Genomic DNA, 110,815 nt, shown 5'->3' with positions numbered 1-110,815 from the left:
CAGATGGGCACGCCGTTGCGCCTGCGCATCCAGGTGCGCAGCTTCGAGGCGATCTGCCGGATGATCCACACCGGCATGGGCATCGGCGTGCTGCCCGAACAGGTGGTGCGCAACTACCTGCCGGCGCTGGACGTGGCCATCGTGCCGCTGAGCGATCCCTGGGCACGGCGCGAACTGAAGCTGGGCGTGCGCAATCTGGAAAGCCTGTCGGTGACTGCCCGGCAGATGCTCGAGCACCTCACCGCTCGCGAAGGCAATGGCTGAAGAAGCGCGTCGGAACGTGTGATTCCGCTGCTGCCTTCGCCAAGCACGAAGTCGCGCTTGGCCAAATAGCAATTCAGCGCGTGGCGGTGCCGGGGTAGAGTCGGGCCAGCGATATGGCTCACACAACTACAAAACGGAGCTCCCCATGGCACGACTCACCCGTGGCATTACCCGTCTGCTCGCCGCTTCGGCGCTGTTCACCGTGCTCGGCGCCCAGGCCGATCCGATCCTGATCAAGTTCTCCCACATCACTGCCGACAGCACGCCGAAGGGCCAGGGCGCGCTGATGTTCAAGAAGCTCGTCGAAGAGCGCCTGCCCGGCCAGGTGGAGGTGCAGGTGTTCGCCAACTCCTCGCTGTATGGCGATGGCAAGGAGATGGAGGCGCTGCTGATGAACGAGGTGCAGCTGCTGGCGCCGGCACCGTCGAAGCTCGAGCAGTACACCAAGCAGCTGCAGCTGTTCGACCTGATGTTCCTGTTCGACGACATGGCCGCCGCACAGCGCTTCCAGCAGTCGGACAAGGGCCGCGCCATGCTCAAGTCGATGGAGGACAAGGGCATCACCGGACTGGCCTACTGGCTCAACGGCATGCGCCACTTCACCGCCAACAAGCCGCTGCGCGAGCCGGCCGACGCCCGCGGGCTGAAATTCCGCGTGCAACCGTCGGACCTGCAGGCGGCACAGTACACCGCGCTGCGGGCGGTGCCGCGCAAGATGGCCTTCGCCGAGATCTACCAGGGGCTGCAGACCGGCGTGGTCAATGCCCAGGACAATCCCTGGTCGAACATCTACAGCCAGAAGTACCACGAGGTGCAGAAGTACATCACCGAGTCCGGCCACGGCATCGGCAACTACCTGCTGATCACCAATACGAAGTTCTGGAATGGCCTGCCGGCCGACGTACGTGGCGAGCTGGAAACCATCATCGACGAGGTCACCGTCGAGGTGAACCGTCAGGCCGAGGCGCTGAACGAGAAGGCCAAGCAGGGCGTCATCGACTCGGGCAAGAGCGAGATTCTGGTGCTGACCGACGAGCAGCGCGCCAAGTGGCGCGAAGCGGTACAGCCGGCCTGGAAGAAGTATGAGGAAGAGATCGGCAAGGACTTGATCGAAGCGGCCCGCGCGGCGAACCGCGAGAGCTGAAGCAGAGCGTGACGATGGTCTGTTAGACCAACGTGCAGTGTCCGCTGCCCCGGCGGCGCCGCACAATGGCCGGCATCGAATCTGCGTGATCCGATATTAAGTGTGTGCTAACCGGTTAACTGGTTGGACGGGCGGTCCTGAATGGGGTCGCCCTTTTTTTTTGCCTCGCCAAAAACTGCCTCGTCGCCGGCTGTACCGACAGGCGCCGCAACTGCCCACGCACCCCACGCCGCCGCGTGCGCCGGGATGGTTGCACCTGCCGGCGGCATTCTCCCGTCGCGCGCAGGGAAATGCGCGGCCGATCCACTGTCTATCCTCTAGTCATCCGCCACCGTGTGCGGTCGGTGTGCGGCGAACATGTCGTCAGGCGTTTGGTTGTCGGCTGGCCAGGATTGCGTACGCGCAGTCCCGCCAGTCACTCGGGTTCGTAGGGTTCGCCTGTAGGACAGGGTTTGCACAACTTGATGAGCGTTACCGGACCGACATGAGGTAATTCCCCATGAATGCTGCGTCACTCTATCCCGTACGGCCCGAGGCGGCCGCCCATACGCTGACCGACGAAGCCACCTACAAGGCGCTGTATCAGCAGTCGGTCATCAATCCCGACGGCTTCTGGCGCGAGCAGGCCGCGCGGCTGGACTGGATCAAACCGTTCACCGAGGTCAAACGCACCTCCTTCGACGATCACCACGTGGACATCAAGTGGTTCGCCGACGGCACGCTGAACGTCGCGGCCAACTGCCTGGATCGCCACCTGGACGAGCGGGGCGATCAGGTGGCGATCATCTGGGAGGGCGATGACCCCTCCGAGCACCGTGAGATCACCTACCGCGAGCTGCACCGCGAGGTCAGCAAGTTTGCCAATGCGTTGCGCGGCCAGGATGTCCATCGTGGCGATGTGGTGACGATCTACATGCCGATGATTCCCGAGGCCGCGGTGGCGATGCTGGCCTGCGCGCGCATCGGCGCGATCCACTCGGTGGTGTTCGGTGGCTTTTCGCCGGAGGCGCTGGCGGGGCGCATCATCGACGGCCAGTCGAAGGTGGTGATCACCGCCGACGAAGGTTTGCGCGGTGGCAAGACTGTGCCCCTGAAGGAAAACGTCGACGAGGCGCTGACCAACCCGCAGACTGGCTGCGTGCAGAAGATCATCGTGGTACGCCGCACCGGCGCCGATATCCGCTGGCACAAGCACCGCGACATCAGTTACGACGATCTGATGCGGGTGGCCGGCGAAGTCTGCGCGCCGAAGGAGATGGGCGCCGAGGAGCCACTGTTCATCCTCTACACCTCCGGTTCCACCGGTAAACCCAAGGGCGTGCTGCACACCTGCGGCGGCTACCTGCTGTACGCCGCGCTGACCCACGAACGGGTCTTCGACTACCGCCCTGGCGAAATCTACTGGTGCACCGCCGATATCGGCTGGATCACCGGGCACAGCTACCTGATCTACGGCCCGCTGGCCAACGGCGCCACCACGCTGATGTACGAGGGCGTGCCGAACTACCCGGACGTCACCCGCATCGCGCAGATCATCGACAAGCACAAGGTCAACATCCTCTACACGGCGCCGACGGCGATCCGCGCGATGATGGCCGAGGGCGATGCGGCGGTGCAGGGCGCCGACGGTTCCAGCCTGCGTCTGCTCGGCAGCGTCGGCGAGCCGATCAACCCCGAGGCCTGGCACTGGTACTACGAGACGGTTGGCCAGTCGCGCTGCCCGATCGTCGATACCTGGTGGCAGACCGAGACCGGCGGCATCCTCATAAGCCCGTTGCCGGGCGCCACCGCGCTCAAGCCGGGCTCGGCGACGCGGCCGTTCTTCGGCGTGGTGGCGGGGCTGGTGGACAACCTCGGCAACCTGCTGGAGGGGCCGGCGGAGGGCAATCTGGTGATCCTCGATTCGTGGCCCGGGCAGATGCGCACCATCTACAAGGACCACGACCGTTTCGTCGACACCTACTTCAAGACCTTCCGCGGCATGTACTTCACCGGCGACGGCGCGCGGCGCGACGAGGATGGCTACTACTGGATCACCGGGCGGGTGGACGACGTGCTCAACGTCTCCGGCCATCGCATGGGCACCGCGGAGATCGAGAGCGCGCTGGTCGCCCACCCGAACGTCGCCGAGGCGGCGGTGGTCGGAGTGCCGCACGCGCTGAAGGGGCAGGGCATCTACGTCTACGTGACCTTGCTGGCGGGCGTCGAGCCGAGCGACCGGCTGCGTCAGGAGCTGCAGCAGTGGGTGCGCCGGCAGATCGGCCCGATTGCGGTGCCGGATACCATCCAGTGGGCGCCCGGGCTGCCGAAGACGCGCTCGGGCAAGATCATGCGTCGCCTGCTGCGCAAGATCGCCACGCAGGACTACGACGGCCTGGGCGACACCTCGACGCTGGCCGATCCGGCGGTGGTGCAGCAGCTGGTGGATGCGCACCGGGCGATGCACCGCGGCTGAGCCGCCGGCATCAGCGACCGGGCGCCAGCCGCGGCCCGGCCTGCTCGCGCGCCGGGCTTGCGTCCGCTTGCCCGGCTGCGAGCCCGGCGACGCTCAGTTCCGGGAAGCTGCCGCCAATGAATTCGATCCGGCGGGTCGGGTGGGCGAAGTCCACTTCCAGCTCCTTCAGACCGTCGATGAGCGCGAGATTGATCTCCTGCTGCACGTCCATGTACTGGTTGTAGTCGGACGTCTGCATGATGTAGACGACCTCGAAGGTCAGCTGGCTTTCGTCGAATGAGAGAAAGTGCGCACGATCGAACTTGACCGCCTCCAGCCCTTCGATGATGCGCCGCACCAGCGCGCTCACCTCGCGCACCTTGGCCGACGGCGTGCGGTAGGAAATGCCGAACTTGAAGACGATGCGCCGGGTGTTCATGCGCTTGTAGTTGTGCAGGATCTGCTTGAGCAGGTCGGCATTGGCGCATACCACCTGCTCGCCGCTCAGGCTGCGGATGCGCGTGGTCTTCAGGCCGATGTGCTCGATGGTGCCGGCCACCTCGCCGAACACCACGAAGTCGCCGATCTCGAACGGCTTGTCGATGCCGATCGACAGCGAGGCAAAGATATCGCTGAGCAGCGTCTGTACCGCCAGCGCGATGGCGATGCCGCCGACGCCGAGGCTGGCGACCATCGCCGTGATGTTCACGCCCAGGTTGGCCAGGATCGACAGCAGCATCATGGTCCACACCACCAGGCGCAGCATGATGCCGATGATGGTGGTGGTCACCGGATTGCGCGCCTTGCCGTCGCGGGTCAGGCTGTCCATCCACAGGCGCACCGCGGTGTCCAGCCACAGGGCGATCTGGAACGCGAGGGCGACAAACCAGCCGTGGGACATCGCCGATTCCCAACGCTCGGGCAGCTCCACCACCTTCAGACCGATCAGCAGCGAGAAGGCGAGAATCAGCAGACTGCTGGTGTTCTCCAGCATCTGCGCGGCGATCCCGGCAAAGCCGCTGCGCGAACCATTGAGCATGTGCTTCAGGCGGTTGGTGACCAGTTTCAGGATGGCGCGTAGCAGCACGTAGCTGCCCCCGGTGATGGCAGCGACGATGGCGATGTTGATCCACAGGGTTTCGTCCAGCAGAACGTCCCACTTCATTGATTCGAATCCTCCACGGCGACGGCGCGCGCCGGGTGGCGCGCGGGCAAAGGGCTACGGTTTTCAGTAGCCCCTGTCGCCGAGAAGTTCCCCTGGGCGTGGGAGGCGAGTGCGGCGGACGGGCGCCGCGTGGCGAATCAGTCGAGCGGTAGCAGAGGCAGCAATTCTTCGTAGCCGCCGCCATTGATGACGTTGCGATAGCCCAGCGCCTGCAGCTCGTCCTGCGCTACCGACGAGCGCCGCCCGGTGCGGCAGTAGAGCACCACGGTGGCGTCCTTGTCGGGCGCGACCTCGGCGATGCTGCCGGCCAGCGCGGATTCCTCGATGTTGATGGCGCCCGGAATCGAGCCTTCGGCGAATTCTTCGCTGCTGCGCACGTCGATCAACAGCGTGTCCGGCATCTGCAGCGCCTGGACTGCGGCCGGGCGGTCGATTTCGCCGGCCACGACCGGCAGGCTCAGCGAAAGGGTGAGAAGGAGGGGTAACAGGCGCATGGCGGAGTCCTCGTGCTGACTTCCCGCCGCGTACCTCAACCGAACAGCCGGGTGAGGTTGGGCAGGATCAATATCACCGCAGTGGCGACGAGGATCAGTGTGGCCTGCCGGAACTTTTTCTGCTTGAACATCGTGTGGCCTTCTTCTTGTTCTGAATGCGCCGCGGCGTGCTCGACATGCTCCAGCCGGCGCGAAGCGCAGGCGGCTGGCAGGTCTTTAGAGGCAATCATCGTGGCGTCATTTCCTCTGTGCGATGCGCGGTCAGCATGTGCGAACGTCACGGTTCGCAACATCGACTCCGGTTGGCAGGGTCGCAGCAAGTTCCGTACCGCGCGCGTCCGGCGAACGGTGCAGCGGGCGACGTTTGCCTGTTGTCCAAGGGGAACAGCACAGCCGCCCGTGGAGGCATCCTCATGAAGATTCATCCGCTTTCGCTGTTCCTGCTGAGCGTCGTGGCGATACCGCCGGCGCTGGCTCAAAACGCCCCAACCCTGGAGGAACAACGCCAGCGCAGCGGCATGGAAATGCGCGAAGAGCGCCAGCGCAGCGGGGTGGAGATGCAGCGGCAGCGCCAGCAGCTCGACCAGGTCATCGACTCCTCTGGCGCGCCGGCCGGCGATGCCACCGCGCCGGATCGTCCCGCCAGCGATGTGCGCCGCGCGCCGCGCGTGCCGCGACTCGACGATTCGGCCAGTGGCGATCCACGCGACGAACGGCCCCTCGCGCCGGACCGACCGGCCACCACGCCAACACCCGTTCCGCCCGCCAACGGCGCTGCGGGTGAAATGGGAACAGGTGGCGGTAACGGCGCGACCCAAGGCGGGCCGACCGGCGGTGGCGCGGCGCGACCGTAACTGCCTGGCGGGCTTGGAAGGGCTTGAGTGATTGCAATTTGCCATCTTGTCATCAGATTGCAACGTAGGAGGCATGGAATACGCTGCGCCGTCATGCGCGGCGTCTTCCAGGCCAACGAGAACCTCCATGACCGTCACCGAGCAGTTGGGCACACTCAACCGCATTCTTGCCCACGGCGACATCACCACGCTGTTTCAGCCCATCGTGTCGCTGTCCGAACGCCGCGTACTGGGCTACGAAGCCCTGAGCCGCGGGCCGTCCAACAGCGCCCTGCATTCGCCGATCAACCTGTTGGCTGCGGCCCGTCACGCCGGGCGCCTGGACGCGCTGGAGGTGAGCTTCCGGCAGAACGCCTGCCGGCGTTTCCGCGAGGGCGCACTGCCGGGCAAGCTGTTCCTCAATGCCTCGCCGGACTCGCTGCTCGACCATGACCACCGCGCCGGCCGCACGCTGGCGCTGCTGCAGACCTACGGCATTCCCGCCAGCCAGGTGGTCATCGAGCTCACCGAGCAGTCGCCCACCGAGGATTTCGAGGTTCTGCACGCTGCCCTGCACCACTATCGGGCGATGGGCTTTCTGATTGCGCTGGACGATCTCGGCGCGGGTTATTCGAGTCTGCGCCTGTGGTCGGAACTGCGTCCCGACTACGTGAAGATTGATCGTTACTTCATCGATGGCATCCACCAGGACCGGCTCAAGCGCGAGTTCGTCGAGTCGATCCTGCGTATCGCCCGTGCCTCGAAGGCGGAGGTGATTGCCGAAGGCATCGAGCTGCCCGAAGAGCTGGCCGTATTGACGGAAATGGGCGTCGATCTGGTGCAGGGCTATCTGCTGGGACGTCCGCAGGAGCGGCCGTTGCTCGATGCCGAGGAGGTCCTGCCCTCGGCGATTGCCGCGGCCGCCGAGTCGCAGGAGAACGCCTCGCCGCTGGCGCCGCTGTTGATCGAGCAGCAGGCAATTGGCGCCGAACGGCAGATCGCCGAGCTGCTGGAAATCTTCCGCCTGCAGCCGAGCCTCGGCTCGCTCGCCGTGCTGGACGATGCACAGCGCCCGGTCGGTATCGTGCATCGGCATCTGATTTCCGATGCGCTGCTCAAACCGTTCGCCACCGAGCTGCTGGAGCGCAAGCCGGTCAGCCGTCTGATGAGTACCGATTACCTGTCGGTGGAAATCAGCCAGTCGCTGCAGCAGGTCAGCCGCCTGCTGACCAGCCGCGCCCGCCAGCGCGTAGACGAGGATTTCATCATCACTCTCGACGGCCGCTACCAGGGCCTCGGGCGCGTGATGGACCTGCTCAAGCTGATCACCGAAATGAAGATCCAGCAGGCGCGGCATGCCAACCCACTGACGCTGCTTCCGGGCAACGTGCCGATCCAGCAGAGTCTGTCGCGCCTGTTGCAGCAGCACTGCGAGGCGGCGATCTGCTACGTGGACGTCGACAACTTCAAGCCCTTCAACGACCTCTACGGCTATGCCAAGGGCGACGAGGTGCTGCTGTGCCTGGCGCAGTGCCTCAACGATGCGATCGACCCGGTCAGCGAGTTCATCGGGCATATCGGCGGTGACGATTTCATGCTGGTGCTGCGCTGCGACGACTGGCATGCGCGGCTCGAACGCCTGTTCGCTCATTTCGAGCAGCGGGTGCGCCAGTTCTACCGTGCCGATCACCTGGCCGAAGGTTGCTTCGTCGCCGAGGATCGGGCGGGCCAGCCGGAGCGCTATCCGCTGCTGTCGCTGTCGATCGGCGTGGTGCTGCTGGACGGCGAGCAACCGCACGGGCTGGACGCCGGCAGTCTTGCCGCGCTGGCCTCGGACGCCAAGCGCGCGGCGAAGAAGCAGGCCGGCTACAGCCTGCATCGCCTTGCCCCGCAGGCGGTGCGGGCCGCTGGCGCGGCGGCGATGGTTTCGTAGGCGGCGGGTGCGGCGCTCAGGCCGGTGAGAGCCGCAGCGTCTTGACCAGCAAGTCATGCAGGCTGTCCACGGCCTTGGCGCCGTGCGAGGCCCGGCTGCGGTAAACCGCGACTTCCATCGGCTCCAGCGGCCCCAGGCCTTCGTCGCTGCCGAGTATCCGCAGGTGTGCCGGCGCGCTGCACTGGGTCAGTACCGCGACGGCCAGTCCGCTCTCGACGGCAGCGATCTGCCCGGCCAGGCTGGAACTGTTGTACACGACCTTATAGCGACGGCCTTGCAACGCCAGGGAGTGGATGGCGCTGCGCCTGGCCAGGCTGGCGTCTTCGTAGACGGCGATGGGCAGCGGGTCGCGTCGCCAGAGCTGGAACGAGTCGGCGCCGACCCACACCATCGGCTCATGAAACAGCAGCGTGCCGTGCCGCGGATGATCCCGCGAGACCAGCGCCAGATCGAGGTCGCCGCGCTCGACGCGCGGAATCAGTGCGGTCGACTGCTCGCAGATCAGCTCGATTTCCACCGCGCCGTGATGCGGCGCAAAACGCCTGAGCACGGGCGTCAGGTAGCGCGCGGCATAGTCATCCGGCACGCCCAGACGGATGCGTCCGGTCAGCTCTTCGCCATGAAAGGCCGCCTGCGCCTGGCCGTGCACGTCGAGCATGCGGCGCGCGTAGCCCAGCAGCAATTGCCCCTGCGGCGTGAGCTGGTGCTGCCGCGGCCCACGCAGCAGCAGTTGGCAATCCAGCGCCGCTTCCAGCTTCTTGAGCTGCATGCTGATTGCCGACTGGGAACGGTGCACCTGCGGCGCGGCAGCCGATAGCGAGCCGGCATCCACTACAGCCACGAAGCACTTCAGCCAGTCGATCTGCAGATCCTGATGATTCATCGGTACGCCCAGCTATTTGAAAAGCGAATGGTTTATAGCTGAAGTATGCGGTTTTTTCGCCAGGCCGCCGAATGCATAGTGATCGCTATCTCTGGGCGCCAGCGCAGAGCAACGGGAGACTGCGTGATGTTCGAAGCCGATACCAATCTGCATGAGTTCGACCGGCGAATGGTCTGGACCGGTTTCCGCCAGCTCGTGCCGCTGGCGTTATTCGTCACCTTGTTCGGGGCCGCCTTCGGGCTCGCTGCGGTGCAGGCGGGGCTGGCGGATTCGATCATCATCGCCATGAGCACGCTGGTGTTCGCTGGTGCTTCGCAGTTCGCCACGCTGGAACTGTGGGGCCCGCAGGTGCCGCTGTTCACGCTGGTGATCACGGTGTTCGCGATCAATGCCCGCCACCTACTGATGGGGGCGACGCTTTATCCGTGGCTGCGCCAGCTGCCACCGGGCAAGCGCTACGCGGTGATGCTGGTGGCGTCCGATGCCAACTGGGCGATGTCGCTGCAGGCATTCAACCGGGGCAAGCCCGGTATCGGCCTGCTGCTGGGTGGCGGCATCGCGTTGTGGTCATTTTGGGTGGTGGGTACCTGGTTGGGCGTGCAGTTCGGTGGCGCCATCCAGGAGCCCAGACAGCTGGGGCTGGACATGGTGATGGGCTGCTTCCTGCTGGCGATGGTGGTGGGTGGCGAGAAGAACCTGCGCACCCTGGCGATCTGGAGCGTCGCCGCGTGCGCATCGTTGCTGGCCTATCGGTACCTGCCGGAGAACACGCATGTCGTCGTGGGGGCGCTGGCGGGCGGCGGTGCCGGGCTGTTGTGGGCGGAGAAAACCAATGAGCGTTGAAACCACCGGGCTTGGCGCGCTGATTCTGGTGCTGGTCATGGCCGGCGTAACCCTGGCGACCCGCTGGGGCGGCGTGTACGTGATGTCGTTCGTGCCGTTGGGTGCGCGGGTTCGGCGCTTCATCAGTGCCATGTCCGGCTCGGTGCTGGTGGCGCTGCTGGCACCGCTGGCGCTGGAAGGTGATCTCGGCGCACGGCTGGCCTTGCTCGCGACCGCGGCAGTCATGCTGGTGGTGAAGAAACCGCTGCCGGCGATCGCCGTCGGCATTCTGGTCGCGGCGCTGGTCCGACAGTTCGGAAATGGCGCGATTTAGCGCCGGTAGCGGAGGGTAAAAAGCAAAAAGCCCCGAAAAATATTATTTTTCAGGGCTTTAGCTTTATGGTCTGGCGGTGAGGGAGGGATTCGAACCCTCGATACGATTTCTCGTATACACACTTTCCAGGCGTGCTCCTTCAACCGCTCGGACACCTCACCGGATCTCGACGAGCATGCTGTCCGTCGAGGCGCGCTAATTTAGCCGAACAGTATTCAGATGGCAAAAACTTTTTTCAGTTTTTTCATGTGTTTAAGCAGCAACTTCGGTGTCGGGAAAGTTGCCATGGAGCGGTGCCGGCCGTCTGGTTTACTGTCGCCCTCGCTGCGTTTCAGCTATGTCAGGGGTGGGATGCGGGGGAGCCAGGAGTGGTCAGGTGAAGTTTTTCGAGAACAAGCGCAGGCATCGCGATGCCGTCCATGTGCCCACCCGGCGGCAGCTGCCGGTCGGCCAGCTGGAGTTGGGCATGTATGTCTGCGAGCTTGATCGCCCGTGGCGCGAGACGGATTTCCTGTTCCAGGGCTTTGCCCTGCGTGACGTCGAACAGCTTCGCCTGTTGCGTGAGCGCTGCGAGCACGTCTATGTCGACGATACCCGCTACGTGCCGCTGGATGACGGTGGCCGGGGCGGGCTATCCGCTGCGCCTGGGCGAGTGCAGCGCAGCGCAGCGAGCACACCGCTTTCGCAGGAGGTCGAGCGCGCCCACGAGGCCTTCCATGCCGGTGCGCAACTGATCGATCAGGTACTGGCCAGCGTGCAGCTGGGGCGCCCGATCGACACCAAGGCCTGTCATGCGGTGGTCCGGCGCAACCTGGAAAGCATGCTGCGCAACGAGAGTGCGATGCTCTGGCTGACGCGCTTGAAGACGCAGGATTTGTACACCAGTCTGCATTGCCTGTCGGTGTCCATTCTGGCGATGGGATTCGGCAAGCACCTCGGGCTGCCGGATGCCAAGATCGAGCTGCTCGGCATGGCCGGGCTGCTGCACGATGTCGGCAAGATGAAGATCGATCCGCAGGTGCTGAACAAGCCGGGGAAGCTCACGGCCGAGGAGTTCGAGCACATCAAGCAGCACCCGTCGTTCGGCTATCAGGCACTGTGCGCCCAATCGGACATTCCGGGGGCGGCCTTGCAGGCGGCCCACGGTCACCACGAGCGGCTGGATGGCGGCGGCTACCCCCAGGGGCTCGATCGCAGCCAGATTCCCTTCATCACTCGCGTGGTGACCATCGTCGACACCTTCGATGCGATCACCAGCCACCGGGTTTATGACCACGCCCGGCCGATCCAGGCCGCCTACGATGTGCTGCGCGGCGGCAGCGACCGGCATTTCGATGACCGTCTGGTGGATGAATTCATTCGCTGGCTGGGGGTTTTCCCGGTCGGCTCGCTGGTGGAGCTGCACACCGGCGAGGTCGCGCTGGTGCTGGAGCGGCACGTGCAACTGCAGCTGCGGCCGAAGATCGTAGTGCTGCGTGATGCGCAGAAGAATCCCTGCGCGCCGCGCTACCTGGACCTGGCGCGCATCACCGTGGATGCCGAGGGCACGCCTTACCGGATCGGCAATGGCCTGGCCGACGGCGCGTACGGTGTGTTCATCGCCGATGCACAGGTGCAAGCCATCTTGCATCCCGAATCGCTAGCCGAACTTGAGGTCGGATAGCAGCAGATTGGTGACCGTTCGGTCAGTCTTGGCGCTTTACCGGGGCGGTGGCGGTGGGTAACGTCTGCGCACTTCAAGAACAAGGAATTCGCCATGAGTGAGCTGATTTCGTACCAGATCGAAGACGGCATCGCGACGCTGACCCTCGCCAACGGCAAGGTTAACGCGCTGTCTCCCGCCATGTTCGATGAGCTGAATGCTGCACTGGACCGCGCCGAGCAGGATCGCGCCGTGGTGATTCTGACCGGGCAGCCGGGCATCCTTTCCGGCGGCTACGACCTCAAGGTGATGACTTCCGGGCCGCAGAACGCGATGGCGCTGGTCGCCACCGGATCGCGCTTCACCCGCCGGATGCTGGCTCACCCGTTCCCAATCATCGTCGCCTGTCCGGGGCATGCCATCGCCAAGGGGGCGTTTCTGCTGCTGGCGGCCGATTATCGTATCGGCGCCGAGGGGGCCTTCAATATCGGGCTCAACGAGGTGCAGATCGGCATGACCATGCACCATGCCGGTATCGAGCTGGCGCGCGACCGGCTGGACAAGGCGGCATTCCAGCGTTCAGTGGTCAACGGTGAGCTGTTCGACCCACAGGGCGCCGTGCAGGCTGGCTTCCTCGACCGTGTGGTGCCGGTGGGCGAAGTCATGGCGGTGGCCAAGGCGGCTGCGCTGCAACTGAAGAAGATCAACATGGTTGCGCACCGCAATACCAAGCTGAAGGTCCGCCAGGCGCTACTCGAAGCGCTCGATCAGGCAATCGAGCTGGACCAGCAGCATTTCGCCTTGTAAGCGGCTGCGTTGCGGCGCGAGAAATTTTCTCGCGACCGCGCAATCACGGTGATCCTGCGTTTACACTGCGCCGGTAACGCCCCGCCGCTGGCGGGGCGTTTTCATTTCCTATCCGTGTCGCCTCGCAGGAGAGCCCCGATGTCCGCCCCGCATACCCCGGTAGAACGCGCCGATTTCGACCAGGTCATTGTTCCCACCTTCGCCCCCGCGGCCTTCGTGCCGGTCCGCGGTCTGGGTTCGCGAGTGTGGGATCAGAACGGTCGAGAACTGGTGGACTTCGCCGGTGGCATCGCGGTCAACGCGCTGGGCCATGCGCATCCGGCCCTGGTGGCGGCGCTGACCGAGCAAGCCGGCAAGCTCTGGCATGTCTCCAACATCTATACCAACGAACCGGCGCTGCGCCTGGCCAAGAAGCTGGTTGCCGCGACCTTCGCCGACCGCGCATTCTTCTGCAATTCCGGCGCCGAGGCCAACGAGGCCGCGTTCAAGCTGGCGCGCCGCTACGCTCATGATGTTTACGGTCCGCAGAAGTTCGAGATCATCTCGGCGGTCAACAGTTTCCACGGGCGTACGCTGTTCACCGTCACCGTGGGCGGCCAGGCGAAATATTCCGATGGCTTCGGACCGAAGATCGAGGGCATCACCCATGTGCCCTACAACGACCTCGCCGCGCTGAAGGCAGCGATCTCCGACAAGACCTGCGCCGTGGTACTGGAGCCGATTCAGGGCGAGAGCGGCATTCTGCCGGCCGAGCAGGCCTATCTGGAAGGCGCGCGCCAGCTGTGCGACGAGCACAACGCGCTGCTGATCTTCGACGAAGTGCAGACCGGCATGGGCCGCACCGGCAAACTGTTCGACTACATGCACTACGGCGTCACGCCGGATGTGCTGACCAATGCCAAGAGCCTGGGCGGCGGCTTCCCGATCGGCGTCATGCTGACCACCAACGAGGCGGCGGCGCACCTGAGCGTCGGCACCCACGGCACCACCTACGGCGGCAACCCGCTGGCCTGCGCCGTGGCGGAAACGGTGGTGGACATCGTCAACACGCCAGAAGTGCTCGGCGGGGTCAAAGCGCGGCACGAGCGCTTCAAGGCCCGGCTGCTGCAGCTCGGCGAGCGCTACGGTGTGTTCAGCCAGGTGCGTGGCCGCGGTCTGCTGATCGGCTGTGTATTGAGCGAGGCGTGGAAGGGCAAGGCGGGAGCCTTCTGCGCGGCGGCGGAAAAGCAGGCCCTGATGGTGCTGCAGGCCGGCCCGGACGTGGTACGCCTGGCGCCGAGCCTGGTGATCGAGGATGCCGATATCGACGAAGGGCTGGAGCGGTTCGAGCGCGCGATCGCCGCGCTGGTCCAGGCCTGAGCGATTTCTGGATGCAGGCAGCGTGAAAGGTGCCTGGCGCTTTTCACTGCCGGTCCGCTGGATCGGGGCCTGCCGTCATCAGCTGAACGCCGGCAGCGATGCCGGCGATTTTTTTCAACGAACGAGAGTATTTGCAAATGAGCGATAGCCTGCGACTGGTTCTGGAAGATGTCGACGGAACCCAGCTGGAAACATCCTGCACCCGCTTTGCGGTGATCTGGCAAGGCCGTGAGGTGTGGATTCAACAGGTCGGCAACAACCAGCTAATGATCGGGGTGGACGTGGAGGAGGGCGATACCGAGTACGCCAATCTGCTGCTGCGTCCGCTGGCGACCAATCTGGTCAGCCTGGAGCTGGAGATGGAGCCGATCGAGGAAGGTGACGAAGGGCACGTCCACGGTCCTGACTGCAATCACTGAGCCGCATGCCTGCGTGCGCCGCGTAAGTAACTACAGCCACTTCGCAAGGAAGTGGCTGACGCGGCAGCAGGCCCGGCGTGTCGACAGCGCCGGGCGGTATGCATGCGTGGTCTCGCGATCTAGCCGAGGCCGGTTGAACCGCCTGCCGGCGTTTCCAGCCCCGTATTGCCGGTTACCGTCGCGGTCGCCGTGGCCGCCCGGGCATTGCTGCGCAGGCGCTGGCGATCGGATTCGCTCGGCTCCAGCGGCAGGTGGCGGGATGTTCCTTCGGCCATACCGGCCTGTTCATCGATCTCGTTGAAGATGCGCTTGGCTTCGCAGTGCCCGGTTATGCCGCGTGTCAGCGCCATGCCGCCCATGGCCAGCTGCAACAGGCCACCCAGTCCGCCGCGGCGCAGGCCCTTGCCGAGCAGGTAAAGGCCGCCGGCAAGCGAGGCGGCGCGCTCCCAGCCGTGCACGTTTTGGCTGGATCGGTTCGAGGAGGTTGAGTTCATGGTGAAAGCTCCGAGGACGTTCTCAATGACTGACTCGAACCGATGCGCGCCGTTCGCGGTACTGGACCGACGGACTCACAAATGACGTTCGCCTAGAGCAACTGGCTGACCAGGCGGGTGCCATGCGCCAGGTTGTCGGCCACCGGGCAGCGCCGTTCGATCAGCTCGAGCAGAGCCTGCTTTTCTGCCCGGCTCAGGTCGGCGTCGATGTCGACCTTCACGCGTAGCTCCTGGAAGCCCGGACGTACATCGGGATCGCGGCCGAGCAGTCCGGCCGGATCGTAGTCGGCCTCGAGTTCGAAACGCATGCCGCGCAGTTCGATCTTCTGCTGATGGGCGACGAAGCGGCCAATGGTGCCGAAGCAACCGGCAACCGCAGCGAGGATGGCTTCCAGTGGCGTCGGCCCGAGGTCCTGTCCGGCGGCATGCTTGGGCTGGTCCATCACCAGACGATGATGTCCGCATTCCACAGCGATGCTCATGCCAGCCTGCATCTGTCCGCGTGCACTGATGGTTTTCATGGCCATGCTTGGATTCCTTCGGAGCGAGGTTGCGAATGCTGGCGACACCCTTGCCGCGCAGCGATTCGCTGATCCTAGCGAGGGCGAACGCTGGTGCGTTTGATATCGGTCAAATACTGGTGGGGGTATTTGGTGCGGCTGTATTCTCGTTTGTGGTCGCCTTGCGGGGCCCGGTGAAGCCACTCGTCAAGCCGAACGGTCAGCAGGCGTCATGGTCTACCAGGCTGGTTGCCTGGAGGACCTGAGTTGTCGATCGTACGTTTCTGCTTCATCACCTGCTGCCTATTCGGCCTGGCCTGCACCGCGCAGGCGCGTGACTATCGCTACAGCGATGCCCATCTGCACTACGTCGACTTCTTCCAGGAGAGCGATGGCATGCCCAAACTGCTCGCGGCGATGGACGCGGGGGGCATCGATCACGTGATGATCAGCGGCATCCCGGTGGCGAAGAAGTGGCACGAGAACGAACCGAAGCGCCCGCGCTATTACGCCGGTGACGACGCGCCAGTGTACTGGTACAGCGCCACCGACGTGCTGGTCGCCGCGGCGCTGGAGGAGCTGGATCCCGCGCAGCGCAAGCGTTTTCATCCATTCCTTTCGGGGTTCAACCCCAACGACAAGAATGCCGATGCGCACATCCGCCGCATGCTCGAGCTGCATCCGGGCATCTGGCAGGGCATCGGCGAAATATTCACCCGTCATGATGACGTCACCGCGCTGACCGAGGGCGACACGCCGCGCGCCAACAACGAGGCGCTGGCGCGGGTCTATCACCTGGCGGCCGAGTTCGATCTGCCGGTGCTGCTGCATTCCAACATCACCTCCAAGCGCGAGCGCAATCCGCTCTACCTGCAGGAGCTGGAAGAGCCGTTGCGCAACCATCCGCATACGCGCTTCATCTGGGCGCATGCCGGCACCAGCATGGAGCTGCATCGGCATCAGGAGAAACTGGAGTTTCTCTTGCCGACGGTGAAGCGGCTACTCGACGACTATCCCAATCTCTACATCGATCTGTCCTGGACGATGCTCGAACCCTATCTGCTCGATGGCGACGGCAAGCCTGACGCGCAATGGGTGGCGCTGGTCGAACGGCACCCGACGCGCTTCGTGCTGGGCTCGGATGTGGTCGGGCACTTCGACAACCTGGGCACAGGGATGGCGGCGTTTGCGCCGTTTCTCGATGCGTTGAAGGAGAAGACCGCGCGCCGGGTGGCGCGGGACAATTTCCTCGCGCTGCTGCCTCCCGCCGGCGCGGGCGACGAGGGCGTGTCACGTCGCTGAAATGATCGCGTCATATTCTCCAGCCTCTCCATACGAATCAGAGGCTGGATATGCGACTGAAATCTGTGATCTGCCTGAGTGCCGCTTTGCTGTTTGGCGGTAGTGCCGTGGCTGAGGTGCGCCTGAACGGCGATGTCGAATACGGTGTATTCGAAAGTCCGCAGAGCGAACTGGAGGCAGGGCAGCGCATCCTGCGCACCGGCAAGCAGCCGATCGAGCGCACCACCGTTGTGCCGGCAAAGCTGGGCACCAAGTTCGGCTTGCGCTACAGCCTGGCCGGCAAACGCGAAGGCGATACGCCGCTGACGCTGCTCTATTTCACGCCGGGCCTGGTTACCCCGGACGGCGAACGCCACGACAAGCTGGAAGTAGTGCAGGCGCTGGTTCCGGGTGCGGCAGATGACGTGATGGCGTTCGAATTCACCGAACACCACGAGCTGGTGCGCGGCGAATGGCATTTCATGGTGTTCCAAGGTGATCGCAAGCTCGTGGAGCAGCGTTTCGACGTGCGTTGACCACTCGACCTTTGGTCGCAAAATGTTGGTTTCTTGACGTCAATTATTCAAGGTTCGTAACAGTCGCTCCGATAATGTGACCGAGTTGGCAGTCTGCCTGCCAGAAACATTCGTCATGGAGCGAGGACGTCCCATGTTTATCCGCAATATGAATATCTCCAGGCGCTCGGCCCTGGGGTTCGGCCTGATCGGGCTTATCGTGCTGCTGCTGGGCGTCTTCGCCCTGCGGCAGATGACCATGATTCGCGATGAGGCGGCGAAGGTCAGCAATCAGTGGCTGCCGAGCATCACCGCACTGGGTGAGCTCAATCAACATACGCTGCGCATCCGCATCCACACGCTGCGTCTGTTGATCGACCGCTCGCGCCTCGAGGCCAACCGGGCGGCCGTCAGCAAATTCCGCAGCGAGCTGAAGCCGCTGGAAGATGCCTATGCGAAAACCATTTTCATGTCTGAGGAAAAGGCGCTCTTCGACGGCTACGTGAACGCGCGCCAGCGTTTCGATGGCGTACTCGATGAGGTGCAGCGGCTGGAGAGCAGCGGGCAGCTGGAAGCTGCGGTAGAGGTGGTCGGCTCCCAGCTCAACGAGACGGCTTCGGCGATGAGCGAGGCGGTGCGCGAGTTGGTGAGGTTCAACGACACCCAGGCTCAGCTTTCTGCCAGAAGTGCGCAAGACTATTTCACCCAGGCGCGCGCCTGGATGATCACAATGCTGGTGGTTGCCGGGCTGCTGACCTGGCTGCTGGCCTGGCTCTTTACCCGCAGCATCGTGCAGCCGCTTGGACAGGCGGTGAAGGTTGCTGAGGTCGTTGCCGGGGGCGATCTGTCCCAGTCGATCGAGATTGCCGGCAGCGATGAGCCGGCGCGGCTGCTGATGTCGCTGAAGGCGATGCAGGGCAGCCTGCGCGAGACGATCCAGCGGATTTCCGATTCGTCGAATCAGCTCGCCTCGGCGGCCGAGGAACTGAATGTGGTGACCGAGGATTCCACCCGCGGCCTGCACCAGCAGAACACCGAGATCGAGCAGGCTGCCACCGCTGTCAACGAGATGACCACGGCGGTTGACGAGGTGGCGCGCAATGCCGTGGCTACTTCCGAAGCTTCGCGCGAATCCGACGAGACGGCGCAGCAGGGGCGCCAGCAGGTGATTCGAACCGTCGATTCCATCGGCCTGCTGGCGAACGACGTCACTCACACCGCCACGGTGGTCGAGCAGCTGGCCGGGCGTGTGCGTGAGATCAGCAAGGTACTGGATGTGATCCGTGCGATCGCTGAGCAGACCAATCTGCTGGCGCTCAACGCAGCCATCGAGGCGGCGCGGGCGGGGGATGCAGGGCGCGGGTTCGCCGTGGTCGCCGACGAGGTACGCGCGCTGGCGCACCGCACGCAGCAGTCGACCCAGGAAATCGAGCAGATGATCGGCGATGTTTCCCAGGGTACCGACCAGGCCGTACAGGCGATGCAGGCGAGCAACCAGCGCGCCCGCACCACGCTGGAAGTGGCGCAGGCCGCCGGCGCCGCGCTGGACGCCATCGCTCTGGCGATCGGTCAGATCAGCGAGCGCAACCTGGTGATCGCCAGCGCCTCGGAAGAGCAGGCGCAGGTTGCGCGCGAGGTGGATCGCAATCTGGTCAATATTCGAGACCTGTCGCTGCAGACGTCCGCGGGCGCCAATCAGACCAGTGCCGCCAGTCAGGAACTGGCACGCCTGGCGGTCGATCTGAATGGGCTGGTGACGCGCTTTCGGGTCTGAAAATCCGGTTTTGTGAGCGGTGCTTATGCTGTGCCGGTCAGGTGTTCCCACGAATATCCGGCCGGCGACTGCTACGCTTCAGCGGGGCGGTGCGCAATGGCAAGGCTGGGCTTGCACGCGCGAGCGGCGTAGTATCCGGCGCTTTCCGGGCGGCAAACGGCTCTCGGCCTGCAGGTCGCAGCGATCGGCGTGGGCCGGTGCAAGCTGTCCGGCCCCGTCAATTTCGAGAGCAGTATCATGTCTGACCTGCCAAACCGTTTCTTCCGATTCATCAACCGTACCAGTCTGGTCGCTCAGATTGTCGTCGGGCTCGTGCTGGGCTGCCTGCTGGCCTTACTGTGGCCGTCGGCGGCACAGTCGGTGGGGCTGCTGGGCGACCTGTTCGTGGCTGCGCTGAAGGCGGTCGCGCCGGTGCTGGTGTTCGTCCTGGTCACCGCTTCGCTCGCGAGCCACCAGCACGGCCAGCCGACGCATATTCGTCCGATCATCATGCTTTACGCGATCGGTACGCTGGCCGCGGCGTTGGTCGGAGTGACCGCGAGCTTCCTGTTTCCCACCGAACTGGTGCTGGTGCGCCAGGCTGCCGACGTGGTGCCGCCAGCCGGTGTGAGCGCCGTGCTGCGCACGCTGCTGTTCAATGTGGTGGACAATCCGGTAAATGCGCTGATCGAAGGCAACTACATCGGCATCCTGGCCTGGGCCATTGGTCTGGGCTTCGCGTTTCGCCATGCCGGTGAGAGTACTCGCCAACTGGTCAGCGATCTGTCGAGCGCGGTCTCACTGATCGTCAAGGTGGTAATCCGGACGGCTCCGCTGGGGGTGTTCGGGCTGGTCGCCAATACGCTGGCTGCTTCCGGTTTCGAGACGCTGCTGAGCTATATGCAGCTGTTGCTGGTGCTGGTTGGCAGCATGCTGTTCACCGCGCTGGTGGTCAATCCGCTGATCGTGTTCTGGCAGATTCGCCGCAACCCGTATCCGCTGGTGCTTACCTGCCTGCGCGAGAGCGGCATCACGGCCTTCTTCACGCGCAGCTCGGCGGCGAACATCCCGGTCAACCTGCAGCTCTGCCAGCGTCTGGGGCTGCACAAGGACACCTACTCGGTTTCGATTCCGCTGGGCGCCACCATCAACATGGGCGGCGCGGCAATCACCATCAGCGTGCTGACGCTGGCTGCGGTGCATACGCTGGGTATCCCGGTCGATCTGCCAACGGCGGTGCTGCTGAGCTTGCTGGCGTCGGTCTGTGCCTGCGGTGCGTCGGGGGTGGCCGGAGGCTCGCTGCTGCTGATTCCGCTGGCGTGCGGTCTGTTCGGCATCTCCAGCGACCTGGCGATGCAGGTGGTTGCGGTTGGATTCATCATCGGCGTGGTGCAGGATTCCGCCGAGACTGCGCTGAATTCTTCCACTGACGTGCTGTTCACCGCGGCATCCTGCATTGCCCACGACGACAGCATCGAAGTGGACGACCAGCCGCTGAGCTGATCGGCCATTGCAGCGTCGGCGGAGCGCTCCGTCGACGCGAGGTGATATAGCCGTACAAACGAAAACGCCCCGAAGATCGGGGCGTTTTTATGTGTTGCAGACGCTGGTCGAATCAGCCTTTCCAGCGCTTGAGCACCAGCGTGGCGTTGGTGCCGCCAAAGCCGAAGCTATTGCTCATCACGGTGTCGAGCTGCACGTTCTCGCGGGTTTCACGCAGGATCGGCATGTCGGCGACTTCCGGGTCCAGCTCGTCGATGTTGGCCGAGCCTGCAATGAAGTTGCCTTCCATCATCAGCATCGAGTAGATCGCTTCGTGCACGCCTGCGGCGCCCAGCGAGTGGCCGGACAGGCTCTTGGTCGAGCTGATGGCTGGGATCTTGTCGCCGAACATGTTGCGCACGGCGCGGATTTCGGCTACATCGCCCACCGGAGTGGAGGTGCCGTGGGTGTTGAGGTAGTCGATCGGGCCGTCGACAGTGGACATTGCCTGCTGCATGCAGCGCAGTGCGCCTTCGCCGCTCGGTGCGACCATGTCGTAGCCGTCGGAGGTCGCGCCGTAGCCGACGATCTCGGCATAGATGCGCGCGCCGCGCTTGAGCGCGTGCTCCAGTTCCTCGACCACCACCATGCCGCCACCGCCGGCGATGACGAAGCCGTCACGCTTGGCGTCGTAGGCGCGGGAGGCCTTTTCCGGGGTCTCGTTGTACTGGCTGGACAGCGCACCCATGGCGTCGAACAGGCAGCTCTGGCTCCAATGCTCTTCTTCACCGCCGCCGGCGAAGACCACGTCCTGCTTGCCCATCTGGATCTGCTCCATCGCGTGGCCGATGCAGTGCGCGCTGGTGGCGCAGGCCGAGGCGATGGAGTAGTTGATGCCCTTGATGCGGAACGGTGTGGCCAGGCAGGCCGACACGGTGCTGCTCATGGTGCGCGGCACGCGGTATGGGCCGATGCGCTTGACGCCCTTGTCGCGCAGGATATCGATGGCTTCCATCTGGTTGATGGTCGACGCACCACCCGAACCGGCCACCAGGCCGATGCGCGGGTTGGAAATGTCATCGAGGCTGAAGCCGGCGTCCTTCACTGCCTGCTCCATGGCCAGGTAGGCGTAGGCGGCAGCGTCGCCCATGAAGCGCAGGACCTTACGGTCGATCAGCTCTTCGAGGTTCAGATTGACGGAGCCGGAAACCTGGCTGCGCAGACCCATGTCTGCATAGGACTGATTGAAGCGGATGCCGGGGCGACCGGCGCGCAGGTTGCCGGAGACGGTCTCTTTGTCATTGCCCAGGCAGGAAACGATACCCAGGCCAGTGATCACGACGCGACGCATGCGGATGTCCTTCAGAAGCTGTCTGTAGAAGTGAACAGGCCGACGCGCAAACCTTCGGCACTGTAGATCTCGCGGCCATCGACGCTGACAGTACCGTCGGCGATGCCGAGGATCAGCGAGCGGTTGATGGTGCGCTTGATATGGATGTTATAGGTGACCTTCTTGGCGGTCGGCAGGACCTGGCCGAAGAATTTCACTTCGCCCGAGCCGAGAGCGCGGCCGCGGCCGGGGTTACCCTGCCAGCCGAGGTAGAAGCCAACCAGCTGCCACATGGCGTCCAGGCCCAGGCAACCGGGCATGACCGGATCGCCTTCGAAGTGGCAGGCAAAGAACCAGAGATCAGGGTTGATATCCAGTTCGGCGACCAGCTCGCCCTTGCCATACTTGCCGCCGACTTCGCTGATGTGAACGATACGGTCGACCATCAGCATGTTCGGTGCGGGCAGTTGCGCATTACCGGGACCGAAGAGCTCGCCGCGGCTGCAACGAAGCAGGTCTTCCCGAGTAAAGGCGTGTTGTTTGGTCATGCGTATTCCTCAATGGGCCCTTCTATGCAGGGCTTTTCGCTGCTCACTGACCGGCGCCGGCAAGCGGAGCCTGGTTATAAAGACTAGTCATAGACTGTCGCGTTGTGGCTAAAGTCACAGCGTGGACAGTCGGTCATCGCTTCTCCAGCCCGCCGCTGCAGCAAAAGTGAGGACGGAGATGGCGGGCTACTTTAACACTCCTTGCCACATCACGAGGATTTTGCAGCGGCTTCGTGTCATAGACCAATGTTCAACGCAGGAATGCGGTGACCTCGCCAATGCGCCGCGAAGTGCCGCTGCCTGGCCCGGTTGGGCGGTGGCTGCGTGCGATGTGCAACGTATAATGTCCAGCTATTGCCATCGCGAATGGCTCATTACGGTAACCACATGACAGCTAAGCAACCCATCGCCGTGCTCGGCGGCGGCAGTTTCGGTACTGCGATCGCCAATCTGCTGGCGGAGAACGGGCACGATGTCCGGCTCTGGATGCGCGACCCCGAGCAGGCTGAGAGCATTCGCAGTCAGCGGCAGAACCCGCGCTATCTCAAGGGTGTGACCATCCTGCCGCAGGTGCAGCCGACCACCGATCTGGCGCAGACCCTGGATGCGTGCGAACTGATCTTCGTCGCACTGCCGTCCAGCGCGTTGCGCCAGGCGCTGCAGCCGTTTTCCGCACAGTTGGCGGGCAAGCAGCTAGTCAGCACGACCAAAGGTATCGAGGCACACGGCTTCAAGCTGATGAGCCAGATCCTCGAAGAAATCGCACCCCAGGCACGCATCGGTGTGCTGTCCGGGCCGAATCTGGCGCGCGAAGTTGCCGAGCATGCGCTCACCGCCACCGTGGTGGCCAGCGCCGATGAGGCACTATGTCGCAACGTGCAGGCAGTCCTGCATGGGCGCACGTTTCGCGTCTACGCCAGCGCCGACCGCTTCGGCGTCGAGCTGGGGGGGGCGCTGAAGAACGTCTACGCGATCATGGCGGGGATGGCGGCGGCGCTGGGCATGGGCGAGAACACCCGCAGCATGCTGATCACCCGCGCACTCGCCGAGATGACGCGCTTCGCGGTCAAGCTCGGCGCCAATCCGATGACTTTTCTCGGTCTGGCCGGGGTCGGCGACCTGATCGTCACCTGCACCTCGCCCAAGAGTCGCAACTTCCAGGTCGGCCATGCACTGGGAGAGGGGCTGAGTCTCGAGGAAGCGGTGTCGCGCCTGGGCGAAGTCGCCGAGGGCGTCAACACCATCAAGGTGCTCAAGACCAAGGCCGAGGAGATGCAGGTCTATATGCCGCTGGTCGCGGGGCTGCATGCGGTGCTTTTCGAGGGGCGTACGCTCGATCAGGTGATCGGCGCGCTGATGCGTGGCGAACCGAAGACCGATATCGACTTCATTTCCACCGACGGCTTTTGAACAGGACAAGAGAAAACCATGAACCAATCCAATCACGGCGCCGAGCGTGAGTCGCTGATTCTGCGGATCGTCTGGATGCTGCTGTTCTTTCTCGTCTGGCAGCTGGCCGAGCTGGTGCTGCTGGTCGTCGTGCTGCTGCAGCTGGTCCTGCGTGTACTCAAGGGTCAGCCGGACCCGAGTCTGCAGGGGTTTGGCGACAGCCTGAGCCAGTACATCGCGCAAATCGGCCGTTTCGGCACCTTCAATACCGAGCAAAAGCCCTGGCCGTTGTCGGACTGGCCGGCCCCGCGTGCCGCCGACCTGCCGAGCGCGCCGACAGCGCCGTCGACGCCCTCCACGCCACAAGAGCCAACGCCATGAAACTCTGGCTATTACGTCACGGCGAGGCCGAGCCGCGGGCGCGTACGGACGCCGAGCGCAATCTGACCGAGCAGGGGCGGCTCGATGTGCGGGCGATTGCCGTGCATCTGCGCAACCAGCCGTTGCAGACGATTCTGGTAAGCCCCTATCAGCGCGCCCAGCAGACGGCGGAAATCGTTCGTCAGGAGTTGGGTTTCAGCGGTGCGTTCGAGACCGTGCCCTGGGCGACGCCCGATTCGGACCTGCGCGAAGCCATGCTGTATCTGGACCGACGCACTGAACAGCATCTGCTGCTGGTGACGCATCAGCCTTTCGTCGGTACGCTCGGTGGCTGGCTGGTGCATGGCCAGCGTGATGAGTCGTTGCCGATGGCGACCTCCAGCCTCGCCGAACTGGAAGGCGAAGCGCTGGCCGCCGGCCTGATGCGCCTGGTCTCGCTGCGCCACGCACGCTGAGCGTCGGACCAAGCCTGCCGGCAGCCGGCAAACGTGCCATTCGATAACAACAACATGGAAATGGAGTGCGTGCCCTTGAGTATCTGGAAGCGTCAGCCCGATCTGGACAGCCTGCACAGCAACCGCAAGAACACCATCAGCGAATTGCTGGATATTCGCTTCGAGTCCTTCGACGACCAGTCCATCACCGCGAGCATGCCGGTCGATGCGCGTACCCATCAGCCGTACGGCCTGCTGCACGGCGGGGCGTCGGTGGTGTTGGCCGAGACCCTCGGGTCGATGGCCAGCTATCACTGCATCGACACCAGCCGCTTCTATTGCGTCGGGCTCGAAGTCAACGCCAACCACCTGCGCGCGCTGCGCAGCGGGCGAGTCACCGGCGTGTGCCGCCCGGTGCATCTGGGGCGCTCGACGCATGTCTGGGACATTCGTCTGCATGGCGAAGATGGCAAGCCCAGTTGCATCTCGCGGCTGACGGTGGCGATAGTGCCGCTCGCCGAATAACGCAGGCGACCCGCCCCGGTCCGTTGTTTGGCATGAATGCCGCTCACGCGGGCGCGTCGGCGCGATTGTCCGGCAGGGGTGGCCGTCTACAATGGCCTGACCTTTATCGTCGGCCGTGTCCATGTCGCAACGCATCTTCTTCGCCCATGCCAACGGCTTCCCGTCGGCCACCTACCGCAAGTTGTTCGCCGCGCTGGCGCCGGAATACCGTGTGGTGCACATGGACCGGCACGGCCACGATCCGCGCTTTCCAGTGGACGACAACTGGCACAACCTGCTGCAGGAACTGTTCGAGCAGCTGGAGCGGCTGGGCGAGCCGGTCTGGGGCGTTGGTCATTCCTTCGGCGGCATGCTGCATTACCGTGCGGCGCTGCTGCGCCCGGAGCTGTATCACGGCGTGGTGATGCTCGATTCGCCGCTGCCGACCTGGTTCGACCAGACGCTGATCTGGGCCGCCAAGCGGCTTGGCTTCATCGATCAGCTGACGCCGGCAGGGCGCACGCTGGGCCGTCGCGAGCAGTTCGGCAGCGCTGAGGAAGCGCATGCCTACTTCGCCGGCAAGACGTTGTTTAGCAGCTTCGACCCCGACTGCCTGGCCGCCTATATCGAGCATGGCCTTGAACCCGCCGGGCAGGGGATGCGCCTGCGTTTCGACCCGCAGACCGAAATCGACATCTACCGCAGCGTGCCGCATGTCACGCCCGGCTGGCCGCCGGCGTTGAAGCTTCCGCTGGCGATGGTGCGCGGCCGCGACAGCCGCGTGGTGCTGCCGCATCACGCCTATCTGCTGCGCCTGATGGCGCGCGGCGAGGCGCATCGGCTGCCCGGCGGGCACATGTTCCCGCTGGAGCGTCCGACGGAAACCGCCGATCTGCTGCGACGCCTGCTGACTCGCTGGGCTCCGGCGACCACGAACCGGGGTGCCGCATGAGCGTGGCGTTCGAGGAAGTCCGCCTGACCCTGCCGCATACCGAGGTGGCGGCGCACCTCTACGGGCCGCAGGACGGCCGCCCGGTGATCGCGCTGCACGGCTGGCTGGACAACGCGGCGAGCTTCAGCCGGCTGGCGCCGCGCCTGCCGGGGCTGCGTATCGTCGCGCTGGATCTGCCGGGACACGGCCATTCGGCGCATCGTCCGCTGGGCGCGGGCTACAACATCTGGGACTACGTGCTCGATGTGTTGCAGGTGGCCGAACAGTTCGGCTGGCAGCGTTTTTCCCTGCTCGGTCACTCGATGGGCGCGATCGTCGCGGTGCTGCTGGCTGGTGCGCTGCCGCAGCGGGTCGAGCGGCTGGCGCTGATCGACGGGGTGATTCCCTACACCGGCGAGGCGGACGAGGCACCGCAGCGGCTGGGTGCCGCGCTCGATGCGCTGCTGGCGGTCGACGACAAGCGCAAGCCGGTCTATGCGACCTTCGAACGGGCCGTCGCCGCGCGCATGAAAGGTGTCGGTGCGGTCAGCCGCGAAGCCGCCGAGCGTCTGGCCGAACGCGGCCTGATGCCGGTGCCGGGTGGCTACACCTGGCGTACCGACGCACGGCTCATGCTGCCGTCGCCGTTGCGGCTGACCCGCGCGCACGCGCTGGCGTTCGTCGCGCAGGTTACCTGTCCAACCACCCTCGTACTGGCCGAGCAGGGACTGATGACCGAACCGCAACTGCGTGAACTGACCGCGCAACTGCCGTTCGACAAACACTACCTGCCCGGTGGGCATCACCTGCATCTGGACGACGATGCCGGCGCCGCTGCGGTCGCCGCGTGCTTCGAACCCTTCTTTCGATAGCGTGTCGTCACGCAAGATGCTGTGGCAATCGCCTGCTTGACTTGCTTTTGGCAACTGGCGAGGCTGACCGGCAGTCGGCCCGTGGCCGTCTCCGCCGGCGGCAGTCAGAAGCCGGATGAAATTCGTGCAAGCAAGGGTGATGCGTTGAAAAGAGCGATGCGATGGACAGGCCTGCTGGGATTGTTGCTGACGGGCGCGCCGCTGCTGGCGGCGGACGTCGCCGGTAGCGCCGATCTCGCGGTTCTGGCGCGCTACCCGCAGGCAGAGATCGTCGATTACCGGCAGGCGCCGGTGAGCGAGCGGATCTATCCGCAGGACTCGCTCCGCCGTATCAGCGGCAAGTTGCGCATGGCCAGCCAGGTCAGCGCAGCCGGCCAGTTGACCGTCGTTACCTATCAGCTTCCCGACACCCACAGTGGCATCGAAGCCTTCACCCAGTCCCGGCGCGCCGTGCTCGATGATGGAGCAGAGCTGTTGTTCTGGTGCGAAGGCCGTGAGTGCGGCTCCAGCAGCCTGTGGGCCAACGCGGTGTTCGGCAAGGCCAAGCTCTACGGGCCGGAGGGGCAGCAGGCCTACTTGCTAGCGCGCCTGCCGCAGGCCGGTGACAGCCTGCTCGCGCTCTATGGCGTCACCCGAGGCAATGGCCGCTCCTATCTTCATGTCGAGCAGCTGGAGCCGAGCGCGCCGCTCGGTGAACTGTTGCCGAACGCGGCGACCCTGCTGCGCCAGTTGCGCGACAGTGGCGAGCTGCGCCTGCCACGCCTGCCGGATGAACCGTCGGCCGAGTGGAGCGCGCTGCTTGCCGAACTCATGCGGCTGGACAGCACCCTTCGCGTCAGCCTGGCCGGGCGTACCGGCGCCGCCTGGCGCGAAGCCCTGATCGCCGAGCGGATCGGCGCCCGACGGCTCGAGCTAGACGACTCGACCGACGCCGGGCTGCTCATCAGGCTATTGCGCTAAGACGCTTCGTCGGGCTGCAATAGCCGTCCTTTCCAGAGAGTAACCGCGCATGCTCAACAACGACCGTCTGCTGGTGCAGATCCTGCTTCTGGTCCTGCTCGGTGCCTGCCTCTGGGTACTGGCGCCATTCGCTTCGGCGCTGTTCTGGGCGGCAGTGCTGGCGTTTGCCAGCTGGCCGCTGATGCGCCTGCTGACCCGTCAGCTGAACGGCAACGCAAGCCTGGCGGCGGGATTGCTGACCTTTTGCTGGATGGTGCTGGTGGCCGTGCCGCTGGTCTGGCTGGGCTTCAACATCGCCGACCAGATTCGCGAAGCCAACGCCCTGCTGCACGACCTGCAGGTCGACGGCCTGCCAGCGCCGCCGACCTGGCTCGGCGAACTGCCACTGATCGGCGAAAGCCTGGTCACGCTGTGGAGCACGGTCCATGAGCAGGGCACGGCGCTGCTGGCCAGCGCCCGCCCGTACATCGGCCAGGTCGGCAACTGGCTGCTGGTGCGCAGCGCGCGCATCGGTGGCGGCATGCTCGAGCTGGCTCTGAGCCTGGTGCTGGTGTTCTTCTTCTATCGCGACGGGCCGCGCCTGGCGGCGTTCGTCCACAGCCTGCTGGACCGGCTGATCGGTGGCGAGCGTGCCGACCACTATCTGGAGCTGGTGGCCGGCACGGTGCAGCGCGTGGTCAACGGTGTCATCGGTACCGCAGCGGCGCAGGCGGTACTGGCCTATGTGGGCTTCAGCATCGCCGGGGTGCCGGCGGCGCTGGTGCTCGGCCTGCTCACCTTCGCATTCAGTTTCGTGATGGTGCCGCCGCTGGTCTGGGGGCCGGCGGTCGCCTGGCTGGTATGGCAGGGCGACTACGGCATGGCGGTGTTTCTCGGTATCTGGGGCATGTTCATCATCAGCGGGGTGGACAACATCCTCAAACCCTACCTGATCAGCCGCGGCGGCAACCTGCCGCTGGTCGTGGTGCTGCTCGGCGTGTTCGGCGGGGTACTGGCCTTCGGCTTCATGGGGCTGTTCCTCGGGCCGACGCTGCTGGCGGTGGCCTTCAGCCTGCTGGGCGACTGGCTGATCAAGGAAGTCCCGCAAACCACCGAGAAGGACAGCACCGGCGAGCCGATCGACAAGCCGCAGTGCTAAGGGCCCGCGGGCGGCGCTACAGCTCCAGCTCGTAGCGCGCCAGGGCGTCGTGGGCGACGATGCGTCCCAGTTCGATCAGCTCCGGCGCCTTGTCGAATTCGTAGAAGCGACAGGCGCGTTTGGGAATGTTCACCAGCACGTTCGGTGGATAGCCGGCGATCTTGTACTGCGCCAGCGACGACTGCATGACGTCGAAGCTCTGGTTGATCAGCTCCAGCAACGAGGCGGGGCCGCCGACATCCACGACGGTCGAACCGGCGGCCGACTTCGGTGCCGTCTCGCTGGACGGCGCCGCGGGCGGCTGGTCGCCGCGCAGCAGCTCGCCGGCGCGGATGTCGGCAATGTGTTGCGGTGAAAGACCGCCACCGTCCTTGCGCCAGAACGGGATGTGCGAGCTGATCGACGTCAGCATCGAATCGAAGCGCCCCGGCCGTTCGATTTCCGGCAGCGAATATTGCTTGTGGTTGTTGGCGTTGAGGTTGACCGCGATGATCAGATCGCAGTGGCTCGACACCACCGGCACGATCGGCAGCGGGTTGAGCAGGCCGCCGTCGACCAGCACGCGGTTGTCTTGCACCACCGGCGTGAACAGGCTGGGAATCGCCGCCGACGCACGCATTGCCAGCTCCAGACTGCCTTCCTGGAACCAGATCTCCTGCTGGTTGGTGAGGTCGGTGGCCACCGCCGTGAAGGGGATCGGCAGATCCTCGATGTTCACCTCGCCGAGCATTTCGCGCACCCGGCCGAAGACCTTCTCGCCGCGAATCGCACCGAGGCTGAAGCTAGGATCGACCAGGCGCAGCAGGTCGAGATAATCCAGCCCCTCGATCCAGGCGCGGTACTCGCGGAGCTTGCCGGCCGCGTAGATGCCGCCGACCACGGCGCCCATCGAGCAGCCGGCGATGCAGTCGATGGTGTAGCCACGTGCCAGGATTTCATCGATGACGCCGATGTGCGCATACCCACGCGCGCCTCCCGAGCCCAATACCAGCGCTACTTTCTTGCTCATGCGGCTTTCCCCCCGTTCTGTGTCGTTAGCTTCTCGCCGCGCACGGGTACGCCGCAAGGGGCGCTATACCAAAGCAGGCCGTCCACCACCCCGTTTGCCGCCGCTCGTCGAAGGCTTTGCTACAATCGCGGCCCGTTTTGCATGCAGCACGAGAGAGTCCGATGAGCGAACCGATCCGCCTCACCCAGTACAGCCATGGCGCCGGTTGCGGCTGCAAGATCTCGCCCAGAGTGCTGGACGTGATTCTTGCCGGCAGCGGCGCGCAGAACCTCGACCCGCGGCTGTGGGTCGGCAATGCTTCGCGCGACGATGCGGCGGTCTACGGCATCGACGAAGAGCGTGGCGTCGTCTCGACCACCGACTTCTTCATGCCGATCGTTGACGATCCCTTCGATTTCGGCCGTATCGCAGCGACCAACGCGATCAGCGATATCTATGCGATGGGCGGCGACCCGCTGATGGCCATCGCCATCCTCGGCTGGCCGGTCAACGTACTGCCGCCGGAAGTGGCGCGCGAGGTCATCGCCGGTGGTCGCGCGGTGTGCGACGCCGCCGGCATTCCGCTGGCCGGTGGACATTCGATCGATGCGCCCGAGCCGATCTTCGGTCTGGCCGTCACCGGCCTGGTGAACAAGCGCCAGATGAAGCGCAACGACACCGCCACCGCCGGTTGCAAGCTCTACCTGACCAAGCCGCTGGGCATCGGCATCCTCACCACTGCCGAGAAGAAGGCCAAGCTGCGTGCCGAAGATGTGGGCCTGGCGCGCGACTGGATGTGCACGCTCAACACCGCCGGCAGCCGCTTCGGCAAGCTCGAAGGCGTGCGTGCGATGACCGATGTCACCGGCTTCGGCCTGCTCGGCCACCTGGTGGAAATGGCCGACGGCAGCGGCGTGACGGCCGAGATCGAGTACGCGCGCGTGCCACGTCTGCCGGGTGTGGAGTACTACCTCGAACAGGGCTGCGTGCCCGGCGGTACCCAGCGCAATTTCGACAGTTACGGCGAGCGTATCGCCGCGCTCGACGAGGCGCACAAGCAGCTGCTGTGTGATCCGCAGACCAGCGGCGGGCTGCTGGTGGCGGTGGCGCCGGAAGGCGAGGCAGAGTTCCTGGCCGTTGCCGGCGAGCTGGGCCTGACGCTGGAGCCGATCGGCCGGTTGGTCGACGCGCGCAGCCATGCGGTCGAGGTGCGCTGATGCGTGGCGATACTGCTGACTACCGCGCGCTGTTCCTCAACGACATTCCGATGATGGATGCCCGCGCGCCGGTGGAGTTTGCCAAGGGCGCGTTTCCCGGCGTGGTCAACCTGCCGCTGATGAACGACAGCGAGCGGCAGAAGGTCGGCACCTGCTACAAGCAGCATGGGCAGAAGGCGGCGCTCGATCTGGGCCACCAGCTCGTCTCCGGCAAGGTCAAGGCCGAGCGGATGCAGGCCTGGGCCGATTTCGCCCGCGCGCACCCCGATGGCTACCTGTACTGCTTCCGCGGCGGGCTGCGCTCGCAGATCGTCCAGCAATGGCTGCGCGACGAGGCGGGCATCGACTATCCGCGGGTGGTCGGCGGCTACAAGGCGCTGCGCCATTTCCTGCTCGAAACCCTCGAACAGGCGGTGCAACAGTGCGACTTCGTGCTGGTCGGCGGCATGACCGGCACCGGCAAAACCGAAGTGCTGGCGCGGCTGGAAAACAGCGTGGACCTGGAGGCGCTGGCCAATCATCGCGGCTCCAGCTTCGGCAAGCGCGCCACGCCGCAGCCCGGCCAGATCGATTTCGAAAACCTGCTGGCGATCCGGCTGCTGAAGCTGCGCGCCGCCGGTGTCGAACGCTTCGCGCTGGAAGACGAGGCGCGGCTGGTGGGCCGCTGTTCGATTCCGCTGCCGCTGTTCAACGGCATGCAGCAGTTCCCGCTGGTGTGGCTGCAAGACAGCCTCGAGGGCCGTGTCGAACGGATTCTCAAGGACTACGTGATTGACCTCTGCGCCGAGTTCATCGCCGAGCAGGGCGAGCCCGGTTTCGCCGCGTTCGCCGAGCGTTTGCAGCAAAGCCTGGTCAATATCCAGAAGCGCCTGGGCGGTGAGCGCTATCAGCGTCTGGCGCTGCTGATGGACCAGGCGCTGGCCGAGCAGGCGCGCAGTGGTGCGGTGGATCTGCACCGCGGCTGGATCGAAGGATTGCTCGGCGAGTACTACGATCCGATGTACGCCTACCAGCGCGAGAGCAAGGCCGAGCGTATCGAGTTCGCCGGCGAGCAGCAGGCGGTCGTCGAATACCTGCAGCAGCGCGCTCGCACGGCCGTGTCGCATTGATTGGAAAACAACGGAGGGATGAACGATGAAAGTCTGGCTATCCGTACCCCTGCTGGCGCTGCTGCTGGTCGGCTGCGCCGGCAAGACCGCCTACCGTGACAGCTGCGCCGCCGAGCTGGACGCTGCGTGGGAGGAGCAGAGCCTGGCTGAAGCCGAAGGGTTCGCCGGCACCGTGAGCTATTCCAAGGCCATGGCCCTGCTTACCGGCGCCAAGACCCAGCAGCAGTTCGAGGCATTTCACGGCTGCGTGGAAAAGGCGCAAAAGGCGCGCTTCTACCTGAGAGAGTCGCGCGCCGGTCGCTGAACGGCAGCCTGCGCAGCGTACCTCTGCAGGACGGGTGCCGGTCAGCCGCAGGCAAAGCCGGCACCACGCTGAACACTGCGGTCCCGGCGCCGGGACCGCTCACAGTTGCCGGCCACGGCGTCGGCGCCACCACTTGTCCAGCTCCACCACCGCCAGCAGCGTGCCCCCGGCCAGCGCGCAGATGGCCCACGCCTGCGGGCTGAGCGCGGCGGTCTGGAACAACCGCTGCAGCGGCGACCAGTGGGTAAACGCCACCTGCAGCACCAGTAGCAGCGCGACCATGCTCCAGACCATCGGATTGCCGCGCAAACCGAAGTGCGCCGGTGCGTTGATCTGGCGGCTGGCAAACAGGTAGGCGATCTCGCAGAACACCAGCGTGTTGACCCCCAGCGTGCGACTGACCTCCAGGCTCCAACCCTGCCGCTGGGCAAAGAGGAACACCGCGATGCAGGCCGCCGTCATCAGCAGCGAGACCAGCATCACGCGCCAGAGCAGCTGCGCCCCCAGCAGCGGCGCGCTCGGATCGCGGGGCGGGCGGCGCATCAGGTCGGCCTCGCCGGGTTCGAAGGCCAGCGCCAGCGCCAGCGTCACCGCGGTGATCATGTTCAGCCAGAGAATCTGCAGCGGCGTGATCGGCAGCGTCAGCCCCAGCGCAATGGCGACCAGCAACACCAGCGCCTCGCCGACGTTGGTAGGCAGGATGAATACGATGGATTTCCTCAGGTTGTCGTAGACCGTGCGGCCTTCCTCCACCGCATAGGCGATGGTGGCGAAATTATCGTCGGCCAGCACCATCTGTGCCGCCTCCTTGGCCGCCTCGGTGCCCTTGATGCCCATCGCCACGCCGATATCGGCGCGCTTGAGCGCCGGCGCGTCGTTGACGCCATCGCCGGTCATCGCCACCCGTGCGCCGCAGGCCTGCAGGCGCTGCACCAGGCGCAGCTTGTGCGCCGGGCTAGTGCGGGCGAATACCGCGGTCTGCGCCAGGCGTGCGTCCAGCTCCGCATCGCTGAGCCGATCCAGCTCCGCGCCGGTGAGCGGCGGTTGCTCGCCGAGCCCGAGGCGCTGGGCGATGGCGGCGGCGGTCGCGGCATGGTCGCCGGTGATCATCTTCACGGCGATGCCGGCGCGCTGGCATTCGGCGATGGCAGCGATGGCCTCCTCGCGCGGCGGGTCGAGCATGCCGACCAGCCCGAGCAGCACGAAGTCGCCTTCGAGATCCTCGTAGGCCAGCTCATGCTGCGGCGTGCCCAGTGCGCGCATCGCCAGGCCGAGCATGCGCAGGCCCTGGCGGGCACCGTCGTCGAGCACGGCGTGCCAGTGGGTCGGGTCCAGCGGCTCGGTACTGCCGGCGGCGAACTGGTGGTTGCACACTTCGAGCAGCCGCTCCGGCGCGCCGACCAGATAGATCAGCCCGTGGCCGGCGTGGTCGTGATGCAGGCTGGCCATACAGCGCCGCTCCGAGCTGAACGGGATGCCGTCGACCCGCGGCACGTTGGCTTGCTCGTGCGGTGCCTGCAGCCCGAGCTTGCCGGCCAGGGTGAGCAGCGCCACCTCGGTCGGGTCGCCGGTGATGCACCAGCCATCGCCTTCGCGCAGCAGGCTGGCGCTGTTGCACAGCAGCCCGGCGCGGGCCAGCTCCAGCAGGTCGCTGGCCTGTTCCGGCTCACAGGGCTGGCCGTCGCCGGTGCAGACCGCGCCCGTCGGTGCGTAGCCGACGCCCTGGATGTGATAGCGGTGCTCGGCGGTGAAGACCTGCTGCACGGTCATTTCGTTGCGCGTCAGGGTGCCGGTCTTGTCCGAGCAGATCACCGTCACCGCACCGAGGCTCTCGACCGCCGGCAGCCGGCGGATGATCGCCCGCCGTCGTGCCATGCGCTGCACGCCGAGCGCCAGGGCGATGGTCAGCACGGCGGGCAGACCCTCGGGAATCGCCGCGACCGCCAGGCCAACGGCCGCCAGCAGCATCTCGCTGGAGGAGTAATCGCGCAGCGTGACGCCAAACACATAGGTGCCGAGCGCCAGCGCCAGGATGATCACGGTGAGGACCTTGGCGAAGCGCGCGACGTCGCTCAGCAGCGGCGTCTGCAGGCTGACCACTTCGCCGAGCATGTGGCTGATCCGGCCTAGCTCGGTCTGCCCGGCGGTTGCCACCACCACGCCGTAACCGTTGCCGGCGCTGACCAGCGTGCCGGAGTAGGCCATGCTGCGGCGATCGCCGAGGCTGGCGTCATGACTGACCGGCTCCACCTGCTTGCTGCTGGGCAGCGATTCGCCGGTCAGCGCGGCCTCTTCGATACGCAGGTCGCGGCATTCGAGCAGGCGCAGGTCGGCCGGGACCCGGTCGCCGGGTTCCAGCAGCACCAGATCGCCCGGTACCAGTTCCTCGGCCGGCACGCTGAGCGTGTGTCCGGCGCGGCGCACGCGGCTGTCGAGCGTCAGCAGCTTCTGGATGGCGCGCATGGCCTGTTCCGCCTTGCCTTCCTGAATGAAGCCGACCAGCGCGTTGATCACCACCACGGCGACGATCACCGCGCTGTCGAGCCATTCGCCGAGTGCCAGAGTGACCAGCGCCGAGAGCAGCAGTACATAGATCAGCAGGTTGTGGAACTGCAGCAGCAGGCGCTTGAACGCACCGTTGCCGCCGCGCTGCGGCAACCGGTTGGGGCCGAACTGCTGCAGGCGCTGCTGCACCTGTTCGGCGCTCAGGCCGCTGTGGGTGCTGTCCAGTTGCTGCAGGATCTGCTCGGCGGGTTGCGCGTGCCAGCTGTCTGGTTCGGCCATCGAAGCCTCCGGTCGACTAGAGAGACGTCAAGCCTAGGCGGGTCGGCGAACCGCTGCATGGTTCTGGATCAAGCGTCGGGTCACAAACTCGTTACCCGGCATGTCCAACGCTTTGCCTGCCCGTCGTCGATCAGTAGCATCGGCCGGACCTACAGAGGAGAGTCGCATGCGCACCCGATTGGACGCCTGTCTGCGCGCGGTCAATGAAGTACTGCTCGGCAAGGAAGCACAGGTGCGACTGGCACTGGCCTGCCTGCTGGCACGGGGTCACCTGCTGGTCGAGGACATGCCCGGCATGGGCAAGACCACCCTCAGCCATGCGCTGGCCAAGGTGCTCGGGCTGGAGTTCCAGCGCATACAGTTCACCTCCGATCTGCTGCCCGGCGACATCCTCGGCACGTCGGTGTTCGACAAGGACAGCGGCCAGTTCGTCTTCCATCCCGGGCCGATCTTCGCCGAGCTGATCCTCGCCGACGAGATCAACCGTGCCACGCCCAAGAGCCAGAGCGCGCTGCTCGAAGCCATGGAAGAGGGCCAGGTCACCATCGAGGGGGCTACCCGTGCGCTGCCGGAACCGTTCTTCGTCATTGCCACACAGAACCCGGTGAGTTCCGGCGGCACCTTCGCGCTGCCGGAATCCCAGCTTGATCGTTTCCTCATGCGCGTCTCGCTGGGATATCCGGCCCGCGCCGCGGAAAAGGCGCTGCTGCTCGGCGAGTCGCGGCGCGACCTGCTGGCGCGGCTTGCGCCGCTGCTCGAACGCGCCGAGCTGTTGGCGCTGCAGGATGCCGTGGCCGGCGTGCGGGTCAGCGATGCGCTGGTCGACTACGTGCTGCGTCTGGTGGAAGCCACCCGTACCCAGCCGCAGTTCGCCTGGGGCCTGTCGCCGCGCGGCAGCCTGGCGCTGCTGGCGGCGGCGCGCGCCTGGGCGTTTCTCGACGGGCGCGATTACGCGATTCCCGAGGATGTGCAGGCGGTGCTGCCGACGGTGGTCGGCCATCGCCTGCGCGAACGTGCCGATGCTTCCGGCCACGGCGGTGGCGCGCTGGTGCAGTGGCTGCTGCGCGAAGTGCCGGCGCTCTGACGGTGCTGACGATGACGCCACGGCTGGACGGGCGCAGCGCGTGAGGCTGCTGCCACGTCTGCGCGAGCGCTGGCTGCTGCGGCGGATTCCGCCGGCGCCGAGCATGCGGCTCGATCAGCGCCGCATCTTCATCATGCCTACCCGCGTCGGGCTGGCCTTCCTCGCGGCGCTGGGGTTGATGCTGCTGACGGCGATCAACTACCAGAACAGCCTTGCCTACGGCCTGACCTTCCTGCTCGGCGCGCTGTATCTGGTCACCATCCTGCACACCTGGCGCAATCTCGCCGGGCTGGTGCTGCACAGCGGCGGCGCCAGTGCCGCTTTCGTCGGCGAGCAGGCGCGGTTGCGTGTGCGTCTGGAAAGCCAGGGTCGCGCCTACCAGGCCGTGGCCGTCGGCTGGCCGGCCAGCGGTCTGCAGCTGGTGGATGTACCGGCCGGCGGCGTGGTGGAAGTCGAGCTGAACCTGCCGGCGCAGCGCCGTGGCTGGCTGCGTCCCGGCCGCGTGCGGGTGGAGAGTCGCTTCCCGCTGGGATTACTGGTGGCCTGGAGCTGGATCGACCTGGAGCTGGCGGCATTGATCTATCCGCAGCCCCTGGCGGGTGAGCTGGCGCAGCAGGGCGAGGCGGCGCAGGACGAGGAGGGCGGCGCGCGGGCGCAAGGGGCAGGCGTCGACGATTATCAGGGGCTGAAGGCCTGGCAACCCGGTGATTCGCGCCGTCGCCTGCACTGGAAGGCTTATTCGCGCGGCCAGGGCCTGCTGGTGAAGGAGTTCGCCAGCCTGCTCGGCAACGAACCGCTGCTGGATTTCGATGCGCTGACGGGCGACAGCGAGGAGCGCCTCTCGCGGCTGTGTCACTGGGTCGTGGAACTCAGCGCCGCGCACCAGCCGTTCGCCTTGCGCCTGCCGGCCGTGACACTCGGCCCGGATAGCGGTCAGGCCCACCGTGACGCCTGCCTGCGTGCGCTGGCGCTGCACGGTATCGGTACGGAGCAGGGTGCATGAGCGCGAAACCCGGTATTCCGCGCAATGCGCTGATCTGGCTGCTGGTGGCTCAGGTGCTGGTGATCCTGCCGCATCTGACGCACCTGCCGCTGTGGATCACCGGCCTCTGGCTGGGCTGTGCGGCCTGGCGTGTGCAGATATTCCGCATGCGCCTGCGATTTCCCAACAGCTGGGCCAAGGCGGCGTTGATGATCGGCGCCGGCTTCGGCGTGTACTTCTCGCGCGGCAGTCTGGTCGGGCTGGAGGCCGGCGTGGTGCTGCTGATTGCGGCGTTCATCCTCAAGCTGGTGGAGATGCGCACCGCGCGCGATGCGCTGGTGCTGATCTTCCTCGGCTTCTTCGCGGTGGTGACCAGCTACCTGTTCGAGGACGGCCTGCTGGCCGGGCTGTACAGCCTGTTGCCGGTGACGGCGCTGCTGGCGGCGCTGATCGGCCTGCAGCAGGGCGCGCGGATGACGCAGCCGTGGCCGACGCTGCGGCTGGCCGGCAGCCTGCTGTTGCAGGCGGTGCCGTTGATGATCCTGCTGTTCCTGTTCTTCCCGCGGCTGGCGCCGCTGTGGACGCTGCCACAGCCGGGGCCGCGTGGACTCACCGGGCTGGCCGACCACATGGCGCCGGGCGACATTGCCCGGCTCGGCCAGTCCGCCGAGCTGGCGTTTCGCGTCAGCTTCGAGGGCGAGATTCCGCCGCGCGACCAGCTGTACTGGCGCGCCGTGACCTTCGAGCAGTTCGATGGCCGGCGCTGGTCGCAGTCCTTCGCTGCGCAGGTGCCGCAGGAGCCGCACTGGCAGCCGACCGGCGAGCCGCTGCGCTACAGCATCGTCATGCAGCCCAGCGGCCAGCCCTGGCTGTTCGCCCTCGACGTGCCGCGCATGGCTGCCGACGATGCGCAGCTGATGGCCGACTTCCACCTGCAGCGCCGGCAGCCGGTGAACCAGCCGCTGCTCTATCGCGTGACCTCCTGGCCCGAAGCGCGGCGCGAGGCCGAGCGCGCGCCGTCGAGCCTCGGCCGCGCGCTGCAGCTGCCGGCGCAGGGCAATCCGCGCAGCCATGCCTGGGCCGGCGAGCTACGCCGCACGCTGCAGGAGCCCGAGGCGGTGGTGCAGGCATTGCTGCGCCACTTCAACCGCGAGCCTTACCACTACACGCTGAAGCCGCCGGCAGTCGGTGCGGACATCGTCGACGATTTCCTTTTCAGCACCCGCAGCGGCTTCTGCGCGCACTACGCCGGGGCGATGACCTTCGTGCTACGCGCCGCCGGCATCCCCGCGCGGGTGGTGGCCGGCTATCAGGGCGGTGAGGTCAATCCGGCCGGCAACTATCTCTCGGTACGCCAGCTGGATGCGCACGCCTGGGTGGAGTACTGGACTGCCGAGCGCGGCTGGGTCAGCGTCGATCCGACCTTCCAGGTGGCGCCGGAGCGGGTCGAGCAAGGGCTGGAACAGGCGCTGGCCGGTCAGGAAGGCTTTCTCGAGGACTCGCCGATGTCGCTGCTGCGGTACCGCGATATCGGCTGGCTGAACCAGCTGCGGCTGCGCTGGGACGAACTCAACTACGGCTGGCAGCGCTGGGTGCTCGATTACCAGAGCGAGCGCCAGCTACAGCTGTTGCAGCGCTGGTTCGGCAAGGTCGACGCCACCGCGCTCGGCATCGGCCTGGTGAGCGCGCTCGCCGCGGTGCTCGGCCTGCTCGCGCTGTGGCTGTTCAAGCCCTGGCGACGCGAGCGCGACGTGCAGCAGCGGTTGTTCCTCGCCTTCGAGCGGACGCTGGCGCGCCACGGCCTGCGACGCGAGCCGGGCGAGGGCGCGCGGACCTTCGCCGTGCGCGCGGCGCGCCAGTTACCGGCCCAGGCCGAGGCGATTCATGCCTTCCTGCGCTCCTACGAGCAGCAGCGCTACGCCGCCGCGGATGCCGCGCCCACCGAGTTGCGCCAGGCGCTGCGCGTGCTGCGCCGCCAGTTGCCCTGGCGGCGTGCCCGGCGCTGAGCCGACTGTTCATGATTGCCGCCCGCGATGGCGTGGCATTTCCAGGGGCGCCTACGGCGCTTGCGTCCTCGCGTGCCGGCAAGCGCCGGCCTTACCATCGGCCCCCAACAAAACAATGAAAAGAGGTGCACATGACCCTTTCCGAATTGCTGCGCGGCGTGCGCGAGCATCCACAGCAGCTGACCATTCCCGCCACCTGGGGGCAGGGCCGGGCCGGTTTCGGCGGACTGGTGGCGGCGCTGGTGTACGAGGCGATGCGCGCCAAGGTGCCGCCGGAGCGCGCGCTGCGTTCACTGGCGATCACCTTCGTCGCGCCACTGACGCTGGACAAGCCGGCCAGCTTCGAGGCCGAGGTGCTGCGCGAGGGCAAGGCGGTGAGCCAGATGCTTGGCCGGGCGGTACAGGATGGCCAGGTGGTGACCATCGTCCAGGGCAGCTTCGGCGCCGCGCGCGAGTCCGCGGTGGTCGTCGCTGCCGAGGCGGCGCCGGCCATGCCGCCGGTCGAAGCCTGCCAGACGCTGCCCTTCGTGCCGGGTGCCACGCCGGAATTCACCCGCTATCTGGAGATGCGTTGGGGCGTCGGTGGCCTGCCGTTCTCCGGCAACACCTCCCGCGAGATGGGTGGCTGGGTGCGCCAGCGCGGCGAGGTCGAGCGCGAACCGATGAGCGAGGCGCACCTGCTGGCGCTGATCGACGCCTGGCCGCCAGCGGTGCTGTCGCACCTCAAGGGCTTCGCGCCGGGCAGTTCGCTGACCTGGACCGTCGAGTTCGTGCAGCCGTTGCCCGCTCTGGATACGCATGACTGGTGCCAGTACCGCGCGGTGATCGAGCACGCACGCGACGGCTACGGGCATTGCGCGGCGGCGCTGTGGACGCCGACCGGCGAACTGGTGGCGCTGAGCCGACAGACGGTTACGGTGTTCGGCTAGCCGGGACGGGGCGCCGCCCCGCATTTTCCTGGCAGGTGGTTAGAGCTTGAGCTGGCCGATGGCCCGGCTCAGCTCGCCCGACAGCGCGGCCAGCTGCGAGCTGGTGCTGGCGGAGTCGACCGTCTGCTGCACGGTCTGCTCGGTGACGTCGCGGATGCCGGTCACCGAACGGTTGAGTTCCTCGGCCACCTCGCTCTGCTGCGCGGCGGCGACGGCGATCTGCGTATTGCTCTCGCGCATCTGCGCCACTGCAGTGGTGATCGACTCCAGCGCCTGCGCCGCCTCGCGCGCCTCGCGCACGCAATCGTCGGCCTTGAACGAGCTTTCCTGCATGAACTCGACGGCATCGCGCGTCATCGCCTGCAGGTTGCCGATCATGCCGGTGATCTCGTCGGTGGAGTCCTGCACGCGCCTGGCGAGGTTGCGTACCTCATCGGCAACCACCGCGAAGCCACGGCCCGCCTCGCCGGCGCGTGCGGCTTCGATGGCGGCGTTGAGCGCGAGCAGGTTGGTCTGCTCGGCGATGCTGTGGATGACGCTGACCACGCCGTTGATCTTCTGGCTGTCGGCGGCTAGCTGCTCGATGGTTTCGGCGGTCTGCTGCACGCCGACCGAAAGGTTGGCGATCGACTGTTCCACCCGTGCGACCACGCGCTGGCCGTCGCTGGCCAGCTGGTCGGCGTGCTGCGAGCGGTCGCGGGTGTCGCTGGCGTGCTCGGCGATGTGGAACACCGTGGCACTCATTTCGTTGATCGCGGTGGCGGCCTGGTCGGTCTCGCTCTGCTGACCGAGCATGCCCTGACGCACGTCGCTCATGCTGGCGGCGAGGCGCCCGGCGCCGTCATCCAGGCGCGCGGCCGCCTGCGCCACGGTGCCGACGATGCGTTGGTAACCGCCCTGCATCGCATTGAAGGCGCTGGCCATCTGGCCGACCTCGTCGCCGCTTTCGAGTGGCACGCGCGCGCTGAGATCGCCGGAGCGCTCGACGTGCAGCATGACGTCCTTGAGCGTGTTGAGGTGGCTGAGCAGAAAGCTGATCAGCAGCTGCGAGGCGCCGAGCAGACCGAGCATGAGCACCGCCACGGCGCCGGCGTAGCTGAAGAAGTGTTCACCCAAGACCTGAAACACACTGGGGGTTCGCGCTAGCACGGCAAGCGTCTGGCCGTCGGCGCGGGTGACGCTCTGCGCGCCGATCAGCGGGTCGCGGGCGAACAGGCGATCATGCGCCAGTGCCGTCCAGCCAGCGTTCTGCGCCAGCGTCTGACCCTGGATCTGCATCCGCTCGCCGGCGGCGAAGCGGACCACCTCCGGCCTGGCGGGCAGCTGGGCGGTGGCAGGCCAGGCCGCCAGCAGTTCGGCGGTGCTCTGCGCGCTGCGCTGGGCATCGGCGCTGCGCGACTGCTGTTCCACATGCACGGCGTAGAGCACCAGCAACAGGCTGATGACGAAGGCGACCATGTTGAGCGCCCAGAATTTGTATTTCAGTGACAGATCGCGGACCCAGACGAACATGACGGCTCTCTTCCGTTTTGTTGTCGGCTTAACGGCCGTTAAGGCGTGAGCTTGAGCACATTTTCACGGCTTTGCGTCAGGCACCGGCAGGTCGAAGAAACGTCGGGCGCAGAGCGTGGTGTGGGCAGCCAGCTCGGCTTCGCTTTCACCGCGATGGCGCGCCACCTCGCGCAGCACCTCGGGCAGGTAGGCCGGTTCGTTGTGACCGGATTTCGGCTTGGGTCGCAGCGTGCGCGGTAGCAGGTAGGGCGCGTCGCTTTCCAGCATCAGCCGGCCGCGCGGTATCTCGCGCACCAGCGGATGCAGGTGGGTGCCGCGGCGCTCGTCGCAGATCCAGCCGGTGATGCCGATGTGCAGATCGAGATCGAGATAGGCGTACAGCGCGCGTTTCTCGCCGGTGAAGCAATGCACCACCGCGGCGCCGAGGCGGTCGCGCAACGGTCGCAGAATCTCCACCAGGCGCTGGTCGGCCTCGCGTTCGTGGAGGAACACCGGCAGTTGCAGCGCCACCGCCAGCTCCAGCTGTTCTTCCAGCACACGTTCCTGCTGTGGCCGCGGTGAAAAATCGCGGTTGAAGTCCAGCCCGCATTCGCCCACGGCGCGCACTTGCGGTTCGCGCAGCAGATCGCGCAGCTGCGCCGCGCTGTCCGCGTTCCACTGGCTTGCGTCGTGCGGGTGGACGCCGGCGGTGCAGAACAGCCGCTGGTGACTGTCGTCCAGCGCGCGACACAGTCCCAGCGCGGCTTCGCTTTCGGCGAGGCTGGTGCCAGTCAGCACGCATTGCGCGACGCCTGCCGCGCGGGCGTGTTCGAGCACTTCGTTGGCCTGCCTGGCCAGACTGGGATGGGTCAGGTTGACGCCGATATCGACAAGCTCCATCGAGACTCCTACTAAGGTTATTCACTTGAAAATCAACGCGATACGCATGACCAGCAAACCGTTGATCATGCCTGAATTGGCAGATCGGACCCGGCTGTGAGAGGCTTCGCTACTTTTTTCGCCGCCGTTGCCCGGTTCGAGCCTGGTATGTACGAGTCATGTTTCGCCTGCTGCTGATCCTCTGTCTGCTGGCGCTCGCGCCCTGGCCGGCGGCTGCGCGGGTGATGGGGCCGGAGGCGTGGAAGGCGCCGGCCACAGTGCGCGATCTGGCCGAGATACGCCGCAGCGGCGTGCTGCGGGTGCTGGTCAACCAGAGCCGCAACAGCTCCGGCGAGGTCAAGGGCGAAGCCATCGGCGTGGAGTATGCACGGCTGCGCGCCTTCGAGCGTTACCTGAACCGAAAGTCCGAGCGCGACATCCGCCTGAAGATCATCCCCAAGGCCAAGGATCAGCTGCTGGCTGCGCTGCAGCGCGGCGAGGGTGATCTGGTGGCACCCGGCGAACTGCTCGATCTCAAGGGCATGCGCGGCGTGAGCCGTACCCGGCCGGTGGTCAGTGATGTTGCGCTGGTGCTGGTTGGCCGCCAGGGTGGGCCGCGCTACGCCAGCCTGGAGCGCCTGTCCGGGCGCAGCCTGGCGCTGCCGGCGGGCAGCGCCGCCGGTGCCGCAGTCGCCCGGCTCAACGAACAGCTGATGAAACGCAATCGTGCGCCGGTAGTGGTCGAGTGGGTCGATCCGACGCTGGCGGTCGAGGACGTGCTGGAAATGGTGCAGGCCGGCATCTATCCGGTCACGGCGGTCGAGCAGACCATTGCCGAGCGCTGGGCGCGGGTGATGCCCAAGCTGCGCATCGAGCGCCAGGTGGCGCTGGCCGACGAGGCTGACATGCACTGGTTCGTACGCAAGGAGGCCAGCATGCTGCGCGCCAGTGCCGACGGTTTTCTCAAGGACTACCGCGCACCGCAGAATCAGGATGCGGCCTTCGAGCGTGTCTACCGACGCCTGTATAAGGTGCATTACCCGCTCGACCGTACCGGCCGGCAGCGCCTGGAGAAGGTGCGACCGGTGCTGCAGCGCTACGCCGAGCAGATCGACCTGGATTGGCTCAACCTCGCCGCGCTGGCCTTCAAGGAATCCACCCTCAACCCGGCGGCGCGCGGTGCCGGCGGCGCCACCGGGCTGATGCAGGTGACGCCCGCGACCGCGCGCAGCGTGGGTGTGGGCAATATCCAGCAGCTGGACAACAACGTGCAGGCCAGTGCCAAGTACCTGGCCAGGATCCGCCGCAAGTTCTTCGCCAGCCCGCGGCTCAACGAGCGCGAGCGCATGGCCTTCGTGCTGGCGGCCTACAACCTGGGGCCGCAGCGGGTGCAGAGCATGCGCGCCGAAGCGCGGCGGCGCGGGCTGAATCCGGACCAGTGGTTCTTCCAGGTCGAGCGTATCGCCCTGGAAACCGTGGGCATGGGCGTGGTGGGCTACGTCAATAGCGTCAACAAGTACTATCTCGCCTTTCATCGCGAGCGTTATCTGCTGGAAGCCGAGCCCGCACGTCGTAGCGCCTCGCGCTAGCAGGCCGTTGAAAACTACCTGCGTAGCCATTGCGGCGTTAAGAACAGGCTCAAAAATGCTCATTTACAGCGCGTAAACTGCGCTTTTTTTGCCTGTTCTCGCTGCCCTGGCTGCCTCGCCTACGTTTTCAACGACCTGCTAGCTTTCCCGACGGGCCTGCAGGCGCAGGCGTTCGCTGCTGTCGAAGCGCTGCTCGGCGAGCCGCTCGATGGCGGCCTGCTTGTCGGCCTCGCCGAGGCCCTGGCTACGCTCGATACGACTCTTCTCCTGTTCGAATTCTGCGAGCCGTCGTTGCCAGGCCTGCCGCTGGCGATCCAGCGCCTCCAGGCGCTCGGTCGCCGTATTGCCGACCAGCTGCTGGCGCAACTGACGCAGCTGCGTGGCATCGCCACCACGCGCCTGCAGCGCGGCTGTCTGCTGGCGCAGCTGGGTCTGCAACTGCGGCACCAGGGCGTCCTGCAATTCGGCTGGGAGCGCCGCGTGCAAGCGGTCGAGTGCGGCACCCTTGGCATTCGCATCGAGGCCCGGCTCCAGCTGGATGGCCAGGCGTTCGAGGGTGAAACGGTCATAGGCCTCTTCGTTGGCGAAGAACGCCTGGTGCGCGGTCTGGCTGAAGATTCGCGCGCGCAATGCCTGTACCGCGGCAAGACGCTCGCGCAGTGCTGGCAGGCTGTGGGGGCGGGCCGCCGAGTCCAGCGCCAGCAGCTCGCGCTTGTAGTCCAGGTACTGATCCAGCAGGTTCTGCGCCTGAGTCTGCGCAGGCTCAGGCAACTGCGCGTCGATGTACTGGCGCAGGCGCTGCACGCTGTGGGTCAGCGGCTCGGCGCCGATGGCGCTGAGGAAGTAGTCGAACAGCCGGCGGACGTCGCCATCGAAGATCAGGTTGCCGGCGGTGTCCTGTTGCAGACGGCCGTCAATCCGCGTGCCGTTGAACGAACGCGGCAGCTCGCCGAGCCGCGCCGGCTGTTGCACGGTCGCGTCGCTGACGGCGGTGAGCGGCGCGGGCGCCGGTGGTTGGGCTGCATGCGCCGGTGCCGTTGCCGCGCTGGAGGCGGGCGGCGGTTCATCCGCGGGCGGCGTGAGCAGCACGACCAGGCTGAATGCCAGCGAAGCGAGGAAAAGGCCGAGAAGTGTCTTCATGGTTCTGCCTTGCAGGAGGAGGCGGGACGCGACCGTCCCGCCGCTGGTTCAGAGGCCGGCGTTTTTCAGCCGGTTGGCGTGCTGGCGATACACGGTGACCGGATCGGTCTCGAACAGGCTGGTGAGGCCGAGCACCTGGTTCACCTCGTCGAGATGGTTCATCCGGTAGTCGTCGCGGATGACCATGCCCAGATGCGAGCTGCAGCGTCCCACCAGTCCGTCGTTCGGCTCATCGAAGGCGAGGGCGCCGGCACCCATCATCGCGTCGCTGATATCCAGTGGATTGGTCAGCGGGCTGGTGCCGCTCCACGAGTAGTAGCGCACGCCGTTGACCACGTAGGCGCCTTCGCCGCAGGCGGTCGTCGGGATGCCCTGCGGAAACTTCGCATTGAAGCGCGCCGCCCCCTCGCTGTTGAGCGATTCGAGCGAACCGAGCGAGTTCTGCGGCGCGGAGCTGCTGCTGCCGGAGAGGAAGTTGATCAGCGCGCCCATCGCGTTCACCAGCCCGGCGACGATGGCCTCGCCGGCGGAGCCTTCGGGAATGTTGCGAATCAGATCGGCCACGTCCGAGCCCTTGTGCGGTGCGCCGACGCTGGTGACCGAGGCCACCAGGTCCGGTCGCACGGCGGCGACGTAGCGCACGGTCGGCCCGCCGTGGCTATGGCCGATCAGATTGACCTTGGGTTTGCCGCTGAGCGCGACGATTTCCTCTACCTGTGCCAGCAGTTCCTCGCCGCGCAGCTCGGAGGTGTTGAGCTGGCTCACTTCGGTGACGTACACCTGCGCGCCATCGCGGCGCAGTGCTGCCGGAATGCCATACCAGTAGTCGACGCCCAGCAGGCTGTCGAAACCGAGCATGCCGTGACCGAGCACAATGGGGTAGCGGGTCTGGGTATAGCCCGTGGAGGCATGGGCCTGGCCGGCCAAGGCCAGTGCGCTGATACAGAGGGCAAGCAGTGTCTTGTTGTTATTCATGACGCACTCTCGAAAAAGGGGTGGGCAAGCGGGCATTCCATTGCCGTTCACCGCGCCGGGCGCGTACTGCGTCGTTTCGATGGCAGCAATCGTGCCAGGCGCCAGTTAATTGTCATGAAAGTACAGCCTAGAGCGGCTGCTACCCACCGGTGCTGGCCAAAGGCCGCTGCAATCGAGATGTGTGCGCTGTTACCGGGGGGAACGGCTGTTTCCGCTTTGAGTTGTTACCCGGCGAGATGGCAGAACTTAATCGCGTAATCGCGGCAATTTTCGACTGTTTGGTCGATCCGAAACCGTTTGGTCACGGATACTCGATTGCCACCACGTACCACAACTTGGGGCCGGTCGGCGTCTGCACCTGCACTTCGGCATCCAGCGCCTTGCCGACCAGGGCGCGGGCCAGCGGCGAGTCGATGCTGATCAGGCCCTGCTTGAGGTCCAGTTCGTCGGGGCCGACGATGCGGTAGCGGGCTTCGTTGCCGTCTTCGTCCTCCAGCGTCACCCAGGCGCCGAAGTACACCTTGTCCGGATCGCTCGGCCGCTCGCTGACCACCTTGAGTTTTTCCAGGCGCTTGGTGAGAAAGCGCACCCGGCTGTCGATCTCGCGCAGCATCTTCTTGCCGTAGGTGTACTCGGCATTCTCGGAGCGATCGCCCTGGGCAGCCGCTTCGCTCACCGATTGCGTCACCTGTGGGCGTTTGACATGCCACAGTTCGTGCAGCTCGGCGCGCAGGTGCGCTTCGCCTTCCGGGGTGATCAGCGGGGTTCCGGCGGGACGTGGCGGACGATAGCGGCTCATGGTCGATCCGTGTGGCGAAAGGGCCGCAAAGTGTAGGACGAACCGGGCGCCGAGGGCGAGTCGTCAGCCCTCGCGCAGCACGCCGAGCGGGCTGGCATCGAGCGCGCGGCGGGTGCCGAGCACACCCGCGCCACCAACCAGCAGCGCGCCAAGAGGCGGCAGCAATAACAGCCAGGGATGCGGCTGCCAGGGCAGCTCGAAGGCGAAGCGATAGAGCAGCGCGCTGACCAGCTCGCAACCCAGCGCGGCGAGCACGCCGCTGGCCGCGCCGAGCATGCCGAATTCGGCGCGACGCACCCTGAGCAGCAGACTGCGCTCGGCACCCAGCGCGCGCAGCAGCGCACCCTGGCGGATGCGCTCGTCCAGCGTGGCCTGCAGGCCGGCGAACAGCACGGCGAGCCCGGCCGCGAGGACAAACAGCAGCACGTACTCCACCGCCAGCGACACCTGGGTGAGGATGCTGCGCAACTGTGCGAGCAGCGCTTCGACCTGCAGCAGCGTGGTGGCGGGGAAGGCGCGCGCCAGCTCGACCAGCTCGCGCTCCTTGCCGGGTGGCAGATAGAAGCTGGTCATGTAGGTGACGGGCATGTCCTGCAGGGTGCCGGGCTCGAAGATCATGTAGAAGTTGGGCTGAAAGCTGTCCCAGTTGACTTCGCGCAGGCTGGTTACCTGGGCATCGCGGCTGAGGCCGCCGACGCTGAAGGTCAGGCGATCACCCACTTGCACGCCGAGGCTCTCGGCCAGTTCGGCTTCGACCGACACGCCGGGGAGTTGCTGCGCGGCCTGGGGTTGCCACCAGGTTCCGGCGGTCAGGTGGTTGTCGGCTGGCAGTTCGGCCGACCAGGTCAGGCTGAGGTCACGGCGCACAGCGCGGTCGCCCTGCGAATCCTTGCTCACCAGCTGGCGCACCGGTTCGTCATTGATCGCCACCAGCCGCCCGGGAACGACCGGATACAGCGGTGCCGCCACCGTCGACAGGCTGGCGATGCGCGCGGCGAAGGCATCCTTTTCCGCCGGCAGCACGTTGAGTGCGAAATGGTTGGGGGCGTCCTGCGGTAGCTGATCCTGCCAGGTATCGAGCAGCTCACCGCGCAACAGAGCGATCAGCGCCATCGCCAGCAGGATCAGGCCGAACGCCAGGGATTGCCCGGCCGCCGCCAACGGATGTCGCAACAACTGGCCCAGGCCCAGCCGCCAGGACAGCGCCGCGCCTGCCAGCAACCGGCGCAGGCCGCGCAGACCGAGCAGCAGCAGGCCGCCCAGCAGCAGCGTGGCCAGCAGCCCGCCGCCAAGCAGGGCGAGGGTGATCTTCAGGTCCAGGCTCAGCCGCCACATGATCAGACCGAGCGCGAGAATCGCCGTGCCGTACACCAGCCAGCTGCTCGGCGGCACTGGCAGCAGATCGCGCCGCAGTACCCGCAGCGGCGGGACACGGCCGAGCGCCGCCAGCGGCGGCAGGGCGAAGCCGGCGAGGGCGACCAGACCGGTGGCGATGCCGGCCAGCACCGGCCACAGGGTGGCGGGCGGAATTTCCTGCGCCAGCACGTCGCGCAGCAGATAGAACAGCCCATGTTGGGCGCCCCAGCCGAGCAGGGCGCCGACGACGCTGGCCAGCGCGCCGAGCAGCCCGAGTTGCAGGGCGTACAGCAGCAGCGTTTCCCGTCGCGAGAGCCCCAGGCATCGCAACAGCGCGCTGGCATCGAAGCGGCGCGCGGCGAAGCGCGCGGCCGACAGCGCCACGGCAACGCCGGCCAGCAGGATCGCGGCAAGGCTCGCCAGATTCAGATAACGCTCGGCGCGCCCCAGCGCGCCACCGATCTGCCGGTTGCTGTCGCCGGCCGTCTCGATGCGCTGATGAGCCAGCAGCCCCGGTTCGAGCTGTTGCCGGTAGGTGGCGAGCGTTTCGGCCGGCCCACGCCACAGCTCGCGGTAACGCACTCGACTGCCCGGCTGCACCACGCCGGTGGCGGCCAGGTCGTCCATGTGCATCAGCACACGCGGGGTCAGGCTGTAGAAGTCGCCGACGCGATCCGGCTCGTAGGTCAGCACGCGGGTCAGGCGCAGCGACTTGTCGCCGACCTCAATCAGATCACCGATTTCCAACTCAAGGGCGGTGAGCAGGCGGGACTCGGCCCAGGCTTCGCCCGGTCGCGGTCCTGGCCCCGGTGTCTCCTGTTCGTAGGGTGCGGCGGCACTGCGCAGCTCGCCGCGCAACGGGTAGGCGCTGTCGGCGGCCTTGACGCTGGTGAGCTGCAGCTTGTCGTCGGTGGCGACCACGCTGGAGAATTCGACCACGCGCGCGTGCGTCAGTCCCAGTTGTCGGCCAGCCTCGATCTGCTGGGGCTGGGCTTCGGCGCTGCCTTGCAGCACCAGGTCGGCGCCGAGGAATTCGCTGGCACGCAGTTGCATGGCGTCGTTCAGCCGCGCACCGAAATAGCCGATTGCAGTGCTCGCCGCGACGGCGATCAGCAGGGCGAAGAACAGCACGCGCAGCTCGCCGGCGCGGGCATCACGCAGCAGCTGCCGGAACGCCAGCGCCGCGAGACGGCGGATCGGCACACGCCTCATGCGGCAGGCCCGTTGTCGACGCGGCGACCGCCTTCCAGACGCAGCAGATGGCGACAGCGGCGGGCCAGGCGCTCATCGTGCGTCACCAGTACCAGGGTGGTGCCGCGCTCGCGATTGAGCTCGAACAGCAGGTCGCTGATGTGCGCGCCGGTATGGCTATCGAGGTTGCCGGTCGGCTCGTCGGCGAACAGGACGTCGGGCTCCGCGGCGAACGCGCGTGCCAGCGCCACACGCTGCTGCTCGCCACCGGACAGCTGGCGTGGATAGTGATGCAGGCGCGTACCAAGGCCAACACGCTCGAGCAACTGCCGGGCGCGTTGGGCGGCGTCGCGACGGCCTTCGAGTTCCAGCGGCAGCATGACGTTCTCCAGCGCATCGAGGCTGTCGAGCAGCTGGAAGGACTGGAAAACGAAACCGACATGCTCGGCCCGAATCCGCGCGCGCTGATCCTCGTCCAGTGTGCCGAGCGAGTGGCCGGCCAGTTGTACTTCGCCAGCGCTGGGCAGGTCGAGCCCGGCGAGCAGGCCGAGCAGGGTGGATTTGCCCGAGCCGGAAGTACCCACGATGGCCAGGCTGTCGCCCTTCGCCAGCTCCAGAGAGAGGTCGCTGAGGATATGCAGCTCGCCTTCCGCGCTGGGAACCACTTTGTTAAGGTGCCGGGCGATGAGAATGCTGGCGCTCATGGAGAATCCGATGCGAAGTTGGCTGAAAGGCGGGGTCCTGCTGCTGGTGGTGTGGGCGCAGGGCGCGCTGGCGGGAACCGTCTTGGTGGTCGGCGATAGTATCAGCGCCGCTTTCGGCCTGGAAACCAGCCAAGGCTGGGTGCATCTGCTGCAACAGCGCCTCGCCGAGCAGGCCCGACCGCGCTCCGTGGTGAACGCCTCGATCAGCGGCGACACCAGTGCTGGCGGGCTCGCCAGGCTGCCAACGCTACTCGCGGAGCACCGGCCGGAAGTGGTGATTCTCGAGCTGGGCGGCAACGATGGCTTGCGTGGTCAATCGCCCGCGCAATTGAAACAGAATCTTGCGGCGATGATTGAACAGTCGCAGCAGGCCGATGCCAAGGTGCTGCTGTTGGGCATGCGTCTGCCGCCGAACTACGGGCGCCGCTATACCGAGGCCTTCGCCCGGGTGTACCACGAGCTGGCGGATGAGCGCGACGTGGCGCTGGTTCCGTTCGTGCTCGAAGGGGTCGCCGGAGAGCCCGGCATGATGCAGGGCGACGGCGTGCATCCGACCGCGTCGGCGCAGGCGCAGCTTCTTGAGAACGTCTGGCCGGCGCTTGCGCCATTGCTCGCCCCGCAGCGCTGAACGCCGGTCTGCCCGAGGCCCCCGAGCCCCTTGCGTTGATGCGAGCGCGCAGCTACTGTCGCGCCCCTCGAACGGGAGCACTCGATGCCGCGCTCAGCCAAGACCCTGTATGCCTATCGACTCATCGTGCCGGACGAGCAGTTTGACCTGTTCGCCTGCCGCGAGAATCGTCTGCATCTGGCGCTGCGCCAGCTGGAGCTGAGTGGTAACGCGGATCGCACGCTGTGCGGTGGCCTGCTGCCGGCGCAGCCGCGCTGGCAGGACCTGCAGCGCGAGACACTGAAGGACCGGCGCCTGTGTCCAGCCTGCCTGCAGTTGCTGGATGCGCGCAGCAAGGGCCTTCCGTCCGCGGTAAGTGCCTGGTAGGCGCCGGCAACGCCGGCTTCGAGTACAATCGCCGTCAATTCGATCAATCAGCCAAGGGTTTTCCGTAATGCTTTCGCGTGCGTCTGCTGTCGCCTCCTGTTTGTCCCTTGCGGCTTTGCTGGCGGCCGGCCAGAGCGTCGCGCTGGAGCTGCCTTTGCCGCCTGAGGGCGAAGATGTAGTCGGACAGATCCGCGTGATCAAGGCGAAGTACGAAGACACCTTCGCCGCGATCGCCGAAACCAACGATCTGGGCTACTCCGAGCTGGTGGCCGCCAATCCGGGCGTGGATCCGTGGCTGCCGGGCGAGGGGACCGACATCATCCTGCCGACGCGCTTCATTCTGCCGCCAGGGCCGCGTGAGGGCATCGTGATCAACATCGCCGAGTACCGCCTGTATTACTACCCGGCCGGTGGCAGCGTGGTCCACACCTATCCGCTGGGTATCGGGCGCGAAGGTTGGGGTTCGCCAGTAGGCAGCACACGTATTTCCGCCATGACCGCCAACCCGGCATGGTATCCGCCCAAGTCCATTCGCGAAGAGCACGCGGCGGACGGCGATCCGTTGCCGACGGTGGTGCCGCCGGGACCGGATAACCCGCTGGGCCCGTACAAGATGAGTCTGGCCATCCCGGGCTACCTGATTCATGGCTCGAACAAGAAGTTCGGCATCGGCATGCGCGTCAGCCACGGCTGTTTCCGTATGCTCAACAACAACGTCCTCGAGCTGTCCCGCATGGTCAAGGTGGGAACGCCGGTGCGCATCATCGACGAGCCGTACAAGTTTGGCGTGAGCGACGGCAAGGTTTACCTGGAGGCCCATGCGCCGCTGGAAGACGAAGAGAAGAAACTGACGCTGATGGACAAGCACGCCGTAGTCGTCAATACACTGCTCAAGCGCGACGAGCAGATGCGCACTCTGCATCTGGATTGGGAGATGATCCGGGATATCGTCGCTGGCGAAGACGGTTTGCCGATCGAGATTGCCGATCAGCAATCGGTATCCATAGCCAGTCATGAAGAGCAAGTTTTTTGAACTTTAAGCCCCGTGGCGTTGTCCGCGGGGCGCATTGCGGCAAATAAAAAAGCCGACCTTGTAGGTCGGCTTTTTTTGTTGCCTTGAAGCTTACTTGCGGCTGGCGCGATCCAGCATACGCAGAGCGCGCTCGTTAGCTTCGTCAGCGGTCTGCTGAGCCTTCTGAGCAGCAGCCAGAGCTTCGTCAGCCTTGCTGTAGGCTTCGTCGGCACGAGCCTGAGCGCGGGCAGCGGCGTCTTCGGTAGCAGTCAGACGGGCTTCGCTTTCTTTGGTCATGCTGTTGCTGCAACCGGTAGCCAGAACTGCGGCCAGAGCCAGAGCAGAGAATTTCAGAACGTTGTTCATCGTGTTCCCCTTAAGGTGGAAATCCATAAGCAACTTCCGTTATGGAAAGTTTGCGCGCACATACTACCTGTAACTTCATTTAAGTAAACCGAGTCGACGAGCTGCATGAGCGTTTTTTTGGAAAACTCCGGCAGCCCCTCGGCTCCTCGACTGTAAGTTGGATAAAAAACATCCAGTACAGGTCTGTTTACTTGACGCAGTGTAGTGAACGCCATCGGCTTGTGCTGAATGTTGGCAAAGGCCGTGCGCTTTTCCTGCGGCCGGAATTGACGCCAACACTGGTCGAAATCGACAGAAGCGGGTAGAAAAGAACGCTGGTTCTCAGGCAGCCCGAGTGCCCATGCATGCAACCGGGCGAACAATAACAAGATTGGCTGATCCTGCTGAGGAGTCGAAATGAGCGACACACTTACCGTGCACCATGATCGGAGCGGACATCGGTTCGAGGTCAACGTCGAGGGCCATTGCGCTTATCTGGCTTACATGGACCTCGGCAAGCAGACGCTGGACATCTATCGCACCTTCGTTCCGGATGCACTGCGTGGTCGCGGCATCGCGGCGGTGCTGGCACAGCACGCGCTGGAGTTCGCCGAGCAGGAGGGTTACAGCGTCATCCCGTCCTGCTCCTATGTGGAGCGTTACATTGAGCGGCAGAACTCGCCAGGCGGACAGCAAGACGAGCAGGAATGAAAAACGCCGGCAAGGGCCGGCGTTCTGTTGAATCCTGTCAGCCGCGTCGGCGGCTGGGCAGGATTTCGCGCAGCTTGGCGTGCATCCCGAGTATGGCTTTCTCGGTGGTCTCCCAGTCGATGCAGGCATCGGTGACCGAGACGCCGTAGGTCAGTTCCGCCAGATCCTTGGGGATCGGCTGATTACCCCAGCCCAGGTGGCTCTCCACCATCAGGCCGACGATCGAAGCGTTGCCTTCTAGAATCTGGTTGGCGACGTTGTCCATCACCAGTGGCTGTAGCGCCGGATCCTTGTTGGAGTTGGCGTGGCTGCAGTCGATCATGATGTTCGGACGGATGCCGGCTTTGGTCAGCTCCTGCTCGCAAACCGTCACGCTGACCGAATCGTAGTTGGGCTTGCCGTTGCCGCCGCGTAGCACGACGTGTCCGTAGTTGTTGCCCTTGGTGGTAACGATGGATACGCCACCGGCCTGGTTGATGCCGAGGAAACGATGCGGGCTGGAGACCGATTGCAGGGCATTGATCGCGACGGTCAGGCTGCCGTCGGTGCCGTTCTTGAAGCCGACCGCCGATGACAGGCCGGACGCCATTTCACGGTGGGTCTGCGATTCGGTGGTGCGTGCGCCGATGGCCGACCAGCTGATCAGGTCCTGCAGATACTGCGGGGAGATGGGGTCCAGCGCCTCGGTGGCCGTCGGCAGGCCCATTTCCGCGAGATCGAGCAGCAACTTGCGGCCGATATGCAAGCCGTCCTGAATCTTGAACGAGTCATCCATGTAGGGATCGTTGATCAGACCTTTCCAGCCCACCGTGGTGCGCGGCTTCTCGAAGTACACCCGCATGATCAGGAACAGGCTGTCGGATACCTGCTCGGCAAGCACCTTGAGACGTTCGGCGTACTCGTGCGCGGCCTTCAGGTCGTGGATCGAGCAGGGGCCGACCACGATGAACAGGCGATGGTCCTTGCCGTCGAGGATGTCCCGCACGACCTGGCGCCCATGAGCGACGGTGCGCAAGGCGGAGTCGGTCAAGGGGAGTTCCTGCTTGAGCTGTTCCGGGGTGATCAGGGTGACGTTGGAGGCGACGTTAAGGTCGTTGATGGGTAAATCGGCCATGTGTTACTCGTCAGGTCTCGGGTGCCGTCCGCCAGCCATCCCGGTGCGGCGGAACAGGCATGGGGCGCAGCGGGGGAGACGGAACCTTAGCGCTAAACATGCGGCCTCGACAACGACATTCAGTGCCGTCGCCGATGCGCCAGCAGCTGACCAGTAGGCGCTGCCAGCGGCTGTGGGGTGGAGCTGTGCCGCTCCGACGCCGACTGCTATCGTGCCGCATCGCCTTCTTTATATCGGAGTTCCTGGATGTTTGAATCTCGCCCGCGCATTGCAATCATTGGTACCGGCGCCATCGGTGGCTACTACGGCATGCAGCTGGCACTGGCCGGGCACGACGTGCACTTTCTGCTGCGCAGTGAGTATGAGGCGGTGCGGGAGCACGGCTTGCGGGTGAACAGCGCGGTACTCGGCAGCCAGCATCTGGCGAATGTGCAGGCTTATCACAGCGCCGATCAGATGCCGGCTTGCGACTGGCTGTTCGTCGCGACCAAGAGCACCGCCACAGCGGCTCTGCTGCCCGCCATCGCGCAGGTCGCGGCGCCTGGGGCGAAAGTAGTGCTGTTGCAGAACGGCCTGGCGGTCGAAGACGAGATCCGCCCGTTGCTGCCGGCCGGAGTGCATCTGCTGGGCGGGCTGTGCGCCATCTATGCCCATCGCAGCGCGCCCGGTGTGGTCGAGCATCAGGCGCTGGGTAACATCAACCTCGGTTATCACTCAGGACCGGCCGAGGGTGACGAGGCGCGCCAGGCCATGGTCGCTGCGGGTGCCGCGATGCTCAAGGCTGCCGGTGTGGGGTCGGTCGCCATGTCCAGCCTGGAGCAGGCGCGCTGGATCAAGCTGGTCTGGAACGTACCGTTCAACGGTCTCTCGGTGCTGCTCAATGCCGGCACGGCGGCGCTGCTGGCGGATACCGACAGCCGTGCGCTGATCCGCTCGATCATGGATGAGGTGGTTGCTGCGGCGGCGGCCTGTGGCTTCACCCTGCCGTCCGGCCTGGCGGACAAGTTGATCGAAGGCACCACGCAGCTGCCGGACTATCTGCCGAGCATGTATCACGATCATGCGCACCGGCGACCGTTGGAATTGACGGCCCTTTATGCCGCGCCGCTGGCCGCAGCCGAGCAGGCCGGTTGTGCCATGCCGCGCACGCAGGCGCTGTACCGGGCATTGTCGTTCCTTGCGCGCCATGCGACGGATCGTCGCTGACGGCCGCCCGCCGCACAGGCTTCGCATGCGAAATATCCCGGGCCCGGCGCTGGCCCCCCGGCTGACGCGGCTCCGGTGCCTTCAGGCTGCTACGCTCAACATGAAGCCGTGCTTTCCGTAAGGGCTTGCGCGACGAAGGTCGCGCAGTAGAAAGCCGTCGATAGATATATCATCTAATAAAAAAATGCTAATTCGGTTATAAGAATGACGGATTAGCATCCAGCGTGGCGTCTTGTCTTTGAGGGTTATCTATGAAGCTCCAGCAACTGCGTTACATCTGGGAAGTGGCGCACCATGACCTCAATGTTTCGGCGACTGCACAAAGCCTGTTCACTTCACAACCTGGTATCAGCAAACAGATCCGCCTGCTCGAAGACGAGTTGGGCGTCGAGGTTTTCGCCCGCAGCGGCAAGCATCTGACCCGAGTCACGCCCGCTGGTGAGCGCATCATCACCACGGCTGGCGAAATTCTGCGCAAGTGCGAAAGCATCAAGCAGATCGCGCAGGAGTTCTCCAACGAAAAGAAGGGCACGCTGAGCATCGCTACCACGCACACTCAGGCGCGCTATGCCCTGCCGCGGGTCATCAGCACGTTCATCAAGCAGTACCCGGATGTGTCGCTGCACATGCATCAGGGATCGCCCACGCAAATTGCCGAGATGGCCGCGGACGGGACTGTCGATTTCGCCATCGCTACCGAAGGTCTGGAGCTGTTCGGCGACCTGATCATGATGCCGTGCTACCGCTGGAATCGCTGCGTGATCGTTCCGCAAGGGCACCCCCTGGCCAAGCTGGAGAAACTCACCCTCGAAGCGCTGGCCGAGCATCCGATCGTCACCTACGTATTCGGCTTCACTGGTCGCTCCAAGCTCGACGAGGCCTTCAGCCATCATGGCCTGTCGCCCAAGGTGGTGTTCACCGCGGCGGACGCCGACGTGATCAAGACCTACGTCCGACTGGGACTGGGGGTAGGGATCGTCGCGCGGATGGCGGTCGACGCCAGACTCGACGCCGACCTGGTGGTGCTCGACGCCAGCGAACTGTTCGAATCCAGCGTGACCAAGATCGGCTTTCGCCGTGGCACGTTCCTGCGCGGATTCATGTGCGACTTCATCGAGCAGTTCGCCCCGCATCTCGATCGGACGATGCTCGACAAGGCCATCCAGTGCCGCAACAAGGTCGAACTGGATGAGTTGTTCGAGGGCGTGGAGCTGCCCGTCTACTAGTAGGGGGGCGCTGGCAGGCGGCACGCGGCCGCCTTGCCGTGCCGCGTTATTGCTTGGCGATGAGATTGCCGGCGTGCAGCCCGCATTCCTTGTGGGTGGCTTCTTCCCACCACCAACGGCCTTCGCGTTCGTGCTGATTCGGTAGCACCGGCCGAGTGCACGGCTCACAGCCGATGCTGATGAATCCGCGTTCATGCAGGCTGTTGTATGGGATTTCCAGCATGCGGATATAGCCCCAGACTTCCTCGCTGGTCATCTGCGCCAAGGGATTGAACTTGTACAGCGTGCGCTCCGCGGTCGAGAAGGCGCTGTCGATTTCCAGCACGGCGACCTGACTGCGTGTGCCGGGGCTTTGATCGCGACGCTGGCCAGTCGCCCAGGCACGCACACCGGCGAGCTTGCGCCGCAGCGGTTCGATCTTGCGGATACCGCAGCACTCGCTGTGACCGTCGCGATAGAAGCTGAACAGTCCCTTTTCCTTTACCAGCGGCTCGAGCAGCGCTGGGTCCGGCGTCATGATCTCGATGGCGATCCCGTAGTGATCGCGGACCTGCTCGATGAAACGATAGGTTTCGCTGTGCAGGCGCCCGGTATCCAGACTGAATACCTTGACGTTCTTGTTGAGTTTCCAGGCCATGTCGACCAGCACCACGTCCTCGGCGCCGCTGAAGGAAATCCACAGCTCATCGCCGAACAGGTCGAAGGCGAGCTTGAGGATGTCCTGCGGCGATTTGGTGGCATAGGCGGCGGCCAGTTCGGCGACGTCGATAGATGGGCTCATCGGGCGGCTTTCCTTTGATCGGCGCTGGGCGCTCTGTGGCCGCGGATGGTAGCAAAGAGCGTTTATGTCACTAAATAACCTTTGTGTGTAGGTATCGTGCGTTTCGGCTATAAGTGCCGCGTTGCGCCGCCTCTGCGTTGCCGATAGAGTGCCGCCTTTCTTTTCTACCTGAATGAGGAGTGGCCCGTGGAAATAGCCTGTCTCGACCTGGAGGGCGTACTGGTTCCGGAAATCTGGATTGCCTTTGCCGAGGCCACCGGAATCGAGTCGCTGCGGGCGACCACGCGGGACATTCCCGACTATGACGTGCTGATGAAGCAGCGCCTGCGTATTCTCGACGAACACGGTCTCAAGCTCTCCGACATTCAGCAGGTGATCGCCACGCTCAAGCCGCTTGAAGGTGCAGAGGAATTCGTAGACTGGCTGCGCGAGCGTTTCCAGGTGGTGATCCTGTCGGACACCTTCTACGAGTTCTCGCAGCCGCTGATGCGCCAGCTGGGCTTCCCGACGCTGCTGTGCCACCGTCTGATCACCGATGACACCGACCGCGTGGTGGACTACCAGCTGCGTCAGAAGGATCCCAAGCGCCAGTCGGTCATCGCGCTGAAGAGCCTGTATTACCGGGTGATCGCCGCGGGCGATTCCTACAACGACACCACCATGCTCAGCGAAGCGCATGCAGGCATCCTGTTCCACGCGCCGGACAACGTGATCGCCGAATTCCCGCAGTTCCCGGCGGTGCATAGCTACGCCGATCTGAAGCAGGAATTCCTCAAGGCCTCGAATCGCAAACTGGCGCTCTGACAGGCTTTTGGGCTCGTCGACCGGCTCCGGCCGGTCGCTTGCAGCCTAGTGCTACAGGCCCTCCAGGGTTTCCAGCAGCACCTTCACCTTGTCGATCGACTCCTGATATTCCGCCTCCCACTGCGAATCGGCGACGATGCCGCCGCCACCCCAGCAACATGCCTGGCTGTTGCGCAGCGACAGGGTGCGGATGGTGATCGAGCTGTCCATCCTTCCGCGAACATCCACATACAGCAGCGAACCGCAGTAGATCGAGCGGCGGGTTGGCTCCAGCTCGTCGATGATCTGCATCGCACGGATCTTCGGGGCGCCGGTGATCGAGCCACCCGGAAAGCTGCCGGTCAGCAAGTCGAAGGCATCCTTGCCGGCGGCCAGTGTGCCGCGCACGGCACTGACCAGGTGATGCACGTTGGGGTAGCTTTCCAGCGCGAACAGTTCGGGCACATGCACGCTGCCGATCTCGCAGCTGCGGCCAAGGTCGTTACGCAGCAGGTCGACGATCATCAGGTTCTCGGCACGGTCCTTTTCGCTGGCGAGCAGCTCCTCGGCCAGCGCCTGATCCTCGGCCGGATCCGCCTGACGGCGGCGTGTGCCCTTGATCGGGCGGGTTTCCACCGTGCCGTCGCTCAGTTGCAGAAAGCGCTCGGGGGACAGGCTGGCGATGGCGCCATCTTCCAGTGCGACAAACCCGGCGAACGGGGTGGGGCAGGCCGCGCGCAACGCGCAATAGGCAAGCCAGGGGGTGCCTTGGTAGGTGGCGCGAAAGCGTTGCGTGAAGTTCACCTGATAACAGTCGCCGGCGCGGATGTAATCCTGGATGCGCTCGAAGGCCCGGCGATAGCGCTCTCTGTCGAGATCACCAGCGAATCGTGACCGCAGGCTGAATGGCTGAATACTGGCTGCAGCGGCAGGCTGCTGGAACAGGCTCAGCAAGCGCGCGCGCTCGTCCTGCACGAGCGCGGGGTGGAACAGCAGGTGCGCCGTGCGCCGCTGGTGGTCAGTGATCAAGGCCCATGCATAGAGCCCGAAGCGCGCGACCGGCAGGGTGAGATCGTCCACCGCCGTTTGCGGCAGCTTTTCCAGGCGGGTACCGAAGTCGTAAGCAAGCAGGCCGATCAGGCCGCCAAGGAAGGGCAGCTCGCAATCGTCGGGGGCCTCCGCCGGGCCGACGCGGGCCAGCGCCACACGCAGGCGCTGGAAGAACGCTGCACCGCATTCATCGGCCGCCGGGGTGAGAATCTGCTCCGGCCAGGCGCTGATGATGTCGTAGCGGCCACGTGACGCCTGCGGCCGGCCGGAATCCAGCAGCACCGCGCCAGGGGCGTCGTGGATGCGTTCGAACCAGTGACCGGGATCGGCGTGATAGGGCAGCGGGTGGAGCGTGCAGGTGGGCATGGCAGTCGTCTTGGCGAGTCGGGCCCGGCCAAAGACCGGGCGACTCGATGCGCGGCGTCAGCTGTGGGCCGGAACGTGGCCGAACAGCTCCTGGGAGAATTTGACGCGCTCTTCCGGGGTTTCCTGAATGCCCTTTTCCTTGAGTTCGGCCAGCCGGGTTTCCACAGCGTGCGCTCGGTGGGTCAGGCCGCAGTCATTGGCGATCTGGATGTTCAGGCCGGGACGCGCGTTGAGTTCCAGAATCAGCGGGCCCTTGTCGACGTCCAGCACCATGTCGACGCCGATGTAGCCCAGCCCGCACAGCTCGTAACAGCCGGCGGCCAGCTTCATAAAACCATCCCAGTTGGGCAGTTGCACGCCGTCCACGGCATTGCCAGTGTCCGGATGCTTGGTGATCTTGTTGTTTAGCCAGGTACCGCGCAGCGTAATGCCGGTCGCCAGGTCGACACCGACACCGATAGCGCCCTGATGCAGGTTCGCCTTGCCGCCGGACTGGCGGGTCGGCAGGCGCAGCATGGCCATGATCGGATAACCCATCAGCACGATGATGCGGATGTCCGGCACCCCCTCGTAGCTGATGCTCTTGAAGATCGGGTCGGGTGTGACGCGGTATTCGATCAACGCGCGGTCGCGGTGGCCGCCGAGCGAGTAAAGACCGGTGAGGATGTTGGAGATCTGATGCTCGATCTCGTCGTGGCTAAGCATCTTCCCCGACACGGTCTTGTAGCGACCCTCGAAGCGGTCGGCGATCACCAGGATGCCGTCACCGCCGGCACCTTGCGCCGGCTTGACGACGAAGTCGTGGTGGTCGCGGACGATGTCCTTGAGCTTCTCGATGTCTTTCTCGGTCTCGATCACCCCGTACATTTCCGGCACGTGGATGCCCGCCTCGATGGCGCGCTGCTTGGTGATGATCTTGTCGTCGACGATCGGATACAGATGCCGCTTGTTGTACTTGAGCACGTAGTCCGCATTACGCCGGTTGATGCCCATGATGCCTTTGGCTTCAAGGGCCTTCCACGTCTTGATCAGGCCGAACATGGTCTTAGTCCTTGAGGAAGGCTTTGAAACGGAACAGTTCGGTCAGGCGGTAGCCGCGGTAGCGACCCATCGCCAGCATGAAGCCCACCATGATCAGTAGCACCGCCGGGAAGGTGAAGATGAAGTAGGTCAGCTGCGGAATGCTCATGAGCAGGTGCGCCAGGGTGGCGGCCACCAGGGTGCCGATGGCGACCTTGAAGGCGTGGGTGCCACCGCGTTCTTCCCAGGTGATCGACAGGCGTTCGATGGTCATGGTCAGAATCACCATCGGGAACAGCGCCACCGACAGTCCGCGTTCCAGGCCAAGCTTGTGGCTGAACAGGCTGATGACCGCAATCAGCACCACCACGAAGGTCAGCACCACCGACAGGCGCGGCAGCATCTGCAACTTGAGGTGCTCCAAATAGGAGCGCAGCGACAGGCCGAGCGCGGTGATCACGGTGAACAGCGCGATACCGAAGCCCAGTTGCGTCTCGCGGAAGGCCAAGGCGATCAGCACCGGGGTGAAGGTGCCAAGCGTCTGCAGACCGCCGAGGTTGCGCAGGATCAGGATCACCAGCACGCCGATCGGGATCATGATCATGATCTGATAAGTCTGCTGGGTCTGCAGTGGCAGGCCGTAGAGCGAGTATTCGAGGAAATCGGCGTCGGTGTTCTCGTCGGTCAGTTTGGCCAGGCGAATCGCGTTCATCTCGCTGTTGTTCAGCGTGAACGAGACCTGCGGGCTGCGCCCGCCTTCGAGGTTGATCAGCGGCTGGTCACCGGTCCACCAGACCAGGCGGTCTTTCGGCAGACCCTGTTCGCCGGTTTCCGGGTTGAAGTAGAGCCATTTGTCGCCATTGAAGCTGCGCAGCCAGAGTTCCGGCGTCTGCTGCTGTTCGGCCAGCAGGCGCACGGTGTGCACGCGCTCCATCGGTACGTGAGCGATGGACAGCAGCAGTTCGATCACGTGGGCCTTGTTGGCAGGCGAGGCGTCGCCGCCGAGCAGCAGTTTGACGTTGTCGTCCTCGACATTATTGGCGCGCTTGATCGCTTCGCTAATGAACGTCTCGACGTCGGCCGAGTGCTGGCGGATCGGCGACAGCAGCGCTTCGGCGGCGATCTTCTCGGCGCCTTCGACCGGAATGCTGTCACGGAAGATCGGTCCGGTGACCTTCGGCTGCTCGCCACTGTAGCGCTTGGTCAGAACCAACCGGTAATAGAGCGTTTGCTTGCCGCTGGCGCGGCGAGCCGACCAGGTGACACGGCGGTTGCCGTCGGCGCGATTGATGCTGACGCCGTAATTGTTGGAGATGAAGCTCTCGTTGAGGCTGACAAACTCCTGGTTCAGCGGCGGCACGTACATCTGGAGTTTCACCGGCTCGCGTGGGCTGGCGAGGAATTCGACCTTGGCGTCGATATTCCATAGGTCGTCGGTTTCGTCCTCGGTCACCGGGATGCCGAGAACGAAGATCTGGTACGCCGTAATGGATATGCCCAGGGCGACGAGCACAAAGATCAGGACTTTCAGATGCAGGGTCAGTGCGCGCATGGGTATTACTCGTCAGCGTCGGTTTTGTTGGTGCAGCCGGGCTTGCCGGCGACGTAGGTACGGCTTGGGTCGACCAGGGCGTCGAAGCGGGTGAGCGCGTCGGAGCCAATCAAAAGCGGATATTGGAAAGCGCTGCGGTCGGTCAGGTTCACTTCTATGCTGCGTTTGGTCTTGCCCATGCACAGATCGAGTTCGATGACCGGGCGGGCGGTGTACGTCTTGTCTTCCTGTGGATCGAAATCCCCGGCGCGGCGCTTGATCTTGCTGATACGTGCCAGCGGGCGCTCGATCGGGTGCGCATGTGCGCTGTCGACCGCCAGATAGAAGCGCACCCAGGTTTCGCCGTTGCGCTTGAAGCGGGAAATGTCGCGCGCACTCAGCGAGGCGGTCTGCGCGCCGGTATCCAGTTTGGCCGACAACTCGAGGTTGAACTCCGGGATCGCGATGTGCTCGTTCAGACCATAGATGGTTTTTTCGGCGCCGTGGCCAATACCGGGAACGAGTAGCAGGCAGAGTGATAGGGCGTAGGCGTTGACTCTCATATATCCCGAGTACGTTTAAAGGAAAGACAGGGAGGACGAGGACTGCTGAGCGCAGCGCCTCGCAGCGAGGCGAGGTGGCCGCGGCGCGCCGCGAAGGGCTCGCATTCTAGCATGGCGTTTTGGGGGTCGCGACAAGTGGTCATAACCTGTCAGCCACGCGTGTTCGCTAAAGATTGCGGCATTCGACTTTAGTTCGATTGTTGACAATCCATGGTTGCGAGGATTGACCGCTGCGGGTTGCTGGCGTAATTTTCCTCGGGCCTTAACTTCAAGTGTCGACAATATGCTGGATTCGTTAGATGCACCTGCCGGTGCTCAGGTCGATAGCGGAACGCTCTCCGAGCATGTTTTCCGTCATATCCAGGCGGCAATCGTGAAAGGGGAGATCGCGCCGGGCAGCAAGATCTCCGAGCCGGAGCTGGCGCGTACCTACGGCATCAGCCGTGGCCCGCTGCGTGAAGCGATGCATCGGCTGGAGGGGCAGAAGCTGCTGGTCCGCGTGCCGCATGTGGGCGCCCGGGTGGTTTCGCTCAGCCATGCGGAGCTGATCGAGCTCTATGAGATCCGCGAATCCCTCGAAGGCATGGCCTGTCGCCTGGCTGCCGAACGCATGAGCGAGGCTGAGATCGACGAGCTGCGCCGGGTGCTGGGCACGCATGAGCGCGACGAGGCGTTCCAGGCCGGAGTCGGCTACTACCAGCAGGAAGGCGATTTCGATTTCCACTACCGGATCATCCAGGGCAGTGGCAATCGCACCCTGGCCAAGCTGCTGTGCGACGAGCTTTATCAGCTGGTGCGCATGTACCGCATCCAGTTCTCCACCACGCCGAACCGACCGCATCAGGCGTTCGCCGAACATCACCGTATCCTCGATGCCATCGCCGACCGCGATGGCGAACTGGCGGAGCTGCTGATGCGCCGCCATATCGCCGCTTCCAAGCGCAATGTCGAGCGCCATTTCAAGGGCGCTCTTGAACAAACACCACACAAAAGGGGCAATGCATGACTCTTACTACTGCCGGTCAGCGTTTCCGTGACGCCGTGGCCAGTGAACATCCGCTGCAGGTCGTCGGCACGATCAATGCCAACCATGCGCTACTGGCCAAGCGCGCGGGCTTCAAGGCCATCTATCTGTCCGGCGGTGGTGTTGCGGCCGGCTCGCTGGGGCTGCCGGACCTCGGCATCACCGGTCTGGACGATGTGCTCACCGACGTGCGCCGCATCACCGATGTCTGCGATCTGCCGCTGCTGGTGGACGTGGACACCGGCTTCGGCAGCTCGGCGTTCAATGTGGCGCGTACCGTCAAGTCGATGATCAAGTTCGGCGCGGCAGCGATTCACATCGAGGACCAGGTCGGCGCCAAGCGCTGCGGTCACCGTCCGAACAAGGAAATCGTGACCCAGCAGGAAATGGTCGACCGCATCAAGGCGGCGGTGGACGCGCGCAGCGACGACAGCTTCGTGATCATGGCGCGCACCGATGCGCTGGCCGTCGAAGGCCTGAACGCCGCGCTGGACCGTGCCGCCGCCTGCATTGAGGCCGGTGCCGACATGATCTTCCCGGAAGCCATCACCGAACTGGCCATGTACAAGACCTTCGCCGACCGCGTGAAGGCGCCGATCCTGGCCAACATCACCGAATTCGGTGCCACTCCGCTGTACACCACCGAAGAGCTGGCCAGCGTCGACGTGTCGCTGGTGCTCTACCCGCTGTCGGCGTTCCGCGCGATGAACAAGGCGGCGGAGAACGTCTATACCGCGCTGCGTCGCGACGGCACGCAGAAGAACGTGATCGACACCATGCAGACCCGCATGGAGCTTTACGATCGCATCAACTACCACGCGTTCGAGCAGCACCTCGACGCGTTGTTCGCCCAGAAAAAGAGCTGAGTCTGCGGCTCCGCCTGCTTCGGCGGAGCCTTCCACTGACGTGATTTAGCGGTATCCAGAACAAATCCAAGAAGGAGATAGCAATGGCTGAAGCAAAAGTACTGAGTGGAGCAGGGTTGCGCGGTCAGATCGCCGGCCAGACGTCCCTGTCCACCGTCGGCAAGGAAGGCGCCGGTCTGACCTATCGCGGCTACGATGTCCGCGATCTGGCCGACCAGGTGCTGTTCGAGGAAGTGGCTTACCTGCTTCTGTACGGCGAGCTGCCGAACAAGGCGCAGCTGCAGGCTTATGTGACCAAGCTCAAGGGCCAGCGCGACCTGCCGCAGGCGCTCAAGGAAGTGCTCGAGCGTATTCCGGCCAATGCTCACCCGATGGATGTGATGCGCACTGGCTGCTCCATGCTCGGCAACCTGGAGCCGGAGGAGAGTTTCGAGCAGCAGCGCGACAAGGCTGACCGCCTGCTCGCGGCATTCCCGGCGATCATGGTCTATTGGTATCGCTTCACTCATGAAGGCGTCCGCATCGATTGCACCTCCGACGAGGACACCCTGGGCGGTCATTTCCTCGCGCTGCTGCACGGCAAGAAGCCGAGCGAGCTGCACGTGAAGGTGATGAACGTCTCGCTGATCCTCTACGCCGAGCACGAGTTCAACGCCTCGACCTTCACCGCACGGGTGTGCGCATCCACGCTGTCCGACATCTTCTCGTGCGTCACCGGCGCCATCGGTTCGCTGCGTGGTCCGCTGCATGGCGGTGCCAACGAGGCGGCGATGGACATGATCGAGCGCTGGAAGTCGCCGGAAGAAGCCCGCGCCGGCATCCTCGGCATGCTGGAGCGCAAGGACAAGATCATGGGCTTCGGCCACGCGATCTACAGCGTTTCCGATCCGCGCAACGAGGTCATCAAGGTCTGGGCCAAGCAGCTCGCCGAGGAAGTGGGCGACACCGTGCTGTACCCGGTTTCCGTCGCCGTCGACGAAACCATGTGGGAGCAGAAGAAGCTGTTCCCCAACGCCGACTTCTATCACGCGTCGGCGTATCACTTCATGGGCATCCCGACCAAGCTGTTCACCCCGATCTTCGTCTGTTCGCGAGTGACCGGCTGGACCGCCCATGTGTTCGAGCAGCGCGCCAACAATCGCATCATCCGCCCGAGTGCCGAATACGTCGGCGTCGAGCAGCGCAAGGTGGTGCCGCTCGCTCAGCGTTGAGAGCGCGGGGGGGCGCCTTGTCGGCGTCCCTCCTTTATTAGTTGTTTCCGAACTTACCGATCGAGTCCATACGGCATGAACACCGACTATCGCAAACACCTGCCAGGCACCCAGCTGGATTACTTCGACGTCCGTGCGGCGATCGAGGACATCAAGCCGGGCGCCTACGACACGCTGCCCTACACCTCGCGCGTACTGGCCGAACAGCTGGTGCGTCGCTGCGATCCGGCCATGCTGACCGACTCGCTCAAGCAGATCATCGAGCGCAAGCGTGACCTGGACTTCCCCTGGTACCCGGCCCGCGTGGTCTGCCATGACATCCTCGGCCAGACCGCACTGGTCGATCTCGCCGGCCTGCGCGATGCGATCGCCGAGCAGGGTGGCGATCCGGCCAAGGTCAATCCAGTGGTACCGACCCAGCTGATCGTCGACCACTCGCTGGCTGTCGAAGCGCCCGGGTTCGATCCCGATGCGTTCGACAAGAACCGCGCCATCGAAGATCGCCGCAACGAAGACCGTTTCCACTTCATCGAGTGGACCAAGACCGCGTTCAAGAACGTCGACGTGATCCCGGCCGGTAACGGCATCATGCACCAGATCAACCTGGAGAAGATGTCACCGGTCATTCAGGCGCGCGACGGCGTGGCCTTCCCCGATACCTGCGTGGGCACCGACTCGCACACGCCGCACGTCGATGCCCTCGGTGTGATCGCCGTCGGCGTTGGCGGTCTGGAGGCCGAGACCGTGATGCTCGGCCATCCGTCAATGATGCGTCTGCCCGACATCGTCGGCGTCAAGCTGACCGGCAAGCGCAAGCCCGGCATCACCGCCACCGACATCGTCCTGGCGATCACCGAATTCCTGCGCAAGGAGCGCGTGGTGGGTGCCTACGTCGAGTTCTTCGGCGAGGGCGCCGACAGCCTGTCGATCGGCGACCGAGCCACCATCTCCAACATGTGCCCGGAATACGGCGCCACCGCGGCGATGTTCTACATCGACGGTCAGACCATCGATTACCTCAAGCTGACCGGCCGCGAGCCGGAGCAGGTCGCGCTGGTCGAGCAGTACGCCAAGGAAACCGGCCTGTGGGCCAGTGCGCTGACCGGCGCCGAATACGAGCGCGTGCTCGAGTTCGACCTGTCCGGCGTAGTACGCAACATGGCGGGTCCGAGCAACCCGCATCGCCGTCTGCCGACGTCCGCCCTGCACGAGCGTGGCATCGCCGACGAGGCCAAGCTGGCTGCCGCCAAGGCCGAGGAGGCCAAAGGCCTGCTGCCGGACGGCGCGGTGATCATCGCTGCCATCACCAGCTGCACCAACACCTCCAACCCGCGCAACGTGGTCGCCGCCGGTCTGCTGGCGAAGAAGGCCAACGCGTTGGGGCTGGTCCGCAAGCCGTGGGTCAAGACCTCCTTTGCCCCGGGCTCGAAGGTCGCCAAGCTGTACCTGGAAGACGCCGGCCTGCTGCCGGAACTGGAGAAGCTGGGCTTCGGCATCGTCGGCTACGCCTGCACCACCTGCAACGGCATGTCCGGTGCGCTGGATCCGAAGATCCAGCAGGAAATCATCGACCGCGATCTGTACGCCACTGCCGTATTGAGCGGCAACCGCAACTTCGACGGCCGTATCCATCCGTACGCCAAGCAGGCTTTCCTGGCTTCGCCGCCGCTGGTGGTGGCTTACGCCCTCGCCGGTACCGTGCGCTTCGACATCGAGCATGACGTACTGGGCCATGACAAGGATGGCAACGCCATCACCCTGAAGGACCTGTGGCCGTCCGACGAGGAAATCGACGCCATCGTCGCCGCCTCGGTCAAGCCGGAGCAGTTCAAGCAGGTGTACATCCCGATGTTCGATCTGGGCAGCATCGAGGAAGCCAAGAGCCCGCTGTATGACTGGCGTCCGATGTCCACCTACATTCGCCGTCCGCCGTACTGGGAAGGCGCGCTGGCTGGCGAACGCACGCTCAAGGGCATGCGTCCGCTGGCGATCCTGCCGGACAACATCACCACCGATCACCTGTCGCCGTCCAACGCGATCCTGGCCAGCTCCGCGGCTGGCGAGTACCTGGCCAAGATGGGCCTGCCGGAGGAGGACTTCAACTCCTACGCCACCCACCGCGGCGACCACCTGACCGCCCAGCGTGCCACCTTCGCCAACCCGCAGCTGGTGAACGAGATGGTTGTGATCGACGGCAAGGTGCAGAAGGGATCGCTGGCGCGCGTCGAGCCGGAAGGCCAGGTCATGCGCATGTGGGAAGCCATCGAAACCTACATGAACCGCAAGCAGAACCTGATCATCGTCGCCGGCGCTGACTACGGTCAGGGCTCCTCGCGTGACTGGGCGGCCAAGGGCGTGCGCCTGGCCGGTGTGGAAGTGATCGTCGCCGAAGGCTTCGAGCGCATCCACCGTACCAACCTGGTCGGCATGGGCGTACTGCCGGTCGAGTTCAAGCCGGGCACCACCCGTCTGACCCTCGGCCTTGACGGCACCGAGACCTACGACATCGAAGGCGAACTGTCGCCGCGCTGCGATCTGACGCTAGTTGTTCACCGCAAGAGCGGTGAAACCATCCGTGTGCCGGTGACCTGCCGCCTGGATACCGCCGCCGATGTTCATGTGTACCAGGCCGGCGGCGTGCTGCAGCGCTTCGCCCAGGATTTCCTGAAAGGCTCGGCCGCCTGATTTCGTAGGGTGGATGGCGTTTCTCCATCCACCGTTCCGGTCCCTCGATGGCTCGGCGAGGCGCGATCCACCCTACGATCCATTCATTCTCCAGCCAGGACGCTCTCATGGCTCATCAACCTCAGATCAAGATTCCCGCCACCTACATGCGTGGCGGCACCAGCAAGGGTGTGTTCTTTCGCCTGCAGGATCTGCCCGAGCGCTGTCAGGTGCCGGGTGAGGCCCGCGACAGGCTGTTCATGCGGGTGATCGGCAGTCCCGATCCCTATGCCGCGCATATCGATGGCATGGGCGGGGCGACATCCAGCACCAGCAAGTGCGTGATCCTCTCGAAGAGCAGTCAGCCCGATCACGACGTCGATTACCTCTATGGGCAGGTTTCCATCGACAAGCCGTTCCTCGACTGGAGCGGTAACTGCGGCAACCTTTCTACCGGCGCGGGCGCGTTCGCGATCCAGGCCGGGCTGGTCGATCCGGCACGTATTCCGCAAGACGGCACCTGCGTGGTGCGCATCTGGCAGGCCAATATCCAGAAAACGATCATCGCCCATGTGCCGATCAGCAACGGGCAGGTGCAGGAAACCGGTGACTTCGAGCTGGACGGCGTAACGTTCCCGGCAGCGGAGATCGTGCTGGAGTTTCTCGACCCATCCGACGATGGCGAGGAGGGCGGCTCGATGTTCCCCACCGGCAACCTGATCGATGATCTGGAAGTCCCCGGCATCGGCACGCTCAAGGCCACCATGATCAGCGCCGGCATCCCCACCGTGTTCGTCAATGCCGAGGACATCGGTTACCACGGCACCGAGCTGCGGGAAGACATCAACGGCGACGCCGAAGCGCTGGCGCGTTTCGAAGCCATTCGTGTCGCTGGCGCGCTGCGCATGGGCTTGATCAAGACGGCGGACGAAGCGTTGACCCGTCAGCACACCCCGAAGGTCGCCTTCGTCAGCAAACCCAAGAGTTACAAGGCCTCCAGTGGCAAGACCATCGATGCGGGCGAGGTCGACTTGCTGGTGCGGGCGCTGTCGATGGGCAAGCTGCACCACGCCATGATGGGTACCTGTGCGGTCGCCATCGGGACTGCAGCAGCCGTGCCGGGCACGCTGGTGAACCTCGCCGCCGGTGGCGGTGAGCGTCAGGCGGTACGCTTCGGCCATCCGTCCGGCACCTTGCGAGTCGGCGCCGAGGCGAAGCAGGTCGGCGGCCAGTGGACAGTGACCAAGGCCATCATGAGCCGCAGTGCGCGCATCCTGATGGAAGGTTGGGTCCGTGTACCGGGCGACGCGTTTTGAGTTGAGAATGCGCAGTGGTTTTCTGCGCGGCAAATGCAAAAAGTCCGCACCAAGCGGACTTTTTGTTGTCTAGCGAAGCGGCACTTATTTGAGCCGACGCTCCACGCCTTTTTCCACGAGGATCTTGGCGGAGATTTCCTCGACGGAGAAATGCGTCGAGTTGATGTAGTTGATGTTCTCGCGGCGGAACAGGTTTTCCACCTCGCGAACTTCGAATTCGCACTGAGCGAAGCTGGCGTAACGGCTGTTGGGCTTGCGTTCGTTACGGATGGCGGCCAGGCGGTCGGAGTCGATGGTCAGGCCGAACAGCTTGTCCTTGTACGGCTTGAGCGAGGAGGGCAGTTGCAGTCGCTCCATGTCGTCCTCGGTCAGCGGGTAGTTTGCGGCGCGGATGCCATACTGCATGGCCATGTACAGACAGGTTGGCGTTTTGCCGCAGCGTGAAACGCCGACGAGAATCAGGTCGGCCTTGTCGTAATGACGAGTGCGTGCGCCGTCATCGTTGTCGAGGGCAAAGTTGACCGCGTCGATCCGCTCCATGTAGTTGGTGTTGTGGCTGATGGAGTGGGATTTGCCAACGGAGTACGAGGAACGCGACATGAGTTCGTGTTCCAGTGGAGCCAGGAACGAGGAAAAGATGTCGATCATGAAGCCGTTGGATTCGGCGAGGATGTCGCGGATTTCCTGGTTGACCAGAGTGTCGAAGATGATCGGGCGGGCACCGTCCCTGTCCGCGGCATTGTTGATTTGCTGTACCATTGCCCGGGCTTTTTCCGCGCTGTCGATGTACGGGCGGGTGAGCTTGGTGAAAGAGATGTTCTCGAATTGCGCCAGGAGGCTTTGGCCCAGGGTTTCCGCCGTGATCCCGGTGCCATCGGAAATGAAGAAAGCGGTTCGTTTCATGTACCTTCGGCCTTAAGTCGAGAACGGTTCCCAGCTATAGTAGGCCCTTCGCCGAGCCCGATTGGCGGGCATTGTTACTTATTTTGCAGGGTCAGGCCACAGCCATGCGGCAGGGCTCCGGTTGAGTTCCAACACCTAACGGAGAGTTCACCTTGGTAGAGTACGTAGTTTCCCTCGATAAGCTCGGCAACCACGATGTTGAGCGTGTAGGGGGCAAGAACGCCTCCCTGGGCGAGATGATCAGCAACCTCGCCGGTGCCGGTGTTTCCGTACCGGGCGGTTTCGCCACCACGGCTCAGGCCTATCGCGATTTTCTCGAGCTGAGCGGTCTGAACGATCAGATCCATGCGCTGCTCGATGCACTCGATGTCGACGATGTCAACGCGCTGGCCAAAGCCGGTGCACAGATTCGCCAGTGGGTGATGGACGCCGAGTTCCCGCCGCAGCTGGATGCCGACATTCGCAAGGCGTTCGCCGAGATGTCCGGTGGTAATGACAACATGGCCGTCGCAGTGCGTTCCTCGGCGACTGCCGAAGATTTGCCGGATGCATCCTTTGCCGGCCAGCAGGAAACCTTCCTGAACATTCGCGGTGTGGACAACGTGATCCGCGCGGCCAAGGAAGTCTTCGCTTCGCTGTTCAACGACCGCGCCATTGCCTACCGCGTGCACCAGGGCTTTGACCACAAGCTGGTCGCCCTGTCTGCCGGCGTGCAGCGCATGGTTCGCTCGGAAACCGGCACCGCCGGCGTCATGTTTACCCTCGATACCGAATCCGGCTTCCGCGACGTGGTGTTCATCACCGGCGCCTATGGTCTGGGCGAGACTGTCGTGCAGGGCGCGGTCAACCCTGACGAGTTCTACGTGCACAAGCAGACGCTGGAGGCCGGGCGCCCGGCGATCCTGCGCCGCAACCTGGGCAGCAAGGCGATCAAGATGGTCTACGGCGACGAAGCCAAGGCCGGCAAGTCGGTCAAGACCGTCGAAGTCGATGCAGTCGATCGCGCACGCTTCTGCCTGACCGACGAAGAGGTGACCAATCTCGCCAAGCAGGCTCTGATCATCGAGAAGCACTATGGTCGCCCGATGGATATCGAGTGGGCCAAGGATGGTGACGACGGCAAGCTGTACATCGTCCAGGCGCGTCCGGAAACCGTGAAGAGCCGCAGCAGCGCCAACGTCATGGAACGTTACCTGCTGAAAGAAAAAGGCACCGTACTGGTCGAAGGTCGTGCCATCGGCCAGCGCATCGGCGCCGGCCCGGTCAAGGTCATCCACGACGTCAGCGAGATGGACAAGGTCCAGCCGGGCGACGTGCTGGTATCCGACATGACCGACCCGGACTGGGAACCGGTGATGAAGCGCGCCAGCGCCATCGTCACCAACCGCGGCGGGCGTACCTGCCACGCGGCGATCATCGCCCGCGAACTGGGCATTCCGGCGGTCGTCGGCTGCGGTAACGCCACCGAACTGCTGCAGGACGGCCAGCGCGTGACCGTGTCCTGCGCCGAGGGCGACACCGGCCTGATCTTCGATGGCGAGCTAGGCTTCGACATCCGCCAGAACTCCATCGATGCGATGCCTGAACTGCCGTTCAAGATCATGATGAACGTCGGCAACCCGGACCGCGCCTTCGATTTCGCCCACCTGCCCAACGAAGGCGTCGGCCTGGCGCGTCTCGAATTCATCATCAACCGGATGATCGGCGTGCATCCCAAGGCACTGCTCAATTTTGACGGTCTGCCGGCTGACGTGAAGAGCAGCGTCGAGAAGCGCATCGCCGGCTACGACGATCCGGTCAACTTCTACGTCGAGAAGATCGTCGAAGGTGTCAGCACGCTGGCCGCAGCGTTCTGGCCGAAAAAGGTCATCGTGCGTCTGTCGGACTTCAAGTCCAACGAATACGCCAACCTGATCGGCGGCAAGCTCTACGAGCCGGAAGAAGAGAACCCGATGCTCGGCTTCCGCGGCGCGTCGCGCTATATCAGCGATTCGTTCCGCGATTGCTTCGAGCTGGAATGCCGCGCCATGCGCAAGGTGCGCGACGTTATGGGGCTGACCAACGTCGAGCTGATGGTGCCCTTCGTGCGTACGCTTGGCGAGGCCTCGCAGGTGATCGACCTGTTGGCCCAGTACGGCCTCAAGCGTGGCGAGAATGGTCTGCGTGTCATCATGATGTGTGAGCTGCCGTCCAACGCGCTGCTGGCCGACGAGTTCCTCGAGTACTTCGATGGCTTCTCGATTGGCTCCAACGATATGACCCAGCTGACGCTCGGCCTGGACCGTGATTCGGGCATCATCGCGCACCTGTTCGACGAGCGTAATCCGGCAGTCAAGAAGCTCCTGGCCAATGCCATTCAGGCGTGCAACAAGGCTGGCAAGTACATCGGCATTTGCGGCCAGGGGCCTTCGGATCATCCGGACCTGGCGCGCTGGCTGATGGAGCAGGGCATCGAGAGCGTATCGCTGAATCCGGACTCGGTACTCGATACCTGGTTCTTCCTGGCTGACGCGCAGGTCTGAACTGCGGTTTGAAGCATGACGACAGGGCGGAATTTCCGCCCTGTCGCGTTTTCGGCTTCCGTGGCTTCGGCTCGGCATTTCGTTGATCGCGCCCTGCGGCTAACATGACGCGGCGCGCATCGATACCAGCCGATTGGCGGAGTGGGCGAAACGGCTAGGCGATGTCCACGAATTCCCAAGCAAAGGAGCTTTCCATGCAATACGTCACTCCCGATCTGTGCGACGCGTACCCGGAGCTGGTACAGGTGGTCGAGCCGATTTTCAGCAATTTCGGCGGCCGCGATTCCTTCGGTGGTCAGATCGTCACCGTCAAGTGCTTTGAGGACAACTCTCTGGTCAAGGATCAGGTCGATACGGATGGCCGTGGCAAGGTGTTGGTTGTCGATGGCGGCGGCTCGCTGCGCCGCGCGCTGCTCGGTGACATGCTGGCTGAGAAAGCGTCGCGCAACGGCTGGGAAGGGATTGTTGTCTATGGTTGCGTGCGCGATGTCGATGTGATCGCGCAGACCGATCTCGGCGTCCAGGCGCTAGCCAGTCATCCGATGAAAACCGACAAGCGTGGCATCGGCGATCTCAATGTGCCGGTGACCTTCTGCGGTGTCACGTTCCGCCCCGGCGAATATGTCTACGCGGACAATAACGGCATCATCGTCTCGCCTGAGGCGCTGAAGATGCCGGAGTGATCCATCGCGCTCGCGTTGGCACCGTAATACCAAGCCCGGCGATGCCGGGCTTTTCATATCAGGGAGACGTTCATGCAGCTGAGTGACACGCAGCAGTGGGGGCTGGTTCATGCTTTCGTTCTGGATGGGCGGGGTGGCGCGCGCGCCATCGCCTACGCGGACCTGCGCGATCTGCAGCTGAGTGACTCACAAAGCCTGTGGCTGCATTGGGATCGCAGCCATCCGGCGGCCCAGGCCTGGCTGCGCAGTCAGAGCGGTCTCAACGACTTTGCGTGCGACGTGCTGTTGGAAGAAAACACGCGGCCACGTGTACTGGCGCTGCCGAACGAGGAGCTTCTGCTTTTCCTTCGAGGCGTGAACCTCAATCCCGATTCTGCCCCGGAAGACATGATTTCGCTGCGCGTGTTTGCCGATGCGCGACGTGTCATCTCGTTGCGTTTGCGACCCTTGCGTTCGACCGAGGCAGTCATTCGCCTGCTTATGGAAGGCAAGGGTCCGAAGACGGCGTCGGAGGTACTGGTCTATCTGGCTGATTCGATGACCGATCGGGTAGATGACCTCGTGGTGCAGCTGACCGAATGCGTCGATCAGGAAGAGGAGCGTCTGGAGCTCGACGAGCGCTACGGCCCGGAGCACGACAGTATGCTTTCGCTGCGCCGCCGGGCGGCAAGTCTGAGACGGTTCCTGCTGCCCCAGCGTGAAATTTACGCCCAGCTCACTCGTAATCGCCTGAGCTGGTTCGTAGAGGACGACGCTGACTACTGGAACGAACTGAGCAACCGACTGATCCGCTATCTTGAGGAGCTGGATCTGGTGCGTGAGCGAATCGATCTCGTGCTTGAGTCCGAGCGGCGCCGGCTCAGTGAGCGAATGAACCGCACCATGTACATTTTCGGTATCATTACCGGCTTTTTCCTGCCGATGACGTTTCTGACTGGCCTTTTGGGCGTCAACGTCGGTGGGATTCCGGGCGCACAAAGCCCGTACGGTTTTGCCATCGCCTGTCTGCTGATCGGCCTCATCGCATTGTTTCAGTGGTGGATCTTTCGCCGTCTGCGTTGGATCTGAATGTGACTCGGAGTCAACCACAGGCCGTCTAGCGGACATGTTCCAGCGAGGTATACATGCGCGATCCCTTTGAAGAATCATTGCGTGACCTGCTCAACAAGCCATCGGCACAGGATGAGGCTGAGCGCCTCGGCCGGGTGCTCAAGACCGCGAACCGCCAGGTTGGCGTTGGGGACCTTTTCGGTCTCATGGGGCATTGGCTGCAGGGCTTGCTGATAGCAGTCAACAGTGGAGCGGGTCACGTGGCACCTGTTTCCCGTCGTCGTTCATCCAACCGTTCGTTCGATAAGGCCGATTGATCATGGAATTCGATCCCTGGACTCAGAGTTTGCTGTCCGCGATGAGCTCGCTCTGGGCTTCCGTAGCGGCATTCATTCCGCGCCTGTTTGGCGCGCTGGTAGTCGTGCTGCTTGGCTTCGTGGTGGCCAAGCTGCTCGATACCTTGCTGTCGAAGGTGCTTGCGAAGCTGGGGCTGGATCGGCTGATGGCCGGCACCGGGCTGACGAAGTTGCTGGGGCGTGCCGGAATTCGGGTTCCCGTCTCGGTGCTGATCGGCAAGGTGGTCTATTGGTTCGTCCTACTGATTTTCCTCGTCTCGGCAGCCGAGTCCCTTGGGTTGGAGCGGGTGTCGGCCACGCTGGACGTCTTGGCGCTCTACGTTCCCAAGGTGTTCGGCGCAGCGCTGATTCTCGTGGCTGGTGTGCTTTTGGCTCAGCTGTTCAGTGGCGTGGTCCGGGGCGCAGCAGAGAGCGTTGGTATTGATTACGCCAACGGGCTGGCTCGCATTGCGCAGGGGCTGGTGATCATCATCGCCATTTCCGTGTCCATCGGGCAGCTGGAAATCAAAACCGAACTGTTGAACTACGTCATCGCTATCGTGCTGATCTCGGTAGGACTGGCAGTGGCTTTGGCATTCGGGCTCGGTAGTCGTGAGCTTGTCAGCCAGATCCTTGCCGGGATCTACGTGCGCGAGCTTTATGAGGTGGGACAGCATGTCACCCTCGAAGATATCGAAGGGCAGATCGAGGAAATCGGCACTGTCAAAACGCTGCTGTTGTGCAGTGATGGCGAGCTCGTCTCCGTAGCCAATCGGGTTTTGCTGGAACGGCGGGTAGGCAGCCGCTGACGGCGGTTTTCTGGTAGAATGCGGCGCCTTTTTTCGGTTTCCCTGACAGGCGGCCGCGACCTGATTGCTGGCTCGAAGCGTCTTGACTAAAACCCAATCGACCATCCCGCGCTACGATCCTCGCCAACTCAGCGATGAAGAGTTGGTGCAATATGCCCGCGTCGAGTTGTTTCATATAACTCGAGCATATGAGGAGTTGATGCGTCGCTATCAGCGTACCCTGTTCAATGTCTGCGCGCGTTATTTGGGCAACGATCGGGACGCCGACGATGTTTGTCAGGAGGTCATGCTCAAGGTTTTGTATGGCCTGAAGAACTTTGAAGGAAAATCGAAGTTCAAGACCTGGCTATATAGCATTACCTATAATGAGTGCATTACCCAATATCGCAAGGAGCGGCGCAAGCGTCGCCTGCTCGATGCGCTTAGCCTAGACCCGCTTGAAGAAGCCTCCGAAGAGAAAGCGCCTCGCGTCGAGGAGAAGGGCGGACTTGATCGATGGCTAGTGCATGTCAATCCTATTGATCGGGAAATCCTGGTGCTGCGATTTGTCGCAGAACTGGAGTTTCAGGAAATCGCCGACATAATGCATATGGGATTAAGTGCAACGAAGATGCGCTACAAGCGTGCATTGGATAAACTAAGAGAAAATTTTTCCGAACCAATCGAAACTTAACGGGAAATGGTTGTCTCATGCGTAGCGAACAGCTTGGGCACAAGACAGCCGGTCTCCTTAGATTGTTCTGACTCTAACCACCAGATGGGGATTTACGGATGAAACTTAAGAATACCTTGGGCGTTGTCATTGGCTCGATGGTAGCCGCTACTTCGTTCGGCGCGCTGGCCCAGGGCCAGGGGGCTGTCGAGGTCGAAGCATTCGGTAAGCACTATTTCTCCGATAGCTCGCGCGGCTTCGAAGACGAGGGCGAACTGTACGGCGCGGGCGCCAGCTATTTCCTGACCGACGACGTCTCGCTGGGTCTGTCGTATGGTGAATACCACGACGTCACCTCCGACGATCCGGTTAACGGCAGCCACAAAAACATCAAGGGCAGCCTGACCTCGCTGGACGCGGCTTACCACTTCGGCGCGCCGGGCGTTGGTCTGCGCCCGTACGTGTCCGCTGGTGTGGCCCACCAGAGCATCGGTCAGGCTGCTCGCAGCGGACGTGATCACAGCACCTACGCCAATATCGGTGCTGGCCTGAAGTACTACTTCACCGAGAACCTGTTCGCCAAGGCGAGCGTGGACGGCATGCACAACATCGACCGCGGCGACTCTGAGTGGATGGCTGGCGTGGGTGTCGGTCTGAACTTCGGTGGCGGTGCGCGTCAGGTTGCGGCAGTCGAGCCGACTCCGGAACCGGCGCCGGCTCCGATCGTCGACACCGAGCCGGAACCGGCTCCGGAAGTGGTGCGTGTTGAGCTGGACGTGAAGTTCGACTTCGACAAGTCGCGCGTTCGTGAAGAAAGCTATGGCGATATCAAGAACCTGGCTGACTTCATGCAGCAGTACCCGCAGACCAGCACCACCGTTGAAGGTCACACCGACTCCGTTGGTACCGACCAGTACAACCAGCGCCTGTCCGAGCGTCGCGCCGAAGCGGTTCGTGATGTTCTGGTCAACCAGTACGGCGTTGAAGGTGGTCGTGTGAATTCGGTGGGTTATGGTGAGTCTCGTCCGGTTGCAGACAACGCTACCGATGCGGGCCGTCAGATCAACCGTCGTGTTGAAGCTGAAGTGGAAGCTCAGGTTAAGTAATCTGAGTATTCTGGTGAGGCCGACTCTGGGGTAGCTTCTCTGCTCTGTCGGCTTTAGCCCAAAAAACCGATGCCAGATTTCTGGCATCGGTTTTTTTGTGCTTGATTTCTATAGCGGTAAGCTCAGCAGAGGTTTGGCGAGGTGATCTTTGGTGATCGGTGCCGGGTCTTTCGTTCTTACATGTTCGCTGAGCATAAAAAACCCCGCCGAAGCGGGGTTTTTCTATTTCACGACGTCAGACTTCGACGACTTGGATCTTCGCTTTTTCCGCAGCCTCACGGAACTCGGCGATCTGGTCGAAGCTCAGGTAGCGGTAGACGTCGGCAGCCATGCTGTCGATGTCCTTCGCGTAGGCCATGTATTCCTCGACGGTCGGTAGCTTGCCGATGATCGAAGCGACCGCTGCCAGTTCGGCGGAGGCCAGGAATACGTCGGTGGCGTCGCCCAGACGGTTCGGGAAGTTACGGGTAGAGGTAGAGACCACGGTCGAGCCGGTCTGTACGCGGGCCTGGTTACCCATGCACAGGGAGCAGCCCGGCATTTCCATGCGCGCGCCAGCCTTGCCATAGATGCCGTAGTAGCCTTCCTCGGTCAGCTGGTGGGCGTCCATCTTGGTCGGCGGAGCCAGCCAGAGACGGGTCGGAATGCCGCCCTTGACCTTGTCCAGCAGCTTGCCGGCGGCGCGGAAGTGACCGATGTTGGTCATGCAGGAGCCGATGAACACTTCATCGATCTTGCGGCCTTGAACGGTGGACAGCAGACGGGCGTCGTCCGGGTCGTTCGGGGCACACAGGACCGGCTCCTTGATGTCGGCCAGATCGATCTCGATAACGGCCGCGTATTCGGCGTCCTTGTCGGCTTCCAGCAGTTCCGGCTTGGCCAGCCAGGCTTCCATCGCCTGGGCGCGACGCTCCAGGGTGCGGGCATCACCGTAGCCTTCGCCGATCATCCAGCGCAGCAGGGTGATGTTGGACTTCAGGTACTCGGCGATCGAGTCTTCCGGCAGCTTGATGGTGCAACCGGCAGCCGAACGCTCGGCAGAGGCGTCGGACAGCTCGAAGGCTTGTTCGACGGTTAGACCGGTCAGGCCTTCGATTTCCAGGATGCGTCCGGAGAAGATGTTCTTCTTGCCCTTCTTCTCGACAGTCAGCAGGCCAGCCTGAATGGCGTAGTAGGGGATGGCATGCACCAGGTCACGCAGGGTGATACCGGGCTGCATCTTGCCCTTGAAACGCACCAGCACGGATTCCGGCATGTCCAGCGGCATGACGCCGGTGGCGGCGGCGAAGGCCACCAGGCCGGAACCGGCCGGGAAGCTGATGCCGATCGGGAAGCGGGTGTGCGAGTCGCCACCAGTGCCGACGGTGTCGGGCAGCAGCATGCGGTTCAGCCAGCTGTGGATGATGCCGTCACCCGGGCGTAGGGACACACCGCCACGGTTCATGATGAAGTCCGGCAGGGTGTGGTGGGTGTTGACGTCGATGGGCTTCGGATAGGCGGCGGTGTGGCAGAAGGACTGCATCACCAGGTCAGCGGAGAAGCCCAGGCAAGCCAGGTCCTTCAGCTCGTCGCGGGTCATCGGGCCGGTGGTGTCCTGGGAACCGACGGTGGTCATCTTCGGTTCGCAGTAGGTACCCGGACGCACGCCCTGGCCTTCCGGCAGACCGCAGGCGCGGCCGACCATCTTCTGGGCGAGGGTGAAGCCCTTGCCGCTGTCAGCCGGCGCTTCCGGCTTCTTGAACAGGGTGGACGGAGCCAGACCCAGCTCGGCGCGGGCCTTCTCGGTCAGGCCGCGGCCGATGATCAGCGGGATACGGCCGCCGGCGCGGACTTCGTCCAGCAACACGTCGGTCTTCAGCTGGAAGGTGGTGACCAGCTCGTCGCTATCGTGACGGCGCACTTCGCCCTTGTACGGGTACACGTCGATGACGTCACCCATGGCCAGGTTGGTGCAGTCGAATTCGATCGGCAGGGCGCCGGCGTCTTCCATGGTGTTGTAGAAGATCGGGGCGATCTTGGTGCCGAAGCAGAAACCACCGGCGCGCTTGTTCGGCACGTTCGGGATGTCGTCACCGAAGAACCACAGCACGGAGTTGGTGGCGGACTTGCGGGAAGAACCGGTACCGACCACGTCGCCGACGTAGGCAACCGGGAAACCCTTGGCCTTCAGTGCTTCCATCTGCTTGATGGGGCCGACCGAGCCGGGAGCGTCCGGGTTGATGCCGTCGCGAGCCATCTTCAGCATGGCCAGGGCGTGCAGCGGGATGTCCGGGCGCGACCAGGCATCCGGAGCTGGGGACAGGTCGTCGGTGTTGGTTTCGCCGGTGACCTTGAACACGGACAGGGTGATCTTTTCAGCCAGCGCCGGGCGGTTCTGGAACCACTCGCCTTCGGCCCAGGACTTCAGTACGGCCTGAGCGGCGGCGTTGCCCTTCTTGGCGCGCTCGGCAACGTCGTGGAAGGCGTCGAACATCAGCAGGGTGTGTTTCAGCTGTTCGGCGGTGACGTTGGCCAGTTCGGGGCTGTCCAGCAGCTCGACCAGGGTGGCGATGTTGTAACCGCCCTGCATGGTGCCCAGCAGCTCGACTGCGCGCTGCTTGCCGATCAGCGGGGAAGTGGCTTCACCCTTGGCGATGGCGGAGAGGAAGCCGGCCTTAACGTAGGCGGCTTCGTCGACGCCCGCGGGAACGCGGTTGGTGATCAGGTCAAGCAGGAATTCTTCTTCGCCAGCCGGCGGGTTCTTCAGCAGCTCGATCAGGCCTGCGGTCTGCTCGGCGTTCAGCGGCTGGGGCACGACGCCCTGGGCGGCACGCTCTTCTACGTGTTTGCGATAGGCTTCAAGCACAGTTTTACCCTCATCATTGGTCCCTTGGGAGTTTCGGGACGCGCGTCCGGAAGCTGTTTTCAAAGTTTTACGCCGGCTGAGGTGGCCGGGTTGGCAGTAATGAGGGTCTGCCCACCCGGCGTGTGACCGGACCAACTGTGCTCGTGACGCTTTGAAAACAGCTTCGTGTGGAGTAGGCGCCGAAAACGGCGGGCCAATACTACTGGAACGGGCCTGTAAAGTTAAGTCGAATGCCGCGCGCCGCTTGGCTTCTGGCGTCCGGACATATGCTGGCCGCGATGCTCTCGAGCGCGCGGTGCGTGGGCTTGCGAGCGGGTTTGCAGTCTTGACGTTGATCATCCCGGATGACCACGGTTGGACAAAAGTCTAAGATGCGCGGCCGATTTGTCGCTGGGTGGCGCCATGTCCAATCAACGTATCCAGACTCCTTGCGTGGGCCTTTGCTCTACGGTTTACGGCGATCTCGTCTGTCGTGGGTGCAAACGCTTTCACCAAGAAGTGGTGAATTGGAATGCCTATCGGGTCGAAGAGAAACGGGCGGTCTGGAGGAGGCTGGAAACCCTGCTGGCGCAGGTGATGGCGGCGAAGGTGGATGTGTTCGATGCGGACCTGCTGCGCCGGCAACTGGAGTCACGCCAGATTCGTTTCGTGGCCGAACAATCTCCTTACTGTTGGGCGTATCAGCTTATTGCGCGCGGCTCGCGTGTCATTCAGCAGATCGAGGCCTATGGCGTGGTGGTGTTGCCCGAGTTTCGTCAGTGGTCATTGCCGCAGTTGCGCGATGCCATCGACCGTGAGTTCTTCCTGCTTTCCGAGGCGCATTACGAGCGTTACATGGCTCCGCGCTTTCTCGCTCCACGCGCCGATCGGTTTGCCTAGTGCCGGCCGCTACGGGCGGCCGGCACGGAGGTCAATGGCGGACCAACTCTTCCAGGTGGTCGATGATTTCATCGGGCTTGAGTACGAGGACATCGCTTTCCAGTGTGTCGAGCACGACTTCGGCGGTGTTGCCCATCAGTGCGCCGGAAAAGCCGGTTCGCGCCACTGTGCCGATGACGGTCACTGCTGCCTGCAACTGGTGGCAGATACGCGGAATCAGCGCATCGGCAGGGCCTTCTTCGATGTGCAGCTGCGTGTCGGGGATGTCGTAGTCGGCCTGGAAACGCTTGCAGGCCTCACGGTAACGCGCCTCGATGGTTTCCTTCAGTTGGAATGCCGGATCGGCGGCCGACAGCATGGCTGACGGGTGTGCGCTGATGACGTGCAGTTGCCCGTCGGCGAGGCCGGCTATCTCGTAACCGTGACTGACGATGGTCGCATGCAGCGTACGGTGCTCGAGATCGGCATTGCCGACGTCGACGGCAGCCAAGATGTTGCGGCCTTTCCAGGGCGTATCGGTTTTCACCATGAGCACGGGGCAGGGGCAATAGCGCAGCAGCTTCCAGTCTTCGGGGGTAAGCAGTGCGCGTTTGAGCGGGCTGTCCGGAACATGCTGCTTGATCACCAGGCCGCAGCCTTCGGCTTGCTGCACGGTGATGATGGTCTGGTGAAGATTCTCGTGCCACGCCTGCTGGACGCTGACTTGATGGCCTTCGCTTGTCAGTCGCTCGCGCAGCGATTCGAGATAAGCGCCGTGATCGTGCTTGTTGTCGCAGACCAGCAGATGCAAACGTGACTGACTGACGCTGGAGATCAGGTGGGCGCGCTTGAGTGCCAGCGAATCTGGATGGTTAGGGTCAATTACCACGAGAATGCAGCGAATGGCCAACATGTTCGGCTCCGTTTCCTGGATGCGGTTGCTCAACTATAGACAAGCCGGCGGCGTTGGCGCTGATGTAAATCAAGCGGAGCTGGCCGGGCCGCGGGGCATTCGTATAATGCACGCCGCCAAACGGCCCGGACGCATTACGGCTGCCGGTTTCGGGCGTGAATATCGGTTATGACACCGAAACAATCAGACATCACGACGAGGAGGGCGGCTGTGCTGCCTGAAATACACGAATTCCTGGGCTGTCGGACGCCTGACGCATGGGTCGCTTCTGCCCTGGATCAGCAGGATGTGATGCTGCTCGATCACAAGAACTGCGAATTCAAGGCCGCCTCCACCGCGCTGAGCCTGATTGCCCGTTACGGCCAGCACTTGGATCTGATCAACTACATGTCCCGTCTGGCGCGCGAAGAGCTGGTGCATCACGAGCAGGTGCTGAGGCTTCTCAAGCGCCGCAAGATCGCTCTGCGTCCCGTCTCGGCCAGTCGCTACGCGTCCGGGCTTCGCGCCGTCGTGCGTACTCATGAGCCGCACAAGCTGACGGATACGCTGGTGGTCGGGGCTTTCATCGAGGCGCGTTCATGCGAACGCTTCGAGGCGATGGTGCCGCACCTGGATGAGGAGCTGGGCCGGTTCTATTTTGGCCTGCTGAAGTCGGAGGCGCGGCACTTCCAGAATTACCTGCGCTTCGCCTACCAGTACGGGGAGGCCGCCGATGTCGATCGCTCGATCGAACGGGTGCGCTTGGTTGAGCGGGAATTGATCGAGAGCCCGGACAGCGAATTCCGCTTTCACAGCGGAGTGCCGCTCGCGGCCTGAGGCGTCAGGCCAGTTCGAATGGGGCTTGGTTGAAGCCCTGCTCGTCGATCTGTAGCGCCCAGCCTTGCCGATCCCAATCCCCCAGCACGATGCGTTGCGCTGGCTGGCCATCGAGCTCCAGCGCGTGGATGGCGGGGCGATGTGTATGGCCATGAATCAGGCGGCGCGCCCGATGTTCGCGCATGGCTCGCACGACTTCCTCGGGTGTCACGTCGATGATGTCGCTGGCCTTCATGCGGGTTTGCGTACGGCTTTCGTTGCGCAACTTGCGCGCCAGCTTCTGGCGCGTGGCCAGTGGCAGGTTGCGCAGGATGACCAGGGTGAGCGGGTTACGCAGCAGGCGCCGCAAGCGCATGTAACCCTCATCTCGGGTGCACAGACTGTCGCCGTGCATCAGCAGGGTGCGCTCGCCTTGTAGGCTCACCACCGTGGGGTCAGCCAGCAGTTCGCAGCCGGCCGCCTGGCAAAAATGTTTGCCGAGCATGAAATCGCGATTGCCGTGCATCAGATAGATGCGGGTGCCGCGTTCGCTCAGCGCGCGCAGGGCCTGCGCGATCGATCGCTGAAACGGCGTCATGGCATCGTCGCCGATCCACACCTCGAAGAAATCGCCGAGGATGTACAGCGCTTCGGCCTGAGGCGCGCGCGTCTGGAGAAAATGCAGAAACGCCCGGGTGATATCCGGGCGTTCCTCTTCGAGATGCAGATCGGAGATCAGCAGGATCACTCGACGTTACTCGACGATTTCTGCCTTCTCGATCACCACGTCGTCCACCGGGACGTCCTGATGACCGGACTTCATGGTAGTAGCGACGCCCTTGATCTTCTCGACCACATCCATGCCCTCGGTCACTTCGCCGAACACGGCGTAACCCCAGCCCTGCACCGTCGGTGCGCTGTGATCGAGGAAGTCGTTGTCCTTGACGTTGATGAAAAACTGCGCAGAAGCCGAATGCGGCTCCATCGTGCGGGCCATCGCCAAGGTGCCGGTCTTGTTGGACAGGCCGTTGTTGGCCTCGTTCTTGATCGGCGCGCGGGTGGCTTTCTGCTTCATGCCCGGCTCGAAACCGCCGCCCTGGATCATGAAGTTGCCGATCACGCGATGGAAGATGGTGCCGTCGTAATGGCCGCTCTTCACGTATTCCTTGAAATTGGCCGTGGTTTCCGGCGCTTTGTCTTCGAACAGCTTGACGGTGATGACGCCGTAGTTGGTATGCAGTTTGATCATGTGCAGAGTTCCGTTTCGATGGCGGGCAAAGAAGATGCGGCGGGCCACATCGAGGATGGTTCGCCGCCCCGCATGGCAGACGTACGCGAGGCGCTTTGCTCTGTCAGGGGGTTGACGGGTTCGCTATCATAAGCGCTTTGTTTTGGTCGGCCTACCCTGAGCCGCATCGCTGATCGCTAAGGACACCATGAGCAAGCCAATCGTCGAAAAAGCCGCCAATTTCCTGCGCCCGATCGTTCAGGCTGACCTGGAAGCCGGCAAGCACGCCAAGATCATCACCCGCTTCCCACCGGAGCCCAACGGCTACCTGCATATCGGCCACGCCAAGTCGATCTGCCTGAACTTCGGCCTGGCCGAGGAGTTCGGTGGTCAGTGCAACCTGCGCTTCGACGACACCAACCCGGCCAAGGAAGACCAGGAATACATCGATGCGATCAAGGCGGACGTCGAGTGGCTGGGCTTCAAGTGGGCCGGCGAAGAGCACTATGCCTCCGACTATTTCGACCAGCTGCACGAGTGGGCGATTTATCTGATCCAGGCCGGCAAGGCCTTCGTCTGCGACCTCAATGCCGAGGAAATGCGCGCCTACCGCGGCAGCCTGACCGAGCCGGGCAAGAACAGCCCGTTCCGCGAGCGCAGTGTCGAGGAAAACCTCGACCTGTTCGCGCGCATGAAGGCCGGCGAGTTCCCCGACGGCGCCCGCTCGCTGCGCGCCAAGATCGACATGGCCTCGCCGAACATCAATCTGCGTGACCCGATCCTCTACCGCATCCGCCACGCCCATCACCACCAGACCGGTGACAAGTGGTGTATCTACCCAAGCTACGACTTCACCCACGGCCAGTCGGACGCTATCGAAGGCATCACCCATTCGATCTGCACCCTAGAGTTCGAGGATCACCGCCCGCTGTACGAGTGGTTCCTGGACAACCTGCCGGTGCCGGCCAAGCCGCGCCAGTACGAATTCGCCCGCCTCAACCTGAACTACACCATCACCAGCAAGCGCAAGCTCAAGCAGCTGGTCGATGAGGGCCACGTGAATGGTTGGGACGATCCGCGCATGTCCACGCTGTCCGGCTTCCGCCGTCGCGGCTATACCCCCACGTCGATCCGCAGCTTCTGCGACATGATCGGCGTCAACCGCGCCGGTGGCGTGGTGGACATGAGCATGCTGGAATTCGCCATCCGCGAGGACCTGGACGCCAACGCCGCGCGCGCCATGTGCGTGCTCAAGCCGCTCAAGGTAGTGATCACTAACTACCCCGAGGGCCAGGTCGAGAACCTCGAACTGCCGCGCCATCCCAAGCAGGACATGGGCGTGCGCGTGCTGCCGTTCTCCCGCGAGATTTACATCGACGCCAGTGACTTCGAGGAAGTCCCGCCGGCCGGCTACAAGCGCCTGATCCCTGGCGGCGAAGTACGCCTGCGCGGCAGCTACGTGATCCGCGCCGACGAGGCAATCAAGGATGCCGAGGGCAACATCGTCGAGCTGCGCTGCAGCTACGACGAGAACACTCTGGGCAAGAACCCGGAAGGCCGCAAGGTCAAGGGTGTGATCCACTGGGTGCCGGCTGCCGAGAGTGTCGAGTGCGAGGTGCGCCTGTACGACCGTCTGTTCAAGGCCGCCAACCCGGAGAAGACCGACGAGGAGGGCGGCAGCTTCCTCGACAACATCAACCCGGAATCGCTGGTGGTGCTCGAGGGCTGCCGCGCCGAACCGTCGCTGGCCAATGCTGCGCCGGAAGAGCGCTTCCAGTTCGAGCGCGAAGGCTATTTCTGCGCCGACCTGAAGGACTCGAAGCCGGGCGCCCCGGTGTTCAACCGCACCGTCACCCTGCGCGACTCCTGGGGGCAGTGATGACGCTTTCCATCTACAGCACGCTGTCCAAGAGCAAGGACGCGTTCAAGCCGCTGGAAGGCAACAAGGTGCGCATGTACGTGTGCGGCATGACCGTCTATGACTTCTGCCACATCGGCCATGCGCGGGTGATGGTGGCGTTCGACGTGGTCGCCCGCTGGCTGCGCCATCGCGGCTATGAGCTGACCTACGTGCGCAACATCACCGACATCGACGACAAGATCATCAAACGTGCCAACGAGAACGGCGAGTCGTTCCAGGACCTGGTCGCGCGCATGATCGCCGCGATGCACGAGGACGAGGCACGCCTCAATGTGCTGCGCCCGGACATCGAGCCGCGCGCCACCGACCACATCGCCGGCATGCACGCGATGATCCAGACCCTGATCGACAAGGGCTTCGCCTACGCCCCGGGCAACGGCGACGTCTACTACCGCGTCGGCAAGTTCGCGGGCTACGGCAAGCTGTCGCGGCGCAAGATCGAGGACCTGAAGATCGGCGCGCGCATCGAGGTCGACGAGGCCAAGGAAGACCCGCTCGACTTCGTCCTGTGGAAGGGCGCCAAGCCGGGCGAGCCGAGCTGGGAATCGCCCTGGGGCCCCGGCCGTCCAGGCTGGCACATCGAGTGTTCGGTGATGTCCACCTGCTGCCTTGGCGAAACCTTCGACATCCACGGCGGCGGCCCGGACCTGGTGTTCCCGCACCACGAGAATGAGATCGCGCAGAGCGAGGCGGCCACCGGCAAGCTGTACGCCAACGCCTGGATGCACGCCGGTGCGGTGCGCGTCGACGGCGAGAAGATGTCCAAGAGCCTGGGCAACTTCTTCACCATCCGCGAGGTGCTGGAGAAGTACCACCCCGAGGTGGTGCGCTACCTGCTGGTGTCCAGCCACTACCGCAGCCCGATCAACTACTCCGAAGACAGCCTGCGCGAGGCCAAGGGCGCGCTGGAGCGCTTCTACAACGGCCTCAAGGGCCTGCCGGAGGCGGCGCCTGCTGGTGGCGAGGCGCTCGTCGAGCGCTTCGGCGCGGCGATGGACGACGACTTCAACTCGCCGGAAGCCTGCGCGGTGCTGTTCGAGATGATCCGCGAGGTCAACCGCCTGCGTGACAGCGACCTGAACGCCGCTGCCGCGCTGGCCGCGCGCCTCAAGGAACTGGCCGGTGTGCTCGGTGTGCTGCAGCTTGATCCGGAGGCCTTCCTGCAGGCCGGTGCGGCTGGCAAGGTCGATGCCGCCGAGGTCGAGGCGCTGATCGGCGCGCGCCTGGCCGCGCGCGCCGAGAAGAACTGGGCCGAATCCGATCGCATCCGCGACCAGCTCACCGCCATGGGCGTGGTGCTGGAGGACGGCAAGGGCGGAACGACCTGGCGTTTGGCTGAGTGATTACCAAGCCATAAAAAACGGCGCCATAGGGCGCCGTTTTTGTTGGTCGATCGTGACCTAGCGATGCAGATGCTCGGCGGCGTGCAGGGTGTTCTCCAGCAGGCAAGCGCGCGTCATCGGGCCGACTCCGCCCGGCACCGGAGTGATCCAGGCGGCACGTTCGCTGGCGGGCTCGAATTCCACGTCACCGAGAAGGCGGCCATCAGCCTGGCGGTTGATGCCGACATCGATGACGATCGCGCCTGGCTTGATCCAATCGCCTTTGACCAGGCCGGTGATGCCGGTGGCGACGACCACGAGGTCCGCGCGTCCGACGTGCTCGGCGAGGTTGTGGGTGAAGCGGTGCGTCACCGTGGTGGTGCAGCCGGCCAGCAGCAACTCCAGCGCCATCGGGCGGCCGACGATGTTCGAGGCGCCTACAACCACGGCATCCAGGCCGTGCAGGTCGATGCCGGTGCTTTCCAGCAGGGTCATGATGCCTTTCGGTGTGCACGGACGTAGCAGTGGCATGCGTTGCGCGAGACGACCGACGTTATAGGGATGAAAGCCATCCACATCCTTGTCCGGGCGGATCCGCTCGAGCAGTTGCGAGGCATCCAGGTGCTTAGGCAGAGGCAGCTGGACGAGTATGCCGTCGATGGAAGCGTCGTCATTGAGCTGGTCGATAAGCGCCAGCAGATCCTCCTGGCGAGTATCGGCCGGAAGATCGTGGGCGATGGAGTTGAAGCCCACTTCCTCGCAATCCTTGCGCTTGTGCGCCACGTACACCTGGGAAGCGGGATCGTTGCCCACCAGAATCACTGCCAGACCTGGCGCGCGAAGTCCCTGCGCACGACGTTCGGCAACACGACCGGAGATCTGTTGGCGAATGTTGGCTGCAATCGTTTTACCGTCGATCAGTTGTGCGGTCATGACGCTTGGTTAACCACCGGAAAGAACTTGGAAAGGGCGCGCATTCTCTCACGCCGAGACGATGTGGCAAAGGCGGAGGGGCCGCAGCCACGTGTAACCCCTTTATCTAGCTGAAATTTTTTTTCAGCTTTGCTGTTGACGACTATCGGGAGCCTCTATAACATTCGCCCCGCTTGTCGAGCACAGCCTGCTGCTGGGTAAGATGGCTTACGAAGAAAACCACTTCTTCTACAGCCGGAGCTTCAAGTCTGCGCTCCGAACAGAATGCAGATAAAAGCGCCCGTAGCTCAGCTGGATAGAGCATCCGCCTTCTAAGCGGATGGTCGCAGGTTCGAGTCCTGCCGGGTGCGCCATGTCGGGCTTCTGGCACAAGCAAATGCAATATGGTGGGCGTAGCTCAGTTGGTAGAGCACAGGATTGTGGCTCCTGGTGTCGAGGGTTCGATCCCCTTCGTCCACCCCATATTCCAGAAAACGCCAGGCAATGCCTGGCGTTTTCGTTTCAAGCCCGCTTGGCGGACGTGGTGAAATTGGTAGACACACCAGATTTAGGTTCTGGCGCCGCAAGGTGTGAGAGTTCGAGTCTCTCCGTCCGCACCACTACATAGTTTCGAGGAGTCAACGATTCCCGAAACACTCTCAAAGCCCCGTCATCGGGGCTTTTTTGTGCCCGAATGGATACCGCTTCCGGCTGCGGCCCGGCCCCTGCCGTGGCTTGCGAACATTGCGTTGGCGAGTTGGCTCCCGCCGTTTCTGTCTGCGCCGCTTTGCGGTGCTACCCGAACAGTCGCCGTAAACCGCTCGGCACCATGCCGGTCCAGCGCTTGAAGGAACGGCGAAAGTTGGTGGTGTCGGTGAAGCGCAGGTAAGCCGCGACCTCGTCGTTGCCATAGCCTCTGACCTGATACAGATACAGCGCCACGTGCTTGCGCGCCAGGTCGAGCTGCTCCTGAAAGTGCGTGTCGTGTTTCTGCAGCTTGCGCTTGAGCGTTGCCGGACTCATCCCGAAAGCCAGGGCGACCCGTTCGAGGTTCAACGGCGTGCGGATGTTGGCCTGCAGGTACTCGTATAGCTGATCGAGAAAGCTGCACTGCCAACCCAGGCTCGCCAGCTGCGTCTGGCTGGCCAGCTCGGCGACCTGGCCGGCCGTCGCCGAGGCATCCGGCCAGGGGCGATGCAGATACTCGCGTGGCAGGCTCATCATCGTCAGCTGACTGTCGAAGGTCAGCTCCTCGCCCAGATGGACCCAGTACTGCTCGATGTAGCGAGGTTTGGCGTAGCTGAAATGGAAACGCCAGGGCAGGCGCTCTGCCGAGAGCCGGCGGCTCATGGCGACAACAGCAGTCATGCAGGCTTCGGCCAGAAAGATCCGTGAATGTCCGGTGCCGCAACTGTCGAGCCAGTAGAGGTACGCCTGCTTGTCGTCGAGCAGCAAGCGGGGCGTGAGCAGCGGGCTGAGCAGCGCGCGAAAGCACTGCAGTCGCTCCAATGCCTGGTGCAGTGTGCAGGCGTGTTCCAGCGTATGGCTGGCCTCGCCGTAATGCCCGGGTAGCAACCGCTGGCCGAACAGAAAGCTGCTGTCGTCTGCATCCAGTAGACGCTGGGCGTTGCCGATCAGTGTGACGAACTGCTCCGGGCTGAGCTTGGCGCGGCCCTCCGCGATATCGGCATAGAACAGCCCTGTGCCGCGCAGCAGCCGATGGCTGTCGATCCCTCGTGATAACGCCAGGTCGATCAACAGCGCCGGCTGATGATGTGCGGGGATGAAGCGGGTATCGCATTCGTAGCCGATCGCCATCGTCCCGTCCTCACGCGCAACGCGGCAGCTGCTGCTTGGCCTTGGCCAGACCGAGGTTGAGGCGCCTGAGCAACTGCTCCGGATCATCGTCCAGCGCCATGACGGCTGCGGCACTGGCGCGCAGCACAAGGCGTTCGCCATGTTGCGCGGTCCGGTGCGCCAGGCTGGCGACCGCCTGCTGCAACTCGTCGGCGATCATCCGCGCCTGAGCTTCGCCGGTGTTGTGCAGCACCGCGACGAAGCGATCCCCCGCCAGGCGGCACAGCAGATCCTGCCGGCGCAAATTGAGCATCAGCAGCTGCGCGATGGCCTGCAGCACGGCATCGCCCTCGTTCTGACCAAAACGCCGGTTTATGGCGTCGAAGTTGTCCAGGTCCACGGCGACAAGTGACAGCGGCTGCTCGTTCTCGCGGGCCTCCGCCAGCGCATGCTGGATTTGCCGGCGCAAGTATTCGGCGGCACCCAGCGGCGTCACCTTGTCGAACAGGCGATGTTCGCGAAACAGTTTCTCGCGTTTGCTCATCTGTTGGCTGATGGCGCGCTGTTCCTGGTTGAGGTGGTAGATGCCGAGCGTGAGCAGCAACAGGCCGATAGGCATCGGTGCCGTTTCGAGCCAGTTGTCCCAGGCGACCTGCTGCGGCATCTGGACGAACTCGTCCAGCGTGTCCATCCACCAGGCGAAGAAGATGCAGGCGAGTCCGAGCGTCAGCAGCCGAGTCACCCGGCCCGCCGGTCGGCTGCGCAGCAGCATGATCAGCCAGACCAGCGCCAGCACGGCCGAACCGCCTTCGCCGGCGACGTCCATCCAGTCGATTTGCGCCCATTCCTTCAGCTCCCCGGTGGCGAGGTAGAGCTGTAGGCCGAGATTGGCGGCGATGGCGAGACACACCAGGGGCCAGGTGTGCAGTCTGAGAAAGGATTTCATCGGCTCTGGCCCGTCGGTAGTGGTTGAACCGGCACCTAAGCAGATCGCTGTGACAGACGGATTACGCACCCCAGGGGTCAATTCGGCTCAGCTCAATTGCGCGTCGCGGGGGCGATCGAGGGCATTTAGTTTGCTGGCAGTCGCGCTCAACGCCGTGGCGGCCCGTGACGCCGCTCGTGATCGTCGGCCAGACAGGTCAATTCGGCTCAAAAGCGGGCAGAAACAGCCTAAACGCCGCTGATTCGCGCTTATCGCACCCGCGCTGTCACAGAACTGCCACGGTGCCTGCCTACCGTCCGCTGCAGTTCCGGGATCGGCCCGGATGGGTTCCGGAGAGGGGACGGGATGAGCGCTCATTGCTACCAACAGCGAAAACAGCGATTCAGGATCAGTGCACTGGCGCTGGCGGTTGCCGCCAGCTCGGCAGCGCTGGCGCAGGAGCCGAGTGTCGAGCACGTCGAGGTGGTCGGCCAGGCGGTGAGCATCGACAAGGCGCTCAAGGAACAGCGCAGTTCCGACAGCGTGAAGAGCGTGGCGCATGCCGATGGCATCGGCCAGTTGCCGGACGACAATGCCGCCGAGGCGCTGCAGCGTATTCCGGGGCTGTCGGTGGAGCGCGATCAGGGCGAGGGCCGCTTCGTCAGCGTGCGCGGTATTGCGCCGGACCTGAACAGCGTGACCATCAACGGCACCCTGGTGCCCTCGCCGGAGGGCGACCGGCGGGCCGTGGCGCTGGATGTACTGCCATCGGAATTGGTGCAGTCGCTGTCGGTGGTCAAGACGCTTACCCCGGACATGGACGCCAACTCCCTGGGCGGCACCATCGAAGTGGAAAGCCTGTCGGCCTTCGATCATGACGGTCTGTTCTACAGCATCAGCGCCGAGGGCAGCCATGACGAGAACGTCGGCAAGCAGAGCCCGAAGTTCTCCGGCGCCTTCAGCAACCGTTTCAGCCTGGGCGATGGTATCGACAACTTCGGCGTGGCCGCGGCGCTGAGCTGGCAGGAGCGCGACTTCGGTTCGGACAACGTCGAAACCGGCGGCAAATGGGATTTCGAGGACGGCGCGCGGCTCGAAGAGCTGGAACAGCGCGATTACGAGATCACCCGCGAGCGCACCGGCTTCGGCCTCAACTTCGACTACAAACCGGATGATCTCAGCAGCTACTACCTGCGCACGCTCTACAGCCGCTTCAAGGACACCGAGACGCGCAACGCCGCCGGCGTCGCCTTCGAGGATGCGCAGCAGGCCGGCGAGCGCGGTGACGCCGAGGGCTGGCGCGAACTCAAATCGCGCGAGGACACCCAGACCATCCAATCCTATGTGTTCGGCGGTGAACGCCTGTTTGGCCTGTGGACGCTGAGCGGCCAGACCGGCTACAGCGAGTCGCGCGAGCGCAACCCCGGCGGTATCGCCGGTGCCGTGTTCGAGGGCGACTTCAGCGATGCGGGCTTTTCCAGCACGCGCAAGCCGCGGCTGGCCGTCGAATCGGGTTTCTACGATCCGTCCCGCTTCGAGCTTGACGAGGTGGAGTGGGAGAAGAGCGATGCCCGCGACCGCGAGAAAAACATCCGCCTGGACCTGGCGCGCGATTACGACCTTATGGGCTACGCGGCGCAGCTCAAGTTCGGCGGCAAGCTCAGCCGCCGCGACAAGTCAAACGACAGCGAGATCTGGGTCTACGACCATTTCGATGACCTGACCTTGGCCGATTTCCAGGCTGGACGCGTCGATTACGGACTCGGCCGCTTCGGTCCGGGTATCAGTGCATCGGGCATCAAGGGCCTGATCGGTGGGTTCGACGCCAGCGAGTTCTATGACGAGGAACAGTCGCGCATCAACGACTTCGACATGCGCGAGGACATCGATGCCGCCTATGTGATGAACACCCTGGATCTGGACCGCTGGCGCTTCATCGCGGGCATGCGCTACGAGGGCACCGACTTCAGTGCCAAGGGTACGGGTGTGCGTGACGGGGTTTTCGAGACGATATCCAGCGGCCGACGCTACGAGCACTGGCTGCCGGGGTTGCACGCCCGCTACCAGCTGAGCCCCAGCACGCAGTTGCGTGCGGCCTGGACCAACAGCGTGGTGCGACCGACGTTCGGCCAGCTGGCGCCCGGATTCGTCATCGAGGACGACGAGGCGGAGTTCGGCAATCCGAACCTCAAACCGCTGGAGTCGGTGAACTACGATCTGGGCATCGAGCACTACATGGGCCGGGCCGGCGCCGTCTCGGCGTTCCTGTTCTACAAGGACATCGACAACTTCATCTACAACACCGACCTGGCCGGAACCGGCCAGTGGGCGGACTTCGCCGAGGCGCTGAGTTACGAGAACGGCAGTGGCGCCACGCTCTATGGCATCGAGCTGGCCTATTCGCAGAAATTCGACTGGCTGCCGGCCCCTTGGAACGGCCTGCTGTTGGGCGCCAACGCCACGTTCAGTCGCTCCGATGCGGATATCGAAGGACAGGGCGCCAAGCGCAGCATCGACCTGCCGAATCACTCCGATACCGTTGGCAACCTCATGATTGGCTGGGAGAACGAGCGCTTCAACACGCGCCTGGCCGCCAACTACAAGTCCGAGTACCTGGCCGAGGTTTCCGGCGTTGACGATGCCGCGCATGACCTGTATGCGAACGGCCAGCTGTTCGTCGATTTCAAGGCCGGCTACTTCATCACGCCCAGCCTGCAGCTGACCTTCGAGGCGCTGAATCTGACCGACGAAGCCTATTTCGTCTACACCGGCCGCCAGCGCTACAACGCCCAGTACGAAGAGTACGGCCCGACCTACAAGCTCGGCCTGACGCTCACCCATTTCTGACCCTTGCCGTCCCGTTACCCACTCGGGTGACGGCGGGCGGCTGCCTGACTGGAACACTTCATGTACGTACATCTGCAACGAAAACTCCTGCTGGCCACCTGCATCGCGCTGGCCGCCTGCCAAAGCACGGGTGAGCGCGCGGCGGCTACCTTGTCCGTCGCCGCGGCCGCACCCGCTGCGATCGAGGCCGCACGGCTGCTGGGCACGGACGGGTTCGACCGTGTCGAACTGGACGGCCAGGGCCTGCGACTGCTCGACCCACAGGGGCAGGTGCGGGCCAACCTCCCTGGACGTTTCGAGGGACTCGATCAGCGCGAGAGTGACGCGGGGCTGCTGCTGGCGACCGTCGAGCGCAAACGCCAGCAGGCGATGCTCGTCGGGCTGACTCGCGGCGGGCAGTGGAGCGCACCGCTGTTTCTGCCCAAGACGACTTTCGCCATCGAAGGGCTGTGCCTGTTCCGCGATGCCGGTCGCAACGACTTTCTGTTCCTCGTCGGTGAGGAAGGCGTCGGCGAGCAATGGCTGGTGGGCGCGGACGGCCAACTGCTGGGCGAGGCCCGTCGTGTGCGCGGCCTGAGCCTGCCGCCGGGCAGCAGTCATTGTCAGGTCGACGATGCGGCCGGGCGGCTGTTCGTCAACGAGGAAGCGATCGGCCTCTGGGCCTATCCCGCCAACGCCGAGGCGCCGCTGGAACGGGTGCCGGTGGACCTGCGCGCTCCCTTCGGCGGGCTTGCAGATGGCGCCGCAGGCTTGGCTCTGGTGCCCGGTGGCGTGCTGCTGCTGGATGCCGAAGCCGCGGCGCTGCACCTTTATCAGGAGCAGGCCGATGGCTGGCAGGCCCGTCAGGTATTGGCGCTGAGGGGCTTCGACGAGCCTGAGCAGATCAGCGCACGAGCGACCCCCGAGGGCCTGGCGCTGCTGCTGGTGGATGATCGCGGTAGCCGCCAGGCTGCTCTCGATTGGACGCCACGGCCGGTCGCGCGCAAGCCGCCGTTGCCCTTGCTGCCGGCCGAGGTCGAGAGCGGCCCGGTACCGAGCCTGGGCGATGCGGCTGACGACCCGGCCATCTGGGTCAACCGCAGCGAACCGGTCGCAAGCCGGGTGCTGGGCACCGACAAGAAGGGCGGGCTGGTGGTGTATGACCTGCAGGGCCGCCAGGTGCAGAGCCTGCCAGTAGGGCGGCTGAACAACGTCGATGTACGCGACGGCTTCCGTCTCGGTCAGCGCCAGGTCGATCTGGCGGTGGCGAGCAATCGTGATCGCAACAGCCTGCATCTGTTCGCCATCGATCCGGCCAACGGCCGGCTGGAGAACATCGGCCAGATCGCCACGCCGCTCGCGGACATCTACGGACTTTGCCTGTTCAAGGATCGTCAGGGCGCCATCCATGCCTTCGCCAACGACAAGGACGGCACCTTCCTGCAGTACCGCCTCGATGGGCGCAGTGGCAAGCCCCGGGGTGAGCTGGTACGGCGCTTCAAGGTCGACAGCCAGCCGGAAGGCTGTGTGGCGGACGACCGCCGTGAGCGACTGTTCATCGGCGAGGAAGACGTTGCTGTGTGGACGCTGGGTGCCGCGGCCAACGCGCCGACCACTCTGGAGAAGGTCATCGGCGTGGGCGAGAGCGTGCACGACGATATCGAAGGGCTGGCGCTGTACCACGGCCAGCGCGCCGATTATCTGGTGATCTCCAGCCAGGGCAACGACAGCTACGTGGTGCTGGATGCCACGGCGCCCTATGCCGTGCGTGGTGCGTTCCGCATCGGCCTCAACGCCGCGCGCGGCATCGACGGCGCCTCGGAAACCGATGGTCTGGAAGTCACCTCGGCCAACCTCGGCGGGCCGTGGAGCCAGGGGCTGTTGGTGGTGCAGGACGGGCGCAAGCGGATGCCCGAGGGTACGCAGAACTACAAGTACCTGCCGTGGACCGCGGTGGCCGATGCCCTGGGCCTGGAATAGTCATCTTCCGGTAACGCGGCCGTCATTCACTTACAGCTGCCCGGCCGGGCAGGAGGAAACAGCGATGCAACATGCAGTCGAACAGATGTCGATCTGGGGGCTGGTCAGCGAGGCCAGCGTGGTGGTTCAGGCCGTCATGGCGATTCTGGTGCTGGCGTCGGTGGCCAGCTGGTATCTGATCATCCAGCGCAGCGTGGTGCTTAGGCGCAGTGAGCGCCTGCTGCGCGAGTTCCTGCGTCAGTTCCGCCAGAGCGCTGATCTGGCCCAGCTGCAGCGCGACGTCGAGCACCAGGCACGGTTGCCGGAGGCTGCGCTGCAGCGCATCTTCCGCGATGGTCTGCAGATGTTCAGCCAGCTGCAGCGCCAGCCCGGCCTTGCTCCGCAGACGCTCGGCGAAGCGGTGGATCGTAGCCTCTATGTGGCCGTCGCCGAGCAGGAGGAGCGTCTGGACCATGGCTTGCAGGCACTCGCCACCATCGGCTCGGTGAGTCCGTACATCGGGTTGTTTGGCACCGTGTGGGGGATCATGAATGCCTTTATCGGGCTTTCCCAGGTACAGCAGGTCACCCTTGCCACCGTGGCGCCCGGCATTGCCGAAGCGCTGATCGCCACGGCGATCGGCCTGTTCGCGGCAATTCCGGCGGTGATCGCCTACAACCGCTTCGCCGCCCGCGGTCAAGCGCTCGCCGGCCGCTACTACGCCTTCGCCAACGAACTGCAAGCACGCCTGTTGCCGCGACTGCATGCCGGCGCGCCGAGCTTCGCCGCCGCCGCGGCCTGAGGAGAACGCCCATGCTAGTCAGGCCTCAGCGCAAGCACGGTCCGAAGGCGGAAATGAACGTGGTGCCCTACATCGACGTCATGCTGGTGTTGCTGGTGATCTTCATGGTCACCGCACCGATGCTGGTGCAGGGCGTGAACATCGAACTGCCCAAGGTCGCCGCCGAGGCGCTGCCGACGGAGAACGAGCGCAAGTTGCTCACCCTCTCGGTCAAGGCGGACGGCAGCTTCTACTGGAACCTGGGCAGCGAGATCGACATCGAGCAGCAGGCGGATACGGCCGTGGAACTGGCGGAGATGCGCGCCAAGGTGGCATCGCTCATCGCCGTGCACGGCGATGCCCAGGTCTATGTCCGGGCCGACGATGCCGCGGACTACGGGCGCGTGGTCGCCGCCATCGCCGAGTTGCAGCGCGGCGGGGTGGTCAACCTCGGGCTGATCACTGAAGCGCCGGATACGCTGGCGCCGGGAGCTGGACAGCCATGAATCCGGCGCTGATGGACGCGGCGATGCTGCGCGAACCTGCGCCGTTCCACGCCTCGCAAGGGCTGGCGCTACTCGGGGCGATCGGCCTGCATGTGGGGTTGGGTGCAGCAGTCTTGCTGAACAGCTGGACGCCGACATTCGAGGCACCGAGCAATGCGCAAATCCTGCGTACCCAGCTGGTGAGCCTGCCGCTGCCGGTCGAGCCGCAAGCTCTGCCCGAAGCGCCGGTCGAGTCGCCCGCAGCCGCCGCACCGGAGCCGGCGGCCGAGCCCGCGGCACCGACCGAAGCCGAGCTGGCATTCAGGCGGACCGAGCAGAAGCGGGTCGCCGAAGCGGCCCGCCAACAGCAGTTGCGCCAGCAGCGCGAGATCGCCGAGCGCGAGCGGCAGGCCCGCGAGCGTGAACAGCAGCGTCTGGCTCAGGAGGCCGAACGCACTGCCGAGGCCCGGCGCCGAATCGAAGCCGAGCGAGCCCGTGTCGCGGCGGCCGAACAGGCGCGGCGCGAGGCCGCCGCCGCGACGGACCGGCAATACCTGCCCATCGCCAAGGCGCCGCCGGTGTATCCGCAGCGCGCGCTGGACTCGGGCGTGCAGGGCGAATGCACGGTCAGTTACGACGTCGATCCGAACGGTCGCGTGGTGTCGCCGCAAGTCGCGGGACAGTGCCATCCGCTGTTCATCCGCCCCTCGCTCGAGGCGGCCAAGCGTTTCCGCTACCGCCCGCGCATCGTCGACGGCCAGGCCGTGACGGTGCGTGGCGTACAGAACACCTTTCACTACCGCATCGAATGATGCGTTCAGGATGCAATCGATATGAAACAGGATTTTCGCGACTTTCACGCCGCCCTCGCGGCGCTCGACGATCAGTCGATCAATCCGGGCCACCAGCCGAGCCTGAGCGATCTGGTCGACCACAGCCGGCGCGGGCTGCTCAAGGGCAGCCTGGGCCTGGCGGGCATGGCCTTTCTCGGCGGCGGGCTGTCCGCCTGTGGAGCGGTTGCGGCACGCAGCCGGCTGCTGGGTTTCGAGTCCGTTCCGCCGCAGCTGGATCCGACCTTCGACAGCGTGCAGGTACCGCCGGGCTATCGTGCGCGGGTGTTCTTTTCCTGGGGCGACCCGGTGGAGGCCGACGCACCGCAATGGCAAGCCGATGCCAGCGACGACTGGCAGGCACAGCTGCTGCAGGCCGGGGACAACCACGACGGCATGCACTTTTTCCCGTTCGCAGATGCGCCGACCGAGCACGGTTTGCTGGCGATCAACCATGAGTACGTCAATCCGCCGCTGCATCCCGACGGCATGAGCCTGGTGGATGGCCGCCGGCCGCTGGCAGAAGTGCGCAAGGAGCAGGCGGCGCATGGCGTCAGCATCATCGAGGTGCGCAAGGATGCCGCGGGCGAGTGGCAACGGGTCCATCCGTCGCGCTACAACCGGCGCATCAGCACGCTGACGCCGCTGGCCGTCGGCGGCCCGCTGGCCGGGCACGAACTGCTCCGAACCGCCGCCGATCCGAGCGGCACCCGCATCATTGGCACGCTGAACAACTGTTCCAGCGGCTTCACGCCGTGGGGCACCTACCTGACCTGCGAGGAAAACTGGCACAACTACTTTCTCAATCGCGATGCCGAGGACCTGGCCGCACGTACCGCGCACGCCCGTTACGGCGTTGCCAGCGGTGAGCGCAGCAAGCTCTACGGCTGGGAAAGTGCCGACGAGCGCTTCGATGCCACACCCGATGCCAGCCTGCCGCACGGCGGCTATGTCAACGAACCGAACCGTTTCGGCTGGGTGGTGGAGATCGATCCCTTCGATCCGCAGGCGCAGCCGGTCAAACGCACCGCATTCGGTCGCTACTGCCGCGAATGCGCGGTGTTGTCGCTGGGGGAGGACGGGCGCATGGCGTTCTATTCCGGCGACGACTCGCGCGGCGAGTACGTCTACAAGTTCGTCCCCAGCGGCCGCTATGTACCCGGCGCGGATCAGCAGAATCGCCAGCTGCTCGATGACGGCACGCTCTACGTCGCGCGTTTCGACGCCGATGGCAGCGGTCGCTGGCTGGCGCTGGTTCACGGGCAGAACGGCCTGACCGCCGAGCATGGATTCCCCAGCCAGGCCGAGGTGCTGCTCAATGCGCGCGCCGCGGCCGACCGGCTCGGCGCAACGCCCATGGACCGCCCGGAATGGGTCGCGGTGCATCCTCGTACGCGCGAGGTCTACGTCACCCTGACCAACAACGATCAACGCGGCGACAAGGTGGCGGTCGACAAGGCGAACCCGCGCCCGCAGAACCTGCACGGGCAGATCCTGCGCTGGCGCGAGGCGGGAGGCGACCCTGCGGCGACGCGCTTCGAGTGGGAAATTTTCCTGCTCGCTGGCGAGCGGAAGGGCGCGCGCGGTGCGGACGGCAAACCCGTGCCTGCACATCTGACCGGCACCATCGAGGGCGATGTGTTCTCCTCGCCGGATGGTCTGGCCTTCGATGCCGATGGCCGGCTGTGGATACAGACCGACTACGGCGACGACGAACCGGCGATGCAGGTCATGGGGACCAACCAGCTGCTGTGCGCCGATCCCGGCACGCGCGAGGTGCGTCGCTTTCTGGTAGGGCCGCGTGGCTGCGAGATCACCGGCATCACCTGGAGCCCGGACTACCGCGCGATGTGGATCAACGTGCAGCACCCCGAGCTGAGCTTTCCGGCCAGTGATGGTCAGTCGCGGCCGCGCTCTTCGACGGTGCTGATTACGCGGGACGATGGTGGCGTGATCGGCACCTGAGGCTGTTGTGGCGTGGCCTGCGCGATATGGCTAGAGGCTTGTAACGGTTTCGTTGGCCCGAGATCGCCGTCAGGCGGCCGTCCAGAAGAGCGGCAGCACCATCATCCAGACGATGACGGCTGCGCCGAACGCCGTCTGGGTGATGGCGGCCGCCTCCAGGCGGTCGTCCACCCGGCACAGCGAACAGGTGCCCTGGTAGAGCAGGACGCAGCACGAGGCCAGCGCGCTGAGCGGTAGCACCGTGTTCAGAAACGGGTTGTTCACCAGCAGGCCGAGAGAGGACAGCCATAGCGGCACGCAGGCGATAGTGGCTACCAGATAAGCTTCGGCATAGGTCACGTCGTGGCTGCAGGCGTGGGCGACGTGTTTGATCAGCCAGCCCATCACGAACACCGAGAATATTTCGCCACCGAAGAACAGGCCGGCCGTGCCCGTCGAGGGCTGGATCTGGAAGATGGGCAGGTAGGCGCTCAGCGGTGCGTCCAGCAGGGCAATCATCGTCGGTGGCAACAGCGACAGCGGCACGATGAATGCCCAGAGCCGGATTCGAGGCGGCAGTTGATCGCTCGTCCAGTCGGAAGGGGCGAGTGCACTGCACAACAGCATGCGCATGAGGACAAGGAGATTCATGACGTTCCTTTCTGGGGCGGACGGAATCGGCTGGGCGGTTCCGGTGAAATATATATCGTGGCGTGATATATATCGTGCACAATGCTGCGAAAAGGTCAACGAGGAAATCATCTCTTGGAAAAATCCGATTACCAGCGGCTGGCGCATTTCCGTCATCGCCTGCGCCGATTCCTGCGCAACAGCGAGTTGCTGTGCCTGGAAAACGGTGCGACGGCGCTGCAGTACCAGCTGCTGCTCCAGATTCGTGGCGCTTCGGCGCGTGATTGGGCGACGGTTGGCGAGCTCGCCGAACAGCTGCAATCGAAACATAACAGCGTCGTGGCGCTGATCGACCGCTGCGAAAAAATGGGCTTGGTCGAGCGAAAGGCGGGGCGGGAAGACCGGCGTCAGGTTGAGGTTCACCTGCTGCCTGCCGGCGAGGAGCTGCTGGCGCGCATCGCCGAATTGCATCAGGAAGAAGTGCAACTGCTGCGTGCGGAGTTCAGCCTGCCGGGTTGGGACAGGGCTGAATAATTCATCACCACCGAGGCGGTCCCGATTATCGAGAGGTCCGCAAGAGGAGTTGCTATGGAGAATAAATCAGCCGATTGGGATCCGAGATCCGAGACGGTACTCAAGGACCAGATGGCCACCTACGACGACATGCGCCGTCGTTGCCCGGTGGCAACCAGTCGTTACGGCTACACCTCGCTGTTCCGACACGCGGATGTCATGCACGTATTGATGGACCACGAGACCTACAGCAACGCCGTCTCGCGTTTCCCCTCCGTGCCCAACGGCATGGACCCGCCGGAGCATACGGCGTACCGGCGGCTCATCGAGCCTTACTTCGAGCCGCAGCAGATGGAAGCCTTCGCCCCGGTGTGCCGGGAGGTTGCGGTACGGCTGGTGCAGGCCTTGCCGGAGCAGGCGAGTGTCGAGCTGATGACGGACTTTGCGCAGATTTTTGCCTTGCAGATTCAGTGCGCCTGGCTGGGTTGGCCGGTGGAGCTGCACGAGCCGCTGCGCCTGTGGACGCTGAAGAACCAGGCGGCCACGTTGGCCAGGGACGAAGCGGCGATGAGCGCGGTTGCGCTGGAATTCGACGGCTACATCAAGGATCTGCTCACGGCGCGCCGCAACGCCGGTAGCGCGGCGCCAGACGACGTGACCACCCGTCTGCTGCGCGATCAGGCCTTGGGCAGACCGCTGACCGACGATGAAATCGTCAGCATCCTGCGTAACTGGACGGTCGGCGAGCTGGGCACCATTGCCGCCTCGATCGGCATCCTCGTGCATTACCTCGCCGGCCATGGCGCGTTGCAGCAGCAGTTGCGCGAGCAGCTGGCGCTGCTGCCGGCCGCCATCGACGAGATACTGCGCATCCACGCGCCGCTCGTCATGAACCGGCGGGTCACCACCAGAGAGGTCACGCTGGGTGAGCGCACGCTGGCGGCCGGCACGCGTCTGGCGCTCATCTGGGCGTCGGCCAATCGCGACGAAGCGGTGTTCGGAGATCCTGAAGAGTTTCGTCTCGACCGCGAGCCGCAGCTGAATCTGCTGTATGGCGCCGGCATCCATGTCTGTCCCGGAGCCCCGCTTGCCAGGCTGGAGCTGCGCGTCGTGATGGAGGAGCTGCTGGGGCGCACCCGCCGAATCGCGCTGCTGGCGGATCAGCAAGCGGTGAAGGCGTTCTTTCCCGCCAGCGGGTTTTCTTCGCTTCCCCTGCATATCGAGAAGGCCGCCAACGCTACCCCGCACGGCTGAGCGACGAGCGCACCTCGCGCAGTGCCTGAGGTTGGAGTCCGAAAACAGAAACGCCCCGAGTAATCGGGGCGTTTCATTATCTGGTGCTGTGCTCAGAGCGTAGCGAAGATCGCATGCTGAGCCAGTTCCAGCAGTGGCTGCGGGTAGACACCGAGGAGGAAGGCGAGGGCGGCGACGGCCAGCAGCATGATGCCACCGGCTTGTTGACCCCAGTTGAGCGGTGCGTCGTGACGGCGTATGCCGGGCTCGACCAGATACAGCGTCACCATCACGCGCAGGTAGTAGTACAGGCCGATGGCGCTGCCGATGATCAAGCTGCCCAGCAACCACCACTGCTGCGATTGCACGCCAGCGGCGATCACGTAGAACTTGCCGATGAAACCCGCCGTCATCGGAATGCCGGCCAGCGACAGCATCATCACGGTGAGCACCGCAGTCAGGTACGGCCGGCGCCAGAACAGGCCGCGGTACTCGTACAGGGCATCGGCATCGCGGCCCTGGAATGGGCTGGACATCAGCGTGATCACACCGAAGGCACCGAGGCTGGTCAGCACGTAGGTCGCCAGGTAAACGCCGACTGCCTCGACAGCAAGGCCTTCGCTGGCGATCAGCGCCACCAGCAGGTAGCCGAAGTGGGCGATGGACGAATAACCAAGCAGGCGCTTGAGGTTGCTCTGATTCAGCGCCAGCAGGTTGCCGATCAGGATCGACGCGATTGCGATCAGCGTCAGACCATCGTTCAGCCAGCCGCCACTGGTCGCCGGCGACAGCTGGTAGAGGCGCAGCAGCACGGCGAACACGGCGAGTTTGCTGGCAGTGGCGAGGAATGCGGAAACCGGTGCCGGAGCGCCCTCGTAGACATCCGGCGTCCACAGATGGAAGGGCACCAGCGAAAGCTTGAAACCCAGCCCGACCAGCATCATGCCAATGCCGGCCTGCACCAGAACGGTCGACTGCTGCGCCGCCAGGCTGGCGCCGATGCCGGCGAAGCTCAGGCTACCGGACTCGGCGTACAGCAGCGCCATGCCGAACAGCAGGAACGCGCTGCCGGCGGCCGACAGCACCATGTACTTGATTCCGGCTTCCAGCGAACGCCTGTTGAAGAAGGCGTAGGCGACCAACCCGTAGACCGGCACCGAAAGCAGCTCCAGGCCGATGAACAGGCCGGCCAGATGCTGACTGGACACGAGCACCTGACCGCCGAGGGCCGACAGCACCATCAGCAGATAGAGTTCCTCGCGATTGCCCGGGAAGCCCTGGCCGCCGGGCTTCTCGCCCAGATAGGCATGCGCCAGGGTGACGCAGGCCAGCGTGGCCAGCAGCAGCAGCGCCATGTGGAAGTAGGCGAAGCGGTCCAGCTGCAGTAGCTGGGTAACCTCCAGCGGCGCTACCTGCAACGCTGGCGCAATCGACAGCAGCGCAAGAACCAACCCGGCAGCGGTAAGCATGTAGGTCAGGCCGTGGTTGCGACGCCACGCAATCGCCAGCATCACCACCACGGCGGTGACACTGACGACGAGCAACGGCAGCAGGGCGATGAAGTGTTGTTGAGTGAATTCCATAGCGCGACTACCGGACCGAAGCGAGTTGGGAGAAAGCGGTACTGAACCACTGCTGTACGCCACTCATGGTGGCCAGCGAGGTGTCGAGTACCGGCTGCGGATAGACCCCGAGCAGCACCAGCAGCGCTGCCAGCAGCAGGATCATGCCGACCTCGCGCGCGTCCAGCCCACGCAGGCTGCCCTCGGTCTTGACCGGACCGAAATGCGCGCGATGGATCATCGCCAGCGAATACACCGAGGAGAGCACCAGACCGAAGGTGGCGATCACCACGATCCACGGCCACTGGCCGAAAGCACCGAACAGCACCACGAACTCGCCGACGAAGTTGCCGGTACCGGGCAGGCCCAGCGAGGCGGCAGCGAAGAACAGGCTCAGCGCCGGCAGCCATGGCAGATGCGACCACAGACCGCCCATCTCGCGCATGTCACGGGTATGCAGGCGCTCATAGAGCTGGCCACAGAGGATGAACAGCGCAGCAGCCGACAGGCCATGGGCGATCATCAACACCACCGCGCCCTGCAGCGCCAGCTCGCTGCCCGAGTAGATGCCGATAAGCACGAAACCCATGTGCGAGATGCTGGAGTAGGCAACCAGACGCTTGATGTCGGTCTGGCCGAACGACAGCAGAGCGCCGTAGAAGATGCCAATCAGGCCGAGCGTCATGGCGATCGGCGCGAAGTCCGCCGAAGCCTCGGGGAACAGTGGCAGGGCGAAGCGGATCATGCCGTAGGCGGCAGTCTTCAGCAGGATGCCAGCCAGGTCCACGGAACCTGCGGTGGGTGCCTGGGCATGGGCAGCCGGCAACCAGGCGTGCAGCGGCACGATCGGGAACTTCACCGCGAAGGCGATGAAGAAACCGAGCATTAACAGGAATTCGATCTTCGGATCGAGCTCGGCGTTGAGCAGCAGGGCGTAATCGAAGGTCAGTACACCGGTGTTGTGGTAATTCACCAGCACCAGCCCGAGGATCGCCACCAGCATGATCAGGCCGCTGGCCTGGGTATAGATGAAGAATTTGGTCGCCGCGTTGATCCGCGAACGCTTGCCTTCGGAGCTGTGACCCCAGAGCGCGATGAGGAAGTACATCGGCACCAGCATCATTTCCCAGAAGAAGAAGAATAGGAATAAGTCCAGCGAGAGGAACACGCCGACCACGCCGCCGAGGATCCACATCAGGTTGAGGTGGAAGAAACCTACGTGGCGCTGGATCTCCTTCCACGAGCAGAGCACCGACAGCACACCGAGCAGGCCGGTGAGCAGCACCATCAGCAACGACAGACCATCGAGTGCAAGGTGCAGGTTGATGCCGAAGCGCTCGATCCAGACGTGCTTGAACTCCAGCGCCCAGGTCGAGCCGGCTTCAGGCGTCGGCGCCAGGCTGTAATCGCCGTTGCTCCAGAGCCAAAGGCCCAGACCGAACAGCAGCGTCATGGTGAACAGGGCGATCCAGCGTGGCAGGGTTTGGTCGAAGCGTTCGACCAGCCAGCAGAGCAAGCCGCCGATGAAGGGAATCAGGATTAGCCAGGGCAGAATCACGATTTCGAGTCCTTGGGCAATTCAGAGCAGGATGATGCCGAGCAGCAGCACGGCTCCGCCGACGATGGACAGGGCATACCAGCGCAACTGGCCGGTTTCGCTGCGGCTCAGGGCGGTGTGGCTGCCACGGGCGGTGCGCGGCACCAGACCGATGGTGGCGTCGATGGGGTCACGGGCGAGCAGGCGGCACAGCCACAGATAGGGCTGCACGAAAAGCTTGTCGTAGATCCAGTCGAAGCCCCACGCGGCGAACCACCAGGCGCTCAGCAGGCGTCCGGGTGCGCTCTGGGCGATGGACGTGACCAACCCGCGCTTGCCGAGGAACAGCGCTGCGGCGAGCAGGATGCCGGCGATCGCAACGGCGCCGGACAGCAGCTCTAGGCTGTGCTTGGCCTCGCCACCGGCATGGCCGACGCTCTCAGGCAGCACGCCGGCCAGCGGCGGGGTGATCAGCGCACCGACCACCGTGGAAAGCACGATCAGCACCGCCAGCGGCAGGTTGTGGGCGAGGCCACTTCCGGCATGCGCCTCGGTCTGCGGCTTGCCGTGGAAGGCAATGAAGATCAGTCGGAAGGTATACAGCGAAGTCAGGAAAGCGCCTGCCAGACCGGCATAGAGCAGCCCGTTGTGCCCGCTGGCAAACGCTTCCCAGAGGATTTCGTCCTTGGAGTAGAAGCCCGCGGTGATCAGCGGCAGCGCGGCCAGCGCGGCGCCGCCGACGATGAAACTGGCGTATGCCAGCGGCAGCTTCTTCCATAGGCCACCCATGCGGAAGATGTTCTGCTCGTGGTGGCAGGCGTGGATAACCGAGCCGGACGCGAGGAACAGCAGGGCCTTGAAGAAGGCGTGCGTCATCAGGTGGAAGATCGCTGCGTCCCACGCACCGACGCCAAGGGCAAGGAACATGTAGCCGATCTGGCTCATGGTCGAGTAGGCCAGGATGCGCTTGATGTCGGTCTGTACCAGCGCGGCGAAACCGGCCAGCACCAGCGTCACGCCGCCGACGATGCCGACCAGCTCGTGCACGTCAGGCGCCAGCAGGAACAGACCATGGGTACGGGCGATCAGGTAGACGCCGGCGGTGACCATGGTGGCGGCGTGGATCAGCGCGGACACCGGCGTCGGGCCCGCCATCGCATCGGCCAGCCAGGTCTGCAGCGGCAGTTGTGCCGACTTGCCCACTGCGCCGCCGAGCAGCGCCAGGGTGGCCAGGGTGATCCACAGATCGCCCTCGGCGAACTTCTGCGGCGCCAGCGCCAGCAGTTCCTGGATGTTCAGCGTGCCGAGCTGGACGAACAGAATGAACAGGCCGAAGGCCATGAACACGTCGCCGACACGGGTGACGATGAACGCCTTCAGTGCAGCATTGCCGTTCTTGCGCTCCTTGAAATAGAAGCCAATCAGCAGGTACGAGCAGAGCCCGACGCCTTCCCAGCCGAAGTACAGCAGCAGCAGGTTATCGCCCAGCACCAGCAGCAACATGCTGAAGATGAACAGGTTGGTGTAGGCGAAGAAGCGCGAGTAGCCCTCTTCACCGCGCATGTACCAGCTGGCGAACAGGTGGATCAGGAAGCCCACGCCGGTGACTACGCCGAGCATGGTCAGCGACAGGCCGTCCAGATGCAGGCCGAAGGACGCCTGTAGGTTGGCGACGTCCAGCCACTGCCATAGCTGCAGGGTGAAGACCCCTTCGGCCGGCGGCGTGGTCTTGAACTGCCAGATGATCCAGGCGCTGGTCAGCGCGCTGAGGCCCACCGAGCCGACGCCGATGGTCGCAGCAAGGTTCTCGGAAATCCGTCCGCGGGAAAATGCGAGCAGGAAGTAGCCGAGCAGCGGAAAAACGAAGGTCAGGAATAGAAGATTCATCCGTGCATCTCGCTTGCGGCATCGACATCGAGGGTATTGAAGCGGCGGTACAGCTGCAGCAGGATCGCCAGGCCGATGGCGGCTTCGGCTGCCGCCAGGGTGATCACCAGGATGAACATGATCTGCCCGTCCGCCTGTGCCCAGCGGCTACCGGCGACGACGAAGGCCAGACCTGCCGCGTTCATCATGATTTCCAGGCTCATCAGCATGAACAGGATGTTGCGCCGAACCATCAGACCGACCAGCCCGAGGCAGAAGAGGATCGCGGCGACCGCCAGCCCGTGTTCGAGAGGAATGCTTTGCATGAATTACTCCTTCGCCTCGTGACGGCCCAGGTGATAGGCCGCGATCAGCGCCGCGAGCAGCAGCAGCGAGGCCAGTTCGACCGCCAGCAGGTAGGGCCCGAACAGCGATACGCCGACTTCCTTGGGACCAACGCTGGTCAGCGCCAGCGGTGCGTTGCTCGGTTCGGCGAACAGCGCCCAAAGCAGCTGCAGCAGCAGCACACCAGCCAGCAGCGATGGGCCGATCCAGATCCGTGGTGTCAGCCAGGCCCGCTCCTGCTGGGCAATGGCTGGGCCGAGGTTGAGCATCATCACCACGAAGACGAACAGCACCATGATCGCGCCAGCGTAGACAATGATTTCCAGCGCACCGGCAAACGGCGCGCCGAGGCTGAAGAAGCACATGGCCACCGCCAGCAGCGAGACGACCAGGTAGAGCAGGGCGTGAACCGGATTCGTGCCGGTGACCACCCGCAGGGTGGACACCACCGCGACACCAGCGGAGAAATAGAACGCGAATTCCATGACGTCAGGTCCTCGAAACTGTGGCGTCGCTCGCCCATGAGGCGAGCGGGCGGAAGGAGCGGGGGCGCGGCGATACAGTCACGGCAGCAACCCCTTGACGTTGATCGGTTCGGCTTCGCACTGCGCGGCGCCTTTTGGCTTGCCGGCGATGGCCAGGCCGGAAACGCGGTAGAAGTTGTAATCCGGGTTCTTGCCGGGCCCGGAGATCAGCAGGTCTTCCTTCTCGTAGACCAGGTCCTGGCGCTTGTACTCGCCCATCTCGAAATCCGGAGTGAGCTGGATTGCGGTGGTCGGGCAGGCCTCCTCGCACAGGCCGCAGAAAATGCAGCGCGAGAAGTTGATGCGGAAGAATTCCGGATACCAGCGGCCATCCTCGGTCTCGGCCTTCTGCAGCGAGATGCAGCCTACCGGGCAGGCCACCGCGCAGAGGTTGCAGGCCACGCAGCGTTCTTCGCCGTCGGGGTCGCGGGTAAGCACGATGCGGCCGCGATAGCGCGGCGGCAGGTAGACCGGCTCTTCGGGGTATTGCAGGGTGTCGCGCTTGCGGAAGGCATGGCTGAACACCATCACCAGGCTGCGCAACTGGGTGTAGGTGCCGTGGAGCACCTCGCCGATGTACTTGAACATGAATTTTTCTCCTTACTGCGCGGCCAGCACGAGCGCGCCGGTCACCAGCAGGTTGAGCAGCGTCAGCGGCAGGCAGAACTTCCAGCCGAAAGCCATTACCTGGTCGTAGCGTGGCCGGGGCAGGGACGCTCGCAGCAGGATGAAGAGCATGATGAAGAAGCCGGTCTTGAGCGCGAACCAGAAGAACGACAGCCACGGCAGGGTATCGAGGAACGGCCCGTGCCAGCCGCCGAAGAACAGCGTGGTCAGCAGCGCCGAGATGGTCACGATGCCGATGTACTCACCGACGAAAAACATGCCCCATTTCATGCCCGCATATTCGACGTGATAGCCGTCGGCCAATTCCTGCTCGGCTTCCGGCTGGTCGAACGGGTGACGGTGGGTGACCGCGACACCGGCGATGAAGAAGGTCGCGAAGCCGAGAATCTGCGGGATGACGAACCACAGGTTCTCCTGCTGGTACTCGACGATGTCGCGCATGTTGAATGAGCCGACCTGGGCGACGATGCCCATCAGCGACAGGCCCAGAAACACTTCGTAGGACACCGTCTGCGCCGATGCGCGCAGGGCGCCGAGCAGGGCGAACTTGTTGTTGCTGGCCCAGCCGGCGAACAGCACCGCATAGACGGTGAGGCCCGCCATCGCTAAGAAGAACAGCAGACCGATGTTCAGGTCGGCCACGCCCCAGGTTGGTGTCACCGGCACGATGGCGAAGGCGATCAGCAGCGAGCCCATCGCCACCACCGGCGCCAGGGTGAAGATCGGTTTGTCGACGAACGGCGGCGTCCAGTCCTCCTTGAAGAACATCTTCAACATGTCGGCGGCGAGCTGGAACAGGCCGTAGGGGCCGACCCGGTTCGGACCGTAGCGATCCTGCCAGAGACCGAGCAGACGGCGCTCGACGAAGCTCAGCAGCGCACCGGCCACCACCACCACCAGCATGATGACGAGGGACTTGAGCACCTGGATGATCACGTCGATGATTTCGGGAGTCAGCCAGCTCATTGCGCAGCCTCCTGCAGGTTGCTGACGATCGCGCCCGCGAACGCTGCCGGCACGCCGGGCAGGCCGACCGGCAGACCGACCAGCCCGACCGCCAGGTCTTCGACGATACGCAGCGGCAGGTGCAGCTCATGTCCGTTGACCAGCAGGGCCAGACGTACACCGTCGTTGACGCCCAGACGCGCGGCCTCGGCTTCGTTCAGCGCCACATACGGTTGCGGAATACGTGTCTGGATCGGCGCGGCCAGTGCCGAGGTTT

The 110,815-nt window shown here is 64.3% G+C and carries 103 protein-coding genes and 4 tRNA genes (2 of these 107 running past the window's edge); 65 read left to right on the top strand and 42 right to left on the bottom strand.

Going from position 1 to position 110,815, the window contains the following annotated elements; translation table 11 throughout:
* From AC0ZJQ_RS12020 to acs, 3 genes are all read left to right on the top strand, one after another.
* Positions 1-264: the 3' portion of a LysR family transcriptional regulator gene (locus tag AC0ZJQ_RS12020; RefSeq protein ID WP_476476718.1), read on the top strand. It extends 636 nt beyond the left edge of the window; the window shows 264 of its 900 coding nt (coding positions 637-900); the start codon falls outside the window, past its left edge; the stop codon is at positions 262-264.
* Between the two features lie 145 nt (positions 265-409).
* On the top strand, positions 410-1,408 hold the full coding sequence (locus tag AC0ZJQ_RS12015; RefSeq protein WP_476476717.1) for a TRAP transporter substrate-binding protein: 999 nt from the start codon (positions 410-412) through the stop codon (positions 1,406-1,408).
* A gap of 499 nt (positions 1,409-1,907) precedes the next feature.
* Positions 1,908-3,863, top strand: a complete 1,956-nt coding sequence (acs, locus tag AC0ZJQ_RS12010) for an acetate--CoA ligase (RefSeq protein WP_476476716.1) — start codon at positions 1,908-1,910, stop codon at positions 3,861-3,863.
* A 10-nt stretch (positions 3,864-3,873) separates the two neighbouring features.
* Here the strand turns inward: acs and AC0ZJQ_RS12005 are convergent, their stop codons facing one another.
* From AC0ZJQ_RS12005 to AC0ZJQ_RS11995, 3 genes are all read right to left on the bottom strand, one after another.
* Positions 3,874-5,007: a mechanosensitive ion channel family protein gene (locus AC0ZJQ_RS12005; protein ID WP_476476715.1), complete on the bottom strand. Its 1,134-nt coding sequence runs from the start codon at positions 5,005-5,007 to the stop codon at positions 3,874-3,876.
* Positions 5,008-5,144: 137 nt separating this feature from the next.
* The gene (locus tag AC0ZJQ_RS12000; RefSeq protein WP_102829319.1) at positions 5,145-5,501 is read right to left on the bottom strand and encodes a rhodanese-like domain-containing protein; all 357 of its coding nucleotides are present in this window, start codon (positions 5,499-5,501) and stop codon (positions 5,145-5,147) included.
* 35 nt (positions 5,502-5,536) lie between these two features.
* On the bottom strand, positions 5,537-5,794 hold the full coding sequence (locus AC0ZJQ_RS11995) for a hypothetical protein (RefSeq protein WP_146029401.1): 258 nt from the start codon (positions 5,792-5,794) through the stop codon (positions 5,537-5,539).
* Between the two features lie 120 nt (positions 5,795-5,914).
* Here AC0ZJQ_RS11995 and AC0ZJQ_RS11990 point away from each other — a divergent pair, with 120 nt between their 5' ends.
* Positions 5,915-6,355: a hypothetical protein gene (locus tag AC0ZJQ_RS11990; protein WP_008570261.1), complete on the top strand. Its 441-nt coding sequence runs from the start codon at positions 5,915-5,917 to the stop codon at positions 6,353-6,355.
* A 127-nt stretch (positions 6,356-6,482) separates the two neighbouring features.
* The gene (locus AC0ZJQ_RS11985) at positions 6,483-8,267 is read left to right on the top strand and encodes a bifunctional diguanylate cyclase/phosphodiesterase (protein ID WP_476476714.1); all 1,785 of its coding nucleotides are present in this window, start codon (positions 6,483-6,485) and stop codon (positions 8,265-8,267) included.
* Positions 8,268-8,283: 16 nt separating this feature from the next.
* Here AC0ZJQ_RS11985 and AC0ZJQ_RS11980 read toward each other — a convergent pair whose 3' ends face one another.
* The gene (locus tag AC0ZJQ_RS11980) at positions 8,284-9,150 is read right to left on the bottom strand and encodes a LysR family transcriptional regulator (protein WP_476476713.1); all 867 of its coding nucleotides are present in this window, start codon (positions 9,148-9,150) and stop codon (positions 8,284-8,286) included.
* 126 nt (positions 9,151-9,276) lie between these two features.
* Here AC0ZJQ_RS11980 and AC0ZJQ_RS11975 point away from each other — a divergent pair, with 126 nt between their 5' ends.
* Both AC0ZJQ_RS11975 and AC0ZJQ_RS11970 read left to right on the top strand, forming a co-directional pair.
* The gene (locus AC0ZJQ_RS11975) at positions 9,277-9,993 is read left to right on the top strand and encodes an AzlC family ABC transporter permease (RefSeq protein ID WP_102829317.1); all 717 of its coding nucleotides are present in this window, start codon (positions 9,277-9,279) and stop codon (positions 9,991-9,993) included.
* Entirely contained in the window at positions 9,983-10,306 is a 324-nt protein-coding gene (locus tag AC0ZJQ_RS11970) for an AzlD family protein (RefSeq protein WP_008570255.1), read from the top strand. The genes AC0ZJQ_RS11975 and AC0ZJQ_RS11970 overlap by 11 nt, the downstream gene beginning before the upstream one ends.
* 71 nt (positions 10,307-10,377) lie before the next feature.
* Here the strand turns inward: AC0ZJQ_RS11970 and AC0ZJQ_RS11965 are convergent.
* Positions 10,378-10,467, bottom strand: a tRNA-Ser gene (locus tag AC0ZJQ_RS11965).
* 215 nt (positions 10,468-10,682) lie between these two features.
* Here AC0ZJQ_RS11965 and AC0ZJQ_RS11960 point away from each other — a divergent pair.
* From AC0ZJQ_RS11960 to AC0ZJQ_RS11945, 4 genes are all read left to right on the top strand, one after another.
* Positions 10,683-11,969 carry an HD-GYP domain-containing protein gene (locus tag AC0ZJQ_RS11960; protein ID WP_008570254.1) on the top strand — a complete coding sequence of 429 codons (1,287 nt, stop codon included), beginning with the start codon at positions 10,683-10,685 and terminating at the stop codon, positions 11,967-11,969.
* A 93-nt stretch (positions 11,970-12,062) separates the two neighbouring features.
* Positions 12,063-12,755, top strand: a complete 693-nt coding sequence (locus AC0ZJQ_RS11955; RefSeq protein ID WP_008570253.1) for a crotonase/enoyl-CoA hydratase family protein — start codon at positions 12,063-12,065, stop codon at positions 12,753-12,755.
* A 138-nt stretch (positions 12,756-12,893) separates the two neighbouring features.
* Positions 12,894-14,114, top strand: a complete 1,221-nt coding sequence (locus AC0ZJQ_RS11950) for an aspartate aminotransferase family protein (protein WP_008570252.1) — start codon at positions 12,894-12,896, stop codon at positions 14,112-14,114.
* Between the two features lie 137 nt (positions 14,115-14,251).
* Positions 14,252-14,533: a hypothetical protein gene (locus AC0ZJQ_RS11945; protein ID WP_043297142.1), complete on the top strand. Its 282-nt coding sequence runs from the start codon at positions 14,252-14,254 to the stop codon at positions 14,531-14,533.
* A 119-nt stretch (positions 14,534-14,652) separates the two neighbouring features.
* Here the strand turns inward: AC0ZJQ_RS11945 and AC0ZJQ_RS11940 are convergent, their stop codons facing one another.
* Both AC0ZJQ_RS11940 and AC0ZJQ_RS11935 read right to left on the bottom strand, forming a co-directional pair.
* Positions 14,653-15,027 (bottom strand): YgaP-like transmembrane domain, encoded by a 375-nt coding sequence (locus AC0ZJQ_RS11940; protein ID WP_476476712.1) that lies wholly within the window; start codon positions 15,025-15,027, stop codon positions 14,653-14,655.
* A 92-nt stretch (positions 15,028-15,119) separates the two neighbouring features.
* Entirely contained in the window at positions 15,120-15,554 is a 435-nt protein-coding gene (locus tag AC0ZJQ_RS11935) for an OsmC family protein (protein ID WP_476476711.1), read from the bottom strand.
* A gap of 246 nt (positions 15,555-15,800) precedes the next feature.
* On the opposite strand from AC0ZJQ_RS11935, the gene AC0ZJQ_RS11930 reads away from it, so the two are divergent.
* From AC0ZJQ_RS11930 to sstT, 4 genes are all read left to right on the top strand, one after another.
* Positions 15,801-16,829, top strand: a complete 1,029-nt coding sequence (locus tag AC0ZJQ_RS11930) for an amidohydrolase family protein (protein ID WP_476477774.1) — start codon at positions 15,801-15,803, stop codon at positions 16,827-16,829.
* A 50-nt stretch (positions 16,830-16,879) separates the two neighbouring features.
* Complete coding sequence (locus AC0ZJQ_RS11925; RefSeq protein ID WP_008570247.1) at positions 16,880-17,344, top strand: DUF3859 domain-containing protein; 465 nt, start codon at positions 16,880-16,882, stop codon at positions 17,342-17,344.
* Positions 17,345-17,477: 133 nt separating this feature from the next.
* Complete coding sequence (locus AC0ZJQ_RS11920) at positions 17,478-19,097, top strand: methyl-accepting chemotaxis protein (RefSeq protein WP_476476710.1); 1,620 nt, start codon at positions 17,478-17,480, stop codon at positions 19,095-19,097.
* A 237-nt stretch (positions 19,098-19,334) separates the two neighbouring features.
* Complete coding sequence (sstT, locus tag AC0ZJQ_RS11915) at positions 19,335-20,579, top strand: serine/threonine transporter SstT (protein ID WP_155550466.1); 1,245 nt, start codon at positions 19,335-19,337, stop codon at positions 20,577-20,579.
* 112 nt (positions 20,580-20,691) lie between these two features.
* Here sstT and fabB read toward each other — a convergent pair whose 3' ends face one another.
* Together fabB and fabA are read right to left on the bottom strand one after the other, a co-directional pair.
* Positions 20,692-21,909 carry a beta-ketoacyl-ACP synthase I gene (gene fabB, locus AC0ZJQ_RS11910; protein WP_476476709.1) on the bottom strand — a complete coding sequence of 406 codons (1,218 nt, stop codon included), beginning with the start codon at positions 21,907-21,909 and terminating at the stop codon, positions 20,692-20,694.
* A gap of 11 nt (positions 21,910-21,920) precedes the next feature.
* Positions 21,921-22,436, bottom strand: a complete 516-nt coding sequence (gene fabA, locus AC0ZJQ_RS11905; RefSeq protein ID WP_003285418.1) for a 3-hydroxyacyl-[acyl-carrier-protein] dehydratase FabA — start codon at positions 22,434-22,436, stop codon at positions 21,921-21,923.
* Positions 22,437-22,823: 387 nt separating this feature from the next.
* Between fabA and AC0ZJQ_RS11900 the strand changes: the two genes are divergently transcribed.
* The 8 genes from AC0ZJQ_RS11900 (at position 22,824) to AC0ZJQ_RS11865 (ending at position 29,045) form a co-directional block, all read left to right on the top strand.
* Positions 22,824-23,846, top strand: coding sequence for an NAD(P)H-dependent glycerol-3-phosphate dehydrogenase (locus AC0ZJQ_RS11900; RefSeq protein ID WP_008570240.1), 1,023 nt, complete (start codon positions 22,824-22,826; stop codon positions 23,844-23,846).
* Between the two features lie 18 nt (positions 23,847-23,864).
* On the top strand, positions 23,865-24,206 hold the full coding sequence (locus tag AC0ZJQ_RS11895; protein ID WP_008570239.1) for a DUF4389 domain-containing protein: 342 nt from the start codon (positions 23,865-23,867) through the stop codon (positions 24,204-24,206).
* On the top strand, positions 24,203-24,661 hold the full coding sequence (sixA, locus tag AC0ZJQ_RS11890; protein WP_102829303.1) for a phosphohistidine phosphatase SixA: 459 nt from the start codon (positions 24,203-24,205) through the stop codon (positions 24,659-24,661). The genes AC0ZJQ_RS11895 and sixA overlap by 4 nt, the downstream gene beginning before the upstream one ends.
* Before the next feature lie 75 nt (positions 24,662-24,736).
* Positions 24,737-25,165, top strand: a complete 429-nt coding sequence (locus AC0ZJQ_RS11885) for a hotdog fold thioesterase (RefSeq protein WP_008570237.1) — start codon at positions 24,737-24,739, stop codon at positions 25,163-25,165.
* A gap of 121 nt (positions 25,166-25,286) precedes the next feature.
* Positions 25,287-26,096 carry an alpha/beta fold hydrolase gene (locus tag AC0ZJQ_RS11880; protein ID WP_008570236.1) on the top strand — a complete coding sequence of 270 codons (810 nt, stop codon included), beginning with the start codon at positions 25,287-25,289 and terminating at the stop codon, positions 26,094-26,096.
* A complete protein-coding gene (locus AC0ZJQ_RS11875; RefSeq protein ID WP_165594653.1) occupies positions 26,093-26,947 on the top strand; it encodes an alpha/beta hydrolase in 855 nt (284 codons plus the stop codon). The genes AC0ZJQ_RS11880 and AC0ZJQ_RS11875 overlap by 4 nt, the downstream gene beginning before the upstream one ends.
* A 156-nt stretch (positions 26,948-27,103) precedes the next feature.
* Entirely contained in the window at positions 27,104-27,907 is an 804-nt protein-coding gene (locus AC0ZJQ_RS11870; RefSeq protein ID WP_476476708.1) for a DUF4892 domain-containing protein, read from the top strand.
* 49 nt (positions 27,908-27,956) lie between these two features.
* Complete coding sequence (locus tag AC0ZJQ_RS11865; RefSeq protein WP_476476707.1) at positions 27,957-29,045, top strand: AI-2E family transporter; 1,089 nt, start codon at positions 27,957-27,959, stop codon at positions 29,043-29,045.
* A 16-nt stretch (positions 29,046-29,061) separates the two neighbouring features.
* On the opposite strand, the gene AC0ZJQ_RS11860 is transcribed toward AC0ZJQ_RS11865, so the two are convergent.
* Positions 29,062-30,054, bottom strand: coding sequence for a patatin-like phospholipase family protein (locus AC0ZJQ_RS11860; RefSeq protein WP_102829298.1), 993 nt, complete (start codon positions 30,052-30,054; stop codon positions 29,062-29,064).
* A 161-nt stretch (positions 30,055-30,215) separates the two neighbouring features.
* On the opposite strand from AC0ZJQ_RS11860, the gene selD reads away from it, so the two are divergent.
* From selD to AC0ZJQ_RS11845, 3 genes are read left to right on the top strand one after another with little or no spacing between them, the layout of a single operon-like run.
* Positions 30,216-31,250: a selenide, water dikinase SelD gene (selD, locus tag AC0ZJQ_RS11855; RefSeq protein ID WP_476476706.1), complete on the top strand. Its 1,035-nt coding sequence runs from the start codon at positions 30,216-30,218 to the stop codon at positions 31,248-31,250.
* Entirely contained in the window at positions 31,250-32,359 is a 1,110-nt protein-coding gene (gene mnmH / locus AC0ZJQ_RS11850; RefSeq protein ID WP_476476705.1) for a tRNA 2-selenouridine(34) synthase MnmH, read from the top strand. The genes selD and mnmH overlap by 1 nt, the downstream gene beginning before the upstream one ends.
* 25 nt (positions 32,360-32,384) lie before the next feature.
* Positions 32,385-32,663 carry a hypothetical protein gene (locus tag AC0ZJQ_RS11845; RefSeq protein ID WP_476476704.1) on the top strand — a complete coding sequence of 93 codons (279 nt, stop codon included), beginning with the start codon at positions 32,385-32,387 and terminating at the stop codon, positions 32,661-32,663.
* Positions 32,664-32,762: 99 nt separating this feature from the next.
* Here the strand turns inward: AC0ZJQ_RS11845 and AC0ZJQ_RS11840 are convergent, their stop codons facing one another.
* On the bottom strand, positions 32,763-35,447 hold the full coding sequence (locus AC0ZJQ_RS11840; RefSeq protein WP_476476703.1) for an HAD-IC family P-type ATPase: 2,685 nt from the start codon (positions 35,445-35,447) through the stop codon (positions 32,763-32,765).
* Between the two features lie 166 nt (positions 35,448-35,613).
* On the opposite strand from AC0ZJQ_RS11840, the gene AC0ZJQ_RS11835 reads away from it, so the two are divergent.
* From AC0ZJQ_RS11835 to AC0ZJQ_RS11820, 4 genes are all read left to right on the top strand, one after another.
* Positions 35,614-36,531: an AAA family ATPase gene (locus AC0ZJQ_RS11835; protein WP_003289818.1), complete on the top strand. Its 918-nt coding sequence runs from the start codon at positions 35,614-35,616 to the stop codon at positions 36,529-36,531.
* Between the two features lie 40 nt (positions 36,532-36,571).
* The gene (locus AC0ZJQ_RS11830; RefSeq protein ID WP_197424528.1) at positions 36,572-37,534 is read left to right on the top strand and encodes a DUF58 domain-containing protein; all 963 of its coding nucleotides are present in this window, start codon (positions 36,572-36,574) and stop codon (positions 37,532-37,534) included.
* Positions 37,531-39,519 (top strand): transglutaminase TgpA family protein, encoded by a 1,989-nt coding sequence (locus AC0ZJQ_RS11825; RefSeq protein WP_476476702.1) that lies wholly within the window; start codon positions 37,531-37,533, stop codon positions 39,517-39,519. Before AC0ZJQ_RS11830 ends, AC0ZJQ_RS11825 begins: the two co-directional genes overlap by 4 nt.
* A 131-nt stretch (positions 39,520-39,650) precedes the next feature.
* Positions 39,651-40,448, top strand: a complete 798-nt coding sequence (locus AC0ZJQ_RS11820) for an acyl-CoA thioesterase (RefSeq protein ID WP_156714857.1) — start codon at positions 39,651-39,653, stop codon at positions 40,446-40,448.
* Between the two features lie 39 nt (positions 40,449-40,487).
* Here AC0ZJQ_RS11820 and AC0ZJQ_RS11815 read toward each other — a convergent pair whose 3' ends face one another.
* Together AC0ZJQ_RS11815 and AC0ZJQ_RS11810 are read right to left on the bottom strand one after the other, a co-directional pair.
* On the bottom strand, positions 40,488-41,960 hold the full coding sequence (locus AC0ZJQ_RS11815) for a methyl-accepting chemotaxis protein (RefSeq protein WP_237263354.1): 1,473 nt from the start codon (positions 41,958-41,960) through the stop codon (positions 40,488-40,490).
* A 63-nt stretch (positions 41,961-42,023) separates the two neighbouring features.
* Positions 42,024-42,839 carry a TatD family hydrolase gene (locus AC0ZJQ_RS11810; protein ID WP_476476701.1) on the bottom strand — a complete coding sequence of 272 codons (816 nt, stop codon included), beginning with the start codon at positions 42,837-42,839 and terminating at the stop codon, positions 42,024-42,026.
* A 158-nt stretch (positions 42,840-42,997) separates the two neighbouring features.
* On the opposite strand from AC0ZJQ_RS11810, the gene AC0ZJQ_RS11805 reads away from it, so the two are divergent.
* Complete coding sequence (locus AC0ZJQ_RS11805) at positions 42,998-44,407, top strand: MltF family protein (protein WP_476476700.1); 1,410 nt, start codon at positions 42,998-43,000, stop codon at positions 44,405-44,407.
* A gap of 138 nt (positions 44,408-44,545) precedes the next feature.
* Here AC0ZJQ_RS11805 and AC0ZJQ_RS11800 read toward each other — a convergent pair whose 3' ends face one another.
* From AC0ZJQ_RS11800 to AC0ZJQ_RS11780, 5 genes are all read right to left on the bottom strand, one after another.
* Entirely contained in the window at positions 44,546-45,547 is a 1,002-nt protein-coding gene (locus AC0ZJQ_RS11800; protein ID WP_476476699.1) for a lipase secretion chaperone, read from the bottom strand.
* A 48-nt stretch (positions 45,548-45,595) separates the two neighbouring features.
* Positions 45,596-46,522 (bottom strand): triacylglycerol lipase, encoded by a 927-nt coding sequence (locus AC0ZJQ_RS11795; protein WP_008570219.1) that lies wholly within the window; start codon positions 46,520-46,522, stop codon positions 45,596-45,598.
* A 301-nt stretch (positions 46,523-46,823) separates the two neighbouring features.
* The gene (gene greB / locus AC0ZJQ_RS11790) at positions 46,824-47,321 is read right to left on the bottom strand and encodes a transcription elongation factor GreB (protein WP_237263358.1); all 498 of its coding nucleotides are present in this window, start codon (positions 47,319-47,321) and stop codon (positions 46,824-46,826) included.
* Positions 47,322-47,384: 63 nt separating this feature from the next.
* Positions 47,385-49,889, bottom strand: a complete 2,505-nt coding sequence (locus AC0ZJQ_RS11785) for an ABC transporter permease (RefSeq protein WP_314019022.1) — start codon at positions 49,887-49,889, stop codon at positions 47,385-47,387.
* Positions 49,886-50,572, bottom strand: coding sequence for an ABC transporter ATP-binding protein (locus tag AC0ZJQ_RS11780; protein WP_237263360.1), 687 nt, complete (start codon positions 50,570-50,572; stop codon positions 49,886-49,888). The genes AC0ZJQ_RS11785 and AC0ZJQ_RS11780 overlap by 4 nt, the downstream gene beginning before the upstream one ends.
* A 10-nt stretch (positions 50,573-50,582) precedes the next feature.
* On the opposite strand from AC0ZJQ_RS11780, the gene AC0ZJQ_RS11775 reads away from it, so the two are divergent.
* The 3 genes from AC0ZJQ_RS11775 to AC0ZJQ_RS11765 all read left to right on the top strand — a co-directional run bounded on the left by AC0ZJQ_RS11775 (position 50,583) and on the right by AC0ZJQ_RS11765 (position 52,599).
* Complete coding sequence (locus AC0ZJQ_RS11775; RefSeq protein ID WP_237263626.1) at positions 50,583-51,200, top strand: arylesterase; 618 nt, start codon at positions 50,583-50,585, stop codon at positions 51,198-51,200.
* Positions 51,201-51,284: 84 nt separating this feature from the next.
* Positions 51,285-51,566, top strand: a complete 282-nt coding sequence (locus AC0ZJQ_RS11770; protein ID WP_008570213.1) for a hypothetical protein — start codon at positions 51,285-51,287, stop codon at positions 51,564-51,566.
* Between the two features lie 67 nt (positions 51,567-51,633).
* Entirely contained in the window at positions 51,634-52,599 is a 966-nt protein-coding gene (locus AC0ZJQ_RS11765; RefSeq protein WP_008570212.1) for a L,D-transpeptidase family protein, read from the top strand.
* A 90-nt stretch (positions 52,600-52,689) separates the two neighbouring features.
* Here the strand turns inward: AC0ZJQ_RS11765 and AC0ZJQ_RS11760 are convergent, their stop codons facing one another.
* Complete coding sequence (locus tag AC0ZJQ_RS11760; protein WP_008570211.1) at positions 52,690-52,944, bottom strand: Lpp/OprI family alanine-zipper lipoprotein; 255 nt, start codon at positions 52,942-52,944, stop codon at positions 52,690-52,692.
* 396 nt (positions 52,945-53,340) lie between these two features.
* Between AC0ZJQ_RS11760 and AC0ZJQ_RS11755 the strand changes: the two genes are divergently transcribed.
* On the top strand, positions 53,341-53,634 hold the full coding sequence (locus tag AC0ZJQ_RS11755) for a GNAT family N-acetyltransferase (RefSeq protein ID WP_102829283.1): 294 nt from the start codon (positions 53,341-53,343) through the stop codon (positions 53,632-53,634).
* A gap of 37 nt (positions 53,635-53,671) precedes the next feature.
* Here the strand turns inward: AC0ZJQ_RS11755 and AC0ZJQ_RS11750 are convergent, their stop codons facing one another.
* Entirely contained in the window at positions 53,672-54,748 is a 1,077-nt protein-coding gene (locus tag AC0ZJQ_RS11750; RefSeq protein ID WP_008570209.1) for a 3-deoxy-7-phosphoheptulonate synthase, read from the bottom strand.
* Between the two features lie 246 nt (positions 54,749-54,994).
* Between AC0ZJQ_RS11750 and AC0ZJQ_RS11745 the strand changes: the two genes are divergently transcribed.
* Both AC0ZJQ_RS11745 and cysB read left to right on the top strand, forming a co-directional pair.
* Positions 54,995-55,954 (top strand): putative 2-dehydropantoate 2-reductase, encoded by a 960-nt coding sequence (locus AC0ZJQ_RS11745; protein ID WP_008570208.1) that lies wholly within the window; start codon positions 54,995-54,997, stop codon positions 55,952-55,954.
* 251 nt (positions 55,955-56,205) lie between these two features.
* Positions 56,206-57,180 (top strand): HTH-type transcriptional regulator CysB, encoded by a 975-nt coding sequence (gene cysB / locus AC0ZJQ_RS11740; protein ID WP_008570207.1) that lies wholly within the window; start codon positions 56,206-56,208, stop codon positions 57,178-57,180.
* A 46-nt stretch (positions 57,181-57,226) separates the two neighbouring features.
* Here the strand turns inward: cysB and AC0ZJQ_RS11735 are convergent, their stop codons facing one another.
* On the bottom strand, positions 57,227-57,961 hold the full coding sequence (locus AC0ZJQ_RS11735; RefSeq protein ID WP_008570205.1) for a phosphoadenylyl-sulfate reductase: 735 nt from the start codon (positions 57,959-57,961) through the stop codon (positions 57,227-57,229).
* 186 nt (positions 57,962-58,147) lie between these two features.
* Between AC0ZJQ_RS11735 and thrH the strand changes: the two genes are divergently transcribed.
* Positions 58,148-58,765, top strand: coding sequence for a bifunctional phosphoserine phosphatase/homoserine phosphotransferase ThrH (gene thrH, locus AC0ZJQ_RS11730; RefSeq protein WP_008570203.1), 618 nt, complete (start codon positions 58,148-58,150; stop codon positions 58,763-58,765).
* Positions 58,766-58,816: 51 nt separating this feature from the next.
* Here thrH and pabB read toward each other — a convergent pair whose 3' ends face one another.
* From pabB to rloA, 4 genes are read right to left on the bottom strand one after another with little or no spacing between them, the layout of a single operon-like run.
* On the bottom strand, positions 58,817-60,160 hold the full coding sequence (gene pabB, locus AC0ZJQ_RS11725) for an aminodeoxychorismate synthase component I (RefSeq protein WP_008570202.1): 1,344 nt from the start codon (positions 60,158-60,160) through the stop codon (positions 58,817-58,819).
* 57 nt (positions 60,161-60,217) lie between these two features.
* Entirely contained in the window at positions 60,218-61,201 is a 984-nt protein-coding gene (locus tag AC0ZJQ_RS11720) for an alpha-L-glutamate ligase-like protein (RefSeq protein ID WP_008570201.1), read from the bottom strand.
* A 4-nt stretch (positions 61,202-61,205) separates the two neighbouring features.
* Positions 61,206-62,732: an osmotic stress tolerance membrane protein RloB gene (rloB, locus tag AC0ZJQ_RS11715; RefSeq protein WP_167134965.1), complete on the bottom strand. Its 1,527-nt coding sequence runs from the start codon at positions 62,730-62,732 to the stop codon at positions 61,206-61,208.
* Between the two features lie 5 nt (positions 62,733-62,737).
* Positions 62,738-63,274 carry a retropepsin-like aspartic peptidase RloA gene (gene rloA / locus AC0ZJQ_RS11710; protein ID WP_155550491.1) on the bottom strand — a complete coding sequence of 179 codons (537 nt, stop codon included), beginning with the start codon at positions 63,272-63,274 and terminating at the stop codon, positions 62,738-62,740.
* A gap of 283 nt (positions 63,275-63,557) precedes the next feature.
* Here rloA and AC0ZJQ_RS11705 point away from each other — a divergent pair, with 283 nt between their 5' ends.
* The 5 genes from AC0ZJQ_RS11705 (at position 63,558) to prpF (ending at position 70,355) form a co-directional block, all read left to right on the top strand.
* Positions 63,558-64,280: a GntR family transcriptional regulator gene (locus AC0ZJQ_RS11705; RefSeq protein ID WP_008570198.1), complete on the top strand. Its 723-nt coding sequence runs from the start codon at positions 63,558-63,560 to the stop codon at positions 64,278-64,280.
* Positions 64,277-65,164: a methylisocitrate lyase gene (gene prpB, locus AC0ZJQ_RS11700; protein WP_476476698.1), complete on the top strand. Its 888-nt coding sequence runs from the start codon at positions 64,277-64,279 to the stop codon at positions 65,162-65,164. Before AC0ZJQ_RS11705 ends, prpB begins: the two co-directional genes overlap by 4 nt.
* A gap of 83 nt (positions 65,165-65,247) precedes the next feature.
* A complete protein-coding gene (prpC, locus tag AC0ZJQ_RS11695; RefSeq protein WP_008570196.1) occupies positions 65,248-66,375 on the top strand; it encodes a bifunctional 2-methylcitrate synthase/citrate synthase in 1,128 nt (375 codons plus the stop codon).
* A gap of 75 nt (positions 66,376-66,450) precedes the next feature.
* On the top strand, positions 66,451-69,060 hold the full coding sequence (acnD, locus tag AC0ZJQ_RS11690) for a Fe/S-dependent 2-methylisocitrate dehydratase AcnD (RefSeq protein ID WP_476476697.1): 2,610 nt from the start codon (positions 66,451-66,453) through the stop codon (positions 69,058-69,060).
* Positions 69,061-69,167: 107 nt separating this feature from the next.
* Entirely contained in the window at positions 69,168-70,355 is a 1,188-nt protein-coding gene (prpF, locus tag AC0ZJQ_RS11685; RefSeq protein ID WP_165594636.1) for a 2-methylaconitate cis-trans isomerase PrpF, read from the top strand.
* 84 nt (positions 70,356-70,439) lie between these two features.
* On the opposite strand, the gene ppsR is transcribed toward prpF, so the two are convergent.
* Positions 70,440-71,258, bottom strand: a complete 819-nt coding sequence (gene ppsR / locus AC0ZJQ_RS11680; protein ID WP_008570193.1) for a posphoenolpyruvate synthetase regulatory kinase/phosphorylase PpsR — start codon at positions 71,256-71,258, stop codon at positions 70,440-70,442.
* A gap of 152 nt (positions 71,259-71,410) precedes the next feature.
* Here ppsR and ppsA point away from each other — a divergent pair, with 152 nt between their 5' ends.
* The 7 genes from ppsA to AC0ZJQ_RS11645 all read left to right on the top strand — a co-directional run bounded on the left by ppsA (position 71,411) and on the right by AC0ZJQ_RS11645 (position 78,415).
* A complete protein-coding gene (gene ppsA / locus AC0ZJQ_RS11675) occupies positions 71,411-73,780 on the top strand; it encodes a phosphoenolpyruvate synthase (protein WP_476476696.1) in 2,370 nt (789 codons plus the stop codon).
* Positions 73,781-73,974: 194 nt separating this feature from the next.
* A complete protein-coding gene (rraA, locus tag AC0ZJQ_RS11670) occupies positions 73,975-74,463 on the top strand; it encodes a ribonuclease E activity regulator RraA (protein ID WP_102829272.1) in 489 nt (162 codons plus the stop codon).
* Positions 74,464-74,535: 72 nt separating this feature from the next.
* On the top strand, positions 74,536-75,531 hold the full coding sequence (locus AC0ZJQ_RS11665) for a zinc transporter ZntB (protein WP_476476695.1): 996 nt from the start codon (positions 74,536-74,538) through the stop codon (positions 75,529-75,531).
* A gap of 56 nt (positions 75,532-75,587) precedes the next feature.
* Positions 75,588-75,830, top strand: a complete 243-nt coding sequence (locus AC0ZJQ_RS11660) for a CrfX protein (protein WP_165594634.1) — start codon at positions 75,588-75,590, stop codon at positions 75,828-75,830.
* 2 nt (positions 75,831-75,832) lie between these two features.
* Positions 75,833-76,657, top strand: coding sequence for a mechanosensitive ion channel family protein (locus AC0ZJQ_RS11655; protein WP_008570188.1), 825 nt, complete (start codon positions 75,833-75,835; stop codon positions 76,655-76,657).
* A gap of 82 nt (positions 76,658-76,739) precedes the next feature.
* Entirely contained in the window at positions 76,740-77,330 is a 591-nt protein-coding gene (gene sigX, locus AC0ZJQ_RS11650; RefSeq protein WP_008570187.1) for an RNA polymerase sigma factor SigX, read from the top strand.
* 98 nt (positions 77,331-77,428) lie between these two features.
* A complete protein-coding gene (locus tag AC0ZJQ_RS11645; protein ID WP_054093191.1) occupies positions 77,429-78,415 on the top strand; it encodes an OmpA family protein in 987 nt (328 codons plus the stop codon).
* Between the two features lie 235 nt (positions 78,416-78,650).
* Here the strand turns inward: AC0ZJQ_RS11645 and acnB are convergent, their stop codons facing one another.
* Positions 78,651-81,260, bottom strand: coding sequence for a bifunctional aconitate hydratase 2/2-methylisocitrate dehydratase (gene acnB / locus AC0ZJQ_RS11640; protein WP_165594632.1), 2,610 nt, complete (start codon positions 81,258-81,260; stop codon positions 78,651-78,653).
* A 402-nt stretch (positions 81,261-81,662) separates the two neighbouring features.
* On the opposite strand from acnB, the gene AC0ZJQ_RS11635 reads away from it, so the two are divergent.
* Positions 81,663-82,139, top strand: a complete 477-nt coding sequence (locus AC0ZJQ_RS11635; RefSeq protein ID WP_155550496.1) for a DUF1289 domain-containing protein — start codon at positions 81,663-81,665, stop codon at positions 82,137-82,139.
* A gap of 31 nt (positions 82,140-82,170) precedes the next feature.
* Here AC0ZJQ_RS11635 and AC0ZJQ_RS11630 read toward each other — a convergent pair whose 3' ends face one another.
* Entirely contained in the window at positions 82,171-83,031 is an 861-nt protein-coding gene (locus AC0ZJQ_RS11630; protein WP_102829267.1) for a universal stress protein, read from the bottom strand.
* Positions 83,032-83,199: 168 nt separating this feature from the next.
* On the opposite strand from AC0ZJQ_RS11630, the gene AC0ZJQ_RS11625 reads away from it, so the two are divergent.
* A complete protein-coding gene (locus tag AC0ZJQ_RS11625) occupies positions 83,200-83,847 on the top strand; it encodes a MiaE family protein (RefSeq protein ID WP_102829266.1) in 648 nt (215 codons plus the stop codon).
* 4 nt (positions 83,848-83,851) lie between these two features.
* On the opposite strand, the gene lpxH is transcribed toward AC0ZJQ_RS11625, so the two are convergent.
* Complete coding sequence (gene lpxH, locus AC0ZJQ_RS11620) at positions 83,852-84,574, bottom strand: UDP-2,3-diacylglucosamine diphosphatase (RefSeq protein WP_167134980.1); 723 nt, start codon at positions 84,572-84,574, stop codon at positions 83,852-83,854.
* Positions 84,575-84,580: 6 nt separating this feature from the next.
* Positions 84,581-85,075, bottom strand: a complete 495-nt coding sequence (locus AC0ZJQ_RS11615; RefSeq protein WP_008570178.1) for a peptidylprolyl isomerase — start codon at positions 85,073-85,075, stop codon at positions 84,581-84,583.
* A 187-nt stretch (positions 85,076-85,262) separates the two neighbouring features.
* Here AC0ZJQ_RS11615 and AC0ZJQ_RS11610 point away from each other — a divergent pair, with 187 nt between their 5' ends.
* Both AC0ZJQ_RS11610 and cysS read left to right on the top strand, forming a co-directional pair.
* A complete protein-coding gene (locus tag AC0ZJQ_RS11610; protein ID WP_008570177.1) occupies positions 85,263-86,933 on the top strand; it encodes a glutamine--tRNA ligase/YqeY domain fusion protein in 1,671 nt (556 codons plus the stop codon).
* Positions 86,933-88,318 carry a cysteine--tRNA ligase gene (gene cysS, locus AC0ZJQ_RS11605; RefSeq protein WP_008570176.1) on the top strand — a complete coding sequence of 462 codons (1,386 nt, stop codon included), beginning with the start codon at positions 86,933-86,935 and terminating at the stop codon, positions 88,316-88,318. Before AC0ZJQ_RS11610 ends, cysS begins: the two co-directional genes overlap by 1 nt.
* A 57-nt stretch (positions 88,319-88,375) precedes the next feature.
* On the opposite strand, the gene folD is transcribed toward cysS, so the two are convergent.
* Entirely contained in the window at positions 88,376-89,230 is an 855-nt protein-coding gene (gene folD / locus AC0ZJQ_RS11600) for a bifunctional methylenetetrahydrofolate dehydrogenase/methenyltetrahydrofolate cyclohydrolase FolD (RefSeq protein WP_008570175.1), read from the bottom strand.
* A gap of 276 nt (positions 89,231-89,506) precedes the next feature.
* Here folD and AC0ZJQ_RS11595 point away from each other — a divergent pair.
* The 3 genes from AC0ZJQ_RS11595 (at position 89,507) to AC0ZJQ_RS11585 (ending at position 89,829) form a co-directional block, all read left to right on the top strand.
* Positions 89,507-89,583: transfer RNA gene (locus AC0ZJQ_RS11595), tRNA-Arg, on the top strand.
* 33 nt (positions 89,584-89,616) lie between these two features.
* Positions 89,617-89,692, top strand: a tRNA-His gene (locus tag AC0ZJQ_RS11590).
* A gap of 52 nt (positions 89,693-89,744) precedes the next feature.
* Positions 89,745-89,829, top strand: a tRNA-Leu gene (locus tag AC0ZJQ_RS11585).
* Between the two features lie 175 nt (positions 89,830-90,004).
* On the opposite strand, the gene AC0ZJQ_RS11580 is transcribed toward AC0ZJQ_RS11585, so the two are convergent.
* Positions 90,005-91,027, bottom strand: coding sequence for an AraC family transcriptional regulator (locus AC0ZJQ_RS11580; RefSeq protein WP_237263375.1), 1,023 nt, complete (start codon positions 91,025-91,027; stop codon positions 90,005-90,007).
* 10 nt (positions 91,028-91,037) lie between these two features.
* Positions 91,038-91,952 carry a GGDEF domain-containing protein gene (locus AC0ZJQ_RS11575; RefSeq protein WP_213663643.1) on the bottom strand — a complete coding sequence of 305 codons (915 nt, stop codon included), beginning with the start codon at positions 91,950-91,952 and terminating at the stop codon, positions 91,038-91,040.
* A gap of 345 nt (positions 91,953-92,297) precedes the next feature.
* Between AC0ZJQ_RS11575 and AC0ZJQ_RS11570 the strand changes: the two genes are divergently transcribed.
* From AC0ZJQ_RS11570 to AC0ZJQ_RS11545, 6 genes are all read left to right on the top strand, one after another.
* Positions 92,298-94,778 carry a TonB-dependent receptor gene (locus AC0ZJQ_RS11570; protein WP_476476694.1) on the top strand — a complete coding sequence of 827 codons (2,481 nt, stop codon included), beginning with the start codon at positions 92,298-92,300 and terminating at the stop codon, positions 94,776-94,778.
* A 60-nt stretch (positions 94,779-94,838) separates the two neighbouring features.
* The gene (locus AC0ZJQ_RS11565; protein ID WP_476476693.1) at positions 94,839-96,737 is read left to right on the top strand and encodes a phytase; all 1,899 of its coding nucleotides are present in this window, start codon (positions 94,839-94,841) and stop codon (positions 96,735-96,737) included.
* A 64-nt stretch (positions 96,738-96,801) separates the two neighbouring features.
* Positions 96,802-97,518 carry a protein TolQ gene (tolQ, locus tag AC0ZJQ_RS11560; protein WP_155550541.1) on the top strand — a complete coding sequence of 239 codons (717 nt, stop codon included), beginning with the start codon at positions 96,802-96,804 and terminating at the stop codon, positions 97,516-97,518.
* Between the two features lie 11 nt (positions 97,519-97,529).
* The gene (gene tolR, locus AC0ZJQ_RS11555) at positions 97,530-98,003 is read left to right on the top strand and encodes a protein TolR (protein WP_008570167.1); all 474 of its coding nucleotides are present in this window, start codon (positions 97,530-97,532) and stop codon (positions 98,001-98,003) included.
* Positions 98,000-98,794, top strand: coding sequence for an energy transducer TonB (locus tag AC0ZJQ_RS11550; protein WP_314018982.1), 795 nt, complete (start codon positions 98,000-98,002; stop codon positions 98,792-98,794). Before tolR ends, AC0ZJQ_RS11550 begins: the two co-directional genes overlap by 4 nt.
* Before the next feature lie 21 nt (positions 98,795-98,815).
* On the top strand, positions 98,816-100,777 hold the full coding sequence (locus AC0ZJQ_RS11545) for a PhoX family protein (RefSeq protein WP_314018980.1): 1,962 nt from the start codon (positions 98,816-98,818) through the stop codon (positions 100,775-100,777).
* A gap of 69 nt (positions 100,778-100,846) precedes the next feature.
* Here AC0ZJQ_RS11545 and AC0ZJQ_RS11540 read toward each other — a convergent pair whose 3' ends face one another.
* Entirely contained in the window at positions 100,847-101,407 is a 561-nt protein-coding gene (locus tag AC0ZJQ_RS11540; RefSeq protein WP_008570164.1) for a YIP1 family protein, read from the bottom strand.
* Between the two features lie 114 nt (positions 101,408-101,521).
* Here AC0ZJQ_RS11540 and AC0ZJQ_RS11535 point away from each other — a divergent pair, with 114 nt between their 5' ends.
* Positions 101,522-101,920 (top strand): MarR family transcriptional regulator, encoded by a 399-nt coding sequence (locus AC0ZJQ_RS11535; protein WP_081002722.1) that lies wholly within the window; start codon positions 101,522-101,524, stop codon positions 101,918-101,920.
* Between the two features lie 54 nt (positions 101,921-101,974).
* Positions 101,975-103,153 (top strand): cytochrome P450, encoded by a 1,179-nt coding sequence (locus AC0ZJQ_RS11530; RefSeq protein WP_476476692.1) that lies wholly within the window; start codon positions 101,975-101,977, stop codon positions 103,151-103,153.
* A gap of 92 nt (positions 103,154-103,245) precedes the next feature.
* Here the strand turns inward: AC0ZJQ_RS11530 and nuoN are convergent, their stop codons facing one another.
* The 8 genes from nuoN to nuoG form a co-directional block, all read right to left on the bottom strand.
* A complete protein-coding gene (nuoN, locus tag AC0ZJQ_RS11525) occupies positions 103,246-104,715 on the bottom strand; it encodes an NADH-quinone oxidoreductase subunit NuoN (protein WP_213663641.1) in 1,470 nt (489 codons plus the stop codon).
* A 7-nt stretch (positions 104,716-104,722) separates the two neighbouring features.
* On the bottom strand, positions 104,723-106,252 hold the full coding sequence (gene nuoM, locus AC0ZJQ_RS11520) for an NADH-quinone oxidoreductase subunit M (RefSeq protein WP_476476691.1): 1,530 nt from the start codon (positions 106,250-106,252) through the stop codon (positions 104,723-104,725).
* 21 nt (positions 106,253-106,273) lie between these two features.
* A complete protein-coding gene (gene nuoL / locus AC0ZJQ_RS11515; RefSeq protein ID WP_476476690.1) occupies positions 106,274-108,118 on the bottom strand; it encodes an NADH-quinone oxidoreductase subunit L in 1,845 nt (614 codons plus the stop codon).
* Positions 108,115-108,423, bottom strand: a complete 309-nt coding sequence (gene nuoK, locus AC0ZJQ_RS11510) for an NADH-quinone oxidoreductase subunit NuoK (protein WP_008570159.1) — start codon at positions 108,421-108,423, stop codon at positions 108,115-108,117. Before nuoK ends, nuoL begins: the two co-directional genes overlap by 4 nt.
* Positions 108,424-108,426: 3 nt before the next feature.
* Positions 108,427-108,927, bottom strand: a complete 501-nt coding sequence (nuoJ, locus tag AC0ZJQ_RS11505; RefSeq protein ID WP_043297076.1) for an NADH-quinone oxidoreductase subunit J — start codon at positions 108,925-108,927, stop codon at positions 108,427-108,429.
* Between the two features lie 78 nt (positions 108,928-109,005).
* Positions 109,006-109,554: an NADH-quinone oxidoreductase subunit NuoI gene (gene nuoI, locus AC0ZJQ_RS11500; protein WP_003289595.1), complete on the bottom strand. Its 549-nt coding sequence runs from the start codon at positions 109,552-109,554 to the stop codon at positions 109,006-109,008.
* A gap of 12 nt (positions 109,555-109,566) precedes the next feature.
* Positions 109,567-110,559: an NADH-quinone oxidoreductase subunit NuoH gene (gene nuoH, locus AC0ZJQ_RS11495; protein WP_155550548.1), complete on the bottom strand. Its 993-nt coding sequence runs from the start codon at positions 110,557-110,559 to the stop codon at positions 109,567-109,569.
* Positions 110,556-110,815, bottom strand: the end of a protein-coding gene (gene nuoG / locus AC0ZJQ_RS11490) for an NADH-quinone oxidoreductase subunit NuoG (RefSeq protein ID WP_165594618.1). The gene runs 2,470 nt beyond the window's last position; 260 of the gene's 2,730 nt are visible here — the last part of the coding sequence; the start codon falls outside the window, past its right edge — the gene reads right to left on this strand; the stop codon is at positions 110,556-110,558. Before nuoG ends, nuoH begins: the two co-directional genes overlap by 4 nt.

It is taken from the genome of Stutzerimonas sp. 21-1 (assembly GCF_056336065.1).
Note: the sequence above shows the minus strand (reverse complement) of the source record. Positions and strands in the feature narration are given on the sequence as shown.

What these genes read in the sequence shown, in the direction of transcription:
- folD (WP_008570175.1), bottom strand. Translation starts at nt 89,230, where the DNA reads ATGACCGCACAACTGATCGACGGTAAAACGATTGCAGCCAACATTCGC.
- rloB (WP_167134965.1), bottom strand. Translation starts at nt 62,732, where the DNA reads ATGCGCGCACTGACCCTGCATCTGAAAGTCCTGATCTTTGTGCTCGTC.
- AC0ZJQ_RS11770 (WP_008570213.1), top strand. Translation starts at nt 51,285, where the DNA reads ATGCCGCGCTCAGCCAAGACCCTGTATGCCTATCGACTCATCGTGCCG.
- AC0ZJQ_RS11580 (WP_237263375.1), bottom strand. Translation starts at nt 91,027, where the DNA reads ATGGCGATCGGCTACGAATGCGATACCCGCTTCATCCCCGCACATCAT.
- AC0ZJQ_RS11875 (WP_165594653.1), top strand. Translation starts at nt 26,093, where the DNA reads ATGAGCGTGGCGTTCGAGGAAGTCCGCCTGACCCTGCCGCATACCGAG.
- AC0ZJQ_RS11765 (WP_008570212.1), top strand. Translation starts at nt 51,634, where the DNA reads ATGCTTTCGCGTGCGTCTGCTGTCGCCTCCTGTTTGTCCCTTGCGGCT.
- AC0ZJQ_RS12000 (WP_102829319.1), bottom strand. Translation starts at nt 5,501, where the DNA reads ATGCGCCTGTTACCCCTCCTTCTCACCCTTTCGCTGAGCCTGCCGGTC.
- acnD (WP_476476697.1), top strand. Translation starts at nt 66,451, where the DNA reads ATGAACACCGACTATCGCAAACACCTGCCAGGCACCCAGCTGGATTAC.
- AC0ZJQ_RS11665 (WP_476476695.1), top strand. Translation starts at nt 74,536, where the DNA reads ATGCAGCTGAGTGACACGCAGCAGTGGGGGCTGGTTCATGCTTTCGTT.
- AC0ZJQ_RS11955 (WP_008570253.1), top strand. Translation starts at nt 12,063, where the DNA reads ATGAGTGAGCTGATTTCGTACCAGATCGAAGACGGCATCGCGACGCTG.
- cysS (WP_008570176.1), top strand. Translation starts at nt 86,933, where the DNA reads ATGACGCTTTCCATCTACAGCACGCTGTCCAAGAGCAAGGACGCGTTC.
- AC0ZJQ_RS11945 (WP_043297142.1), top strand. Translation starts at nt 14,252, where the DNA reads ATGAGCGATAGCCTGCGACTGGTTCTGGAAGATGTCGACGGAACCCAG.
- AC0ZJQ_RS11810 (WP_476476701.1), bottom strand. Translation starts at nt 42,839, where the DNA reads ATGGAGCTTGTCGATATCGGCGTCAACCTGACCCATCCCAGTCTGGCC.
- AC0ZJQ_RS11610 (WP_008570177.1), top strand. Translation starts at nt 85,263, where the DNA reads ATGAGCAAGCCAATCGTCGAAAAAGCCGCCAATTTCCTGCGCCCGATC.
- AC0ZJQ_RS12015 (WP_476476717.1), top strand. Translation starts at nt 410, where the DNA reads ATGGCACGACTCACCCGTGGCATTACCCGTCTGCTCGCCGCTTCGGCG.
- AC0ZJQ_RS11735 (WP_008570205.1), bottom strand. Translation starts at nt 57,961, where the DNA reads ATGAGCCCATCTATCGACGTCGCCGAACTGGCCGCCGCCTATGCCACC.
- AC0ZJQ_RS11705 (WP_008570198.1), top strand. Translation starts at nt 63,558, where the DNA reads ATGCTGGATTCGTTAGATGCACCTGCCGGTGCTCAGGTCGATAGCGGA.
- AC0ZJQ_RS11720 (WP_008570201.1), bottom strand. Translation starts at nt 61,201, where the DNA reads ATGTTCGGCCTGATCAAGACGTGGAAGGCCCTTGAAGCCAAAGGCATC.
- nuoI (WP_003289595.1), bottom strand. Translation starts at nt 109,554, where the DNA reads ATGTTCAAGTACATCGGCGAGGTGCTCCACGGCACCTACACCCAGTTG.
- AC0ZJQ_RS11805 (WP_476476700.1), top strand. Translation starts at nt 42,998, where the DNA reads ATGTTTCGCCTGCTGCTGATCCTCTGTCTGCTGGCGCTCGCGCCCTGG.
- AC0ZJQ_RS11575 (WP_213663643.1), bottom strand. Translation starts at nt 91,952, where the DNA reads ATGAAATCCTTTCTCAGACTGCACACCTGGCCCCTGGTGTGTCTCGCC.
- AC0ZJQ_RS11775 (WP_237263626.1), top strand. Translation starts at nt 50,583, where the DNA reads ATGCGAAGTTGGCTGAAAGGCGGGGTCCTGCTGCTGGTGGTGTGGGCG.
- prpB (WP_476476698.1), top strand. Translation starts at nt 64,277, where the DNA reads ATGACTCTTACTACTGCCGGTCAGCGTTTCCGTGACGCCGTGGCCAGT.
- AC0ZJQ_RS11820 (WP_156714857.1), top strand. Translation starts at nt 39,651, where the DNA reads ATGACCCTTTCCGAATTGCTGCGCGGCGTGCGCGAGCATCCACAGCAG.
- AC0ZJQ_RS11550 (WP_314018982.1), top strand. Translation starts at nt 98,000, where the DNA reads ATGAATCCGGCGCTGATGGACGCGGCGATGCTGCGCGAACCTGCGCCG.
- AC0ZJQ_RS11865 (WP_476476707.1), top strand. Translation starts at nt 27,957, where the DNA reads ATGCTCAACAACGACCGTCTGCTGGTGCAGATCCTGCTTCTGGTCCTG.
- AC0ZJQ_RS11630 (WP_102829267.1), bottom strand. Translation starts at nt 83,031, where the DNA reads ATGTTGGCCATTCGCTGCATTCTCGTGGTAATTGACCCTAACCATCCA.
- AC0ZJQ_RS11530 (WP_476476692.1), top strand. Translation starts at nt 101,975, where the DNA reads ATGGAGAATAAATCAGCCGATTGGGATCCGAGATCCGAGACGGTACTC.
- AC0ZJQ_RS12005 (WP_476476715.1), bottom strand. Translation starts at nt 5,007, where the DNA reads ATGAAGTGGGACGTTCTGCTGGACGAAACCCTGTGGATCAACATCGCC.
- AC0ZJQ_RS11545 (WP_314018980.1), top strand. Translation starts at nt 98,816, where the DNA reads ATGAAACAGGATTTTCGCGACTTTCACGCCGCCCTCGCGGCGCTCGAC.
- prpF (WP_165594636.1), top strand. Translation starts at nt 69,168, where the DNA reads ATGGCTCATCAACCTCAGATCAAGATTCCCGCCACCTACATGCGTGGC.
- AC0ZJQ_RS11920 (WP_476476710.1), top strand. Translation starts at nt 17,478, where the DNA reads ATGTTTATCCGCAATATGAATATCTCCAGGCGCTCGGCCCTGGGGTTC.
- AC0ZJQ_RS11870 (WP_476476708.1), top strand. Translation starts at nt 27,104, where the DNA reads ATGCGATGGACAGGCCTGCTGGGATTGTTGCTGACGGGCGCGCCGCTG.
- AC0ZJQ_RS11835 (WP_003289818.1), top strand. Translation starts at nt 35,614, where the DNA reads ATGCGCACCCGATTGGACGCCTGTCTGCGCGCGGTCAATGAAGTACTG.
- AC0ZJQ_RS11950 (WP_008570252.1), top strand. Translation starts at nt 12,894, where the DNA reads ATGTCCGCCCCGCATACCCCGGTAGAACGCGCCGATTTCGACCAGGTC.
- AC0ZJQ_RS11990 (WP_008570261.1), top strand. Translation starts at nt 5,915, where the DNA reads ATGAAGATTCATCCGCTTTCGCTGTTCCTGCTGAGCGTCGTGGCGATA.
- AC0ZJQ_RS11880 (WP_008570236.1), top strand. Translation starts at nt 25,287, where the DNA reads ATGTCGCAACGCATCTTCTTCGCCCATGCCAACGGCTTCCCGTCGGCC.
- AC0ZJQ_RS11795 (WP_008570219.1), bottom strand. Translation starts at nt 46,522, where the DNA reads ATGAATAACAACAAGACACTGCTTGCCCTCTGTATCAGCGCACTGGCC.
- AC0ZJQ_RS11645 (WP_054093191.1), top strand. Translation starts at nt 77,429, where the DNA reads ATGAAACTTAAGAATACCTTGGGCGTTGTCATTGGCTCGATGGTAGCC.
- AC0ZJQ_RS11985 (WP_476476714.1), top strand. Translation starts at nt 6,483, where the DNA reads ATGACCGTCACCGAGCAGTTGGGCACACTCAACCGCATTCTTGCCCAC.
- AC0ZJQ_RS11655 (WP_008570188.1), top strand. Translation starts at nt 75,833, where the DNA reads ATGGAATTCGATCCCTGGACTCAGAGTTTGCTGTCCGCGATGAGCTCG.
- AC0ZJQ_RS11860 (WP_102829298.1), bottom strand. Translation starts at nt 30,054, where the DNA reads ATGAGCAAGAAAGTAGCGCTGGTATTGGGCTCGGGAGGCGCGCGTGGG.
- AC0ZJQ_RS11755 (WP_102829283.1), top strand. Translation starts at nt 53,341, where the DNA reads ATGAGCGACACACTTACCGTGCACCATGATCGGAGCGGACATCGGTTC.
- sstT (WP_155550466.1), top strand. Translation starts at nt 19,335, where the DNA reads ATGTCTGACCTGCCAAACCGTTTCTTCCGATTCATCAACCGTACCAGT.
- AC0ZJQ_RS11570 (WP_476476694.1), top strand. Translation starts at nt 92,298, where the DNA reads ATGAGCGCTCATTGCTACCAACAGCGAAAACAGCGATTCAGGATCAGT.
- AC0ZJQ_RS11845 (WP_476476704.1), top strand. Translation starts at nt 32,385, where the DNA reads ATGAAAGTCTGGCTATCCGTACCCCTGCTGGCGCTGCTGCTGGTCGGC.
- tolR (WP_008570167.1), top strand. Translation starts at nt 97,530, where the DNA reads ATGCTAGTCAGGCCTCAGCGCAAGCACGGTCCGAAGGCGGAAATGAAC.
- AC0ZJQ_RS11925 (WP_008570247.1), top strand. Translation starts at nt 16,880, where the DNA reads ATGCGACTGAAATCTGTGATCTGCCTGAGTGCCGCTTTGCTGTTTGGC.
- mnmH (WP_476476705.1), top strand. Translation starts at nt 31,250, where the DNA reads ATGCGTGGCGATACTGCTGACTACCGCGCGCTGTTCCTCAACGACATT.
- AC0ZJQ_RS11565 (WP_476476693.1), top strand. Translation starts at nt 94,839, where the DNA reads ATGTACGTACATCTGCAACGAAAACTCCTGCTGGCCACCTGCATCGCG.
- rloA (WP_155550491.1), bottom strand. Translation starts at nt 63,274, where the DNA reads ATGAGAGTCAACGCCTACGCCCTATCACTCTGCCTGCTACTCGTTCCC.
- AC0ZJQ_RS11995 (WP_146029401.1), bottom strand. Translation starts at nt 5,794, where the DNA reads ATGTTGCGAACCGTGACGTTCGCACATGCTGACCGCGCATCGCACAGA.
- cysB (WP_008570207.1), top strand. Translation starts at nt 56,206, where the DNA reads ATGAAGCTCCAGCAACTGCGTTACATCTGGGAAGTGGCGCACCATGAC.
- acs (WP_476476716.1), top strand. Translation starts at nt 1,908, where the DNA reads ATGAATGCTGCGTCACTCTATCCCGTACGGCCCGAGGCGGCCGCCCAT.
- fabB (WP_476476709.1), bottom strand. Translation starts at nt 21,909, where the DNA reads ATGCGTCGCGTCGTGATCACTGGCCTGGGTATCGTTTCCTGCCTGGGC.
- AC0ZJQ_RS11840 (WP_476476703.1), bottom strand. Translation starts at nt 35,447, where the DNA reads ATGGCCGAACCAGACAGCTGGCACGCGCAACCCGCCGAGCAGATCCTG.
- AC0ZJQ_RS11745 (WP_008570208.1), top strand. Translation starts at nt 54,995, where the DNA reads ATGTTTGAATCTCGCCCGCGCATTGCAATCATTGGTACCGGCGCCATC.
- nuoK (WP_008570159.1), bottom strand. Translation starts at nt 108,423, where the DNA reads ATGCAAAGCATTCCTCTCGAACACGGGCTGGCGGTCGCCGCGATCCTC.
- selD (WP_476476706.1), top strand. Translation starts at nt 30,216, where the DNA reads ATGAGCGAACCGATCCGCCTCACCCAGTACAGCCATGGCGCCGGTTGC.
- tolQ (WP_155550541.1), top strand. Translation starts at nt 96,802, where the DNA reads ATGCAACATGCAGTCGAACAGATGTCGATCTGGGGGCTGGTCAGCGAG.
- AC0ZJQ_RS11660 (WP_165594634.1), top strand. Translation starts at nt 75,588, where the DNA reads ATGCGCGATCCCTTTGAAGAATCATTGCGTGACCTGCTCAACAAGCCA.
- nuoH (WP_155550548.1), bottom strand. Translation starts at nt 110,559, where the DNA reads ATGAGCTGGCTGACTCCCGAAATCATCGACGTGATCATCCAGGTGCTC.
- AC0ZJQ_RS11980 (WP_476476713.1), bottom strand. Translation starts at nt 9,150, where the DNA reads ATGAATCATCAGGATCTGCAGATCGACTGGCTGAAGTGCTTCGTGGCT.
- nuoJ (WP_043297076.1), bottom strand. Translation starts at nt 108,927, where the DNA reads ATGGAATTCGCGTTCTATTTCTCCGCTGGTGTCGCGGTGGTGTCCACC.
- greB (WP_237263358.1), bottom strand. Translation starts at nt 47,321, where the DNA reads ATGAGCCGCTATCGTCCGCCACGTCCCGCCGGAACCCCGCTGATCACC.
- fabA (WP_003285418.1), bottom strand. Translation starts at nt 22,436, where the DNA reads ATGACCAAACAACACGCCTTTACTCGGGAAGACCTGCTTCGTTGCAGC.
- AC0ZJQ_RS11780 (WP_237263360.1), bottom strand. Translation starts at nt 50,572, where the DNA reads ATGAGCGCCAGCATTCTCATCGCCCGGCACCTTAACAAAGTGGTTCCC.
- nuoN (WP_213663641.1), bottom strand. Translation starts at nt 104,715, where the DNA reads ATGGAATTCACTCAACAACACTTCATCGCCCTGCTGCCGTTGCTCGTC.
- rraA (WP_102829272.1), top strand. Translation starts at nt 73,975, where the DNA reads ATGCAATACGTCACTCCCGATCTGTGCGACGCGTACCCGGAGCTGGTA.
- AC0ZJQ_RS11540 (WP_008570164.1), bottom strand. Translation starts at nt 101,407, where the DNA reads ATGAATCTCCTTGTCCTCATGCGCATGCTGTTGTGCAGTGCACTCGCC.
- AC0ZJQ_RS11785 (WP_314019022.1), bottom strand. Translation starts at nt 49,889, where the DNA reads ATGAGGCGTGTGCCGATCCGCCGTCTCGCGGCGCTGGCGTTCCGGCAG.
- AC0ZJQ_RS11615 (WP_008570178.1), bottom strand. Translation starts at nt 85,075, where the DNA reads ATGATCAAACTGCATACCAACTACGGCGTCATCACCGTCAAGCTGTTC.
- AC0ZJQ_RS11895 (WP_008570239.1), top strand. Translation starts at nt 23,865, where the DNA reads ATGAACCAATCCAATCACGGCGCCGAGCGTGAGTCGCTGATTCTGCGG.
- AC0ZJQ_RS11825 (WP_476476702.1), top strand. Translation starts at nt 37,531, where the DNA reads ATGAGCGCGAAACCCGGTATTCCGCGCAATGCGCTGATCTGGCTGCTG.
- AC0ZJQ_RS11900 (WP_008570240.1), top strand. Translation starts at nt 22,824, where the DNA reads ATGACAGCTAAGCAACCCATCGCCGTGCTCGGCGGCGGCAGTTTCGGT.
- AC0ZJQ_RS11635 (WP_155550496.1), top strand. Translation starts at nt 81,663, where the DNA reads ATGTCCAATCAACGTATCCAGACTCCTTGCGTGGGCCTTTGCTCTACG.
- nuoL (WP_476476690.1), bottom strand. Translation starts at nt 108,118, where the DNA reads ATGAATCTTCTATTCCTGACCTTCGTTTTTCCGCTGCTCGGCTACTTC.
- AC0ZJQ_RS11800 (WP_476476699.1), bottom strand. Translation starts at nt 45,547, where the DNA reads ATGAAGACACTTCTCGGCCTTTTCCTCGCTTCGCTGGCATTCAGCCTG.
- AC0ZJQ_RS11625 (WP_102829266.1), top strand. Translation starts at nt 83,200, where the DNA reads ATGACACCGAAACAATCAGACATCACGACGAGGAGGGCGGCTGTGCTG.
- AC0ZJQ_RS11975 (WP_102829317.1), top strand. Translation starts at nt 9,277, where the DNA reads ATGTTCGAAGCCGATACCAATCTGCATGAGTTCGACCGGCGAATGGTC.
- prpC (WP_008570196.1), top strand. Translation starts at nt 65,248, where the DNA reads ATGGCTGAAGCAAAAGTACTGAGTGGAGCAGGGTTGCGCGGTCAGATC.
- AC0ZJQ_RS11935 (WP_476476711.1), bottom strand. Translation starts at nt 15,554, where the DNA reads ATGGCCATGAAAACCATCAGTGCACGCGGACAGATGCAGGCTGGCATG.
- AC0ZJQ_RS11815 (WP_237263354.1), bottom strand. Translation starts at nt 41,960, where the DNA reads ATGTTCGTCTGGGTCCGCGATCTGTCACTGAAATACAAATTCTGGGCG.
- pabB (WP_008570202.1), bottom strand. Translation starts at nt 60,160, where the DNA reads ATGCCCACCTGCACGCTCCACCCGCTGCCCTATCACGCCGATCCCGGT.
- AC0ZJQ_RS11940 (WP_476476712.1), bottom strand. Translation starts at nt 15,027, where the DNA reads ATGAACTCAACCTCCTCGAACCGATCCAGCCAAAACGTGCACGGCTGG.
- ppsR (WP_008570193.1), bottom strand. Translation starts at nt 71,258, where the DNA reads ATGAAACGAACCGCTTTCTTCATTTCCGATGGCACCGGGATCACGGCG.
- sixA (WP_102829303.1), top strand. Translation starts at nt 24,203, where the DNA reads ATGAAACTCTGGCTATTACGTCACGGCGAGGCCGAGCCGCGGGCGCGT.
- AC0ZJQ_RS11760 (WP_008570211.1), bottom strand. Translation starts at nt 52,944, where the DNA reads ATGAACAACGTTCTGAAATTCTCTGCTCTGGCTCTGGCCGCAGTTCTG.
- AC0ZJQ_RS11750 (WP_008570209.1), bottom strand. Translation starts at nt 54,748, where the DNA reads ATGGCCGATTTACCCATCAACGACCTTAACGTCGCCTCCAACGTCACC.
- AC0ZJQ_RS11970 (WP_008570255.1), top strand. Translation starts at nt 9,983, where the DNA reads ATGAGCGTTGAAACCACCGGGCTTGGCGCGCTGATTCTGGTGCTGGTC.